Genomic DNA, 113663 nt, shown 5'->3' with positions numbered 1-113663 from the left:
CCGTAGGAGTAGCCGAGGTAATAGAGCTTCTCGTCTCCGAGCACGGCGCGCATCAGGTCGAGGTCACGCGCGGCGCTGACCGTGTCGGTGAATTCGAGGGACTCCCCCGTGTTCGCGGCGCAGGCGTCGCCATACTCCTTGGAACTCGCTTCAAGCTCGTCGATCCAGGCCTCGCTGCCACGCTCGGAGTTTGCGAGCCCGTAGAGGTACTCGTCCATCTCCTCGGCGTCGAGGCAGCTGACGGGCGTGGATCGCCCGACACCGCGGGGGTCGAACCCGACGATGTCGAATCGTTCCTGGAGCCTGCTGTCCGTGGCGTAATCCACCGAGTCGCGCACGAATTCGTACCCGGAGGCTCCCGGCCCGCCGGGGTTGACGAAGAGCGAACCGATGGCGTTCCCGGATGCCTGCTGCCGGATCAGAGCGAGTTCGATCTCGCCGTCTTCCGGGTTCTCCCAGTCCATCGGCGCAGCGACGGTTGCGCACTCGAACGCACGCTCGCAGTTCGACCAGACCACGTTTTGTCCGTAGAACTCGCGCAGGTTCTCCGCCACGTCTTCCGTGTTCGGCGTCGATGTTGAAACGCTGCCCGGCTGGGTGTCGGGGAAGAATGCGGTCACGCATCCGCTCATCGTCATCACAAGCGCGACAGTCAGGGCCACAATGCCCGTGACCTTCCTGCCGGTGTGTGCCTGACGCAGCCCGCCGCGTCGCTGTGGATCTGTCACTCGAGTCATCTCCGCCTGGTCGGTGCCGTTGTTGTGGTCGGTGTCGCCGGTGTCGCTGTTGTGTTCGGTGTCGCTCTCGTGCTCGGTGCCGCTGTTGTGTTCGGTGTCGTTGTTGTGGTCATCGGATCGCCGTCACCAGCATGGCCTCGAGGGCGAGGGCCGGTGCAACGTTGCCCTCGATGCGGCGCCGCGTCTGCTGGATGGCATCCATCGTCGCCATCGTCTCGGCCGGCGTCCTGGCCTCGCCGGCCTCCTCCAGCTGGTCGAGGAGTTCGCGGTTGATGACGGTCTCGCTGCGGCCGAGCTGCAGCATGATGATGTCGCGGTAGAGCGACAGCAGGTCGACGAGGATCCTGTCGATCCCGTCGCGGAGGCTGCGTGTCGCACGGCGCTTCTGGTCGTCTTCGAGCGAACGGATCTGCGATCGAAGCGCGGGCGGCAAGTTTTGGCCCGGTTCGACACCGAGCGAGCGCAGCGCGTGCTCCCGCTCCTCGGCAGCCTTTTGCTCGGTGAACGCCTTCGCGTCGTCTCCGGCGATCTCCATCATGCGGGCAGCGGCGCGCACGGCATCAGACACACTGCGGATGCCGAGGGCGGCCGTAAGTGTTTCGTCGCGCCTCTCGCGGGCGCCGGCATCCGTCGCCAACCGGTGCGCCATGCCCACATGGCTCTGAGCCAGCCGGGCGGCGCGCTCGGCGGTCTCGGCATCGACCCCGTCGCGGCGGGTGATCAGTGCGGCGACCTCGTCAACCGACGGCACCCGCAGGCGGACCGCACGAACCCGTGACCTGATTGTGGGGATGAGGTCGGCCTCGCTGGGCGCGCACAGCACCCAGACCGTGCGCTCCGGTGGCTCTTCGAGTGCCTTGAGCAGCACGTTCGAGGTCCGCTCGGCCATACGGTCGGCATCTTCGATCACCATGACGCGGTACCGGCCGATGGCCGGCGAGAACTGCGAACTGCGTACGAGTTCGCGGACCTCGTCGATCTTGATGATGACGTTCGACGTGGAGAGGACTGTGAGGTCGGGATGCGTCCGGGCGTCGACCTGCCTCGAGGTGACCGGGTCGCCGTCGGGCTCGGAACTGAGCAGTGCCGAGGCGAACGCGTATGCGAGGTTTGAGCGCCCTGACCCCGGCGGACCGGTGATCAGCCACGCGTGGGTCATCGACCCGTGAGAGTCGCCTCCGCGGTCGGATGCGGCGTCGCGCAGGAGCGATACAGCGTCGCCCTGCCCAATGACGTCATCCCAGGTGGCCATGGTCCCAGCCTACCCGTGGCAACTGACAGCCCTTCCCACGGACGGAGCGAGGTGGCGCGTGGCAGCTAGAGGAGCGTCGACACCCGTGACCGGATGCTCTCGGCGAGCGATGCGACGGATGCCGTGGCATCCAGCACCAAAAATCGCTCAGGTTCCGCCGCAGCCAGCTCGAGGTAGACCTCGCGCACGCGACGATGGAACGCCGACTTCTCTGCTTCGAGCCGGTCGTACCGGGTACGGGACGCGTCGAGCCGAAGCCGTGCGGTGTCTTCGTTTAGGTCGAGCAGAACGGTGAGATCGGGCAGCAGTCCCCCGGTCGCCCACATCGACAGTTGCCGGACCTCGTCGATGCCGAGCTCGCGCCCAGCGCCCTGATAGGCGAGAGAGGAGTCGATGTAGCGGTCCTGGAGGACCACCTCACCGCGCTCGAGAGCCGGCCGCACCTTCGTCGCTATGTGGTGTGCACGGTCTGCCGCGTAGAGCAGCGCCTCTGCCCGTGGGGTGATGTCGCCGCGGTGGTGCAGCACGATCTCCCGCACCTCGACACCGAAGTCGGTGCCGCCAGGTTCACGGGTGCGCACAACGACGCGCCCCTGTTCCTGCAACCACGACTCGAGCTCGGCGGCCTGCGTCGACTTGCCCGAGCCGTCACCACCCTCGAGGGTGATGAACAGCCCGGGGTATCCGTCTGATGCCGCCATTACTCAGCGGTTGCCGAAGCAGCGCCGGCGGTCTTCTTCACGGCAGGCTTCCTGGCAGCCGCTGTCTTTGTCGACACTCCGGTCTTCGACGCGGCCGCTGCCTTCGCCGCTGCCGCGGCTGTCGGCTTCTTCACTGTCGTCGTCGCCTTCTTGGCAGCCGGCTTCTTCGCAGCGGGCTTCTTCGCTGCGGGCTTCTTCGCAGCGGCCTTCTTGCGCGGAGCCGCAGGACCCTTGGCGCGCTTGTCTGCGAGCAACTGGACCGCGCGGTCGAAGTCGACCTCCTCGACCGACTCGGCCTTCGGAATCGTCGCGTTCGTGACGCCGTCGGTGACGTACGGGCCGAATCGGCCGTCCTTCACCTTGATCGGCTTGCCGCTGACCGGGTCAGCCTCGAATTCCTTGAGCGCGCTCGACGCACGGCGGTTGCCGTACTTCGGCTGCGCGAAGATCTCGAGCGCCGCAGGAAGTTCGATCTCGAAGATCTGGTCTTCGTTCTCGAGCGACCGGGAGTCGGTGCCCTTCTTCAGGTACGGACCGAACCGCCCGTTCTGCGCGGTGATCTCCTCACCGGATTCCGGGTCGACTCCGACGACGCGCGGCAGGTCGAGCAGCTTGAGCGCCGTGTCGAGGTCGATCGAATCCAGCGACATCGACTTGAAGAGGGATGCCGTCCGCGGTTTGACCGCTGCGGCTTTCTTCTTCGCCGGCGCCTTCTTCTTCGGAGCATCGGTCACTTCACCGGTGGTGAGGTCGACCTTCTCCTCGGCCACCTCGGGCTCTGGCTCGACCTCGGTCACGTACGGCCCGAACCGGCCGTCCTTGGCGAGGATTTCCTTGCCGTTCTCCGGGTTCACTCCGATGACGCGATCGGTGAGCACCGGGGCGTCGATGAGTTCCTGGGCCTTGGCGAGTGTGAGCTCGTCAGGGGCCAGGTCTTCGGGGATGTTGATACGTCGAGGAACAGCCGGCGACCCGTCCTCCTGCGCCGGCGCCGAGGCATCCGTCACTTCAAGGTAAGGGCCGTACTTGCCGATCCGGATCGTCACGGTGTCGCTGAGCCGAAGCGAGTTGATCTCGCGCGCGTCGATCTCACCGAGGTTGTCGACCACCTTGCGAAGGCCTCGGTGGTCACCGCCACCGTAATAGAAGGACTTGAGCCACTCGGTGCGGTCCTGCTCTCCACCGGCGATGCGGTCGAGGTCTTCTTCCATCTCGGCCGTGAAGTCGTACTGGACGAGGTCGGTGAAGTGCTCCTCGAGCAGACGGATCACGCTGAACGCGATCCACGACGGGATGAGCGCCTGGCCGCGCGCGGTCACGTACCCGCGGTCGGTGATCGTCGCGATGGTCTGCGCGTACGTCGACGGGCGACCGATACCCAGCTCTTCGAGCGTCTTGACGAGGCTTGCCTCCGTGTAGCGCGGGGGCGGCGAGGTCTCGTGCCCCTTGGCCTCGACGTCGGTGAGGATCAGCTTCTGGCCTTGGGTCAACGGTGGGAGCTTCGCTTCACGGGCAGCGTTGTCGCTCGCGTTGCGTTCCTCGTCCTGGCCTTCTTCGTAGGCGTGGAGGAACCCGCGGAAGGTGATGACGGTTCCGGATGCTGTCAGTTCGGCGGTCTTGCCGTCTGCCTGCGCCTCGATGGTCACCGTGGCGGTCTGGCCCTTGGCGTCGGCCATCTGGCTGGCGACGGTGCGCTTCCAGATCAGCTCGTAGAGCTTGAAGTCCTGGCCGCGGAGGCTCGAGGACAGCGATGCCGGCGTACGGAAGGTGTCACCGGACGGCCGGATGGCCTCGTGCGCCTCCTGCGCGCTCTTGTTCTTGCCCGCGTAGATGCGTGGCTTGTCAGGGATCGTGTCGGCGCCGTAGAGGGCTGTGGCCTGATCGCGGGCCGCCTTGATCGCCTGGCTCGAGAGCGACGGCGAGTCGGTTCGCATGTAGGTGATGTACCCGTTCTCGTACAGAGACTGGGCGACACTCATGGTCTGGCGTGCGGAGAAGCGCAGCTTGCGCGCGGCTTCCTGCTGCAGGGTCGACGTGGTGAACGGTGCGGCTGGACGACGCGAGTACGGCTTCGACTCGACCTTGGAGACGACAGCGGATGCCGCGGGGCTGGCCAGTGCTGCGGCGACGGCCTGCGCGGCCTGCTCGTCGAGCGGTACAGCCTTGCTCGTCAGCTTTCCAGTGTCATCGAAATCGCGACCGGTGGCAACACGCTGCCCGTCGAGGCGGACGAGTCGCGCTTCGAAGTGGGTGGCGTCGGCGTCGGGAGCGGCCTGGGCCGTGAGGTCCCAGTACTGGGCGGCGGTGAACGCGAGGCGCTCACGTTCGCGGTCGACGATCAGGCGGGTGGCAGCGGACTGGACACGACCAGCCGAGAGGCTCGGGCCGACCTTGCGCCACAGAACGGGTGAAATTTCATACCCATATATACGGTCGAGGATTCGTCGGGTCTCCTGCGCGTCGACGAGGGCGACGTCGAGGTCGCGGGTGTTGTCCTTCGCGGCGAGAATTGCGTCCTTGGTGATCTCGTGGAACACCATGCGCTTCACCGGAACCTTGGGCTGCAGGACCTGGAGCAGGTGCCATGCGATGGCTTCGCCCTCGCGGTCCTCATCAGTCGCGAGCAGGAGTTCGTCGGCGTTCTTCAGCGCTCGCTTGAGCTCTGCCACCGTCTTCTTCTTGTTGTCGGAGACCACGTAGTAGGGCTCGAAGTCATTGTCGACGTCGACGGCAAACTTGCCGAACGCGCCCTTCTTGAGTTCAGCCGGGAGGTTTTTCGGCTCGGCGAGATCACGAATGTGTCCCACGGAACTCAGTACCTCATAGCCCTCGCCGAGGTATCCGGCGATGGACTTCATTTTGGTCGGTGACTCAACAATGACCAGCTTTTTTGTGCCTGGCACCCGACTCCTTTCGTCGTGCACACCATACACACCCTTTGCTGGGGGACACCTAATCCCCGGCGCCGCCGGAGACGCATCGGGCGCGTCGTGAAGAAGCACCTTCGCCTCTTGAAAAGATAAAGGGAAAGAGCAGAATGGCTCTATGAGCGCATCCTCGACGGGCAATTACACCGCAAAACTCACCGATGGGCCGTTGGAGGGCAAGACCCTGGCCGCCGATTTCCTCGAGTCGGGCGACCCCCGTCCGACTGTCGAAATCGCCGCGCACGGCGGCAAGACCTATGTCTATGCACGCACGGCGGGCCAGGAGTTCGAGGCCGAGGACTCCGATCGCCCCAGTGCCGTGAACTATCGGTACCTGACGACCAACTTCGACGACGCAACGGAATCCTGAGCTCGTCCCGGGAACGGGACGAGTTTGCGAACCGGACCAACCACTGGCGCAGGTACAACTGACGCCAAGAGTCTGAACCGGCGCCACGGGTTTAACTGCGCCACGGGTCTAGCCGGTTGAGCGAGCTACGGTATCGCGGCGATCGCGTCGATCTCTACGAGCGCATCTTGCCTGGCCGGCGATACCGCGAGTACGGTGATCGCCGTTCTGCGGTCGCCCCAGACCGCTCCGGTCGCTGCATATGCCTCGTGCGGGTCGACACCGGTGGCAAGGTAGATGGTCAACTTGACCACGTTCTCAGGCCCGGTTCCGCCTTCGTTGAGCACGGCAATCAGGTTGTGCAGCGCCTGCTCGGTTTGCGCACCGAGGCCGGTCAGGAGCGCACCCGAGCTGTCGGCGCCGTTCTGTCCACCGACATACAGCATCCGCCCGGCTGGGGCGATCATGCCCTGGGCAAACGCCGGGTTCTGATGTAATTCCAGTGGGTCCACGGGGGTGACAAGAGCGGCCATCGTGGGTCTCCTTTCCTCGACCTGTGCACGGACTCTGCCGTTTCGACCGAGTATCGCCCGGGCCGAAGACGGACACCAGCCCCTTTCAGCTTCTCGTCAGCGCTGGTTCGCCCCTCAACATCCGTTCGTCCGCCCTCGTTCGCCCCTCAACATCCGACCGCTACCCGGGTGGGCCCCGCCCAGCGCCTGCACCCTCGGGTGGTTGCCCCGCCCGCGAGGCGACGCTCACGGTCAACCCGAGAACGGACCGGGTGGCTGTCACGCGGGCTTCAACCCCCTCGACGGTGCACTCGCGCAGGGCTGCACCATTGAGCCGCGCGGCCTCCGCCGCGTTCTCGCACGGGATCCCTGCGACGACACCGGACGCTGTATCGGCTGCGGCGAGCGCCGCCGCGTCTGCCGCGTTGGCCACCTGCTGCCTCACGGTCAGTGCCTGATTGAGCGGAAGAGCCAGTCCGGTCAGGAGCAACACGGATGCCGCAAGCGCGATGACAAGAATCGACCCGCTCCCTTCCTCCCTGCCGGTCCGACGACGCGTGTCCCCTTGCGAGCGTCTGCAACTTTCCTGCTCCTTCACTCAACGGCTCCCGTCACAGTCCGCCGGCGAGCGCACAACCGGATGCCCGTACCCGGATTCCGGCGAGCACCGCCGGGCCGATCCCCGCCGGTGCGCTGAGCTCGACGCAGACGAAGTCTCCCGTCGTCGACGTCGTCATCGCGGCGGCGCCCGCTACCCGTGAGACCCGGGCGCTGGCAGTATCGACCGAATCGCCGCGGGCGAGGGTGCGGGCCGCGTCGGCGGCGGCATCCGACAACCGGACCTGCTGTGACGCCACCTGGACCGCCCCAAGGCACCCCGCCAGCACGAGAATGACGGCGGGAAGCGCCACGGCGAACTCCGCCGTCACGCTTCCGGCCTGGCCGTCTGCGCGTCGGCCCGCCCTCATCCCGGTATTCACCGCAGCTACCCGTTAAAAGTGAGCGCGCGCCGCACCAGGTCGGTCAGGATAGTCCTGACCTCATCCGACCTCATGATGACAACAAGCAATCCCGCGAAACCGACGGCAGCCATGGTGGCGATCGCGTACTCCGCCGTCGCCGCACCTTCGTCATCGCCGAGTCGCGCTCGAACTGCCCGCCACCGTTCAAGAGGGCGCCGCGCCCTCGCCGGGCCTGTGCCAGAGGGTTCCTGGCCGGATGCCTGCCGCGCCGTGATCATTGTGTTCTCCTTCCGCATCGCGGGGATGCTGAGTGTGTTGGCTTCAATCGTTCTGCGGCGTCAGGGCCTGTAACGACTGGACTCAGACCTCGTGGACGCTTCACCCGAACCCCGACACTGTGGAGGACAGCACAATCAGCAAAACGGGCACGACGCCGACCAACATGAAAGCGGGAAGGATGCAGAGCCCGAGCGGAATCATGAGCCGGGTGCCCAGGGCGGCCGCGGCACGCTGTGCTTCTGACCGGGCATCGCGCCGCAATCGCGAGGCCTCACCGATCAGGAGTTCTGCGGCCGGGATCCCGGCCGCGCGCGAGAGCGCAAGGACATCCTCGATGGCCGCCGCCGTGTTCTCATCACCGGTTCGGTGGGTGACCCGGGTGATACTCCGGCGCCGCGACGCCACCCGGCCGGCAGAACTCGACTCCGTCCCCACATTCGCATCCGCATCCGCATCCGCATAGGCATCCGCATCGGCAGCGGCAGCGGCAGCCCCGTCGACTGAGCGCGCCGGGGCATCCGTAGTACTCAGACCACATTTTTCGAGCGCCTCGCTCACCGCGGATCGAGAGCGCTGGACGGACGCACCCGACGACAACGCGATGGCCAGCAGGTCGATTTCGAGTCCGGGTGCGCTCGTAACAGGGAGCGCCCGGTTCACCATCCGGTTCGACCACCGCCACGAGAGGACGGTGAGGATGCTGCCTGCCACCAGACACACGAGACCGGGCGTCGTTGTGAACAACGTGCCGAAGGTGTCGAAGCCGAGCACCGAACCAAAGAGAAGGCCGACAGCCGGTAGGACGGTCACGAACCTCGAGGTGACCCTGGGGCCAGCGAGAGCGGCATCGATGTCGCGTTGCGCCTGGCCGAGCGCGAGTTGTGACCGGGCCAGTTGGGTCAGGCACGGCGCCAGCCGCGCGCCGGTCCCGATGGCGACGGCCCATGCTGCTGCGACGGCCCGCCAGGCGTGGCCGTCCGGTCCCTCCGGCGACGCCTCGACGATCGCTGTCGGCACGTCGATGCCGTCCCTGGCAGCCAGTGCGGCAGCCGCGACTACCTCGGGGACGGGATCGGCGCCGGGAGGGCCTGTGGCGCGCGCCTGGGACTCCGCGAGGTACTGCCATGCCGCTGCGGGCGTGACTCCGGCACCGAGCAGCACGGCCAGTCGCTCGGTGATCGCCGCGATGCGTTCAACCCCCGGCGTCGGGTCTGTCACGCGGGCACCTCACTGATGGTGAGCCGCCCGCCTTCATCGAGGGCAAAACGCCCCTGACGTGCGACCCGACGCACCCCATCGACTCGCTCCAGGTGGATGACCAGACCGATGGCGCTCACCGTTTGCCTGGCGACGGCATCCGTTGTCATTCCCGCAAGGGCGCCAAGAGCCTCGATCCGTGCAGGAACATCCGCCAGCGAGTTGGCGTGGAGTGTGCCGGCGCCGCCGTCGTGGCCCGTGTTCAGGGCGGCGAGCAATTCGCGCACCTCCGCACCCCGGCACTCCCCCACCACCAGCCGGTCGGGGCGCATCCTCAGCGCCTCCCTGACGAGTCGGTCCATGCTGATCGCACCGGCGCCCTCCAGATTGGGCTGCCTCGATTCGAGCGAGACGAAGTGAGGGTGGTTCACCCCGAGTTCAGCGACGTCTTCGATGGCGACGATGCGTTCACTCGGGGGTGCGCTCGCGAGCATCGCACCGAGCAACGTGGTCTTACCCGTGCCTGCCGCGCCGGTGAGGAGGAGGTTGGTGCGCTCCCTGACCGCCGTGGCGAGTTCGAGAGCCGTGGCGCTGTCGAACATGCCCGCCGCACCCAGCTCGGTGAGATCCAGCCGCCGCACCTGGGGCACGCGGATGCTGACCAGGGTTCCTGAGACCGAAACCGGTGGCAGGACGGCGTGCACCCTCACGCCCCCGGGCAGCCTGACGTCGACGCATGGCGTTGCCTCGTCGATATGGCGCCCGCCGAGCCCGATCAACCGCACCGCGAGATCGCGAACCTCTCGCTCGGTGAGCGTCAGGGTCCCGTCTCTCTGGAGCCCGTCGCCGCGGTCGACCCACAGGCCACCGCGCTCACCGTTAATAAAGACGTCGGTGACCGCGTCCTCAACCAGAAACCCTCCGAGCGCACCGAATTCGGCAGCCAGGCTCAGTCGGAGGCGGGCTGCTGTTGCAGCCGGCCCAGCTCGACTAGGCGGCCCAGCTCGGCCGGCCGCGGATCGCGGGCCAGCCGGGCCGCCGACGTCGGGGGACGCGTCGACGAGCCCGACTGGGGCTTCACGTGGACCGTCGGGGCGCGCCAGACGGACGGGAACCGTCACCGCAGTCGAAACGCTCGGCCACTGCGGGCTTAGCCGACCCGGACCACGCTGAGTCGCGGCGCCCGACGGAACGAAACGATCTTTCGCAACTACGGCCCCGGTCGAGCCCGCCTGACCCTCCGTGTCGTCGGAACGGGAGCCGACGACGGGAGGAGGAGGGGTGCCCGTGGCGTACCCGGCAAGTTCAGTCGGAGCGGCGACGAATCGAGTATTCATACCGGAACTCTAGTGACGGCGGGTCACCGGTGTGGCTGGCGCGAGACACCTGTGGAAAGCTCACACGAGCGCCATGGCTGTGGAGGAACCGGGCGAATGGACGGCTCAGCGGTGCCCGGTGAAAATGAGAGCAGCGGCATCCATCGGGGGAAATGGATGCCGCCACTGGCGGCGCTGGACTGGGGGATAATCCGCACGCCGCATGATCGAATTTGTGAATTCGGCCGAGGCCCAGTGTACGCGGAATAGGTCCGCGCGCAAGCGGTAAAGGCCTCCAAAGTCCCCCAAAGGGTGGACCGCCCATTCCTGCCCCATTTTGCGCTCCCGCCCACCGGGGATCATTCGCGGTACAGTCTGTATGAGTTACACAGAAGTGACCCGGACCACGCGTCGCAAAGGAGCGAGTACCCACAACATGAATCCTCAAATCGACAACCTCCTGCATGAAACCCGCAAGTTTCCTCCGAGCGAAGAATTTTCGCAAAATGCTGTCGCCACTGCCGCGCTCTACGACGAAGCCAAGGCCGATCGACTCGAGTTCTGGGCACGGCAGGCTCGTGAGTTGCTTCACTGGAACACCCCGTTCACTCGGACCCTCGACTGGACCAATCCCCCATTCGCCAAGTGGTTCGACGACGGCCAGCTCAACGTGGCCTACAACTGCCTCGACCGGCACGTCGAAGCCGGCAACGGCGACCGCGTCGCGTTCCACTGGGAGGGCGAGCAGGGTGACAACCGCACTGTGACCTACGCCGAGCTGACCGAAGAGGTCAAGCGCGCAGCGAACGTCCTCGCCGGGCTCGGCATTGGCCAGGGTGACCGGGTCGCGATCTACCTGCCCATGATCCCGGAGGCGGTCATCTCGATGCTCGCCGTCGCGCGGCTCGGTGCCGTGCACTCGGTGATCTTCGGCGGATTCAGCGCCGACAGCATCCGTTCTCGCGTTGACGACGCGAGCGCGAAGCTCGTCATCACCGCCGACGGCGGCTGGCGCAAGGGCAAGGTCAGTGCGCTGAAGCCCGCTGTGGATGCCGCGCTCGAGGCACGCGGTGACCTCGGCCCGCAGGAGACGGTCACCAACGTGCTCGTGGTCAAGCGCGGCGAGAACGAGGTCGACTGGACCGACCGCGACCTCTGGTGGCACGAGGAAATGGCGAAAGCGGAGTCCGAACACGAGGCGCAGCCGTTCCCGGCCGAGAACCCGTTGTTCATCCTCTACACCTCGGGCACAACTGGGAAGCCGAAGGGCATCCTGCACACCTCGGGTGGGTACCTCACCCAGTCCACGTTCACCCACAAGATGGTGTTCGACCTCAAGCCAGAGTCAGACGTGTACTGGTGCACCGCCGACGTCGGCTGGATCACCGGCCACAGCTACGTCGTCTACGGCCCGCTCGCGAACGGCACGACGCAGGTGCTGTATGAGGGCACTCCTGATACACCGCACCCCGGTCGCTGGTGGGAAATCATCGAGAAGTACAAGGTGACGACCTTTTATACCGCGCCCACCGCCATCCGTTCGTTCATGAAGCTTGGCCGGAAGATCCCGAAGAAATTCGATCTGTCGTCGATCCGCCTGTTGGGCAGCGTCGGCGAACCCATCAACCCCGAAGCGTGGATGTGGTACCGCAAGGTCATCGGCGACAAGCTGGCGCCGATCGTTGACACGTGGTGGCAGACGGAGACCGGGGCGATCATGATCTCAGCGCTGCCCGGCGTGACGGAGACGAAGCCCGGTAGTGCTCAGGTGCCGATCCCGGGAATCTCGATCGATGTCGTCGACGACGACGGATCGCATGTCGGCAGCGGCAACGGCGGACTGCTCGTGGTCACCGAGCCATGGCCGTCGATGCTCCGCGGCATCTGGGGGGACCCAGAGCGGTTCAAGGAGACCTACTGGGAGAAGTTCGGCGACAAGAACCTGTACTTCGCCGGCGATGGCGCCCGGCTGGACGACGACGGCGACATCTGGCTGCTCGGACGCGTCGATGACGTGATGAACATCTCCGGGCACCGACTCTCGACCGCTGAGATCGAGTCCGCGCTCGTGGCCCACGCGTTCACCGCTGAAGCTGCCGTGGTCGGCGCCCACGACGACACGACGGGGCAGGCCGTTGTCGCCTTCGTCATCATCAAGGAGAGCATGCTCGAGGAGTCTGCCGCCGTCGAGGACATCGCCGCTGTGCTGAGGTTGCACGTTGGTGAGCAGATCGGACCCATCGCGCGGCCCCGCGACGTCTTCGTCGTCAACGAGCTGCCCAAGACCCGCTCGGGCAAGATCATGCGGCGCCTGCTGCGCGATGTCGCCGAGGGCCGCGACATTGGTGACACGACGACGCTCGCCGACACCACGGTGATGCAGATCATCACGGGGCAGGTGACGGCGAAGTAGCCGCTACCGCGTCAGCCCGGAACGACGGCGCGAGACAAGGACAACGGCCCGAGATAAGGATGAAAGCTCCCACTTCATCCTTATCTCGGGCCGAATTCCTTATGTCGAGCCCTATAGGTGGAGCGGAGCCTGAGCTCAGGTCGAGGCGACGGCCGGCAGAAGGTGCAGCCCCTGCGCCATCGCCGCAAGAATGGTCTGCTCAACGTATTCCCAGTCGTACATGACCCGGTAATAGTCGAACCGGAGAACGATATAACCCAGCAGCACGAGACGAGCGTCCTGGGCCAGGTCCCGACGACGCCGTTGCGGGTCTGAATGGGGGCCGTAGCCATCAATTTGGAGCACAAGCCGGTCGCCAATAAGGCCGTCTACCGGGTGCCCGTCTATGACGACCTGTTGCCGCATGACGATCCCCCGCCGTTCAAGCCGAACGCGGGGAAGCGTTTCAATCCCAGAGTCGCTGAACTCAGTCGTCGCTTTCACGAGCCTGCGAAACGCTTTCGACCGTCGGTTCCAGCGGGCTAATTGCGCGTGGGTTACCAGCTCGGCCCGGACTGCAGAGTCGAAGACCACTATCGCCTTCTCGAACGGTTGGCAGTCGGCGACGTGGCCAAGCACGTTCTCAAGCGGCTCGACCAGAACGAACCTGTCGGACGGGATCACCGGCCGGCCCCAATGCAGCCGTAACTCGGGAGCCGACCTTACGACAGAGTTTCGCTGCACCGACAGATGCGTGCGGCCATCATCGATGGTCCACAAGCCCTGCTGGCGAGCGGCAGAAATGCACGTGAGGCGAGCCCCAAGTCGAGCAGCCGTGAGCATGGGCTCCTGGCACGTCCTTGTGTAAAGCCATTGGCGTCGAACGACGCGCACACGGCCGGCGTGCAGCGCGTTTGTGACCACGTACGCAGTGAAGCCCGCAGACAGGGCATCTGCACGGTGTGCAATACCGTTTCGAGCGTTGAGCCAGCCTTCAAGATCCATATCCCAACCCTGCGGGACGCATCCCCAGGCACGCCGGCCAGGGCAGATTCGTGGCCAACCCACGACCAGAAGCGGGCTGTTGAGGAGTCGCAGGCCACCGCTCTCAGGAACGGGGGGTGAGCGCCAGACAAGGAAAAAAGCGCCAGATAAGGATGCCGCTGCCCACGGCATCCTTATCTCGGCGCTTTGTCCTTATCTCACGAGGGCAACCCGAGGCGACTACGCGAACGCGAGAATCAGCTCCACCTCGACCGGCGCATCCAGGGGCAGCACGGCGACGCCCACGGCCGACCGCGCGTGGATCCCCGACTCACCGAAGATCTCGCCGAGCAGGTTCGACGCACCGTTGATGACACCCGGCTGCCCCGTGAACGCGGGGTCGGATGCCACGAACCCGGTCACCTTCACCACCTGGGTGACGCGGTCGAGTGAGCCGATCACGCTCTCGGCAGCGGCAAGCGCGTTGAGCGCACAGGTCGCCGCGTACGACTGGGCATCCTCAGCGGACACGGACGCGCCGACCTTGCCGGTCGCGGGCAGGGCGCCGTCGACAAACGGAAGCTGCCCCGAGGTGTACACGAGGTTTCCCTGCACGACGGCAGGCACGTAGGCGGCGACGGGCGCCGCAACGGGCGGAAGCGTGAAGCCGAGTTCAGCGAGCCGGTCGGCGATGCGCGACACTAGCTCGCCTCGGCGATCGGGCGCTTGAGGTACGCAACGAGGCCACCCTCCGGCCCGTTGACAACCTGGACGAGCTCCCAGCCGTCCGATCCCCAGTTGTTGAGAATCGCGGCGGTGTTGTGAATCATGAGGGGGGTCGTGAGGTACTCCCAGCGAGGCATGTTTATCCTTTTGTGTCGGTGCGAATCGCGACGGCGGGATGCCGGGACATACCGGCACAGCGGCACACCACGGACCCACCAGAGCACCCATTAAGGCGCTTTTACAGATTTGTCGCTTAAAGTGATCCTATGCCTGAACAAAAACGCACGGCTAGTGGTGTGCTCGGGGGCTTCCTCGGGTTCATCGGACTAAGTGTCGCTGCCGGAATACTCGTTACCGCTGCCGTCACGCCCGCACTTGCCGTCACCGGCATGACCGCCAACAGCACGATTGGCGTCTTCAACGAGCTCCCCGACTACCTCAAGGTAGGCCAGTCGATGGAGAAGACCAACATTTACGCCACGGCGTCCGACGGCAGCACTCCCCTGCTCGCCTCGTTCTACGACCAGAACCGCGAAGAGGTCACGAGCGACCAGGTGTCGCAGTTCGCGAAGGACGCAGCGGTCGCAGCAGAGGACCCGCGCTTCTTCGAGCACGGCGGCGTCGACATGATCGGAACCGCGCGGGCTATCTTCAAGACCTACGTGGTCGGCGGCCAGACACAGGGTGGATCGACCATCACCCAGCAGTACGTGAAGAACGTCCTCATCCAGCAGTGCGAGGTCGAATCGGCCTCCCAGGAAGACCTCAACGCGTGCGCGGATGAGGCCACGAAGGCATCGGGCGCCGACGGCGCAGCCCGCAAGCTCAAGGAGATGCGGCTCGCGATCGGCGTTGAGAAGGACTACTCGAAAGACGACATCCTCCTCGGCTACCTGAACATCGCCAACTTCGGCGCCCGCACCTACGGCATCCAGGCTGCCGCCAAGTACTACTTCAGCGTCAACGCCATCGACCTCAACGTCGAGCAGGCAGCGACCCTCATCGCCATGGTCAACAACCCGAACAACCTTCGGATCGACAAGCCGGCCAACGAAGTCAACGGCGCAGCCGATGGTTACTCGAAGACCAAAATCCGTCGCGACTACGTGCTCAACGACATGCTCGAGCACGGCAAGATCACCGCAGAGCAGCACGCTGCGGCCATCGCGGCCGTCATCACACCAGCCATCACGCAGCCAAGCACCGGATGCCAGACGGCAGGCAACGCTGCCTACTTCTGTGACTACGTGACCTGGATCGTCAAGCAGGACGCAGCATTCGGCGCAACGCCGGAAGAACGCGCCGCAGCCCTTCGCCGCGGTGGACTCCAGATCTACACGACGCTCGACCTCGACATCCAGGCCGCAAGCCAGGCGTCGATCGATGCAGCGATCCCTCACACGATGGCCCGCACCAACATCGGCGCCGCGGCGTCGACCGTGCAGCCGGGAACCGGTCGCGTGCTGGCCATGGCCCAGAACAAGACGTTCAGCAACGACAAGGCACTGACCGCCACGAGCAACGCGTACACCTCGGTGAACTACAACACCGATAAGGCATACGGCGGCTCGTCCGGGTTCCAGATGGGATCGACCTTCAAGTCCTTCATTCTCCTCGACTGGTTGAAAGAGGGCCACTCACTCAACGAGTCGGTGAACGGAGAGAGGCGAACCTTCACCAAGTGGAAGGACAGCTGCACCGGAAACTACACGAAGGCGTACAACCCCAAGAACTACGACGGCTCGAGCTCTGGCTCCATTACACCCATCGACGCCACGCGCCGCTCGGTGAACACGGCGTTCGTCGCCATGGCTCAGAAGCTCGACATGTGCTCCATCTTCCAGGGCGCAGAGGCCATGGGTGTGCACCGCGCAGACGGCAAGCCGCTTGAGGCCTACCCCGGCACCCTGCTCGGCGCCAACGAAGTGGCCCCGCTTTCCGTTGCAACCGGAATCGCCGGCATCGCCGCATCAGGTCTCACCTGCTCGCCGATCGCCATCGACAAGGTCTTCGGCCCGGACGGCGCCGAGATTCCGGCACCCAAGAGCACGTGCACGCAGGCGGTGACCCCCGAGGTTGCCAACGCTGCGACGTTTGCGATGGAGACAGTGTTCAAGGCCGGTGGCACCGCAGCTCGGGCAGCGGTACCCGGCGCTCCTCTGATGGGCAAGACGGGTACCGCCGATGAGGCCAGGCACTCCTGGGTCACCGGTGGCACCAGCGAGGCCATCACCTCCCTCTGGATCGGCAACGTGTCCGGAACGTCCAACATGTACAACGTTCGCGTGAATAAGGGCCAGTCTGGCTTCAGCGCGAAATTCGGTGTCTTCGCTGGCATCCTCAAGTCGTCGATCGCGAAGTACGGCGGAGAGGAATTCCCGAACCCGTCAGACTCGCTGATCAAGGCCAAGCGCGTCGCGGTCCCCGAGGTCGCTGGCCAGTCGGTTGAAGCCGCATCGGCGATCCTCGAGAAGTCCGGCTTCGCCGTCCAGGTCGGCAGCCCGGTCGACTCGAGCGTGGGCGCAGGCCTCGTCGCGTCCACCGATCCCGCCGCTGGCTCCGACGTCGCCACGGGTTCGACGATCACCCTGCACCCGAGCACGGGCGTCGCTCCGCTCAAGGTCCCGAACGTCGTTCAGGCCGACCCGGAAGCGGCCAAGGAGACCCTTGAGGACGTCGGGTACGAGGTCGCCGCGGAGTGTGCGGCGGATCCGAAGGCCCCACCGGGCAAGGGCGTGGTCTCGAAGCAGACCCCAGCGGCTGATTCCACCCTGGCTGCTGGTCAGACCGTGACCATCACCGTGACACGACAGAACTGCGATTGAGCCGGTCAGCTCAGCGCGCGACCAGCAGGGTCGGGGCAGCCTTCGGCGCCCTGGCCCTGATTGGTGCCGCCACTTTCGCGTGGGGCTCACTCGTCGAACGCAAGCGGTTCACGCTGCGTGAGGAGACTGTTCCTGCGCTGCCCAAGGGCGCAGCATCCGTCACGATTCTCCACCTCTCCGACCTGCACATGGCCCCGTGGCAGCGCGATAAGCAGGCCTGGGTACGCGAACTCGCGAAGCTCAACCCTGACCTCATCGTCGATACCGGCGACAACCTCGGGCACGAAGACGGCATCCCGGGTATCGAGCGTGCCTTTGCCGACTTCGGTGGCGTGCCGGGACTGTACGTCAACGGATCCAACGACTACTACGGCCCGATGCGCAAGAGCTGGCTCAAGTACTTCCAGGGGCCGTCATCGAACGGATCTGCGCCACACAAGCGCCAGCGCAACCTCGACACCGCGCGCCTCGAATCCTTCTTCACGGATGCCCTGGGCTGGCAGTCCCTGAACAACGCGGTTGGCACCGTCACGCTCAAGGGCACCACGTTCAACGTCTTCGGCGTCGACGACCCGCACATCGGCGCCGACCGTCTCGACCTCCTGACTGGCCTCCTCGACGCGCAGAACGATGACGAGAGCTTCGGCGGCACGGGGACCAACCCTGACAACGTCGTGCACATCGGAGTTGCCCACGCGCCGTACCAGCGCGTGCTTAACTCGTTTGTGAACCACGGTGCCGACCTCATCCTCGCCGGCCACACGCACGGCGGCCAGGTCTGCCTGCCGCGGTTCGGTGCGCTCGTCACCAACTGCGACATTCCACGCGAGCAGGTCAAGGGCCTGAGCCTGTGGCGTCATGCCTTCCGGTCGGCCTTCCTGCACGTGAGCGCTGGCCTCGGCACGTCGATTTACGCGCCGGTGCGGTTTGCCTGCCCGCCAGAGGCGACCCTGCTCACCCTCGTCGCCCGCGACTAGGCGAACGCAGCCCCGAGAAGGAAATAGCGCAGAGAAGGAAATAGCGCCGAGATAAGGACAAGCCGGCCACCGGCATCCTTGCCTCGGCGCTATTTCCTTATGTCGGCGCTGCCGACACACCCGAGCAACAAAAAAGCCGCCCGGTTCTGTAAGAACCGAACGGCTTATCTGTCGGGGTGGCGGGATTCGAACCCACGACCTCTTCGTCCCGAACGAAGCGCGCTACCAAGCTGCGCCACACCCCGATGGCCCAAGGGCCTCACTAAGGATAGCCGATATTTGACGGCCCCGATGACGCGGCCGTGACGCGACCGTCACCGCGAGCGTTACCCGCGGCGCTGGCGACGCACGACGTAGGCTCCGGTGAGGGCGAGCGCCCCGACGAGAAGCATCCCGCCGCCGAGCCAGACCGGAGTGAGGTCCGCGCCGGTGTGCGGAAGCGCGCCGTCGGCGGCGGGCGTGCAGGATGCCGTCAGGCTGAACAGCAGCGGCCCGCGGGCGGGGCTGACCGTGCCCGTTGTCGTGAGTTCAAAGCTCCCACTCGTGCGCGCCTCGTTCATGATGGTGAGAACGAGGCTGCCGTCGTCCTCGGCGGTGACCGTTGGAAAGGTCTTCGCCCTGAAGGCCGCAGGAGCGATCGAGATTGCGTCTTCATCTCCGCCGGTGATCGTGATCGTCACTGTCTCGCCCGGCTCGAAATAGCCCGGCTCGGCAACGTACCGGCCCTGGCACGCCGCAGCGTCGACCGCCGCCGCGTCGTCGGGCGGGTAACTCGCCGCTCCGGCCGCGGTCGGCAGGGACAGGGTCGCGGCTATGGCCAACACGGCTACCGCAATTGATCGAGGGACCACCTCACACACTCCTTAGGGTCGGGGCAGACCGGAGGGGCACGCTGATTTCGACGCACCCCTCCAAACCTGAGTGATCCTCACGTTAGCGTTCGGCGGGGCATCCGGTACGCCCCCGTTCGGGGTGAGCTAGTGCGACACCGGGAGTGCCTACGACGGATTCGATCTCAACAACCATGAAATCCACCGTCACGGCGACCGCCTCCCCCGGCGACACCTGCACGAACAGGGACACCACGGTTCGGCCTCCGTCATCCCGTGCGACCGTCGCAACCTTGTCATCCCCGCGGGTCGCCGCGTGCACCGAAGCGCCAGCGGGGAGCACGACGAGTACCTGCGTGCGGATGTCGCCGGCCACAACACCGAAGATCCCGTTCCCGGTGACGAGCGCCGACAGGCTGGTCGCGGCATCCGCCGGAGCAGCACTCGTCAGGGTCACCGTCGCCCGGTGATTTGCGCTCCCGCTCACCCGGGAGCAGCCCACCTCGGCAACCGCCTCAAGGTAGAGTCCCATCTTCGCGCCGGTCGCGTCGTTGAGGTAAATACCGACGGTCCCCTCCGAAGGCGGCGGTAACGAACCAGCGAGGCTCGTCTCCGCGAGCACCGCCTGCTCGGATGGGTCGGTACTGAACAGCAGGATGCGTCCCTCCGCGGCACCGTCTGCGACCGCGGAGAGAAGCGCCCGCTGATCGACGCCCTCCGACGTCAGAGCATCGAAGACGGCATCCGTCGCGTTCGCGAAGAACGCGTCCTGCGCGCGTGCATCCGGGATGTCGCGGTACACATCGCTGAGCAGGACCCGGGCCGCGTTTGTGTCGTCCAGCGACACGCCGCCGGCCACCGACACCGGGCCGGTTGCCCCGAGAACCCGCTGCAGAACGAACGGATCGATGGCCACCGCGCCGTTGAATGTCATCCCGTAGACAGGTTCGGCCATAGCGATGGCAAGCTCGGCGGCCCGTGCAAAGTCGGGCGTGAGGTTGACGTTCATGATGTAGCGACCGAGAACCTCCCCGTAGAGGTTGGCCTCCGCGGTCGTCACCGGCAGAACCGGCTCGGCGAGCACCGGATAGTCATTGGTCGACTTCTGCTGCGACACGGTGAGGGAACCACCGGATGCCGTCAGCACCGCCGTCGCACCGACAAGACCCCCTGAGGAACGCAGTTCTGCATTGTTCTGCACGAGCAGCAGATAGTTGCGTGTCTCGGTGCCGCCGAGCATGCCCGGCAACAGGGCGGTCGCGCGATCGAGGGACGCAATGGTGTCAGCGGTGGACTCGACCAGCGCCGTGAGCTCGCCAACGGCATCACGAATAAACGGGAGCGTTGGGTCAGTCTCGATCTTTCGCGACGCGGCCCTGATCGGTTCAACCGCAGCTCGCGCCGCAGACACGGTGGGCGCGGCAGCCGCGAGGGGGGCCAGGTCGATCGTGGCCCCCGCGACCGGCGTGATCGCGAGATTGCCGACCGCGGGGATGAGCGGCCGGGCGACATCGGAGGCCAGGTGATCCACAACGGCGGCACCCTGCCGGACGGCGATCAGGTTGGCGCCCGCAAACGGTATGCGTTCCGCCACCGCCCAGATCGGGTCGCTCGTGAGCGCGACGGCTCGATTCGTGTGAACGATGAGCGTCGCCAGCGACGCCGTTGCGGCATCAGTGTCGCCGGCGACGACGTCATCCCGGACGACCGAGGCCACCGACCTGGCCGCACTGAGCTCCTCCGCGGCCGCGGTGCCGCGAAGCCCCACCCACAGGGCGGCAGCGAGAGCAGCGAGACCGCACACCAGGATCGCCACAAGCACTGCGGTGCGGATCGGGGCGCGGTGGGCTCGCTGTGCGGACATGACTTCCCGACGATGAGGCGGAACAGTTCCCGCAGCGGTGAACCAACATGATGAAAGCTCACTTTGAGCATAGGCTTCAGGTCAGAGGAGCGCATCGCGCCCAAACAGGGGTCACAGCGGTCACAGCGGTCACAGCGGAAAGGAGCGTCATGGTCACTCAGCGCCATCGCCGCATTGCCGTGGCGCTTCTTGCGATCGGTGCCCTCGCCGTTTTCGGCATCACCTTCTGGCCGACCCCGATCGACGCCGGCTTCGCCGACACGCTCCGAGGCTGGCTCGCCGCGCAACAGAGCGCCGGGGGCCCCGGTCTCCTCCGTTACGGCGTCGTGGAATTCGCGGCGAACATCGCCATGTTTGTCCCGCTGGGCTTCGTGCTCGCCGTGCTGCTGCCTCCCGGACGCCGGTGGCTGTCACCTGTCGCGTGCTTCGCGCTCTCGCTCGTCATCGAGACCGGACAGCTGCTTTTCAGGTCAGGGCGACTCGGCGATATCACCGATCTGCTCGGCAACACGCTCGGTGGGCTCATCGGCGCGAGCCTGCTCACACTGGCCCTCACGGCAACCAGAGCGCGGACCGCGCGGCAGGAGCGGCGCGAGCGGGCGGCGGGCGGGCACACGAGGCCCTACCCGGCCGCGAGCATCGATCCGTAGGCCGGCTGGCCGGGGCAGGTGGCGAGCACACCCTCCATAGCCGAGCGTTCGGCGGCGGTCACCCACAGCCGATAGACGGCCTTCACCGAGATTTGCCGCGCCACGTATTCACAGCGGTAGCTCTTCCCGGGTGGGAGCCAGGTTGCCGCGTCGCCCGCCTGCTTTTGCCCGTTGGAGGAGGCATCCGTCGCCTGAAGGTTCAGCGGATCGTTGGCGAGCGCCTCGCGCTCAGCCTGGCTGAGCTGCTGTGCGCCGGTCTCCCACGCGTTCATCAGCGCAACGACGTGGTCGACCTGCACAGCGGTGGAGGTCTCTTGCCCGCGGGTGAACTCGACGTCGATGCCGCCGTAGATGTTGTCGAGCGACCCGGACATCACCCGGCAGTCGCCCTCGAGGAAAATATCGGTGAGATCACGGGCGAGGATGTCGTTGCGGGTGTCGCAGCCGTTACCGTCGACGTCGATCCAGGCCCTCCCGAACGAGCCGGTGCGGTCGTAACCGGTCTTCGGCGCGCGGCCCTTCGTCGGGAGCGCGGCCAGTGTCTCGCTCGCTGTCCCCACGATCGGGGCGGATGCCATGGGTCCGGTGCTGCCGGTCCCGGGTGCCGCGCCGTTATCGGTGTCGCCCGTCTCGGCCGGGCTCGGGGCCTGCGACGTGGATGGCCGGGTCCCAGGCTGCTGGGCAGCATCCTGCGGGCTGAACATCGACACCGCGAGGGCGATGGCAGCGGCGAGGGCGACGAGCGCTCCGGCCAGGGTGGACGCCCGGGGCGTCGAACGTTGCCCCATGTGGCGACTCCAGTTTCTCTCCCCTCGAGCCTACCGGCCGCACTCGGCGCACCCGACGAGCAGCCCCGCACCGGCGCCGTACGGACTACCCGTGCTCCCTGACGAACGACAGCGCAACCTCGGCGACGTCCCGCCACCCGTGGTCGATCGTGAGCGAGTGACCCCGGCGCGGAATCTCGATGATCTCGGTGTGCCCGGGGTTGTGCTCCTGCTGCTTGAACCCGGCCTGCGCGATGGCCCACGGGATCATGTGGTCGAGCTCCCCCGAGATGATCAGCAGCGGCCCGCGGTCAGGATTCCGGGTATCCACGACGATCTGGCTGAACGGGTTGATGTTCGCCGTTGCCGCTTCAAACAGCGGGATGCCGGCCGCAGCGACGTGGAATTCGTCATACAGCGCCCGCCCCTCCTCGTCGTCGAGGGCGTTCGTCCAGCCGTAGGCGAACTGCTCGTAGGTGAGCGAGACCGCGCGCGTGGCGTTCGCCGGGTTGCTGAGCACCGGCGCCGCCGCCTTGAGTGATGACAGCGGCAACGGCAGCACCCCTCGGAATGGAGCGGGCGAAACCGCGACGGTCACGGTTGCCTCACCGGTGCCCGCGAGGCTCTGGGCGATCAGGCCACCGAACGAGTGACCGATGATCGCTGGCTTGTCCGCCAGGTGACCGATGGCATCCAGAAAGTGCTCGGTGACCTCCCTGACCATCTTGTGCGCGAACACGGCCGGGTCCTGCCGTGCGGCCTCGACAGTCGCGGGGTCGTCGGGCCAGATCGGTGCGAGTGTGGCATACCCCGCATCCTCGAAGAGCGCGCGCCACCGGTCCCAGCTCGATGACAGCAGCCAGAGCCCGTGCACAAACACGATGGGTGGGCGCCCGGACTCGTTCGCTCGCTCGATTTCGCGTAACTCGGTGTCGGTAAGGAGACTGCCTCCCATGGCGCACCCCGTTCTGTCCGTTCAGAAAGCCTGCGATGACTGCGACCCTATTCCCCACGCCGGGATGCCGTCTAGGGCACCGGCGGGACGGCGGAGATCCATCGCGGTCGCTGCGAGCGCAACAGGGCCACCCCGCAGGACGCGCGCATTTCACGAAGCGAGCCGTGCGGCCCTACGCTCGACACCATGACCGCGACAGCGCCGCACCCCGCATCGCAGGGCGCGACTCTCGGCGTCGCTCTCGTTCTCGGCGGCCTGCTCTGCCAGGAAATCGGTGCGTCGTTCGCTGTGCTCCTCTTTCCTGTCGTCGAGCCGGTGGGCATGGTGGCCCTGCGGCTCGTCTTCGCCGCCCTGCTCCTGGTGATCGTTGCCCGCCCGGCGCTCGGCGGACACTCGCGGGCCGACTGGGTCACCGTCGGCGGCTTCGGCCTCATCCTCGCCGCAATGAATGTTCTGTTCTACCTGGCGCTCGAGAGGCTCCCGCTCGGCCCGGCGGTGACCATCGAGGTGCTCGGCCCGCTGCTCCTGTCGGTGATCGTGAGTCGCCGGGCATCGAGCTGGCTCTGGGCGGTTCTCGCCGTCGCCGGAGTCGGACTGCTCGGCTGGGGCGGGGTCGACGAACTCGATCCGGTCGGTGTGCTCTTTGCCGCTGGCGCAGGTTCGTGCTGGATGGCGTACATCCTGCTCTCGGCGCGGACGGGCGCGCGGTTCCCGAAGCTCGACGGACTCGCCATCGCCATGACCATCGGCGCGCTGGTGACACTGCCGTTCGGCATCGCACATGCCGGAGCCGTACTCTTCGAGCCCCGAATCCTCGCTCTCGGGGCTGCGGTTGCTGTCCTCTCCTCCGCCATTCCATACGCCCTCGAATTGTTCGCCCTCCGGCGTCTCGCCGCCTCGGCTTTCTCCATCCTGATGAGCCTGGCTCCAGCGACGGCGGCCGTCGTTGGGGTGGTCGTGCTGCACCAGCACCTCAGCATCCTCGGCTGGGTCGCGATCGGTCTCGTCATCCTCGCCAGCGTGGGCGCCGTGAGGTCGGCGGCAACGCGGTCCCGGCGCCTCGCCGGCCTGGGCGAACCGGTCGCCTGACCCGGCGCCGACGAGCGTTCCCGGCGTCCGCTCACCGCGAACCGCAGAGTGAACAGTTCCCAGCCATCGATGACAAAATGACTGGGTGACCAATTACCCGGAGCTCGACGGCTACGAACCGAGTGACGGCAGGCCACTGCCATCACAGCGAATGCTCCGCCCCATGCGTTTCCTTGTCATCATTGGCGTGATCGCTTTGATCCTGCCCGGCATCCTCGTCACCATCTCGACGGCAACGCACACCGCCGACGTGAGCTGCAGCCTGGTGGTCCAGCGCGACGCCCCGTTCGCGACAGGCTCGACCGCGCGGTTCGAGATGATCGGCCCAGAGGGACCGGCCTGGTATTGCTACGCCGAGGTTCGCGACGAACCTGACCTCCTCCTCGCCTCCCTCGGGCTCATCCCGGGCGCTCCGCCGCCCCCGCAACCCGAGCTCATCACGAGCTAGCGACCCGCACTACCACCGCACGCGGAAAGCGCAAGCCCCTCGCTGCGGACGCGGCTTGACCGCGGAAACCACTAACGTTGGTGAAGATGCGATGGATGAGTCCTCGCCGGCAGAGACAGGAAATACCAAGTGATTGTTCACAGGCTGACCGTCGACGGACGTGACTACTTCCTCCCGGACCCGGTAACCGAACTGCGGTCACAGATCCTCAAGGCCATTCAAGCCGGCGGCGGATACGTCACCATCCCACCGCTACGCGGTGGGCCCGGCCTGGACATTCTGTTCTCCCCCGGCATGCCCGTTGTGTGGAGCCAGATCGAGGTCGGCGGCGACAATGGATCCGATTCCGGCAACGAGAACTCGGTGCCGATCGAAGACGACTCCTTCAGCGGACTCTGACCTTCTGAGGCACCCGGACGGCAACGCGCTCATCGCGCACCGGCCAGTACCGGGTCCAGCTCCTCGACCGGCTGCGGGCGACCGAAAAGGTAGCCCTGCGCCCGGTCGCAGTGAATGCGCTGCACCAGGTCGAGGTGTTCCGTTGTCTCGACACCCTCGGCGACCACGCGAACGCCGCGCTCCTGGAGCAGCGACACCGCGACCGCGATCAGCGCACCGTTGCTCGTATTCCCCTGGATCAGCGACTTGTCGATCTTGAGCTCGGTGATCGGCAGGTCCCTGAGCTGGGCGAGCGATGAGTGCCCGGTGCCGAAGTCGTCGAGCGAGACGCCGAGGCCGATGGCTCGCAACCGTTCGAGCCGGGTGGCAACATCGGCGAGATCCATGATGAGCTGCGATTCGGTGATCTCGATCGTGAGTGTGCCGTCGGGTAGTTGGTGCTCACCGAGGAGGTCGTGAAGCTGCTCGAAAACCTCCGGTGTCGCGAGCTGAACAGCGGAAACGTTCACCGACACGTGGATTGCAAGACCGTCACCCCGCCACCTGGCAGCGTGGCGGCATCCCTCCTCCAGCATGAAGGCGCCGATCTCGTGAATGATGCCTGTGCTTTCCGCGATGGGAATGAACTCGACCGGCGGGATGAGTCCCTGCGTCGGATGCCGCCAGCGCGCGAGCGCCTCGACCGCCGTGATCTCACCGGTGGCAACGTCGATCTGTGGCTGGAAATATGCCTCGATCTCGTGTCTCGAGACGGCACCCCAGAGGTCGTCTTCGAGCGTCATTGCGGCCTGCCAAGCCTCGCCGCTCCGGTAATTCGGAGAGCGGCCTCAAGAGTTCGCTGGCAAAATCGCATAGCTCATGGTGCAACGCCCGTCACGGGAAATCTACGCTCGCGGTTTTCGGCGCCTTGTGCGTATAATCCGCCACAGGGCATCTGAGAGGCCGGTTCACTGTCGGAAAGGTGCATCGCGTTGCTCACCGCCAGCGTGCTCCACTAAAATTTTTGAGCCACCGAAACGGCGGCACCGATGAGCGGTTCTCGGGATTTCAGCAGTGCACACAGCAGGAGCCGCAATGATTACAGACGCAACCACAGCGATCCGCAAACGGAACAACGTTTCGGTGACGGGCAACCCCGCCGGTCGACCCATTGTTTTTGCACACGGGTTCGGGTGCAGCTCCGAAATGTGGAGCCAGGTCGCACCGCAGTTCGAGGACGACTACCTCGTCATCCGGTTCGACCATGTCGGCGCGGGGGCGAGCGACCTCTCGGCGTACGACGCGGGGAAGTACGACTCGCTGTACGGATACGCCGATGATGTCCTCGAAATCCTCGAGGACCTCGACCTCACGGATGTCGTCTTCGTCGGTCACTCTGTAAGCGCGATGATCGGTGTTCTCGCGGCGACGCGCGATGCGGGGCGCTTCGGAGCTCTCGTCCTCGTCGGTCCGTCACCCCGCTACGTCAACACCGAAAACTACACGGGCGGGTTTGAGCAGGAAGACATCGATTCCCTGCTCGACGCGCTCGATGCGAACTACCTGGGCTGGTCGGCCACGATGGCGCCGCTCATCATGGGCCACAGTTCACGTCCCGAGCTGGGAGAATCGCTCACCGAGAGCTTCTGCCGCACGGATCCGACGATCGCGGGGCACTTCGCCCGGGTGACGTTCCTCTCTGACAACCGGCACGACCTGCCCCACGTCACGACGCCCACGCTGGTGCTGCAGTGCCAGGAGGACATCATCGCGCCGCTCGCGGTCGGACAGTACGTGCACAGGTCGATCCCCGGGAGCACGCTCGTCGTTCTCGAGGCCACAGGGCACTGCCCCAACCTCTCCGCCCCTGACGAGCTGACCAGCGAGATCAAGGCATACCTGCGGTGACAATCACCGGCGATGATGCATCCGACGGGGCGTTGACCGCCAGCCGGCACGATTTCGAGGAGCTCTTCGAACACGCGCCGTGCGGGTATCTGGTCACCGACGCCGACGGAACGATCACGGCGGTCAACACCACCTTCCTCCGCATGGTCGGACTCTCCCGTGAGGACGTCATCGGACGCTCCTTCCAGTCGCTTCTCACCGTCGGCAGCCGGCTCTTCCACGAGACGCGGTACCTCCCCGTGCTGCGGTTGCGCGGGCGCGTCAATGAGATCGCCCTCTCGCTGATGTGCGCAGACGGGTCGACGCTGCCCACCCTCGTCAACGGAGTCCAAGCCGACGAGTCCGCTGAGGTCCGGGTCGCCGTGTTCGACTCGACGGAGCGCCGCGACTATGAGCGCGAACTCCTTACCGCCCGGCGTGCCGCCGAATCCTCCGAGGCGTGGATCCGCGTGCTCCAGTCCGCGTCCAGCGCGTTCACAATCGCCGAAACCGAGGAGGCTCTCGCCGAAGCCCTCGCCGAGAGCGCGCGTGAGGCATTCACCGCGACCCACACGGCCGTCCTCTTCGCCGACCAGACCGGGACCCTCTCCGTCGCCGCTGGCACCCACCCGCTCCGGCACCTGATGCATGTCCCCGGCATGCCCGAGCACAGGGCGATGGACCTCGGCAGGGTCGTCACCGTGTCGACGACCGAGGAGGACGACCTTCGGTCGACGGATACGGCATCCGTTCTTCGCTCCGCCCGTCTTGAAACGGTCAGCGCCGTTCCGCTCATGGAGGCAGGCCGGCCGATCGGCGCCGTCGTCTGCTTCTTCGGGCGCCGCCGGGACATCGACGACGAGGCCGTCGAACTCTTTACAACACTGGCCAGGCAGGCGGCGCACGTGCTGTCGCGCATCCGTTTGCAGGCGCAACTGGCGAGGATGGCGCTGTGCGACCAGCTCACCGGGCTGGGAAACCGGAAGGTATTGCAGGTCAGGCTGACCCAGGCTCTCGCGACAGCGAACCGAAGCGGGCGACCCCTCGCTGTCGTGTTCCTCGATCTCGACGGGTTCAAAGTCGTCAACGACAGTTGCGGTCACGCCATCGGTGACGAGGTGCTGCGTCAGATCGGCGACCGCCTCAAGACCTCGGTTCGAAGCAACGACACCATCGCCCGGTACGGCGGCGACGAGTTCGTCATCGTCTGCGAAGACACCGACGCGGATGCCGTCAGCCACGTCACCGACAGGATCCGCGCCGCGGTGAAAGAACCGCTCATCGATGTTCCCGACGAGTTCCCGGTGTCGGCGTCGATCGGTGTCGCACTCCTCGCGCCGGACGCCGAATCGCAGGTCACGACCGACGGCATCCTGAAACTTGCGGATGCCGCGATGTACCAATCGAAGAACGCGGGCAAAGACCGGGTCACCGTCGTCACCGTGTGAGCGGCAGGATCGCTGTCAATCACCTGTCCGAGCGTGTGGCCGATTCCGGTATCGACGGTGCGCAGCCCTAGAATCAAGAAGCCCTGTCGGAGACCCCGAGAGGCGACAAAGCCAATACGGAGGTCCGCCCGGTGGGAACGCTCACTTACGACTCAAAAGTGACAGCATCGATCGATGATCGCATCCTCTCCCACCTGCAGATCGTCATGCTCGCCAAGCTGCGCCGCGGTGAAGCCTTTGCGTTCACCTGGAGCGAGAAGGCCAACGGCCTCGGGCGCACCACGATCTGGATCCACTCGGCGATTTCACTGACCTTCCAGTACTACGGCGGCAAGAGCCCGATCATCAACCCGGCGTGGGTGCAGGCACTCGTCCGGTCGTCGAACTCCGTGTCGGGGCTCGAGATCGTTCCTGAGCCACCGGCAACCGCGGCCAAACCCGAGCCCGTATAACCCGGACCGCATACTCAACTGCTGCGCTTACTCGGTCCCCCGGCTGCGGTGGGCGGATGCCCGCTCGTCGCGCACCACATCGGGCAGCGACGCCACCGGGGCGATCACGAGGTCCTGCACCTTCCAGTCCAGGTCGATGCACGCTTTGCGGGCCTCGTCGAGTTGCTCGACGCTGACTTTGCCCGGGTCGCGCGGAACCACGAAGGCCTCGATGTGGAGGACGTGCCCCTGGTCGCGTGCCCGTGAACCGGCATCCGCGACCCAGTCCAGAGACCGCAGGTAGGAATCGACGCGGTCAACAACCGGGTGCGGTTTCGCGTCATCGAAGGTCATCGCACGGGTGTCCATGAGGTCTTCAACGGCGGCGCGAATGTTCTTGACACCGTCCCAGAGGATGCTGCCGGCGATGAACAGCGCGGCGGCGGAGTCCGCCCACCACAGACCCAGCCCGATGCCGCCGACGCCGACGATGGAACCGACGGCGGTCATCCAGTCGGCCTTGTTCATGTCTGCGTCGGCATAGAGCACTTTGTCGTGCAGCTCGCGCGCGAGTTTCATCTTCGCGCGCCCGATGAAGACCGGCGGCAGCGCGATAGCTGCCATCACTGCCATCATCAACCAGCCCAGCCAAAACACGTGTCCGAAGAGTGTCACCGAGCCGATGCTCGGATGCTCGGATGCCAGCAGCGACGAGGCGGAGTCGATGATGAGGAAGGTACCCATCGTGACGAGGGCAACCGCGGCGACGAGGTGTCCGACCCCGACCGAGCGGTGATACCCGTACGGATGCTTCCGGTTCGGGGTGAGACGCGCGACGCGGATGGCGATGAGAAAGACGAGCGGCGGGATGAACGAGAGGAGGTCCTCGATCCACGCGGCTTTCATCGCCTGCGAGTTGCCGAGCACCAGGAAGACGAGGAAGACGGTGACCGCGAGGAAGCCTATGGTGATCCACTCGAGCCTGATGGCCTTCTTGAGGGTCTCTGTCTGCTTCTCGGGGAGTTCGGTCACTCCGAAGTTGAGGGTCACAGGGCAGCCTCCTCGGTGAGGAATTTCTCGAGTTCGAGGAGAAACGCGTTCTCGCCCATCGGCGCGGCCATCACGTGTTTGGCCGTCTTGCCGCCGCCGATGCTGACCTCGTCGAATGGCCTGGTCACCGCAACCTTGTCGGCCCACGGCGTGGCATCCGTGAGTCCGCCGATCACGAGGTCGAGCCGCCCCGCGTCGAGGTCAGCGATGAGCTTCTCCTCACCGCCCTCCGTCCACGCGATCTCGGCGTCGAGTTCGTCGGCGAACTTCTCGACGAGGGCGACCTCGACTCCGGATGGCTCGCCACCGTCGGAGATGTCGGCCCAGTCGCCGTTCGGGGAGACCCCGACGCGCAGCGTGCCACCGGTCACCCGGTCGAGGGTGCCGTTCGGGTCGGCCGGGAAACTTGACGCGCACCCGGTCAGGCCGAGCGCGAGCGCGAGTGCGCCGGCGGCGAGCGCCCGGCGAGCGACGGTACGAGGGGCACGAGTGCCGTGGGCGAGGGTGGGACAAGAGCGAAGCGCCATAGCCACACCATAACCACATCGAACGGCACCGCGGACGGATTTGACAGTGCCGCACTCGTGTGCCCGGCTCTCGCGTGCATCTCCTGTCCGTCCGGTCCCCGTGGCCGGCGCGGCGGCATCCGCCCGCCACATCGCCCTGACACAAGGACATCGTGCTGGCACAAGGACATAGTGCTGGCGCAAGGACGATCGCACCGATTGCGTCCTTATCCCGGGCCTTTGTCCTTATCCCGGGCCGACGGCATCCGCCTGCCGAGCCGACGGCATCCGCATGCCATCGCCACCGCCACTGGCGACAGGACAGAGTGCGTTTATCAGGACAGAGTCGGCGTTGTCGTCCTGATAAGCGTGCGATCTCCTGCACAGCGGGCGAACGGATGCCGGGCGAGTATGCCCTAGATCGGGACCGGTGTGTGAAATATGACGACGCGGAGTGGGAAGAACGGCGCGAAATCGTAACGCTGCACAACAGTACGTAACGGGAGCCAACATGTCGTAACCGTGAGTTGGCCCGGTGAGGGAACCTCGTCATTCTTGGGGTACTCGCCTGAGCTTTCCGCTGGGGCGCCGACCCTGGAGAAGAACCCATGACTTCACGACGCGCACGGTCCGCCCTCGTCTCAGGCCTCGCAGTCGTCATGGGCGCAACGCTGCTGCTCACGGGCTGCGCATCGGGCTCCGGAGCCGACGGCACGTCGAGCACCGGTGAACCGGTCGAGGGCGGCACCCTCGCACTGTCCATCTCGGCCGAACCCGGCTGCCTCGACGCTCACTCGATCTCAGCGACGCAGCACCAGCTGCTCGGCCGAATCATCTACGACAACCTCGTGACGCTCGACGCCGACGGCAACATCGCGCCGTACCTCGCGGAGAGCTGGGAGATCTCGGATGACGGAAAGACGTACACCTTCCACCTGCAGGAGGGCGTGACGTTCAGCGACGGCTCACCGTGGAACGCCGAGGTGCTCGGGCAGAACCTCGAGCACATGAGGGACCCAGCCACGAAGTCGCCGCTCGCCGCCGCGTACATCGCGCCGTACGTCGACGGCACCGTCGTCGATGAGTACACCTTCGAGGCGCACCTCGCCTACGCGTACACCCCGTTCCTCTACGGGCTGGCCCAGTCCTGGCTGGCCATGACCTCGGGCAAGGCGATCACCGAGTCCCCCGAGACGCTGTGCCGGAACCCCATCGGCTCAGGACCGTTCGTGGTCGAGGACTACAAGGTGGGACAGAGCATCAGCTACGTCAAGCGAGAGGGCTACAACTGGGGACCGGAGTGGCTCGACTACGACGGCGAGGCGCACCTCGACGGCATCGAGATCACCGTGGTGCCCGAGGCTGTCATCCGCTACGAGACGCTCGTCTCCGGCCAGTACGACATCACCGAGAACCTCCCGCCCCAGAACGCGGAGGCCATCCAGGCCAACGACTCGTTCGTGTACGAGAACCTCGTGCGGGCCGGCAGCCCCAACGTGCTGCACTTCAACCTCTCGCGGGCGCCGTTCGACGACATCCGCGTTCGTGAAGCGTTTGTCGCCGCTGTCGACCGCGAAGCCGTCACCGACAGCGTCGGCTTCAACACCTTCAACGTCAAGGACAACTACCTCTCCTCCGAGACGCCGTACTACGACAAGTCCACCGAGGGCGTGCTCACCTACGACCCGGACCGGGCCAACGACCTGCTCGACGAGGCCGGCTGGGCGACGCGCGACAGCGACGGCTACCGCACGAAGGACGGCACACGGCTGACCGTGGTGGTGCCCACCGTGGAGAGTGCGACACCGAGTGCCCTCCTGGTGCAGCTTCAGGGCGAGGTCAAGAAGGTGGGCATTGAGCTACAGATCGACCAGTACCCGCAGGCGCAGCTCACCGAGATCCGGTACGCCGGCGACTACGACGGCTTCGCCGGGGTGTGGCACACGAACACGCCGGACGTCCTGTTCATCCGTTACGACTCCAGCGAAATCACCGGCGAGCGCATCGGGCAGAACGCGTCATACCTGTCGGATCCTGAGCTCGATGAGCTGCTCACCGCGACCCGTCAGGCTCCCGACGGCGATGAGGCGCGCGAGGCCTACTCGCTCGTTCAGCACCGTCTGCTCGAGCTCGTGCCCGGCCTGCCGCTCTACGAGAACCACAGCCAGTGGGCGTACTCGAAGAACGGGCTGAAGGGCATCGCGACAGACACCTCACACCCGGTGCCCGTCTTCACGAAGGCCTGGCTCGAGCAATGACCATCCTCCGCCGCATCTCGACGCGCCTTCTCCTCGGCGTCTTCGTGCTCTGGGGAGCTGCGACGCTCACGTTCCTCGCGCTGTACGTCACCCCGGGCGACACGGCCCTGATCATCCTCGGCGGAGCGGACGCTCGTCCCTCCGCCGAGGCTCTCGCCCAGGTTCGCGCCGACTATCTCCTCGACCAGCCGTTCCTGGTGCAGTACCTGCACTACTTCACCCAACTCCTGCAGGGCGACCTCGGTGAGTCATACCGGCTGAGAATGCCGGTAACGGATGCCATCGGCCAGCAGGTCGGCCCAACCGCTGTCCTCGCCGGAACCGCCGCCGTCCTCGCCCTCGTCCTGACCGTCGCGATCGCGGTGCTCACCGCCCAGCGCACACCGTGGTTGCGGTCGATCATCTCGGGCATCGAGGTCGTGCTCGCCGCGACTCCGAGCTTCATCATCGGCTTCGGGCTGCTCATCGTGTTCTCGTTCACGCTGCGGCTCGTCCCGGCCGGTGGCGGTGACGGACTGGTTCCGCTCATCCTGCCCGCCTTCACCCTCGCGCTGTCGCTCGTCGGTTCGCTCTCCCAGGTGCTGCGCAACGAACTGGAGGACGTGCTCGAACAGCCGTTCATCCTCACGGCCCGTGCCCGCGGGATGCGGGACACCCCGGTGCGGATCATCCACGCCCTCCGGCACGCCGCCCTCCCCACCATCACGATGTCCGGCTTCGTCGTCGCGACCCTCCTCGGCGGGTCGGTGATCGTGGAGACGCTGTTCTCAAGGCAGGGAGTCGGCGGGCTCATGCTCAGCTCGGTCTACAACAAGGACCTTCCGGTGGTCATGGGGATCGTCCTGATCTCAGCCGCCGTCTACGTCGTCGTCAACCTCGTCGTCGACATCCTGTACACGCTCGTCGATCCGAGAGTAGTCACATCGTGACCGTTGACATTTCGCACCAGGCATCCCGCACCACCATCGACGACGGGCTCGTCGTCCCCACGATCGCACCGGCACCGGTCAGTCCGGTTCGTGGCGCACGACGGCGGCGGCGATTCCGCCCGGGCCTCACACTCGCCGTGCTCTTTCTCGCCTGGGTGACGGTCGCCGCCCTCGCTCCGCAACTGCTGACATCCGTCGACCCCCTCGAGGTGTCTCCGGCGGACAGCTTCACTCCCCCTGGACCCGGCCACATCTTCGGAACCGACGAGTCGGGGGCGGATGTCTACAGCCGCGTCGTTCACGGAGCGGGCACGTCGCTTCTCATCGGGCTCGCGGCAACGGCGATCGGCGTGGTGTTCGGCACGATCATCGGACTGTTTGCCGGGCTGAGCAACCGGTTCGTGGAGAGCGCCGTCATGAGGTTCCTCGACGTGACGCTCGCGGTTCCCGAGCTCCTCCTCGCGCTCGTCGTGATCGCGCTCATCGGCGGTGGAACCCTCAACGCCATTCTCGCGATCGGCGCGGCCGGCATCGCCTACTACGCGAGGCTCGTGCGCGCGCAAACGCACATCGTGCGGCAATCCGCGTACGTCGAGGCGGCCACCACCCTCGGTTTCTCGCGGCTGCGGGTGATTCTCACCCACGTGCTGCCGAACGCCATCAAGCCGGTTCTCGTGCTCGCCACGATCGGTGTCGGCGGGGCGATCGGTGCCGGCGCATCGCTGAGCTTCCTCGGCCTCGGCACGCCGCCGCCCGCTCCCGAGTGGGGCGCGATGCTCTCGGTCGGACGCAACTTCATCTCCAATGCGCCCTGGCTGATCCTCGTGCCGTCGGCATTCCTCGTCGCGACGGTGCTCGCGATCACCGCGGTGGGCCGTGACCTCCGCCGCCGTTCCGAAGGGCGGGTAGCCCGGTGAGCGCGCGCGACACCCGCGCCGAGGCCCGGGGCGCCTCCCCCGTGGCCTCCGCCGGTGCCTCCCCCGTCGACTCCGCCGTGGATGCCGCTGCCCCCGCACTCGTGGATGTCCAGGGCCTCACGGTCGGCTTCGGCGCGGGCCATGACGCCACGACGGTGGTGCGCGACGTGTCGTTCCGCATCGACAGGGGCCAGTGCCTCGCACTCGTCGGCGAGTCCGGGTCGGGCAAGTCGGTCACCGCCCGCAGCCTGGTCGGCCTCGCCGGGCTGGGCTCGACGGTTCGCGCCGACCGGCTCAGCTTCGACGGCGCAGACACACGCAGCTGGCCTGACCGGCAGTGGCGCTCCACCCGCGGCGACCGGATCGGTTTCGTGCTTCAGGATGCCCTCTCCTCGCTCGATGTCCTCCGCACGGTCGGCGCTGAAATCGCTGAGCCACTCAAACTGCACACCTCACTGTCACGCCGCGAGCGCACCGCGAAGGTGCTCGATCTTCTCGGTCGCGTCGGCGTACCCGAACCGGAACTGCGGTACACCCAGCTCCCGTCCCAGCTGTCGGGAGGCCTCCGCCAGCGCGCCCTCATCGCGTCGGCGATCGCCGCCGACCCCGAGTTCCTCATCGCTGACGAACCGACAACCGCACTCGACGCCTCGATCGCGGCGCAGATCATCCGACTGCTCGAAACGCTCAAGGGCTCGTCAACGGGCATGCTCGTCGTCAGCCACGACCTGTCCGTCGTCGCGCGCATCGCCGACCGCATCGCCGTCATGCAGCACGGCGAGATTGTGGAAGAGGGCACAACGGATGCCGTGCTCTTCGACCCGCAACACGCCTACACGAAGACCCTCATCGCGGCAGTGCCCTCCCCGAGTTCGCGGCGCCGGCGGCTGTCGGCGCCGGTCGCGGGCGGTACAGGAGCAGCTGGCTCGGAGGGCGCGAACCCGGGCGCGACGGGCGCGACCGGCTCGGCGGGCGCGAACCCGGGCACCGTCGCGACCGGCCCGCACCCCACAGTCGCCCACACCAGGCCGCAACGCGACCGTGACGCCGCCCCTCTCGTCGTCGTGGAGCGCGTCACCAAGAGCTTCCCCGGCCACGACCGCACACGGCGGACCGTCGTCGAAGACGTGTCATTCAGCATCCGTCGGGGAACCACACTGGGGATCGTCGGCGAATCGGGGTCGGGCAAGACCACGACGGCTCGGATCCTCGCGAACCTCGAGACTCCGGACTCGGGTTCGGTGTCGATCGACTCGGTGTCGTGGGCATCGGCGACGCCCGCGGAGCGCACGCGGCTGCGTCGGCAGGTCCAGGTGGTCTACCAGGACCCGCTGAGTTCGTTCGACCCACGGTATACGGTGTCCCGCATCATCGGCGAGGCGGTGTCGGCCAGCGGGCGGACGTCGCGGGCCGAGCGGGCGGCGCGGGTGTCCGAACTGCTCGGGCTCGTGAGGCTCGGGGCGGCGCACCTCGGCCGTCGTCCGATCGAACTCTCCGGCGGCCAGCGCCAGCGGGTGGCGATCGCACGGGCGCTGGCCGCGAACCCCGCGCTGCTCGTCCTCGACGAGCCGGTGTCGGCGCTCGACGTGTCCGTGCAGGCGCAGGTCCTCGACCTGCTCGCCGACCTGCAGGACGAACTCGACCTGACCTACCTGTTCATCTCGCACGACCTCGGGGTGATCTTCCACGTCAGCGACGAGGTCCTCGTCATGAAAGACGGCCGCATCGTCGAGGCGGGCGCCGTCGACGATGTCTTCAGCCGACCGACACACGGGTACACCAGGGGTCTGCTCGATGCGTTGCCCCATTTTGATTCCGCACGCGGCTGACGGCATCCGCACCCCTCACTGAACCGCAACGAAAGCAGACGACGATGACCACCCTTCTCGACACCACAACCCCGGCACTCAGCGATGAGGAGCTCAGCGCCCTGTTCGCGCCGGTCTTCGAGCGCATTCGGGAGGGAGCCGTCGAGCGGGAGGCCGAGCGGGCGCTTCCGTTCGAGGCGGTCGCCTGGCTCAAGGCCGAGCGCTTCGGTGCGGTGCGGGTGCCGCGGGAGTACGGCGGTTTCGGCGCGACGGTCGGGCAGCTCGCGCGCCTGTTGAGCGAGCTTGGCGCCGCTGACTCGAACCTCCCGCAGCTGCTGCGTGGGCACTTCGCGTTCGTCGAGACGCGACTCGTTCACCCGGATGCCGAGGTCCGCGAGAAGTGGCTGCGCCGGGTCGCCGCGGGTGACCTCGTCGGCAACGCCTCGAGCGAGCTGACCGGCGCGTCGCTCGCCGAGGTCAGCACGGTGGTCTCGGAGGAGAACGGCAGGTTCTTCGTCACTGGGCGCAAGTACTACAGCACCGGCACGATCTTCGCCGACTGGGTGAGTGGGAGCGCGCGGGATGCCGCCGGCGGGCGGGTCTCGTACGTGGTGCGGACCGACGACCCCGGCGTGGAGCGCCTGGATGACTGGGACGGTTTCGGCCAGCGGCTGACCGGGAGCGGCACCACGATCTTCGACCACGCGGAGGTCGCCGCCGAGGACATCACCCGCTACACCGACGGCCGCATCAACCATGTGACGGCGTTCTTCCAGCTGGTGCTCGTTGCTACCCTCGCGGGTATCGGCAAGGCGGTCCTCACCGACACGGTTGAGTACGTCCGCCCGCGCACGCGCACGTTCATCACGGCGAGTAACCCGTTGCCGCGCGAGGATCCGCTCGTGCAGAGTGTCGTGGGTGAGGTGGCGGCTGCGTCGTTCACGGCCGATGCGCTCGTGGCTCATGCCGCCGCTGCGGTGGATGCCGCGTACCGCACGAACACGGACGGCACGCTCGACGACGCCGCGGTCACGGCGGCCGAGATCGCCGTGTACTCGGCCCAGGTCGCGATCGTGGACGTGGTGCTCGCTGCCGCCACCCGACTCTTTGAGGTGGGTGGGGCATCCGCTGCCTCATCGGAGCGCAAGCTCGACCGGCACTGGCGGAACGCCCGCACGGTGTCGTCGCACAACCCGGTGATCTACAAGAAGCGCACGGTCGGCGAGTTCTTCCTCAACGATCGGGCGCCCAACGCCGCGTGGAAGGAACTGCGCGAGGCTGCGGTGGACGCCGAGCTAAGGAAATAACGCTGAGGCAAGGACGGCTGGCCCTATCCCATCCTTATCTCGCCGCTATCTCCTTGTGCCGACGCCACGGCATCCGTTCGCTGGGCCGACCCGGCGGCATCCGTTCGCCCGCTCGCCGTTGCACCCCGCCGCTCTCGCGTCACCCGCAAAACAGGACATCGCACGGTTATCAGGACGGTCTCGGCGATTGTGTCCTGCTAAGCGTGCGATCACCTGCAAACCCGTAGAGCGGATGCCGCTGCGCCAGGCGCTCTGCCCGCTCGCGTCCCGCTCGAGCAAGCCGAGATAAGGAAATAACGGCGGGGGAAGGACGGCTGACCTCATCCCATCCTTATCTCGGCGCTTTCTCCTTATCCCGGTGCCGCGGCGCGCGGATGCCGCGGCTCAGGCGTAGCGGATCGGCTCCACGGGTACATCGAGGTTCGCTCCCCCGCGGTACCGCGCCGCGACGTGGCGCTCGGGCAGACGCCTGTTGCCCTCGCCGAACAGCCGCTCGCGGAGCGTCTCACCCTCGGGGTAACTCTCGCGCATCCGCCCGCGCTTGCGCAGCTCGGGAACAACGAGCTCAATGAAATCACGCGCCGTCTCGAACGAGTGATACTGGCGCAGGTTGATGCCGTCGATGCCGTCATCATCGAGCCAGCTCTCGATCTGGTCGGCGACCTCGAGCGGCGTCCCCGCCACGAAGAAGCGCCCCTCCCTGCCGGCGGTGATGCGCGCGAGGGCGTCCTCGACGGTGGTCTCCGCGCCCATGCTCGAGAGCATTGGGTGCGGTCCGACGTCGTCGATCACCGTGGCGATGGTCGCGTCTGACGGGTACGCGGTCAGGTCGAACGGCAGGCTGCCATGCGCGAGGATGCCATCGACGCTCGTATTCTCGCGGTAGCTCTGCAGTTTCGCCGCGACCTCCTCGTCGGTGCGACCAACCACAACGCCAGCCTGGACGATGAAACGAATGTCGTCACCGTCGCGCCCCTGCCGGACCGCGGCATCCCGCATCTCGTTCGCGTTCTTCTGGAAGTCCTCGACGGTGCGACCGCCGGTGAACACCACCTCGGCGTGACGCCCGGCGAACTCGATACCCTCAGGCGAGCCGGTGGCCTGGTAGATGACCGGGGTGCGCTGCAGCGACGGCTCGCTCAGGTGCGGCCCAGCGACCTTGAAGTGCTCACCCTCGTGGTTGATGTAGCGGACCTTGTCGGGGTCGGTGTAGACCCGGTTCTCGCGGTCATTCACGACCGCGTCGTCATCCCACGAGCCCTCCCACAGCTTGTAGAGCACATCGAGGTACTCGTCGGCGCGCTCGTATCGTGTTGCCTTGGGCATTTCGCCGTCGAGGCCGAAGTTGCGCGCCGCATTGGGCAAGTACGAGGTGACGACGTTCCAGCCGATCCGGCCCTTGGTGAGGTGGTCGAGGGTGCTCATCCGGCGGGCGAAGGCGAACGGTGGCTCGTAGGTGGTCGAGAAGGTGACGCCGAAGCCGAGGTGTTTGGTGACGGCGGCCATCGCCGGGATCACCAGCAGCGGATCGTTGTTCGGGATCTGCACGCCCTCACGCAACGCCGTCTCCGGACCGTCGCGGAACACGTCGTACGCACCGACCACATCGGCGAGGAAGATGCCGTCGAAGCCACCGGCCTCGAGGAGCTGGGCGAGCTCGGTCCAGTAGTCGATGTCATTGAACCGGTGCCGGTTGTTGCCCGGCAGCACCCACAATCCGTGCGAGATGTGGCTGACACAGTTCATCTCGAAGAGGTTGACGATGAGTTTCTTGGGCTCGGTCATCGGGGTCCTTCCGTTTCCGGTGCGCGGTGGTCGCGCTCGTCCGCGTGCTCGTGCTCCCGCTGCTCTCTGCCGCGCGAGATGTAGAGCGGATCGCTGGCCCGCTCGCCCTCGATGCCGGCGTAGATGCCGTCGAGACGGGCGAGGCTTTCCTCGCTGAGCGTCGCGTCGACAGCCGCGGCGTTCTCGTCGACCCGGTGCGCTTTGCGGGTGCCAGGGATCGGCACCACGGGGACGCCGAGCCGCCGGCCCGAGGCGTAGACCCAGGCGAGCGCGACCTGCGCGGGAGTAAGACCTTCGACCCCGGCGATCTGCCGCACAACCTCGACCGCTGCGACGTTGGCAGCGAAGTTCTCGTCGTTGAAGCGGGGGAAGTTGCGGCGGGCGTCCTTCTCACCCAGCGCCGCGGCATCCGTCACCCCGCCCGTGAGGAATCCGCGACCGAGCGGTGAATAGGCAACGAACCCGATGCCGAGCCGTGCCGCTGTGGGGATGACGTAGTCCTCGACGTCGCGGCTCCACAGCGACCACTCACTCTGCACAGCGGCGATCGGATGCACTGCGTTTGCGCGCTCGAGCTCGAGGGCGGTGACCTCCGAGAGGCCGATATGCCGCACCTTGCCCGCGGTGACCAGCTCGGCGAGCGCGCCAACCGTCTCCTCGATGGGCACCCGCGAATCGACGCGGTGGTAGTAGTAGAGGTCGACGCTGTCGGTGCCGAGCCGTTTCAGGCTCGCGTCGATCGACTCGTGCACATAGGCGGCGTCGCCCCTCGCCCGGAACCCGCCGTCGTCGGGCGTCGGCAGGATGCCGAACTTGGTCGCGAGCACGACCTCCGCGCGGCGGTGCCTGAGCACACGGGCGAAGAGCTCCTCGTTGGCGCCCTGCCCGTAGACATTAGCCGTGTCGAGGAAGGTCACGCCGATGTCAATCGCGTGGTTGATCGTGGCGAGCGACTGGTCAGGGTCGGCGGCGCCATACACATCGGTGAGGGCCATGCCCCCGAGGCCCTGCGCCGAGGTGGCGAGACCGTCGCCGAGCTCCACAGTGGGGATGCCTGTCATGGTGCACGTCCTTGTCGTCATCGGGATCTGCTTTCACCCTAGAACGACCGCCTCCCGTGTGTTCGGTTGTGTGTCTCACGCCGTCATATTCCGCAGGACGGATGCTGTCGGTCGCGGGCATCCGCTCGCCGCGATGCGCAGGAGATCGCACGGTTTGCAGGACGAGATCGCGCACCCGGGCCTGATAAACGTGCGATCTCCTGTTAATCGGTCGAGCCACCGTCACCGCACCGCACCGCACCGTCCGTCATCCCGACCCGACCGCTGTGGCGTCGCCACCCCACAGCACCCGTTCGCGCTGCGCATTCGCTCGCCTCACGGCACCCCCTCGCGACGCGGCATCCGCGCGCGCCCCGCACCCCTCGCGCCATCGCATCCGCTCGCCACGATGCGCAGGAGATCACACGATTTACAGGACGAGATCGCCAACCCGGGCCTGATAAACGTGCGATCTCCTGCAAACCGGTCGACGAGTCACCGTCGCCGCACAGCACACCACCCACCCCACCGGGCCACACAGCACACCAGCCCGCCGGGCTGCACAGCACCGCACTCGCACATAGCAGCAAATCGCGAAGATTGCGCATCGGGCAGTGTGGGTTGCGAGTGCGGCCGCGCTTGATCAGAGTTGAGTTATGTCATTGACGCACCCCCATGATTACCCCCAGACCGGCACCGACGACGTCACCGCGGACTCGGCATCGAGCAACTTTTACCCGAGCGACTCGAGCACCCTCAACGACCCGACCAACGCGAGCAACGCGACGAGCACCGCGAGCCCCGCACAGCCGACCCTCATCGCGAGGGGCCCGCTCAGCGGTCGCATCCTGGCGTTGGTCCTGACCGCGCCGACGGGTGACGACTCCCTCGACGGCACCGCCGACCTCGCCGCGGATGCCGCAGCCGCTGTCGCCGCGTCCGTCGACCTCGTGAACGACGAGGACGTCCAGCTCGCGCTCTTCCTTCTTTATGGCCTGCACTACGGGTCGCTCGCCGGTGCGCACGACGGATGGGAATGGCATCCGCACCTCATCGCCGCCCGACGCGTGATCGAGGCCGCGTTCGAGGCGCAGCTGCGGCGCGACATTCCCGTGCCCGACGCGCCCGAGCCCACCATGGCCGCCGTCGCCGACACGCTCTTCACCCTCACCGGTGCCGAGAGTGGCGGGCCGAGCCTGTCGCGCTTCATCGCGTCGAAGGCCAACCGGGAGCAGCTCGAGGAGTTCCTCATCCACCGCTCCATTTACACGCTCAAGGAAGCGGACCCGCACTCCTGGGCGATCCCCCGCCTCTCCGGCCGGCCCAAGGCTGCCCTCGTGGAGATCCAGGCCGACGAGTACGGCGGAGGTCGCCCCGACCGCATGCACGCCGCCATTTTCGCGGGCACCATGCGCGGGCTCGGACTCGACGACACCTACGGCGCGTACCTCAACTTCGTGCCGGCTGTGACACTGGCGTCGCAGAACATGATGTCGATGTTCGGGCTCAACCGGCGCCTTCGCGGTGCGATCGCCGGGCACCTCGCCGCGTTTGAGATGACCTCATCGATCCCGAACGGGCTGTACGCGCGCGGATTCCGCCGCAACGGTTTCGACGACGACGTGTGCTGGTACTTCGACGAGCACGTTGAAGCGGATGCCGTCCACGAGCAGATCGCGGGCCGCGACCTCGCGGGCGCCCTCGCCGAAGACGAACCAGCTCTGCTCCCCGACATCCTCTTCGGTGCGGCCGCGTGCCTCGTCGTCGACGGTTGGGCCGGCCAGGTCATGCTCGACGCATGGACCGCGGACGCATCAGCATTGCGGATGCCGCGAGCAACGACATCCGGGACCGCAGCGTGAGCGGCGCGGTTCGCCCCGAGCCCACCCAGATCATCGCCTGCCCGAACGGGCCGCTGCTCGTGCGCGGTGAGATGGACCTCACCACGCCCGACGGGCAGCCGATCGAGCGCACCCGCAAGACCGTCGCGCTGTGCCGGTGCGGGGTGTCGGCGATCAAGCCGTTCTGCGATGGGACACACAAGGCGATCGGGTTTAAGGCGCCGTAGCGCGCGTCGCGGTTTGCTGGGTTTGCACGGGTCTGCGATGTCGTAACCCGTGCAAAGTCAGCAACTCGCGGTGGTTGTCGCGGGACGGGTCTGGCGCGGCGGCACAGCAGCGACGGTTTGACAGGTGATCGCACGCTCATCAGGACGATCCCAGCGATTTGATCCTGATAAGCGTGCGATCTCCTGCACATCGGGCGAGCGGATGCCGCGGCGCGGGTCCGCAGGACGCCGGGCCACCGTGGCACAAGGACAAAGCGCCCAGGCAAGGACAAAACCGGCCCGGGCATCCTTGTCTCGCGCCGATGTCCTTATCTCGGGCGACGGCATCCACCACAGTGTGCCTATCGCACGCCGGCACCGCCTCGGCGGCACAGCCGCGACGGATTGACAGGGAATCGCACGCTCATCAGGACGATCCCAGCGATTTGATCCTGATAAGCGTGCGATCTCCTGCACATCGGGCGAGCGGATGCCGCGGCACGGGTCCGCAGGCTGCCGGGCCGATGTGGCACAAGGACAAAGCGCCGAGACAAGGACAAAACCGGCCCGGGCATCCTTGTCTCGCGCCGATGTCCCTATCTCGCGGCGACGGCGCCCGGCAAGCCTCCGCATCCGCATCCGCATCCGCAACCGCATCCGCAACCGCAACCCGGCTTACCTCGCGGCGACGGCATCCGCCCGCACCGACGACACCACGGCAGCGGGCCGCAGGTCGAGCCGTCGCAGCAGCTGGGCGTTGAGCGCGACGATGACCGTCGACAGGCTCATGAGCACGGCGCCGACCGCCATCGGCAGTACGAAACCGACCGGCGCGAGCACCCCGGCGGCGAGCGGCACCGATACGAGGTTGTAGCCGGCCGCCCACCAGAGGTTCTGCTGCATCTTGCGGTAGCTCGCGCGCGACAGCTCGATCACGGAGAGCACCGCTCGCGGGTCATCGCTCGCCAGAATGACGCCGGCGGAGGCAATGGCGACGTCGGTCCCGGCCCCGATCGCGAGCCCCACATTCGCCTGCGCGAGCGCGGGCGCGTCGTTCACACCGTCGCCGACCATCGCGACGCGCCGCCCCTCGGCCTGCAACTCGGCGACCTTCGCCGCCTTATCCCCGGGGCGAACGCCAGCGAAGACCCGATCGATGCCCAGCTCACCCGCCACCGACCGCGCCACAGCCTCGGCATCGCCGGTAATCATCACCACCTGGACCTGGCGGGCGTGAAGCGCGCTGACGGCATCCCGAGACGCAGGCCGGATCTCATCGCGCAACGCAAACGCCCCAGCGACCCGCCCGTCGACAAGAGCGTGCAGCACCGTCGCACCCTGGCCGCTCCACTCCGCGGTGGCGGGCAGCGGTGGAACGCCCGTCCGCTCGAGCAGGCCCGGGCCGCCCACTTCCACCCGCCGACCTCCGACCATCGCCTCAACGCCCACCGCGGGCGATGACCGAAAATCGGATGCCGCCGCGAGCCCCACCCCGCGACTCGCCGCCGCCGCGACGAGGGCGCGCGCCAGCGGATGCTCGCTGTCAGCTTCGGCGGCTGCCGCGAGGGCGAGCACCTCATCCAAGGTCCAGCCGTCGGCCGGAGCGACCCCGGCCAGGGCGGGTTCGCCGCGGGTGAGGGTTCCGGTCTTGTCGAACAGCACGGTATCGACGGTGCGCATGCTCTCAAGCGCGAGCCGATCCTTGACCAGCACGCCGGCGCGGGCGGCCCGCTCGGTCGAGATCGAGACAACGAGCGGAATCGCCAGGCCGAGCGCGTGCGGGCAGGCAATCACCAGCACGGTGATCGTGCGGATAATCGCCTCATCGGGCGTGCCGAGGAGCGTCCACGCCACAGCCGTGATCGCGGCGGCACCGAGCGCGTACCAGAACAGCCAGCCCGCGGCCTTGTCCGCCAGGCGCTGCGCCCGCGAGGTCGAGTTCTGCGCATCGGTCACCAGTCGACGGATGCCGGCAAGCGCTGTATCCTCACCGACCGCCGTCACGCGCACCCTCAGTGCCGAATCGGTGGCCACGGTTCCGGCGACGACGGGGTCGCCCGGCCCCCGCCGGACCGGCATCGACTCACCAGTGATCATCGACTCGTCGACGTCGGCGGTGCCGTCATCGATTCGTCCGTCAGCGGGAACCCGGCCTCCCGGCCGCACAATGACGAGGTCGCCCACCCGAAGTTCGGCCGGCGGCACAACGGTGATGCTGGTGCCGTCGACGCGCTCGGCTTCGTCCGGGATGAGCGCCGCGAGCGAGTCGAGCGCCGACGACGTCTGGGCGAGCGACCGCATCTCGATCCAATGCCCGAGCAGCATGATCACGATAAGGAGGGCGAGTTCCCACCAGAAGTCCAGTTCATGGTCAAGGATGCCGAGGCTCGCGCCCCAGGATGCGACAAAGGCCACCGAAATGGCGAGGCCGATGAGCAGCATCATGCCCGGCTGGCGGGCCTTGATCTCGGCGACCGCTCCGGTGAGGAACGGCCTGCCGCCCCAGACGAACATCACGGTGCCGAGGACCGGTGAGATCCAGCTGAGCCAGCGGATGTCGGGGAGCGAGTACCCGAGGATCGCCGCGAACATGCTGCTGAACGCCACGACCGGGATCGCAATCACGAGCATCACCCAGAACAGGCGGCGGAACTGGGCGACGTGGTCGCCATGTCCGCTGTGGCCGCTGTGGTCCATTCCGCTGTGGCCCATTCCGTTGTGACCCATGGCCGAGTGATCCATTCCGGCGTGGCCCATGGCGGAATGGCCCGTGCCAGCGTGGTCCATGGCCGTGTGGTCCATCCCGGCGTGACCCATGGCCGTGTGGTCCTTGGCGGCGTGGTCCGTCCCGCCGTGACCCATGGCCGCGTGGTCCATCCCACCGTGGCCCGTGGCCGCGTGGTCCATCCCGGTGTGGTTCTCGTGCCCGACACCGTGGTTCGCGTGCGCGGCACCCGTGTGGCTGCCCTGCTCGCCGGCAACACCATGTCCGGCACCGTGACTCATGGCGTCGTGATCCATCCCGAGGTGAGTGGCGTGGTCAGCATCATTCATCCCCGGGTGGCCCGCGCGACTCGTCCCAGCCTCACCTGCGCGCCGCTCTTCACCCTGCCCCGCATCGCCGTGCCCTACCCCGGCGTGCCCGGTCCCGGCGTGCCCGGTCCCGGCGTGCCCGGTCCCAGCGCGCCGAGTCTCAGCGTGCCCGGTGACAGCGTTCTCTGTCCCGGCGTGCCCCGCCTGCTCGCTCGCGGTACCCGCCTCGTGTGGCGACTCCTCGCTGCGGGAAACCGGTAGTTGGCGATCCGACCGCGACGCACCGGCATCCGGAGTTTCATGGTCTTTCATACCGGGCAAGATATACCCCCTAGGGGTATCAACACAAGAGGCTTAATGCTCCGCGAGCGGCAGGCACGCGATTGTCCTCAATACCCCTGCCGGGTATATTGGAAGGAGCAAACGGAGGTCATCATGCATGGGTACGTCGACAACAAGGCCGACCTCGTGAAGCGGCTTCGCCGGGCGGAGGGCCAGGTTCGCGGCATCCAGCGTATGGTCGAAGACGACGTCTATTGCATCGATATCCTCACGCAGGTGTCCGCCGCGACGAAGGCGCTCGAGACCGTTGCGCTCCAGTTGCTCGACGATCACCTCAACCACTGCGTCGCGGAGGCGACCCGCGAGGGTGGCCCTGTCGCCGAAGAGAAGATCCGCGAGGCGTCGGCCGCAATTGCGCGCCTCGTCCGCTCCTGACCACCACCTTTTCCATCCCCAAGGAGACTTCATGACCGACCACACCGACCTCGGCCTGACCGCGCGCGGCGACTCGCGCCCCATTCGTGACCTCGGCCTGACCGACGTTCACGCGAGCGGCGGCACGGGCGGCGGTTGCGGATGCGGCCACGGCGGCGGCGGATGCATGTGCGGTGGCCACGGCGCGGGAGCCGGCCACGGTGCTGGTCACGGCATCAATGTCAGCCGGGGCACGGCATCCGTACCGGCGGGCAGTGTCGTCACCGAACTCTCCGTGTCGGGCATGACCTGCGAGCACTGCGTGAAGAGCGTCACGGAGGAGCTTGCTGAGATTTACGGTGTGAACGGTGTCGACATCACGCTAAACCCGGAGGGCGTTTCGTCCGTCTTCGTGATGAGCGAGGCTCCCCTGGACAAGGCCCACGTCGCCGCGGCCATCGAAGAGGCCGGCTACGCGCTGGTGAGCGCGCCGCTCGCCGCGGACTAAGCTACCCACTCCCGCCCAGGGCACGCGCGGACCGGCAGGTTCGCGCGCTCCTCACCCGCCACCGAACTTCACGTCCCGACACAGGAGCATCCCATGGCCACAGGGCCCCTTCACGATCTCGGGTTGACCGAGAAACGCAGCGGCGCTCCATCCGACGACGGATGCTGTGGCGGCGGTGCGGGTGGGTGCGGTGCTGGTGGCTGCGGTTCGGGTGCGTGCGGCGATGGCGGCGGTGCTGGTGGCTGCGGTTCGGGCGCGTGCGGGGACGGCGGTTGCGGCGGCATCTGCGGCGGAGGCAGCAGCACTAACACTGCCGGCTCCGGCGGTTGCGGAAGTGCCGGCGGGTGCGCCTGCAGCCAGTCCGCGGCGCTCGCGCCGACCGTGCGCTCCGACTCTGTGATCGGCGCGCCGAGGGTGTCAGGATCCCGCCCCCGCGTCAGGTCAGTGCTCGACGTCGCTGGCATGACCCGCGGCCGCTGCATCGCCACAGTCATGAACGGGCTGGAACGGATCACGGGCGTCGACTCGGTCGACGTCGACCTCAACAGCGGCGGGATCTCGCGCGTCACGGTGACCAGCGCGACGGACCTCGACCCGGATGCCGTCGGTGCCGCCCTCAATGCGGCCGGCTATGTGCTGGTGGGCGGCCCGCACCCCGTTGGGTAGCGCCCCTGGTGCAGCGCCGCACGCCCCTGACCCCACTTCCCACACCACTCACCCCGGTGCCCCACGCCCTGACGTTCAAGTGACACTTGTTGCGGGTGCCACCGGCGCGCACGCACAGTAACTGTCACCTGAACCTGACATCGACGCCCCACGCCTCACCTCCCACGCCAGTGCCGGACCCCGACACCACGCCCTGACGTTCAAGTGACACTTCTTGTGGGTGCCACCGGCGCACACGCACAATAACTGTCGCCTGAATCGCGGCCGACGCCCCTTGACCGAGCACGCCCTCCCAGGCGTGGAACCCAGTCGACCAGCCACGACCGGTAACATCGGGCAACATGACCCAGCCGATTGTTGTCACCGCCCATTTCGTTCCCGTCGACGGCCAGTTCGATGCTGTCCACGAGGCGCTCCTCCCGGCCATCGCTGCCGTGCACGAGGAACCCGGGTGCATTCTGTACGCGATCCACCGGACGCCCGAGAACACGATCATGATGATCGAGAAGTGGGAATCCGCCGAGCTTCTCGACGCCCATGGCGCGGGCGAAGCCGTCGCCGCACTCAACGCGTCGCTCGAGGGCAAGCTCGCGCGCCCCGTCGAGGTCACCCGCCTCGAGCCGCTCCCGGCCGGCAACGAGATCCAGGGCTCGCTCTGAACGGCGCGCCGAGCGCGGCAGATCCTTGTTCGCGCTGCAGAAGTATCTGCAGCCCCAACATGGAAGTGCAGCGCTCGAGCCGACGACGTGCTCGCATCCCCGCAAAACGGATGCCGGCGGTCGCGCGGGTGCGCACTGAGCGTGGGTGCCCAGCGCGGGTGAGCGCCCAGCGCGGGTGAGCCCAGCGCGGGTGAGCGCCCAGCGCGGGTGAGCGCCCAGCGCGGCAGATCCTTGTTCGCGCTGCAGAAGTATCTGCAGCCCCAACATGGAAGTGCAGCGCCCGAGTCGATGTCGTGACCGCATCCCCGCACAACGGATGCCGGCGGTCGCGCGGGCGTGCGCTGAGCGTGGGTGCCGAGCGCGGGCGAGCGCCCAGCGCGGGTGAGCGCCCAGCGCAGGTTGCCCGCCGAGCGCGGCAGATCCTTGTTCGCGCTGCAGAAGTATCTGCAGCGCGAACATGGACGTGCAGCGCTCGAATAGGGAGAACGACAAAAAGGGGCCGACAGCCACCGAAGTGACCGCCGGCCCCTGCAAGCGCACGCGCAGAACCTACGCGAGCTGCCCGTGCCTGCGCCGGTGACGCAGCGCCAGCATCGTGCCGGCCGCCATCAGCAGCGCGGCGAGCGCCGCCAGCGGACCGACCCCCGCACCGGTCGAGCCGAGCACGCCCGAACCACCCAGGCCCGAACCACCCCCGGCAGCCGAACCAGCCCCCGCCGCAGGATCAGCCGACGCCGACGGCACAGGCACAGGCACCGACGCCGGGTCTGCAGTGACAACGACGGATGCCGTCAGCACCGTCCCCGTCTGCACCCCGGTGAGGGTCACTGTGTGCTCCCCCAACTCGGCGGGCGCCGTCACCGTGAACGATGCGTCACCCCGCAGAACGTCGACCTGGCCGAGGTCGACCGGGTCGGATTCGAGCACGCCGCCCACCTGCCAGTCGGCGTCGAGACCCGTGACCGAAGCGGTGAACTCCTCACCGGGCTTCACGGCCGACGCGGACAGCGACAGCGTGGCATCCGCACTCAGTGAGGCCAGGTCGCGGTTCAACGACAGCGAGTTCGCCGAGGTGAAGAACAGGTCGGTCTGGTCGGTGAGCCCAACGACATTGGCCGCGCCCGGTCCGTACCCGGCGATGCGCACCTGCGAACCCGTGTGCTGCTGCGACCCGCCGGCCTCAGCCGTGCCGTAGCCAACGATCATCGGCTGGCCCTCTTCGGTGAGGAGGTGTGCGCTCAGGCCGGGAGGCGTCGAACCGAGGATCTGGCTTGTGTGCGCGTGGTCAGCAGTCACGACGACGAGGGTATCTCCGTCAGCCTTCGCGAACTCGAGCGCCTCCTGCACCGCCTCATCCAGGTCGACGGTCTCGCCGATCTGGCCGCAGGCATCCGCCGCGTGGTCACGCTTGTCGATGCTCGCGCCCTCGACCTGGAGGAAGAAGCCCTGGTCGTCGGATGCCAGCAGGTCGATGGCTTTGCTGGTCAACGATCCGAGGGAGAGTCCGGTATCGAGCCGCGCCGGGTTCTCGGTGCAGTTGACCGGAGCGAGGTCTCCGCCGCCCACCGTGGCTTCCGGACCGATCCAGCGGGTCGGGAAGTTGCCCTCGGTGAAGAGTCCGAGCACCGGTGCCGTCGCGTCGGCCGCCGACACCGCGGCGAGCGAAGCGGCGTCGTTCACGAGCTGGTAGCCGCGATCCTCGGCCTGCTCGAACAGCGTCTTGCCCTGCCACGGCCCCGCGACCGCCGTTTCGGTGAAGGTCTTGGACCCACCACCGAGCGTCACGTCGGGGCGCACATTGAGCAGTTGCTCCGAGATCGAGCCGAGCCCGCCGTTCTCCAGCGCCGCCTCGGGGCAGGTCTTCGTGGTGGCCGTCGGCCCGTAGCAGGACCGCGCAGACACATGCGCGATCTCCGCGCCAGGCGTGGCATCCTGAATCTCCGCCGTCGACACGTTGCCCGTCTTCAGGCCGTTCGCCTTGGCGAGTTCGAGCAACGTCGACTGGGCTTCGCCCGCGATATCAACCGAGAGCGCCCCGTTGTAGGTCTTGGTTCCCGTCGACCAGCCGGATGCCGTCGACGCCGACTCGGACGCGTAGTTCGGGGTGCCGTCCTTGTTCAGCGCGTAGGTCGTGTACTGGCCGGTCAGCGGAAGCGCGTCGATTCCGGAGAATTCACCCCCGGCCCCCTCGGCGTAGTTGCGGGCGACGGTGATCTCGCTGTCGCCCATGCCATCGCCGATGAGCAGGATGACGTTCTTCGCATCGCTGTCGAGGATCGACTGGCGAAGCGCCTCGGTCTGGTCCGATTCGTTGCGCGCTGCGCCGCCGTTGTCGTCGGGCGCCGCAAAGGCGGCGAGCGGAGAGGCGATGCTGATCCCCGCGATCAGCATTGCGGATGCCACGGACGTCACGATTCGGCGCCGGCGCACGGTGTCAGGTGCATGCATTGTTGGTTATTCCCCTGTGAGAGTCTCGCGTCCGTCGAGTGGCGGACGCTCCCACCCAAGCGGGCGTAGGCAAACTCCGCGTGAACGGGCCGCGAACCGGGGGTGACCGTTCGTCGCAGCCGGCCGGGGCTCCCCAGGGGACGCCGCCGACGGCATCCGCGTTCAAAGTGACAGTTAACGTGGGTGCGCGCGGCCGGCACCCACCACAGGTGTCACTTGAACCGAAGCCACCGACCGGCATCCGCAGACAAAGTGACAGTTAACGTGGGTGCGCGCGCCCCACACCCACCGCAGGTGTCACTCGAACCCTGGGGGTGGTCATAGCGGGGGGTCGAGTCGGCGGGCCGCCGGGTCGAGCGGCGACCCCGCTGACTCTTCGGCTGAAGTGACACTTTCGGCGGGTTCTCGCGCCGCACACCCACCACAACCGTCACCCGAACGGATGCCGGCGGGCGGCATCCGCACACAAAGTGACGGCTAACGCGGGTGCGCGCGGCCCACACCCACCACGCGTGCGCTCCGAGCGCGGCACATCCATGTCCACGCTGCAGAGGTATCTGCAGCCCGAGCATGGAAGTGCAGCGCTCGAGTAGATGGCGCGACGGGGAGGACCCGCGGCCCCTAGTGGATGTGGCTCCCCCCGTTGATGTCGACCGTCGTCCCGGTGACATATCCCGCGTCCTGCGACGACAGGAAGGTGATCACGGCGGCGACCTCCTCGGCAGTCGCCGTACGCCCGAGCGGGATCCCCGCCGCAATCGCCTCCTCCTGCTCCGGCGTGCTGCCCACGCGGATGTTCGTGTCGACGGCACCAGGCGTCACCGCGTTCACGGTCACTCCGTTGTCGCCGAGCTCCCGCGCGAGCGCCTTCGTGAACCCGAGGATCGCCGCCTTCGCCGCCGAGTACGGCACCTTGCCGAACACGCCACCACCCCGCTGCGCCGACACCGACGACATGTTGACGATGCGCCCCCACTGGTTCTCGATCATCGCCGGCAGGAACGCCTTCGTCACGAGATAGGTGCCCGTCGCGTTGACGGCCATCACCTTGTTCCACAGCTCGAGCGTGGTCTCCAGGAACGGCACCGGCGACGTGATGCCCGCAATGTTCGCGAGCGCCCCGACCGCGGGCAGCCGACCGGCCGACACCTCGCCGGCCACGGCCTCCTGGGCGGCGAGCACCGACGCCTCGTCAGCCACATCGACCTGATGCCCAAACGCCGGCACCCCGAACTCCGCGCCGATCTCCGCCGCGACCGCCGCAGACTTTTCCCCGTCGAGGTCGAGAATGACGATCGCCCACCCCTCGCGGGCATAACGCCTGGCGGTGGTCACACCGATTCCGCGTTCGGAGGTAGCACCGGTGAGAACCGCGGTGCGCTGAATGGTGTCGGTCATGATGTCTCCTTGAGATCGGTTGGGCAGTCAGGAAAGTAGAGCGTGAAGGGCTGGATCGGCGCCAGCGAGAAGGGGCGAGAGAACGGATGCCGCCGCGACGGCCGCCGCCGGCCGCTCGGCATCCGTCACGTCGCCGGTCTCCAGCTCGAGTGAGAAGTGCCCGCGATAACCCGACTCGGCGAGCGCCCGCAGCCCACCCGCGAAGTCGGCGACACCGTTGCCAATGCTGAGACGGATGTTGCCCGGCACGGCGTCCCGCAGGTGGACGTGCCTGATGGCCGGGCCGAACCGGTCCACGAATTCGATGGGCGACCCACCGGATGCCGTGACGTGGCTGAAATCCATGACGATCCCCACGTCGGTACCCGCGAGCCGGTCGGTGAGTTGGGCCGCGCGGTCGATGTTCCAGCACAGGCGGAAGTAGTGGAGCGACTCGGTCCAGAGCTCAACCCCGGCGGCACGGGCCCGCTCGGACGCGGCGATCAGCTCGGCGGCGACCGCGTCGAGGTCCTGGTCAAGGCTGCGGAGAGGTTCGTGGTCGAGCGCACCGCACGGTAGGACCAGCGCCTGGGCACCGATGGCCCGGGTCAGCGAGAGCAACATGTCGAGGTGGGACTGCCGAGCCGACCGCTCATCGGCTGAGAGCACCCGGTTCAGGTCACCGATGTCGCCGTTCACCGAACGCACCCGCAAGCCCGAGGCGTTCACAGTCTCGGCAACCGAGCCGACGGCATCCGCATCGAGAACAAACGGAACGTGGTCGCAGACGCCGGGCAGCGCACCGAGGTCGATCTCCTCAAAGCCTGCCGCGCGAATCGTGGCGAGCGCGTCGGCCAGGTGCTGGTGCCGGAAGCTGATCGTCGAGCAGCCGAGGCGAGGGTGAAACGTCATTGTGATCCTCTGAGTGTCAGCGGTGCGTGACAACCGCGGTGAATCGAGACTACGGATTTCACTGTCAACAGTCAACGGCTAGCAGTTTTATGTTGCCTGTTGACAAGCTCGATCAAGAAGCTCAGACTGTCATGAACGTGATGCTGTCGGTGGTCGACAGTCACAGCGATTGAAAGGTATTTCAATGAGCAACGACGCTCTGACAATGCGCGGACCAGTCTCGGGAACGAAAGATGCCCGAAAAGTGGCCATCGGCTCCGGGGTGGGCGCAGTCATCGAGACCTACGACTTCATCGGCTTCGGCACGGCGGCTGCCCTCTACTTCGGCACCGCCTTCTTCCCCGGCGGGGACCCGGTCACCGGCACCCTCGCGGCGTTCGCCACGCTGGGTGTCGGCTTCGCGGCCCGCCCGATCGGCGGCATCATCGGCGGTCACCTCGGCGACAAGCTGGGCCGCAAGCCGGTGCTTGTGGCATCCCTCATCCTGATGGGCCTCGCGACGTTCGCGATCGGGCTCCTGCCGACCTACCAGACGGCGGGCATCATCGCCCCGATCCTGCTGGTGCTCGTGCGCATCATCCAGGGCCTCGCGTTCGGTGCCGAGTGGGGCGGCGCGATCCTGATGAGCTACGAGCACGCGCCGTGGAAGCAGAAGGGCAAGTACACGAGCATCGTCCAGGCCGGTTTCCCGGTCGGACTCCTGCTCGCCAACCTCGTCTTCCTCGCCAGCGGATCGCTCGGTGGCGACTGGGCCTGGCGGGTCCCGTTCCTCGCGAGCATTGTGCTGGTCGCCGTCGGACTCATCATTAGGGCGAAGGTCCCCGAGTCCCCCGTCTTCGAAGACGTCAAGGAACACGGCCAGATCGTCAAGAACCCGATCATCGAGGTCATCAAGACCGACTGGCGCAACATCGTCCGCGGCATCGGCCTGCGGATCGCCGAGACCGCGGGCTACGCGGTGTCGATCACGTACATGATCTCCTACCTGCACACCACAGAGCTCGCAGACAAGTCGGAGACTCTCATCGGCCTCGTCGTGGCATCCGGAATCGGCATCTTCGCCACCATGGCCTGGGGCAGGCTCACCGACCGCGTCGGCCGCCGGCCGGTCTACATCTGGTCGTGCCTGTTCGCCCTGCTCTACGGCATCCCGATGTTCCTGATGGTCAACACCGGCCTCTTCCCGCTCATCATCGCCACGATGGTGATCTCGTACGCGATCTGCCAGAACTCGCTCGCCGGCGCACAGGGCGCCTGGTTCCCCGAGCTGTTCAACGCGAACACGCGGTCGTCGGGCGCATCGCTCGCCTACCAGATCTCGGCCATGGTCGCGGGCTTCACCCCGTTCGTCACCACCCTCCTTTTCATCGGGATGGGCTGGGTCGGACCGGCACTGCTGTTCAGCTTCTACGCGGCGATCGGCCTCTGGGCCGCACTCGCCACCCGGGAGACCTGGGGCAAGCGCGAACGCCGACTGGCCGACGAGGCCACGACCGCCGACGTCGCGCACCGGGCAGTGTCCACCGAGGGGTCGAGCGCCGCACGGCACTCGCACGCCGCTCGCCGGGCGGATTCGTCGGAGAAAACGGATGCCACACGCGTCACCCCCACCAGCCACGAAGGAGTGTCCTGACATGAGCCAGCTCACACACGAGCAGCCATCGGCCGCCACCACCTCGCTTGAGGATCGCGTCGACCGGGTCGCCGCAGCCGCATACCGGATGCGCCACTACGCACTGAACATGGGAGAGGTGCAGGGTCAGGGCTACGTCGGCCAGGCGCTCGGCTCCGCCGACATCATGGCCGCGGTCTACGCCGACCAGTTGCGGTTCCGGCCGGACGAGCCCGAGTGGGAGGGAAGGGACCGGTTCCTGCTGTCGACCGGGCACTACGCCATCGGCCACTACGCGGCGCTGGCCGAAGCGGGCATCATCCCGGTCGAGGAGCTCGAGACCTACGGGTCCGACGACTCGCGACTGCCGATGTCGGGCATGGCCACTTACACGCCAGGGATGGAGATCTCGGGCGGGTCACTCGGCCACGGACTCGGCGTCGCCGTCGGCATCGCGCTCGGCCTCCGCTTCCAGGGTTCCGACGCCCGGGTGTTCAACTTCCTCTCCGACGGTGAGGTCGATGAGGGCTCCACCTGGGAAGCCGCGATGGCCGCGTCCCACCACCAGCTCGGCAACCTCACCGCCATGGTCGACGTCAACGCGCTCCAGGCCGACGGCAAGACCGACACCGTACTCCGCACGGAACCGCTCACCGAGAAGTGGGAAGCGTTCGGCTGGTTCACGCAGCGGGTGGACGGCAATAACCCTGAGCAGCTCGTCCGGGCGTTCTCGAACGCGAGCGAGCAGGCATCCGCCACCGGTCGCCCGTCGATGATCCTCTGCGACACGCTCGTCGGCCGTGGAGTGCCGCTGCTCGAAAACCGGGAGAAGGCGCACTTCATGCGCATCGACGAGAGCGAGTGGCAGATCTGCCGCGACCAGCTGACAGCGGGCTTCGAGGCCGCAGCACACGAAGGGACGGCTCACTCATGAGCACGACAACCTCAACGCCGAAGCTCAAGACCTCGGCCATGATCGCCTCGTTCGCGGACCCCGGCCAGAAGACGGCGCCGACCCCGTTCGGGCACGCGCTGGTCAAGGCGGCCGAGGAGAACGACAGGATCGTCGGACTCACCGCCGACCTCGGCAAGTACACCGACATGCACATCTTCGCCCAGGCATTCCCGGAGCGGTTCTTCCAGATGGGCATGGCCGAGCAGCTGCTGTTCGGCGCCGCCGCGGGGTTCGCCGAGACCGGACTCGTACCGTTCGCGTCCACCTACTCGGTGTTCGCGGCCAGGCGGGCGTACGACTTCCTCTGCCTCGACATCGCCGAGCCAAACCTCAACGTCAACGTCGTCGGTGGACTGCCCGGCCTCACCACCGGTTACGGGCCGAGCCACCAGGCCACCGAGGACATGGCGATCTTCCGCGGCATGCCGAACCTCACCATCGTCGACCCGTGCGACTCGGTCGACATCGAGCAGGCGGTGCCGCAGCTCGCGGCGAGCGACGGCCCTACCTACCTGCGCCTGTTGCGCGGCAAGGTGCCGACGGTGCTCGACGAGTACGACTACACGTTCGAACTCGGCAAGGCCAAGGAACTGCGCGGCGGCGCCGACGTCGTCTTCATCTCCAGCGGGCTGATGACGATGCGTGCGCTACAGGCGGCGGATGCTCTCGCCAAGCACAAAGTGGACGTTGCGGTCGTGCACACCCCGACGATCAAGCCGTTCGACAGCGAGACGGTACTCGGGGCGATCAACACCAACCGCCTGGCCGTGACGCTCGAGAACCACTCGGTGGTCGGCGGGCTGTTCGAGACCGTCGCGAGCGCAACGGTGCGGGCGGGACTCGGCAAGCGGGTGGTGCCGATCGGGCTTCCCGACGAGTTCCTCGCCGCTGGCGCGCTGCCCACACTGCACGACCGTTACGGACTGTCGGTCGACAAAATCGTCGCAACAGTCCTCTCCGAACTCGATTGAATGCGGCCAAAGGGGGACGTGTGGCGCTCGAACGGTTTTACACCGTTTGAGCGCCACACGCTTTGCTAGCATCAATGTCAACTTCTTAATGTCGACAACTGACCAAAGGAATCCCTCATGGTGGCACCGGCATCCCTCCTCGGGCTCGAGCGCACGAGCCTCAGGCAGCAGGCGCTCGATGCCCTGCGGCGCGCCATCTCCACCGGCGAACTCCCACCGGGAACACACCTCGTCGAGACCGAGCTGTCGGAGACATTGAATATCAGCCGCGGCACACTGCGCGAGGCGCTGCGCGAGCTGCAGCAGGAAGGCCTCGTCTCCGCCGGTGCAAGGGGGCGGCTCAGCGTGCGCAGCCTGAGCGACAAGGAGATCCGCGACGTCTTCGCCGTGCGGGCGGTGCTTGAGTCCCTCGCGGCCAGAACCCTGAGCGGACTGCCCGATCGCTCCGCCGTCATCGCCGAGCTCCGCGACGCCATCGAGGGCATGGCGCGAGCGGCCAAAGACGGCCTCGAAGACCGGATCGAGTCCGACCTCAACTTCCACCGCACACTGTGCCGACTCACCGACAACGAGACGCTGATGCGGTCGTGGCAGGCGCTCGAGGGCACGGTCCGGATGTCGATCATGTTCGCGGGTGCCGACCGCGCGATCTCCAACATGCAGGTCGACCGGCACAGCGAGATCGTCGACGCCATCGAGACCGGTGACGCCGCCACGGCCCGGACCACAATCATCGCGCACATGGATGAGGCCGCCGCCAACCTCGTCGGTTAGCAGCGGCCAGGTCACATCCAGCGCAGGCAACGCCCGGCGCAGGCCAGTTACACCCCGCGCAGCTGCGGTGATGCCTCCACCCGGGAGTGTTCGGCAACACCCTCGAGGATCTCGGCGAGCGCCTCCGTCGACGACACAGTGGGCTGCCAGCCCAGCTCGCGCCGTGCCCGCTCGGTCGACATCACGGGCACGAGAGCGCCCAGGTCGATCCAGCCCGGGTCGGAGTTCTGCAGTCGCAGCTTCCAGGTCACCGAGGCGACCGCCCGAGCGACGCGCAGCCGGATCCGCACCCACTTGGCGTCGAGAACGGATGCGACGACCTCACCGTTGATCACCGGCTCGGCGGCCAGGTTGAAGGCGCCGGCCGCCCGGCGGTCGATGGCACGCCAGAACGCGTCGGCGACGTCGCTCGAGTGCACGATCTGCGCGACGAATTGCGGCGGGAGCGGCACGAACGGCACAGGCACGAACTTGAGCCAGCCCAGCGGGATCACCTTGCCGACGAACAGGCCGGCGATCTCGGTGGCCGCGTCACGGCTGAACACGAATCCCGGTCGCAGCCGGGTGACGACGATGGCCGGGTTCTCTTCCTCGAACCGGTCGAGCGCGCGCTCGTTGATCGCCTTGTGGCGCGAGTAGTGCGACGACGGCACTCCCCCGGTCGGCCAGCTCTCGTCCACGCGACGCGTCTTGGGGCCAGGGCTGTACGCGGCGACGGACGACGGGTACGCGACCTGCCCGACCCGGGCCGCGGCGGCGGCGGCGAGCACGTTCTTCGTGCCGGTCACGTTCGTGCGCCAGAGCAGCTCTTCGTCGTGATTCGGCTGGAGCGCCCAGGCCAGGTGGATCACGGCATCCGCACCGGCAAAGATCCCGGCGAGCTGTGCAGCCGCCGTCGACTCACCGATGTCGAGCTGGTGCCAGTAGACCCCGCTGTAGGGGGCGACGGATGCCGTCGGCGAGCGCCGTGCGACCCCGACGATCTCGGTGACGGACGGTTCTTCACGCAAACGGGTCAGAACGGCGCTGCCGATATTGCCCGTAGCCCCTACAACGACGACGCGCATCTACCCGGGAAGCCCTTCGAACTCGTCCCAGGCGCGTTCGAACGCCTGACGTGTTTCGGCCACCGTGTTGTCGGCGCTGAAATACCCGTCGAAGATCGCCTTGTCACCGTGCTTGGGAAAGAGTCCATCGTTCTGCACGCTGCGGGCGAGTTCGCCGACCACGTCGTCGCGGTCGCTCTGCTTGGCAAGCCAGCCGGAGAAGGTGTACGTCATGGCTCAGCTCTCGATCCGCTTGTCACCGGTCTGAATACCGGCCGCAGGACCTGCGCCAGCGTCAGGATCGGCATCCGTGTCGTCGGAGCGGTGTTCCGGGTCTTCCTCGGGCTCAAAGCTCGACGGTTCGCCGGTGTATCCGGCTGCGAGGCCGGTCTTGTGGTCGGGGATTGTCGAGTCAGGCCCCAGGTCACCAGTGTTGTCAGACATGGTTGTCTCCTCTCGTTTGGTTTCCCAACCCTACGGTGCGGCACGGACTCTCGAAAGGGCTTGACGGCGCGGCAGGATCGTCGCCGCTGAAAGACGCTGACGGATGCCGCTGCCCTCGGAGTGCGCACTACTCAACCGACCGGAAGACGGGTAACGTGGTTCGACTATGAGAATTCGATCGGACGCCCCCGCCACATGGCGTGAGTACCCCAGCGGCGGTGTTTGTCATGCGTGACGTCTTCGCCCTTGCGATGGAATCGCTCACCCGCGACAACGGCCACAACGCCGACCTGGCGCAGCCGTTTGTCGACAGCCTGCCCGTCGAGAGCGCTGCGGTCTCCACGCTCGGCTCGTTGCTCGGCACCGAGACCGTCTCGGCGACCAGCCACCACGCCGCGAGGCTCGACGAACTGCAGTTCGATCTCGGCGAAGGTCCGTGCTGGGATGCACTCTCATCGGCACGCCCGGTGCTGGAGCCCGACGTGCGCAATAACCCTGTGAGGTCCTGGCCGGCGTTTTCAGAGGCACTCCGCCGGGAAGATGTCGGGGCGATTTTCGCCTTTCCGATGCTCGTCGGATCGCTGCGCCTCGGAGCGATCGACCTTTACCGCGCCTCACCGGGTGCACTCAGCGCCGCCGATGCGCGTCGATCGGTGGCCCTTGCCGCCGTGGTGAGCCGCCTCGTCCTCCGCCAGGCCCTGGACAAGTTCGACCAGCCAGACACGCAGGAGCCGCACAACCCCTTCTTTCGGCGCACTCTCCACCAGGCCACTGGAATGGTGCTCGCCCAACTCAACCTCTCTCCCGATGACGCCCGACTGGTTATCCAGGCTCACGCCTTCGCCGCGGGACGCCCGGTCCAGGAGGTTGCCGAAGACATCCTCGCCCGCACGCTGGACCTTTCCACATCAACACAGCCCGGGGAGACCTCATGACTAAGACACTACGCGGGGACGAGTTCGTTGAAGCTTTCGCGAGCCTCGCAGACACACTCGTCAGCGACTACGACGCCATCGGGCTGATGCAAACGCTCGTGGAGAGCTGCCAGACCTCCTTCGACGTCACGGCCGCAGGCATCCTGCTCGGGGATACCGCCGAGAACCTTGAACTCGTTGCATCAACGAGTGAAGCGACGAGCATCGTTGAACTGATGCAGCTCTCGGCCAACGCAGGCCCGTGCATTGACGCGTTCAGGACGGGCGAAGTGATGTCGCTCACCAAGATCAGCGAGGGACCGGAGAAGTGGCGGCGGTTCATCGACAGCGCCGCCGAACAGGGCTTTAAGGGCGTCGTCGCCCTGCCGATGCGCCTCCGGGAGAACCGTATCGGCGCGCTCAACCTGCTGCGTAGCGACGAGGGCGCCCTCGACGAACGAGAAGTTCGCGCCGCGCAGGCGCTGGCGGATGTCGCGACCATCGGCATTCTTCACGAACGGATGCTGAGCGAGAGCGACGCGGTGAGGTCACAGTTGCAGGCCGCGCTGAATTCTCGTGTGCTGATCGAGCAGGCGAAGGGCGTGCTGGCGTTCCTTAACGACTCGTCCACCGACGAGGCCTTCCTGAAGCTGAGGTCCTACGCGCGAAGCAAGGGCATGCTCCTCTCGTCCGTCGCTCAGCAGGTTGTGGACCGCACTCTCGTCATCTGACCTCCCGCAGAGTTTCTATTTCCGGCTGGCTCTTCCGTTATGCCGGTTTGCAGCGTACGGTGAGCGAGAGCGCACCCGATGCGTTGATTGTCCCCCGGACCCCGGGATGATGCCCACACCGATGGGCTGATCTGGGAGGACATCGACCATGAAAAGAATTCACTACGCGGGCGCAACGTTCGTCACCGGTGATGCCATCGCCCGCGCGCTCATCGCTTACGCTCATGCCCTCGTCGAGACGAACATGTCCGACGTGGTCGAGGTACCCATCTCCCGCCGCGACGGCTCAGCCGGGCGGGTCGAACTCCTGCTGGTGCCCAGCGCCGGGATGCTCTTTGAGAGCGAACCGACCCTCGTTCGCGATGTCGTGAGCGACTCTGTGGTCGGCGATCTTCGCCGCCGCGTCGCCCTGCTCGCTTCACACTCGGCGGTCGTTTCACGGCCCCCGGTGACAACCTGGGAGGTTCGCGCCGTCGGCGAATCGCCACTGTACTCGGACGTTCATACGTTCGCCTAAGCGGCGCGCTCGGATACCGACGGGGGCCCTACTCACAGGGAGTCGGCGTCCGAGCCGCCAGTGCTGGTGCGGGGGCGCCAGCACACAGGGTCGCCGCGCTTGCCCACTGCCCCGGGCAGGTACGGCGGCCCTCACCTCATCCACCGGATGCCGCGACGCACGACACAGCGCTGGTCGCGCCGGGTGCGTTGGGGATCAGCGCCGGTGCACGGGACGGTCGCTGTTGTCCCAGATACTCGGGGCGGGGCTCTTCACGGATGGCAACGCCACATCGGAGGCCCAGGAGTGAATCCAGCCCTCGATTTCGGAGTCGTTCTGGGGGTCTCCGGCGAGCTGGCGGATCTCCTCCACCGAGACATGGCCGCCGGCACGCTTGAGGAAGCGGCCCTTCATGTGGAGGCGGGCGTAGATCTCGCCCTCATAGACGAATCGCTGCTCCACGTAGACCGCGCGGTCGTCGAAGCCGATGAACCGTGTCTCGACGTCGAACTTCTTCCACGGCAGGAGTGACTTCCGGTAGCTGATGGTGAGGCTCTGCACCACCGGGTACCAGCCCAGCCGTTGCATTTCAGCCCACAGGCCGCTGCGGACGAGCATGTCGAACCGGCCGAGGTCGGCGATCGAGAGGTAGCGCCCATTGTTGAGGTGGCCGAGGATGTCGATGTCCGTCGGGAGCACTCGATACGAGGTGGAGAACACGTCGTAGGGGTGGAGGCCGTCGGTGTCGCGCCGGTGCGCGCGCTTCGACAGCCAGAAGTGCAGGATGGTGCGCCAGAGAAGATTCACCCAGCCAGACTAGACAGTTCGGGCACGGTTCGCGGCAAGGGCTGTGGGGTCCGCACAAGCGAGGCGTGATGCTGCCGCGGCCAGATTGCGAATGTCCTCGAAATTTCCAGCGGCGATGTTCGCCCTGGTAGCAATCCAGCTGCTGCCGGCCGAGAACACCATGGGATGGGCGAGATAGGACGCAAGGTTGTCAGGCGCGACGCCACCGCTCACCATAAACCTCACAGACGGGAACGGACCACCGAAGGCATCAAGAAGCGAAAGTCCGCCCGCGGCAGCAGCCGGGAACAGCTTCAGCCGACTCACGCCGAGAAGCACCGCAGCCTGGACTTCGCTCGGCGTCATCACGCCCGGAACGACCGGTATGCCGCGCTCCTGCGCACGTGTCACAACGTCTAGGCCGAATCCAGGGCTCACAAGAAACGATGCTCCCGCGTCTGCAGCGCGATCAACATCGTCGCTGTTGAGAACAGTACCTGCGCCAACCACGATGTCGTCGCGCCGGGCAAGGCTCTCAATGGCGGCGAGGCCAGCCTCGGTGCGCAACGTCACCTCGGCGCATGCAATACCGCCGTCCAGCAGAGCATCCGCGAGCGGGTTAGCTTTCGCAGGATCATCGAGGGTCACGATCGGCATGACCGCGAACCTATCGAAGAAGTTCCCAGCAGTGGCGTAAATGTCTTCCTTGAAAATCAGTGCCTCCTCGGCATGAATGTTCGGTTCATAATCTGTGTGAGATTTCGGCAGCGGTGCGCTTGACGGCCTCGCTCATAGCCTCAAGCTCGGCAGCCTTCAGAACGTAAGTAAGCGAGCTCACGCACACCGCCGCCATGGGGTATCCGCTCGTATCGAGCACCGCAGCCGCAATGGAGCACAGTGCAGGATCTGTTTCCCCGTAGTCGACGGCGAACCCGCGACGTTGAATTTCCGGGAGCTGGGTGGTCAGGTTGGCATCCACGGGGAGCTCGGCCCGCTCACTCTCCGGAAGATAAGCGAGGATCGCTTTGCCGGCGGCTGATGATGTGAGCGGCACTTGAGATCCGATATCAGCGGTGACGCTGTATGCGTGTCCGGGGTCGACCTTGTGCGTGTAGGTCACCACGTCACCGCTCAATACGGCGAGAAAAACCGTGTGTCGCAATTCACTTTCCAAAGCTCGCAGCGCGGCCTCGATCCCTGATCCACTGTGGCCCTCCATTCCCGCAGCGAGCACACGCAAACCGTTGCCCGGTCGGTAATAGCCATCTCCGATCGACTCGACATAATCCTCCTCAATGAGAATCGTGAGTGTACGGTGAACGCTCGATTTAGGGACTCCGACGGCATCGGCGATGTCTCCAAGGCGCAGTGGCTCGTGCGACTGGGCAAGTTGGGACAGCATCCGCAACGCCTTGGAGACCGCGTTTTGTGACGCATCCGCTCGAGTCATCTTTTTCCTTTCCGCGCCCTGCGATGCTGTGATACATTCGTCAAATCCAAAGTGGAACGCCATTCAGTATGACGGAACGCTAAGGAATCTGCACTTTTTCATTCATAGGAGTTTGAACGGTGACGGTCTCCGTGCCGCGGCTCCTTATCGAAAGGTACCCTGCATGACGCCCACCGCGCCCGTGTTCGACACAGCCATTATTGGGGGTGTTGTCCTGGACGCTGTAGGGTCAAGAACTCCCGCGACAGTCGCTATGGATGGCGGCCGGATCGCAGCCGTCCTTGACCCGGCGGTGCCGGTGAAGGCGCGCTCGACGGTGCCCGCGCACGGCATGCTTGTCAGCCCCGGACTCGTTGACCTCCACACCCACGTGTTCAGCGAGTTCACCTATCTGGGAGTCAACGCTGACAGCGTAGGCGTTGACCAGGGAGTAACTACCGTGGTGGACGCAGGCAGCACAGGAGCTCAGGACTTTGCGACCTTCCAGAAGACAGTGATTGAAGCGTCTTCAACGCGTGTTCTGTCGTTCGTGAACATCTCCGATCTCGGGCTGACTGCCGGTCCAACCGAATTGACCGAGATGCGAAACGTTGGGACGGCGCAGCTCGAAAAGGTGCTGAGCTCACAGGCGCACAAATCTGTTCGCGGCATCAAGGCACGAATGAGCGCGTCGGTTGTTGGCACTAACGGGCTGCTACCGCTACAGGCGGCACGCCGTATCGCCGCTGAATTCGGTCTCCCCGTCATGGTGCATGTCGGCAATGAACCTCCCGCATACGCAGACGTGCTCGATCTGCTCGTCGAGGGCGATGTCGTCAGTCATGCATTCCATGGAAAGCGGGGAGGCCTGTTTGGCGGCGGTAACCAGATCAACGACGCGGCGGTCAGGGCGCGCGATCGCGGCGTGCTCTTCGACGTCGGTCACGGCAGCGCTAGTTTCTCCTTCAACACCCTCGAGCGTGCTCTGGACTGCGGCTTCCCTCCCGACCTCGCAAGCACCGATTTACACGTGCAGAATATCGATGGACCCGTTCACAGCCTCACGACGACGCTCACGAAATTGCTGGCGCTCGGCCTCTCACTCGGCAGTGTGATCGGTTACGCCACAACAAACGCTTCTCGTGTTCTCGGGGACAGCGACACACGCGGATCACTGTCTGTGGGCAACATCGCTGACTTGAGCCTCCTCCGCCTCGCAGATGAGCGCGCTGACCTCACCGACTCCGAAGGCGAAACCCGCACCACATCGATGATGCTTTCTGCGGCCGGCGCTTTCCTCGGTGGCACCTACCTCCCGGCCGGAGCTCGCTCATGAGCGCGCCCATGCATGCCGCGGTGGAGGCCCTCGCAGCGAGCACTTCCCTCACGGAAGACGACCGTGCGGACGTCACCCAGGTTGTGACGGTGGTCGAAGACTTCATCGTGACCTCAGGCTTCACACTCTCCGACGACCGCCGACTCGGACTCTGTGCACACACTCTGGCGTTCACCCGTCGCCTGAAGAGTGGCGAGCAGCTGCCCGACATCGACATCAACGACTTCCCTGAAATTCCGGAATCGACCATCTCCGGCCTGCGAACCGCTCTCACTCCATACTGCGAGGAGCACCGGGGAGAGCTGAGGCTGGAGGAACTTTTCCTCTTCGCCATGCACGTCGAAGTCGCACGACTTGCCCCCTGAAATTCGTTCAACACACCGACCCCATCCAGCCCATCGATCAACGGAGACCCCTCATGTCAGAAATGCATTCATCCCCCTCAACGGACGCTCACGTTCCAACCATCGTTATCGGCCACCGGCTCGGCAAGGGGCAGCAGGTCGCGAAAGGCGTTGAGGCCGCCGGCGCACGCGCCGTGCTCATCGCAGGGCCAGCCGGCGACATGCGTGTCGGAGACGTCATGAAGACGGAAAACGCCGATTTAGGCATCAGCTTCTGCGGCAGCGGAGGCGCGGGTGCCGTTACCGCCAAGTCGAAATACGGATACGACATCGAGTTCAACATGCGCTCAGCAGACGCGGGCGTCACCGCGGTGCAGACCGGCAAACAGGTGCTCGGCTTCGGCTTCCTCGACACCGAAGAACTTGGCTTCCGTGTGGCAACCGCACTTCTGAAGAAGCAGGAGGACGACGCATGAAAACCGAAACGATTGAGTGCACGATCTCCGGCAAGGGCGATACACAAGACCGCGCTCTGTCCGATGTGTTCCGCCAGGTACCGGAGAGCGTGCGCAAACAGGCGAGCGGAACGTGCTTCCGAATTCAACCTGTCGACCTCGCTGTCACCAGCGCCGTCGAGTTTCGCAAGCGCGAGAAGTTCCTCGGGTTCCTCTTTGCGCGCACCCGCACTCAGTTCCGGATCACGGCTCGAATTGTCGTTGAGGTCAGCTTCATCGACCTCGAGTCCATTGACTTCGTCGTCAAGAACGAGTCTTTGAGCATCACCCAGCACATCCTCCAACTCCGATGATCCGCGACGACAGACAGGACAATTCCGCATGAGCGAGTGGCTCGTCATCATCTTCAGCTCCATCATCATCGGCGCCCTCTCCGGTTTCGGGGCGGGGGCCGGCGTGGCCCGCATGTTCCACGCTCCGAAAGTGCAGGGCGCGGGTTCATTCCGCACACTTGGGGAACTCAACGCGTGTGAGAACGACCCCATCGCCCACGGATCATTCGGGCTCGGGTTCTTCTTCAATTCCTGGGCCTCGGTCGTCGGTTCCGGCGCGCTGACCGCCGACGTCGATCACCGCATCATTCCGCACTGGGCGGCGGCGCTCTCGCTGTGGCATAACAAGAACCTCGACGAAACCCTCCACAATCCACGGCGTATGGCCTGGATGGGCGCGATCGTCGGTGCCGTTCTCATTACATTCCTGAACTCAACCGCGAGCGCGGTTCCCGAGGGTCTGAAGTCGGTCGCCGGTGGCGTCCTCGGCCCGGCGTCGGCATGGCTCATCAACCCGGTGATGCCAGCCATCTTCTGGCTCGCAGCGATGGATGCCGGCCGCCGTGCCGGTGCGTGGGGAACCGTCCTGGGTGGACTGGCGCACATGGTGTTCGGCAACGCCGTTCCTGGCATCGTGCTCGGCATCGTCATCGCCAAGGGGGTCGACGACCTCGGCTGGACGAAGGTCACCAAGTCGATCACCACCGCAGTGGTACTGCTGTTCATCGTGAGCGGGTTCCTGCGCGGAGTGGACGTCACACTACTGACCCAGCTCAACCTCACTATCCCCGACTGGTTGGCCGAACTCCATCGGATCACCGGCACAACCCCAGCCAAGTAGGAGCGGATCATGGCAATCATCAACACAAACGTCGGCACCAAGGAAAAACTCCAACCCTGGCAGGGCGGATTCTGGCTTTCCGAGATCGCATTCCCCATCTTCATCGCCGCAATCTGCGCGGGAGTGTTCGCCGGGACACACATGTACTACATGTATGGAACCGGAGTCTTCAGCGACATCGCCATCGCCGCGCTGCTCCAACAGGGGTTCGACGGCAATGGATATGGGGCTGCGGCTGCCTTCGGAGCCGGCTTCCTTCTCGCGAGGCTCATCGAAGGACCGATGGTCGGCATCCTCGATATCGGCGGGTCCATCCAGACGGGCGTCGGCATTGGCATTCCCGCAATGCTCCTGTCGGTCGGCATTACTGCCCCGATGGAGAACTTCTGGCTCGCACTGGCGGTTGGAGCGTTCATCGGGCTCGCAATGGGCTTCCTCGTTCTGGCGATCCGCAAGGCGACCGTCGCCTCGAGCGGAGCGCAGAGCACATTCGGCGCCGACGTGATGATGGGTGCAGGAAATTCAGCGGGTCGCTTCCTCGGACCGCTCATCATCCTGTCCGCCGGTAGCGCGTCACTTCCAGTGGGGATCGGTTCGCTTCTTGGCGCCGGCCTCTTCTACTGGTGGAAAAAGCCGATCGCCGGAGGTGCCATCCTCGGTGCTATGGCCGCCGGAGCGTTCTTCCCCATCGTCGTTGCCTGACGACCAAAAAAGGAATTCAGATGAGTATTTACGCTGAACTAGGACTCGAGCCCGCGATCAATGCGAGCGGAAAAATGACCGCCCTCGGCGGGAGCGTCCTCGCTAAAGAAGTAACGGATGCCATGGCTGCGGCCGGGCGGGAACACGTCGTCATCGCAGACCTGATGGTTGAAGCGGGCCGCCGCGTCGCTGATCTCGTCGGTGCTGAAGACGCGTGTGTCTCAAGCGGCGCGTCGTCCGGAATAGCTATCGCGGTGGCATCCGTTATCGCTGGTACCGAGAAGCCGCTGATCCAAGGGCTTCCGGGCCGCGTTGGGAAGCCCTTCGAGATTGTGATCCAAAAAGGTCACGCCGTCGACTTTGGCGCACCGATCAGCCAGATGATCGCCATCGGTGGGGGCCAGGCGGTTGAGGTAGGTTCCGTCAACCGGGTAGACGTCTCGGACATCGCCGCGGCGATTGGCCCGGACACCGCGGCGGTCATATTCGTGCAGTCACACCACACGGTGCATAAGGGCATGGTGAGTCTCGCGGAGACAATCCGCGTCGCGCATGAGCGAGGCGTTCCGGTGATTCTCGATGCCGCAGCCGAAGACGATCTGAAGCGATGGACCTCGACGGGCGCCGACATCGTCGTCTTCAGTGGGGGCAAGGCAATCGGTGGACCGACGTCTGGCATCCTGTGCGGCAACAGCGAACTGATGACGGCCGCTCGAGCCCAGTATTCGGGGATTGCACGTCCGATGAAAGTCGGCAAAGAGCAGGCCATGGGCCTGATTGCAGCGCTGACGAGCTTCATGTCCGCTGGCGAGACGGCCGTGGCGGAGGGCGCGGCCCAGCGTGAGCGAATGGAAGGCATTGCCGAGAAGCTCGCTCGGCACCCTGGGATTCGTGCCACGGTCGAACAGGACGAGGCAGGACGAGAAATCTATCGGGCCGTCTTCACGGTCACCGCCGAGTCGGGCACAACCGCCACCGCCATTGCGGCGGCCCTCGCAGAGAGCCGTCCGCCGATGTACGTGCGCGATAACAAGGCCGCGGCCGGGCAACTCGCTCTGGACCCGCGCCCGTTGAGCACTGACGAGGAAACCCTCCTACTTAACCGACTCGACGACATCCTGACCGGAGCCGCCAAATGACCCCGCTCGCAATTCACGAAGCCGTTTCACGAATCGTCGAGGGCAGGGTGACCCCTACTGTCCGCGCCTCGAGCGCGGATCAGGCAGATTCTTGGGCTCATCAGATTGGTGAGGGCGGTATTCATACTTTTGAGTTCACGGCGACAACGCCCGGGTGGGAGGAAGTACTACAACACTGGGCGTCCACCCAACCGGCAGCCACCGTAGGGCTCGGGACCGTGACCAGCGCGGAGGTTGCCGAGCGGGCAATTGCCGCCGGGGCCGCTTTCCTCGTGAGCCCGTTCGCCGTCCCGGAAGCTCGCGCCGTCGCCGATAGCGCCGGAGTGCTGTTCATCGAGGGCGGGTTCACGCCGAATGAGATCCGTGCTGCGGCGTCCCACGGAGTGGCAAAGTTGTTTCCCGCGTCGATCGGCGGCATCGCGTATCTCAAGTCCCTGAGATCAGTTCTGCCGGGAGCGCGAATTACGGCAACCGGGGGAATCGGGCTCGGTGATGCGGCGGACTGGCTGGCTGCGGGCGCGGCAGCCGTAAGCATTGGGAGCGATCTGTTCGCCCGGCCAGACATCGCGGCGGCAAGCCGCGACCTCCTTCAGTCACTTCATGGACTGGGAGTGTCCGCATGAGCAGCGAAAGAACAGTCCTGATCACTCGCGAACACGGGTTGCACGCCCGTCCGGCCCTGGAGATCGTGAATGCTGTCAAAGCGTCCGGTGCCACACTCACCATCGGAGCGGCTGACAAGGCGACGGTGGGCGCCAACAGCCTGCTGGCTGTGCTGTCGCAAAACTTCGCCCAGGGAACTGAAGTGGTATTGACCGCTATGGGCGAGGGAAGCGAGGCGCTTCTCGACCGCGCGGTCGAGATCCTCGGTGAGCCTGCCTGACCCGCGCGTTACCCGCGAACTGGAACCGGTGTTAACAGAGCCTTCCCACGCTGGCCGCCCTGCACCCAACACCACTGCTGCGGCGCTTTGCTCACTCGCCTTCTCCCCTGGTGCGCTCGCGCTCCAATCGAGACATGCGTAGGCAATGCGCTGCAGCAGTGTTGTGTGCGACTCACCGCGCAGGATTGTGGTGAGGCTGTCGCCCTACTCGATAACGTGGGCGTCGCGCGAGTCGACCTCGCGCTCGTCGACCTCAGGCTCTTCTTCGCCGACATAGTCGACGTCGGTCGGGTTCATCACGGTCGGCTCGGGGTTCGGCTCGAAGCTCATTGGTTCGGTGTTCGACATGGTGTGTCCTTTCGAGTCGGGCAGCGGCGTCGCTGTCTGCCCACCATACGCGTCGGCCTCGTCGTCGAAGCAGGGGTTGCGCCGCGGCCAGCCGGTGCGTCAGCATTCCCCCGGCGAGTTCTCTCCGACGGCCATTCTCGGTGAGCGGGTCGGCTCGATTTACCAAAGAGTGCGTCCACTCGGGGTCAGATACCCGAGTAGCGAGCCAATTTTGGCAAACGGTCGACCACTGCCCGCGAGCGCCCCGCCCTCTATACGCGCTCAGGTGGCGGGGTTACACTTTCGAGCACGGTCATTGCCGATCTCCCCGACTCGACAGGAGATCAGATGCGCACCCCACCCCGACTTCGCAGCTTCGCTCTCGCGGCATCCGTTCTCTACGCCACAGCGTTGGCGCTCATCGCGTTCTGGCCGACGCCCGTCGACCGGCCGGTCGAGAAGCCGATTCATCGGGCGGTCGACTGGTCGCAGTCGCACGGTGCCGAGGTGGTGACCTACCCCTTCATCGAGTCGATGGGGAACGTTGCCCTGTTCGTGCCTGTCGGTTTTCTGCTGGTCCTGGTTCTCGGTGCGAAGCGCTGGTGGCTCACGCTCGTGATCGGGGCCGCTCTTTCCGGTGTGATCGAACTCGGTCAGCACCTGTTTCTGAGCGCGCGGTTCGCCATGCTGAACGACGTGCTCGCCAACACGGCAGGCACGGTTGTGGGCACCGCCCTCGGAATCCTGCTGCTGCTCGGCATCCACCGGGTCACCGCGAGGCGGCAGCGCGCGGCGAACGCCGCTATCCCGCTCCCCCGTGTGTCGCGGCCAACGGATGCCGGAGCATCCGTTCATTAGATCCTCGCTCGACTCCGCAGCACCCCAGCGACGCGAACCACATCGACACATAGAGTGGATGCCGTGGGCCCCGTGAGTACAGAAGGCGATGAGCTCGCCCGCCGCGCGATCGCGCTGATGCAGCAGGACCAGCGGGTGATCCTCGGGATCACGGGCAGCCCGGGCGCGGGCAAGACCACGATCGCACAACAGCTCGTGGCCCGGATCAATGGGCTGCTCGATCCGGGCGGCGAGCAGGAGCCTCTCGCCGTCTACCTGCCGATGGACGGGTACCACCTAGCGAACTCGACGCTCGACCGTCTTGGCATCCATGACAGGAAGGGCGCGATCGACACATTCGATAGCTGGGGGTTCGTCGCCCTGCTGCGCAGGCTTCTCGACGAGACCGACCACACCGTGTTCGCGCCGAGCTTCGACAGGAACGTTGACGAGGGCATCGCCGGTGAGATCGCGATTCCTCCGTCGGCTCGCCTCGTGGTCGCCGAGGGCAACTACCTGTTGATCGATCAGGCGCCGTGGGCGGACATTCGCGGCCTTCTTGCCGAAGTCTGGTTCTGTGAGACGCCCGAGGACGAGCGCCTGCGTCGCCTGGTCGACCGGCACGAACGCCACGGCCGCTCCGCCGAGGCTGCGGAAGCCTGGGCGAAGACGGTCGACGGATCGAACGCCGCGTTGATCGAGCCATCCCGGTCCAGAGCTGACGTGACGATCTCGGGAGCATCAAGCGCCAGCGGCTAAGAGACACCGCTGATCGAAGTCCACGTGTGGGCGGGGCTGTCAGGTGTTGCTATTTACTCATCAGCGCCACCCGTCGGAAGAACCTCACCACGCCATCGACAGCGGGGAGCAGCTCGGCCGCCGAGCGCTCGTACACCTCGGAGGGTCGTCGATACGGATCAACAACGTCATCGTCGTCCGGCATAGCCGGGCGGTCGACCATCCCGCGCATCGACGCGACAACCGCAACAGCCGCCGACAATCGTCCGGCTACGTCCGACGCGGGCAGCGCAGCCACATCAGCCAGATCCTCATCCGTGATTTCGGCGGCGATTCGTGCAAATTCCCGGATGGTAAAAGTGCGACGCGCTGCTCTGGGCTCAAACTCAACGACCGCGCGACGGTGCTCACGCGCCATCGCGAAGACCAGGTGCGCGTCTCCAACCAGGGACGCATCGAGTTCGCGGGCGACGTGCTCTCCGGTGTCAGTCACTCCCAGCTGGGCAGCAAGGGCAGCGGCCTGTGCGTCCATCGGGTGCCCGACGAGGCCAACGGTTCCCGCACTCGACACCCGGATCTCCGGGCACTCGGCGAGACCGGCGCGCAGAAGCTGCTCCGCCATCGGCGACCGGCAAATGTTGCCCGAGCACACAGTCAGGATGGAAAAGTTGCCCACAGTCACTCCACTACCCGCCGTGCTGGTTTCCGGCGCTACGGCAAGCTTTCCACACTCCGCCACCTCGGTTGGGGAAGGCGGTCCACGTGGCGTCGACGCCCTCAACACAGGCAACAGTCACGACGGTCTGGCCCGCAAGTAAGCCCACGCAGGAAACCACTAGAAAAATAACATGAGCACCCCTCAATAAATGGTGTACTCTAGCTACATCGGGTTTTCCCGACCTCTGAGTAGAAAATCCCCCCAGGACTGACTGCAAAGAGCAAGAGAGGGTTCCAGGTCCAACCTGGAACCCTCTCTTGGCATCTGGGGCTATCAGCCCGCGACAGATGCCGCGGGTACCAACGACTTGAACCGAAGCGCCGGCCTCTCAACGAGAACGCAGCTCAGCAGCGCAAGAGGCATCGTGAGACCGAGACTCAGGGCGATAAACCACCCGACATGGAGTCCCGTGCCGAAAGTGACCAGAGCGATGAGCTGTTGCACCGGCCAGCCATAGATGTACATGCCATAGGAGATATCAAAACGCCTTCCGACCCGATGTAGAGGCAGTACAGCACCCAGCCGAATCAACAGGAGGGCAGCGGGCAGCGCCACCAGCACCGCCGCTTGCCCCACAAGAACCACCGCAACGACAACCAGCACGCAGGCCACCATCATTGGCCAGGAAACGTCAATCCGCGTTCGAAGTAGATAGGTTAAGCTACCCGCGAAGAACGCGATGAACAGGGTAACTACCGGCTCGAGTGTGGGATCCGGCTGGAGCACACCGGCAGCAATGAGGACGCCGACAGCTGTTGCCCCCAGGAACATAACCGCAACCGCCCTGGGCAGTACGCGGCGGCTGATGACACTAACCGCGACGCCAATGATCACGTAGCAACAGGCTTCCCAGAACAGTGTCCACAGCGGACCATTCCAGATGCCGGTGACCGGCAGCCCCTGCAAGGTCCTCTCGATTCCCACGGTCGCGACGAACTGGGCACCCAGCGGCAGGTTCGTGACCACGTAACCCAGGGCACTTCCCACGGAATAGGAGGAGTCCGCGCCCAGCAAGACCGATGCGGGAGCGAAAAGGAATGCGACGGCGAGGATGCACACCAGAAATGCCGGCCCGATCCGGAGAAGGCGATTTCGATAGTAAGCCGCGGCCGAATCGCTCGAGAGTCGACTGCGCGTGATCAGGAAGCCCGAGAGCGCAAAGAACCCGATTACCGCCCAACTACCCAGCCCGATGCCACCGAGTGCCGGCTGCGGGCCGGATCCGCTGAGCAGCCACGAGTGCGAGACGACCACCAGAGACGCCATCACCAAGCGCAGAGCGGTCAGCGAGTTCCGCCGGGGATCGAACGATTCGTCTAGCGTCATCGCGCGCTGAATCTCAGCGACGCCCAAGCCCGATGTAACGCCAGCCCTCCGCCCGCCAGGCCGAGGCATCCAGACAGTTGCGCCCGTCGACCAGGATCGGTTGCTTGATGACCGACTTCGTCTTCGCCGGATCCAGCGCCCGATACTCTTTCCACTCGGTCAGGACGACAACAATGTCAGCACCGTCGAGAGCCTCAGCGGTCGACCCGAAGGTTAGTTGCGGGTGCTTGACGTGCGAGTTCGCGATTGCCTCGGGATCTGTCGCGACGACGTGAGCGCCGAGACCGTGGAGCCGGACCGCCACATCGAGCGCTGGCGAGTCACGGATGTCGTCGCTGTCCGGTTTGAACGCCAGACCGAGGACGGCGACTTTCTTTTTGTACGCGCTGCCCCCAAGCGCATCGACCACGAGTTCGACTACGCGGTCACGGCGCCGAAGGTTGATAGCGTCGACCTCTTTGAGGAAGGCAACGGACTCCCCTCGGCCGAGTTCTTCGGCACGAGCGGTAAATGCCCGAATGTCTTTGGGCAGGCACCCCCCACCGAAACCGACACCGGCGTTGAGGAATTTGCGTCCGATCCGGACGTCATAACCAATCGCGTCCGCGAGCTCTGTGACGTCTGCACCGGCAACCTCGGCGATCTCAGCCATCGCATTGATGAAGGAGATCTTCGTCGCGAGGAAAGCGTTGGCCGCCACCTTGACGAGTTCGGCCGTGGCGTAGTCGGTGACGACGAGTGGGGTTTCGTTTGCGATGGCCTGAGTGTAGACCTCGTTGAGGATGTCGACCGCACTGCGGGGCCCGTCCGTTTCCTCAGACCCGGAGCCTTGCCGCACTCCGTACACCAAGCGGTCCGGGGCGATCGTGTCTTTTACCGCGAAACCCTCGCGGAGGAACTCGGGGTTCCAGGCGAGCTGCGCTCCCGTGGGTTCGACGAGAGCGGCCAGGCGTTCGGCGGTGCCGACGGGGACCGTCGACTTCCCCACGACGAGGTCACCCGGCTTGAGATATGGCAGAAGCGCGTCGATGGCACCGTCCACGTAGCTGAGGTCTGCGCCCGAGCCGTTCTTCTGCTGCGGAGTTCCTACCGCGACGAAATGGGTGACGGCGTCTGCAGCGTCAGCCATCTCCGTACTGAATCGGAGCGACCCGGCCTGAACGCCCTCAACGAGCAATTCTGGCAACCCCGGTTCGAAGAAGGGAGCACGCCCCTGGCTGAGTGCCTCGATTTTGGACTTGTCGACGTCAATTCCGACGACGTCATGTCCCAGTTGAGCCATGGATGCTGCGTGGACGGCGCCGAGGTATCCGCAGCCGATTACCGATATCTTCATAGTGCTCCAGCCTAGAGGTTCGCTATTCGTGGCCTAGACGCGAAGAAGGCCCCAAGCCGGAGCCTGGGACCTTCTTCGGTGATTTGCTTAGAGCCTCGCAAATGTCGGGTTTGCGAGTCCTAGTCCTGCGAGAGACGCTGGCGACGAACGATCGTCATCACAGCGATCAGAGCTGCACCGAGAGCGAGGGCTCCACCGGCAGTCCAGAGCGCGAGGACGGGTACCTCTGCACCGGTGTCGGGCAGTCCGTTGCCGTCTGATCCGCCGTTCGATCCGGCGTCAGCGGCAGCCACAGTGAGCGTCGCGGTGCCGATATTTCCAGACGTCTGTCCGGTCGCGGTCACGTTGTAGCTGCCCGAGGCATTAGCCGGGAGAGACGCAACAGCGCTAACGGAACCGTCGGCTGCCGCGGTCTTCACCGCGTTATCGGTCGCTGCCTTGAATGCCGCGATCGTTACTGCGCCGTTACCCTCAATAATGAAGGTGACGTTCTCTGCGCCGGCGAACGCACCGGGGCCGAAGTTGATGGTGACGTTGCCGCCGGCAACCACGTCTCCGACGACCGTTCCGTCTGACTGCGGCCCATAGGCGGTCGCAGCCGCCGGGACGGCGAAAATTGCCATTACTGCGAGCGCGAGCGCCGCAAGTGATTTTTTGAACATGTTTATAGACCCCCAGGACTATGTGTTGTCGATCCGACAAATGCGTGTCTCAAGTGACACGAGTCCTACCATAGGGGAGACTCACAGCTGAGCGCCAGCTTTTTTGTTTCCTGAAGATTAATTACCGGAGTCTGCTCGGTCACGACCTCCCCGCTAAAAGGTGCCAGCCCTAGGAATCCAAACTGCAGCGTGGCGCTCTCCCCTGGAGCTAGCTCAACGGCGATCTGGCTGACTTGATAGCCGGAGTCCGTAGCTGGCAAATACGGCACGACCGCGCCGTCTCGCGTTACGCCAAGGTTCTGCAGTTCTGGGGTGCCGTAGACGTTGACGAGCGTCTTGATGTTGCCGGGCATTACACCGAAGGCACCGCCACCCGTCACGTACTCCGGAAAAACGGCTGAGGCATTCCCGGGCGCTGTGTTCTTCAGCGTTACCGTGACCCCATAATTGGGGCGCCCGTCTTGGCGGCAGCTGACTTGAGCATTTCCTATTTCGACATCAAGGTAGAAGTCCATCTTCCCCGCAGTCGCGTCGTTGAGATACACCCCGAACGGCTGGACGGCATCGGTCTTCACCGGAAGGGTGCCCGAAAGGCTCGTGGACGCAAGCTCCTGTTGTTCCGATTCGACCGCGCTCCACAGTTTTATGCGTCGTTCCTCCCCCGCCTTTGCGAGCCCCTCGATCAACTTTGCTCCCTCCAACTCACCGCTCGCCACCTTGTCGAAGACGGCCGACGCTGCTGCGGCGAAGAACCGGTCTTGTTCGGCTGGTTCGCTGTACCGAAGGTATACATCCTGAAGCAGAAGAGGTACGGCGTTCTCGGCGGACAAGATATCTCCGGTAGCTAAGACAACTGGACCAGTTGCCTCCAGAATGTAGCTCAGCGCCACAGGATCTATTGAGACAACTCCGTCGACAGCGGTGCCGTAGCGGGCGCTCCACATTTCCCGAGCGAGCGCTGCCGAGAGAGGGAAGTCCGGCGTGAGGTTGACATTCTGAATGTATTCTCCGGTGATGGCCCCGTAGAGGCCCAATGTCGCGTCGGAGAGCGGCAGCACGGGTGCGTTAAATCGTGGAAAATCGGTGGTGGATGCCTGTCGGATAAGTTCGATCCGACCAGCGTCGGTTTTGAGCAGGGCAAGAGCACCCGATATGCCCCCGCCGGCGCGCAGCTCCGCCGGGTTCTGAACCAAAAGCAGCAGCTCTCGGGCACCCGAAGCGCCCAGCATGTCGGGCGCGAGGACTGTCGCGAGGCGCAAGGCCTCTACTGCTGGCTCGATCTTTGCCAGTTGCTCGTCGAAACTGCGTTTGGCGTCGTCTAGCTGGGGCAGCGCCTCGTCGGTCTGTATTTGCTGCAAGGCGGAACGAGCGGTCCGGACGGCATCTGCCGCGCTCCCCGCGGCCGGCGCGAGGTCTAGAAGACTCTGGACATTCACCGCCCCACCAACCGGTTTAAAGTCTGCGACCTCGAACGACGCGGCTACCTGCGTCAAGGAGTCCAGCCCGTCATCCGACAGATCGGCTACAACGGCAGATATCTGACGGATCCCGGTTAGATTCACCCCGAGCCAAGGCACGCCTTCCACCCATCTCCATAGCGGGTCGTGCGTCAGATTCTTCGCGCTTTCGGCATGCTCTCCCAATGATGCCGCCGTTGCCTCAACACCCGCGCGGTCCTGCGAAAGAACTTGGTCCTTGAGCTGCGGCACCAACGTCGCGACTGCCTCCAACTCGCTCTTCGCCAGGAGCGCTCGTACGCCGACCCACCCCACAAGCGCCACCGCCACGACGATTACGACGGCCAATGCCCAGAGCCATATCCTGCGTTGTGATCGCTGCGGGGCTGCTCGACGCCGTGAGGACTGCCCAAGGTTCATGCGCTCATCCAATCAGCCCGGGTAGCTTTGAGCAAAACCACGAGACGCTTCGACACACCACCGGACAGACGGTCCGGACCACCTTTATGGACACGCAATCGACCCGGCGCGAACATTATGTGAGGTCCACTCACTTAATCCGTTATGCTCAGTTCACGCGAAGTATCTCCGGATCGGAAACCCTATGTCCCATGCAGCAAAGGTCCTGTCCCTCGTATCGCCGAGGAATCTGACGCGGGCGTTCCTTTCCCAAAAAAAATGCAAACAATGCCACCGGCCCCTCCAAAGCGGGGAGGCTGCATTTTGGTGCTCAGCCGAATGCGAAGCGCATTGGTCAGATGACTGCATCTGAACGCGAGTGCATCCGCGGTGCCCGCTGGCGGTCCCGACGAGCATGAGTTCGGGCGATTTCCCTCCGCTCCTGCGCCACGGGTAGCCCATCCACACAAGCGAACCAGATCCACATCACGCAGTCCCCTTGAGGGGATTACGAACCCCCGCTAGTTACCTCCACCGCCCGCCGGAAGGGAGGCTGACCAGAGGAGTCGCAATACAGCTAGGCTATGCGCCTAGGCAGTTCGGCCCTCTCGAGTGACCTCGAGGGCACAGGGAAGGTATTAGGCGCACGTCGTGTGCGACCTTCCTAAAATCTGGGGGGATTGAGTGTGAGTAAGCGGGTTGCAATCATCGGCACGCGCGGTTATCCGAGTTTCTATGGCGGCTTTGAAACGGCGGTCAGAAGGCTGGCGCCGTATTTAGCCGACCGCGGGTGGGACGTAACCGTCTATGGACGTCGCGGGGCTATCCATGCAGATGCCCCCGGTCGTCACCCCCTCGTATCCTCAAAGATCACGGGTGGAATCGAATCAAAGTCGCTGAGCACTTTGACCTATGGCTTGACTTCGGCCGTGGATGCAATGGTCACAGGCACAGACGTGGCGTTGGTGATGAACGTAGCGAATGGGTTCTGGCTCCCCTTGCTCCGCGCAAAGGGGGTCCCGACAGTCGTAAACGTGGACGGAATCGAATGGGACCGAGCCAAGTGGGGCCGCTTCGCGAAATTCGTTTTCCATACCGGGGCTCGAATGACCGCGCGTTTTGGCTCTCGATTAGTTTTTGATTCGAAAGTGATCGCGAGGCGCTGGCAAACCGAATTCCGTCGAGATGGCGACTTCATCCCGTACGGCGGGGACCCCAACGACAGTTTGCCTATTGAAGAAGGGTTACGCCACCGGGGCTACGCGTTGATTGTCGCGAGGTTCGTTCCCGAGAACACCATTGACGAGTTCTTCGACGCAGTGCCACTCATAGCTAAGAACCACGACGTGGTTATTGTCGGTTCTGCCGGATACGGCGGCGAGCTCGACGTCCGCGCCCAACAACTGGCTGACTCAAGCGATCGCGTCCACTGGCTCGGGCATATCAGCGATGACACGCGCCTTCACTCACTCTGGCAGCATGCTGGAGCGTATTTTCACGGCCACAGCGTTGGCGGAACCAATCCGGCCCTCGTCCAAGCAATGGCCTGCGGCGCTCCGATCGTTGCGCGCGATACGGCATATAACCGAGAGGTCCTGGGCGATGTGGGGACGTTTGTACAACCAACCAGTACTTCGATATCTCAGGGCATGGCTGAGATGCTGAACAACACTGAGCGAATGGATCAGGCATCAACGAGCGGGAAGCAGCGCGCAACTGAAGCGTATTCGTGGGAGAGCGTGTGCGCGGCGTATGAGCAGAGCCTTCTCTCGGCGCTGAAGCGCCAGGCGAGCTGACATGGCGGGCGAGACATCGACCTCTCGGGGAAGCCGACCACGAGTCTTGTACTTCGGGGTGCGTGACGAGGGCTACCCGCGCAATGAACGGATTCGTGAGTACCTCTCTCTGACGTACGACGCCGAGATCACGGTCGTACCTGCGGTTGCATCCAAGTCGCGTTACCGCCGATACATCAACCTATTCAAGAACACATGGCAGCTGGGTACCGACTACGACGTCGTCATACTAAGTGAGTTCAGCCTCAACAGCTTCCTGTTTTCCTGGATGGCGGCAAAGCGTTCGCGCGCCCTGCACGTGGTCGATTTCTTTGTCGGCCTCCATGAAACTGAAGTGGGAGACGCTGGCAAAACACCGAAACGTTCTGTTCGTGCAGCCGCGCTCCGCTTGTGCGACCGTGGCGCCATACTGAGCGCAGATGTGTGCCTGACCGATACCGCCGCACGGGCGAGGAGATTCGCCGCGGACGTTCATAACCGCAGGCCATTTCTCGATTTGCCCGTTGGGGCGCCCGAGTGGGCAAGATCTCAAGCCGATCCTGCTCGAGGCGTTGCAAATTCTGATTCGGTGCATTTCCTTTATTACGGCAGCTACCTGCCGCTGCACGGTCTGGATAGATTCATTCGCGCGCTCGGCGAAATTGACCGCTCGGGTTTCACGTTGACTCTGATGGGAAATGGCCCGACGCGCCCACAGGTAGAAGACGCAGTGAAGCGCGCGCATCTCGAAGAAGTGACCACTTTCTTCGATGCCGTCAGTCCGACCGTGTTAGCGGAGTACATCCGAACCGCTGACGTAATCGTCGGAGTCTTCGGCACCTCCACCAAAGCTTCTGAGGTTATCGCAAACAAGGTCTGGCAGGGCCTCTCAATGGGAAAACTGGTGATCACCCGGGAGAGCCCTGCGTTGGCCGAGATCTCGGAAGCCGCTGGGCGCGCACTCGTCCAAGTCAACCCCGAAGACCACCTCAATTGGGCCTCCGCTTTCCGATCTGTCTGGTCGCAGGTCACCTCCGCTGAACAACCGATCGGGATCGCCCACCGGCTGGAAGACTATGTTCGGGGTCGGTTCGACGACGGCTTTGGGACATCGCTTCTTGTATCCCGGTTGGGCGAACCAAGGCACCGCGTTTGACCGGCGGGGGCACCGTGAAACGCAGCCTAGGTTTCCTGCTGATACCCATGCTCAGTGCGGTAAGTCCGCTTCTTGCCCTGCCGGCCGTTACGAGCGTGGGCGGTGCCCACGCGTGGGCGGCTGTCGCAATTGGGCAGTCGTTGGGAATGGCCGGGGCAACGATTGTCGAACTAGGGTGGGGTCTCACCGGGCCGCAGCGAGTGGCCCGGGCTGCGCATGCGAAAAATCGTCGACGAGCTCTCGCTGCATCCTCCGTAAGCCGGGTGGTGATGCTTCTACCGGTGGCTATGGTGGTCAGTCTTATCGCGTGGAACCTTAGCCCGGAGTTCGCTGCGACGTCTGCGCTTGTAGCAGTCGGGACCACGGCCGGTGGCCTAACCAACGCCTGGTACTTCATTGGAACCGGGCGCCCGAGCCAGGTGTTGTTTACCGACGCGCTCCCTCGGCTTTTATTGGTAACGGTTTCCGCGTTGCTTCTGGTCTTCGCAGGCGCTCCTATGCTCATCTATCCATTGGTCGGGATTCTTCTCCCGTCCCTCATTGCGCCAGTTGCCGGGCTTTGGGCCGCAGGCGTCAATCGGAACGATCTAGCCGCTCTCAGCCTCCGCCGTGTCCTGAGAGTGATCGGAATTCAGCGGGTCGCCCTTAGCGGCCGACTGATAAGCGCGCTTTACATCGCCCTCCCAATAACATTGGTGACGATCGTGGCGCCCAGCGCGGTGCCGGTCTTTGCATCCGTTGAGCGATTGCAGCGGATGTATTTGACGATACTGTCGGCCATTCCAAACAGTATGCAGAGCTGGGTCGGGCGCCAGTCATCTCACCGAGAACGGTTCGCGATCAGCGGCAAAGCAATCCTTCTCAATGTATTGCTCGGTGCCGCGGCAGGAATCGCCTTCGCTCTAGTCGCTCCCTATGCTGCGCAACTTGTCTTCTCCGGCGTCGTCAAGATTGAATGGCATCTCGCTGCCCTAAGTGGCGTCCTAATATTTTTGGTTTGCATTTCTCGTGCGGTGGGGGGCTTAGCGTTGGTAGCTGCCCGTCGTGTTCATGTGGTCACCCGGAGCGCCGCTGTGGGCGCAACCGTGGGCGTGCCAAGCATCCTGGTACTCTCGGCCACACTCGGTCCGGCCGGAGGCTTGATCGGAGAAGTGATCGCGGAATCATCGGTACTAGCGGTGCAGTTCAGCGGTTGGCATTCCACTCGCCCGCGAACTTAACATGCCCCTCCCAGCGCCGGTCGAGGTGCTGCTCAAGACGGGACGCCAACGGATGGTGGGGATGCTGCGGATGCTCAACGCTGCTTGATCATGGTGTGCAGACCTCTTCTTCTTAGGCTGCGCCGAATACGATACGCAGACCGAACTCCGTCCCAACTCGACCGTTCTACCGTCGCCGCAGCCAACACGACAACTAGGTCACGGAATAGCGCAACCGCGGAAACCCCGGGGCGAAGAGTACCCAGCCGCCAACGTAGGACTAGCCGGTTCCGAACGCCCAGCAGGTCAGCAAGGCCGTGGCCTCTCGCGGCTCCTCGAACAGTTCGGATATGTCCAAAGCCACTCATTTCGATCACCCGGGATGTCACGCCTAAAGCACCCGCGCGGATGCCTAACTCTGCATCCTCGCGATATGCAAGAAATACATCGTCAAAGAACCATCCCGAATGTTGGACTATCGCGTCATACGCAGCTCGGGTCACAAGTAGGCAGGCACCGCTCACCCCAGCAACGACCGAAATACGGCCGTCCTCTATCGTCCATTCCTTGCCTTGTGCGATGTCGAAGTGACGGCCGGACCGCGTCCACTCGATCCCGTTGCTATCGAAGGTGGGCGTTGCTTGCGCCCCTTCGAGCGGTATGCGGCACAAGGACGGGCCAAACAAAGACAATTCGCTTCCCAGATGCGCACGCTCCACAAACCGCGAAAGGGCACCTGGCTCGATCGATATATCTGGGTTCAGAACGAGCACTGAGGGTGCCCCCTCCTCGAAAGAATTCTCCAACAAGCGATTGTGCCCTGATGCGAATCCGAGATTGTCGTACCGGTGCTCGAAACGGACCTGCGCATGAAGCCCCGTAGCGGCGACTAACTCCTCGATCGCGTTGCACTCCAGTCGAGTGCCCGAGACCAATATTCTCAGTGTTCCGAATTCAGCGCGGACGTCCGCGAGGTTACGTAGGGTCGGCGCGACATCGCCTGCACTGGGACGATAGAGCACCAATGAAACATCAGGCCGCATGGCTCACCAACAGCGCGGCGATTGCCCGAGCACGCGACTCCCAGGAATGCTCGAGGACAAACGCGTGGCGCGTTTCCTCCGTGATTGATACGTTGTCTGTCCAGTCCGGGAGGATAGCGCCCAGATCGACACCGAAATCCAGCAGTAACGCATGATCCTTGGACACGTGGTCTGGCCAGAGGAGCCTCGGAGAAATAACCGGTAAGCCGAGCGCCGTGAACTGATACACCTTCATCAAATCTTGACTCAACGTGTAGTCGGTGACCAAGTGCGGAATCAAAGCCACAGTCCGATGCCCCGCGATTTTTACCAAATCCTCTGGTCGGAGCCAGGGGAAAGACCGCACCGATGCGAGTTTTTCCTTAGCGATCTTGTCAAGTACTTCTCGCAGTTGCCGAGAATCTCCTGGGGCACCCACAACTATCTCATCGAAGCTTCCCGCGCGTGCCACGTCGAGAATCAGAGAGAAGTCAGTCCTACCAACAAAGAACTTCCCGAGGACCACCAAACGACGACGGCCGTCGCCGTGCCGATGCAAGTGGGCAAAAGACCGCTCAACGCCGTTCGGAACCAGCGCTGTGTTCGGCAAATCGAGCTTTGCCTGCATGTACTTAGAATTGCAGGTGACCATGCCGAATGCCTCACGTCGAGCGCGTACTTGGCGATACGTCATCGCACTAGTTGTCCGATTGACGACGTTAATATCGGGAGCCAAAGACCAATCGTCGTAGAAGTCCGACCATGCGGGGGCTCCCACAGAACCGCGTACGAAGACAGGTGACATCACCCCGACTCTCTCCGACTCCCCCGATACGCGACTGACTCGCGGCATCACGATACCCGCGTTAACATCCCGGCCGACTGATCGCGCCCGACCGTGAAAGTACGTACCAAAGTCGGGTTGAATCAGCCCCAACCGCACTAATTCCGTCGTCAGGCTTCGAGGACGATTGGCTGCGGACGACCCCGGCGGTGCCGCCCACGCGATGCGGTCAATGTTCATTTTGGAACCTTCGATTCTCTGGTACCTACCATCCGCATCACCACGAGCGTTAACGCTCCGGCTAGGGGCATAGTACTTGCCCCTGCCAAGCCCGCCACCTGAGAACCGACTACCCACAACACCATATAGCCATATACGGCCGCCGTGAGCGCGCGCAAACTCGCGTCCCCAGACGCAACGCTTTCGCGATACCTCGCCGACCAGTAGCGGAGTAGGGCGACAACAAAAGCCCCAATTCCCACTGTGCCAAGTACACCAAAGTTTGCGTAACCTTCACCCATTAGTGTCGGCGGAGTCCCGCCTCCCACAAAGTCCTTTCCCGACGCTTGCTTGATTTGGCGGTCCAGGGAAAGCTGTTCGCCCGGCAGAGCAGATATAAACAGGGTGAGATAGCTGGTGCCGTACTGATGAGGCAACGCGCCGCGGTCAACGAGGTCTTTGGTCAACACCGCGTTCTCAGCGACGACCTCAGCGTATTGCTCGAAGGTTGTAAGCGCGACGCCTACGTAATCCCGTGAGGCGATATCGCTACGGAACTCGTCGTACCGCGCGAACTCGTCTTGACTGAAAACTCGGAACGTACCTAGCCCGAGGATGACGGTTGCTATGACTGCGGCAGCCGCCAAGATGCGCACCGAGCTGAGCCGAATGCGTTGCTGGTCAAATAGGACGAGAAGCAGCGGCACATAGAGATAGAGCAGAGGGCTACGGTTTGCAAGTCCCAGGATAATAAGTGTGCTCGTTGCGACGACGAATAGCGCGTATCGGTGGCGGAGCGCGACTAATACGTGCGCAGCGGGAATTCCCAGATAAGCCACCAGGCGGAAGTAGCCAGTACCCTCCACAGCCGCGTCCACGCGACCTTGCTCAACGTTTCCGCCAAGCGCGGGGATCCCTTTCCACGCGAAGAAAAATAACGCCGCGAGGACGCTAATAAGGAAGACTGCGCCCGCGATCTGGATGATGAGGCGTTCGTTGACCACGAGCACTGAACGGGGGGCCCGGTGCAGACGTGCGTCAACGCGCGCACGCCGGTCCTGCGTGAGTAGCACCCCCGCAAGGACCCCGAGAACTTGGGCGACCCATAGAATCAGGTATCGCGAGTAGTCGCTCCCAACGAGACTCGGCGCTGCCAAGGAGCCAATGACGACTGCGGCAGCGGTCGCGATTCCCGGCCGCATGAGGAATGGGAGGTCTCGGTCCTGAGCGAAGTCAGCGCAGATGCAGATCACCAGCAACCCCAAGCTGATAGTTACATGCATTGCCATGGGTGTATCAGCCAGACCGACGATCCAGCCCACGAAACACAGTACGCCCAAGGCTCCTAGGCCCGTCAAGGCAAGACCGAACCCCGTCGGACGAAACACGGACAGACTGCTACCAGAACGGGGTGCTCGCGGGGAACGACCGCCATCAGACGCTTTTCTTGCCGCTCCAGTCCGTACGCGTTCCAGCGCGACTGCGCGCCGTTTCAGTAGCGATCCGCCATCTAGTGTCATGAATTCGCGAGTGTACGAACCGTCGGTTCCGCCGTGTATGTGTACCCATATCCATACCGGCCGTAGCCGTATGCGTCTGGACCCTTGGTAGGCAGCATCGTCAGAATCACACCCGAAACTGGAGCGCCGACGTTTTCCAGGGCCTTCACAGCGCCCTGGAGTTGGTTCTTATGGGTTTTGCCCGCCGCGACGACAACTATGGAGTGGCCCACCGCTTTCGCGAGGATGGCTGCGTCCGTCACTGGCAGGAGGGGTGGAGCGTCGAATATCACGGCGTCGAACTCTCGCCCGAGTACCTCTATGAGCTTCGACATCGACTGAGACCCCAAGAGTTCGCTCGGGTTCGGCGGGATCCGACCAGCGGGGAGAACGAAGAGTTTCGTCTTACCCCATGCTTGGACCACGTCGAGCAAGTCGGCCCGACCGATCAGCACGTCGGTGAGCCCCACTGCCCCTTCGATACCCATGTACTCCGCAATTTTTGGACGTCTCAGGTCCGCATCAACAAGAAGGATGCGGGCCCCAGAATCGGCCAGGGAGATAGCAAGATTCGCGGCAGTTGTGCTCTTCCCTTCGCTTTCAATCGAGGACGTTATAACGAAGTTGCGACCGGAAGCGCCAGTTTGCAAGAACGAGAGATTGGTTCGCAACGTGCGGAACGACTCCGCACGAGGGCTTCGAGGATCGGCAAAAACGATTAGTGGTCGCTGAGCCGCCTTGGGGTCGAATGAAATTCCACCCACAATTGGAGCATCTGTGATTTGCTCAACGTCGCGCTGGTTTCGTATACGCGTATCGAGAGTCTCTCGCAACACCGCTATTCCGAGCGCAAGGGCTAGCCCGACTATCCCGCCCAGAGCTAGGTTCACGGGCATTTTGGGTGCTATGGGTGCGGATGGGACTTCTGCTTGTTGCACAGGAGTGAGCTTCACCGGAGAAACGGCGCCGCTAGCATCGGATTTTTCGATTTCTTGAACAGCGGAGGACAGCGAGTCGGATATGGCGTCCGCAATATTTGTTGCCATCACGGGGTCCGCGTCCCGGACGGAGATTTCGATGATCGTGGTGTCGAGAGCCGCGCTAACGCTGACGTTTTCCCCCAACTCGTGCGCCGTCGTATTCAGTCCGAGGGTCGCGATCACGGGAAGGAGCACGATGGGCGTCTTCGCCAGATCCGAATAGGTCTTCACGCGCTGTACCGTGAAGCTGTTGCCCTGGACGAGTTCGTTCGCGGTCTCACCGGAGGAAGTCGAGACGAATACCTTTGACGATGCGCTGTACTGCGGCGTTTGAGCGAGGGAGTAGCCAGCAGCCGCGCCGACTCCCAGAAGGGTGAGCAGAACGAGAAGGACCCAACTTTTACGTAGAATGCGGATGTATTCACGAAGCTCCATACCGGCAGCCCTCCCCCTTGTTGCGCCGATGAGCCGGTCGGTTCCGCCGACTCTACAGCCATGTTGCCATATCGGCGCTGGGACGAATTACAAGATCGCATACGCCGCACAGGCAGCTTCGCCCCACTTTGGGACACGGGCTCGGCTGCCAGCACTCACGCTACGTCAGTAGGGCTACTAACGCCCGATACCCTCCACCGCAGGGACAGACCTCAACCGTCGCACGCCAGAGGACACGGCGTCGATTCGTGTCACGCCTCAGTAGGCACCATCACGTGCAAGAACTGCTCTGGCTGTCTTCCACAGAATCGACAAGTCTCCAGTGAACGACCAATTCTCAACATAGTAGAGGTCGAGGCGCACGCTCTCCTCCCAGGACAGGTTAGACCGACCACTCACTTGCCATAGTCCCGTTATCCCCGGTTTTACGAGGAACCTACGGTGCACATGGCGTTCATAAGCAGACACCTCTCGCTCAAGTGGAGGGCGCGGGCCCACCAGCGACATCGTTCCCCCGAGGACATTCAGTAGTTGCGGGAGTTCATCCAAGCTGAACCGACGAAGTAGCTGCCCTACCGGGGTCACTCGAGGATCATTCTTCATTTTGAAGAGAATCTCGTTCCCTTCGCTGCGATCGGTATCACGCAACGCAGCTAGCTGCGCCTCAGCATCAACGACCATCGATCGAAATTTCAACATGAGGAAAGGGTCGCCCCCTTTACCGATCCGCTCCTGCTGAAAAAAAACAGGGCCACGAGAAGTGATTTTTATAGCCATGGCGATTCCAAGTAGCAGGGGGCTCAGCACAAGAAGTAAGCCGAGAGACCCGCAAACGTCCAGCGCGCGTTTCGCCACTGTTTTCACCCCGCCGTAGCGAGGCGTTTCGACATGAATCAAGGGCAGGCCCGCAACAGGGCGGGTGTGGATGCGGGGTCCCGCAATTCCAGTGAGGCTTGGAGCAACCACCAAATGCTGCTGCCCCGGCTCGAGGGACCAGCTCAGTTCTCTCACGCCGTGGGCGGATAACTCATCGGCGCTGGTGATCACGACTGTGTCTGCGCCGGAGCTAGCCAAAACCTCTTTCATAGTGCGGAGGTCGCCCAACACCGACACCGACGTGCCCGGAAGTTTCGTTACGCCATCGTGTTGAGGGATGCACGCACCGACCACTCGGTATCCCGCAAAAGGGGCTCGTGCCAATTCTTTGGCGATATGTGTTGCAGAGTTTTGAGATCCCACGAGAAGGACTTGTGACGAATACTTCCCCGCCGCGCGCTGCACGCCGAGCCATTGGCGCCACATCCATCGTGAAAACAGAAGAACCAGGACGCCGAGTGGGAAGGCTATCAAAACGTATCCGCGGGCGAGATCAATTTTGAACAGGAACGCGACAATTGCCACCAGTCCGAAAAGCCATACGCTCGAGTTGACGATGAGTCTGTACTCCGTTGAGCCGACGCCGACCACCCGATCGGCACGAGAGCCGTACAAACTGAGCACCAACATCCAGGCGACCACGATGGCAGTCGAGATCACTGTATAGCTAATCTCACTGCCAGCGTTCGTTAATCCTTGAGCCTCAACGTCAAAACCCAGCCACGCGAGCTGCACTCCGAATACCACCCAAACCACGACGAGAAAGTCGGTGATTGCGAGCCGGAAAGAGTACTGCTTCCGCCAATCGTTTATCACCCACTGTGCGGGGTCCACCCGCCGCGCAGGCACGGCTTTTTCCTCGACTGTCTCGCTCACTCAATCCCCCCATACTGCGCACAGCGATGCACGTCCACGAGCTTATCGAGACGGGGGACGCGTGGAGTCGTTAATGCTGCTTACCCTGCCTCGCGACATTTACATTCCTTCGCGGTAGAAAGTGCCTTTCCTTCAAAGGAGCATTCCAACCTGTAGACGATATGAGGAAGCGAAAGTGACGGCCGGCCCGGTGCTCCAGCCGCCACTTGTGCCTCCTCTATTAAGGAAGGGTCCTTATCAGGCCGTGCTGGCCCGCTTCCGCCGCACCCCGAACGCAAGCAGCGCTCCGAGAAGCAGCGCTGCCCCGGCGCCAACGAACGGCCACGCCGCCAGATCCGCGCCGGTATCCGACAGTTTGTCGCGCTCGGATCCCGACACCGGGTCGGCGTCCTCCCCCGCTGATCCACCGGGCGTCGCCGGAGCCGCCGGAGCGGCCGACGGCGACGTCACCGGCGCGGGCGGAGCCAGCACCTCGACGTCGGCCGAGGCGGCATCCGCGACGACCAGCGACACCGCATCCGCCCCCACCAGCTCTGCGTCGAGCGCGAGCGTCACATCACCCGCGCCGGTCGCCTCGAACGACAGGGTCGCGAGCGTCAGGTCACCGGTCGCACTGGGAGAGGTACCGAGCTTGGTGTGCACATACTGCAGCTCACTGCCCTCCACGGTCGCGGCCCCGACTCCCGACACCGGGGTCTGCGCACTGCCGTCCACATACTCGAGCACGTCCGGGTCGAAGCCCAGCGCGAGCTCGTACGCGTACACGTCGACCGCACCCGTGACCGAGACCGTGACGTCGACAGTCTCGCCGACCTGCACCGTGGCATCCGACACCGCAACCGCAAAGGTCGCGACGCTCGGAGCCGCCGTTGCCGACAGCGGTGCGGCCAGCACCAGGCCGCCAACCATCGCGGCGAATACCGGGCCCGCGAATGTTGCTCGTCGACGGATGCTCCCCGCTGATGACATGGACTCGTTACCTTTCAGTTCTGTCTGCTGTTGCACTCGCCGTATCGTCGCCATGGCTCAACCCACCAGTTCCGGGAAGAGGGACGGCGAGGTGCGGTGCTTCGTGGCCTGCTCGTAGTCGTACGCGAACCCGAGCAGCGTCGGCTCGGCGTATGACCGGCCGAGGAACTCGATGTTCGATGGCGCTCCGTCGATCGCGCTACCGTCGATCGCGGTCGACGACATTCCCATCGGAACGGTGACCGCCGGCATCCCGCCATACGGGCTGAGGCGGTTGTTGGCGCCGGCGTTGTACTGGCCCGTCGTCGTCGGGTAGATCATCGCCGACACGTTGTACGTGTTCATGGCACCGGTGAGGATCGACTCACCATTGGCGATTTCAGCGTTGTGCTGCGTGATCCAGGCCTGGTACTGCTCCTCGGTCACCCGCTCCCTGGCGTTGTACGTGTTGGTGCGCGACGGGTACTGGTAGTCGTTGGCGGCGATGATCTCGCTGAGCGTCTCGTACGGCACGTCGGGGTCGGTGACGAACTTGGCGAGGTACTCGTTGAGGTCGTGCTTGAACTCGTTGGTGCTTCCGCTCGAGTAGTTCTGAACGGTCGAGAGGTTGGGGATCACCATCTCAACGAGGGTCGCGCCCTGCGCCTCGAGGTCGGCCTTCGCCTGGTTGAACAGGCGCACCACCGCGGGGTTCGAGCCGACGATCGACGGAACATAGCCGATCCGCGCACCCTCGAGGCTCGAGTCGTCGAGGCTCGAGGTGTACGTGCCCGGGATGTTGCCGTTGGATTCTGCGGTAATCGGGTCTTCGGAGTCGAACCCGACGACCGAGTCGAGCGCAATCGCCGCGTCGGCGACCGTGCGGGTCATCGGGCCACCGGTGTCCTGCGACAGCGCGAGCGGGATGATGCCGTCACGGCTGGCGAGGCCAACCGTCGGCCGAACGCCAACCAGCTGGTTGAACGACGACGGCACGCGTATCGATCCGCCGGTGTCTGTGCCGAGTCCGATGATGCCGAGGTTGGCGGCGATGGATGCGCCCGTTCCTCCGCTGGATCCGCCCGCGTTCTGGTTGCGGACGTATGGGCTCATGGTCGGTCCACCGAGCGAACTGTCGGTGGTCAGGTTGAACGCGAACTCATCGAGGTTGGCCTTCGCCAAAATGACCGCCCCGTCAGCGCGCATCTGTTCGACCATCTGGCTGTCGGCATCCGTCTGGTTGTTCTTCAGGCAGGTGCAACCAGCGGTCGTCGGCATGTCGACAGTGTTGTAGTTGTCTTTTGCGATTACCGGGATGCCGTGGAGCATGCTGCGGGGACCGCCCGCGGCACGTTCCGCATCCAGCTGGGCGGCAATCTCCAGCGCGTGCTCGTTGACCGAGATGATCGAGTTGAGTTTCTCGCCCTGGTCGTCGTATGCGGCAATCCGGTCGAGGTACATCTTCGTCAGGGACACGGCGGTGATCACGCCGGCGTTCATCGCCTTCTGCGCATCGATCGTGCTCGCCTCGACCGCGGAGAACGGACCGTCGTCGTAGAGCGCACGCTGGCTCAGCTGCGCGACATCGGTGACGGTGATCGTTCCGTTGCCGTCGAAGTCGGCGACACTCACGCCCGCCCAGGACGGGTCTGCACTCGTGCTGCCGAGCGCCGCCATGAGCTTGGCGATATCGACCTCATCGACAGCGTCGTCTCCGGTGAGATCTGCCTCTATATATAAGGGAGCGAGAAAGTTCAGTCCCGTGGTGTCTGACGGTGCCGCGGTGGCGACGGTGAGGCCGCCGAGGCTCGTGGCCGCGACTGCGACCATCGCTCCCGGCAGTAGAACGAATTTTCGGAATCGGTGCCGTGGTGGCTGGCTCAAGGTGTTCCTCTCGGGGCAGGCAAGGAATCGACGCGCAAGCGCGGCGTGACGACGCATTCTGCGACGTGATTCCGATGCTCACAGCCCCGTGTTGCGGGGGTGTAACGCCGGGGTTTCGAGGGCTGGCATACCCAACGGGCGACGCTCCGGAGAGTTCCGAAAATTCGCTGTCAACCTCTCGCATCATCCTCCCCTCGAACTGGAGGAAGCTCTCTCGGCCCACTTCGGATATCGTCGCCACGTGCCCATAGTGCGTCGTAGTACTCCTCCTGCCCCCTGCTGCGCAAGGAGTACAGCGTCCAGTGCGATGAATGGTTGCGAGAAGTAGATGGCATCAGCTCTCGCTCCGGCCAGGCCGGACCCGATGCGCCTACGACTTACACTGTTGGGCTCTAGTGCCATCGCAGCGGCTCTCGCGTTCGCTATGTGGATCTTGGGATGGTTACCTCACCTTGAAGGACGCCCTGCGGTCATCACCCTCTTGCTAGGGACATCCGTGCTCTGCGCTGCAGAATACCTCTCGGTCTCTCACCGCGCGCACACGGGACCCTCGCCGTTCCCTGAAGCCGACTCTTCGAACGGCCACACGGAGATTTCAGCCGATGAGGTCGAGGCGATCGTTTCGTCGTCTGGAGATTTCGCTCTTTCCAGCGCGCAGGTGCTGTCTTTTGTCGGGTGCATTCTCCGCCCTTCCAGCTACTTCAGCCGTATAACCGAGCACATCGAGTCGTACCATCGTTCAACCCTCGTGCGCTCAACCTTCACGTTGGCCCTGACAAAACCTTCTACTTTGGGCACCAGCGAGGCAGCCAACCAACCCACAGAGCGCTACGACTACGTTGTCCCTCTGTTTCTGCCAAGGAAGGATTCGCTTCAAGACGGAATTCGCGTAACGGATGTCACAGGGAAGCGAATCTCAACTTTAGATTCGTCCACGCACAACGTTTTCTCTGCAGCAGTGATCCGGTTGCTAATCTCTATCAGCGCTGCTGACGCCCTGGACCGTTACCTCGCTAACGACCGCGAGCTGGAGCTCGCGGTTTGGGGTGTGATCGCGAAATCCAATATCTCCCCCGCGGCGGTTAAGATCCTCAATTCGCGACTGAACAGTCTCGCCGACGGCGAACAATCGAGAAGTGTGATTCAGACTGTTACCCGTTTGATAGATGTGCTAACAATGCACAGACCTATCTCCATTGCCGTGCCGTCCGACGCCGTTCGCTCCACGCGATGGCCCTCGACGTTGCGATACACGCTCGAACGTCGGTTTATTGCGCCCGTTGAGGAGCCGCCCTCCCCTCTTCCTCCCACGCGGAATCCTTCTTGGCTGGATGCTCTACGACTCGGGCTTGGGGTGCGGCTGAACCGCGTCTATTTTCCTTTGACGGCGGCGTATCGGACGCCGAGTTACCATCTAGAGGTAGAGGGCCGCGAGGGGACATTCTTCGCGGAAGAGAAATTCGTGCCGCCCACGCTGGAACCCGGGGAACGTCTCAGTATTGGAAATCTGGAGTCGCAGCCTCGTTTCGGCCAGAGGCGCTCGCACCTTTATATCAACGGTATGAGGGGGAAAGAGGGCGCATACTACGGGGCTCGCTTCTTCGAACGAGGGCCGACCTCTTTCTCAGGGATCACCATTGCAGCCGTGGTTTCCTCGGTTCTGATCACGCTTCTCTTCCTCATGAACGTAGTCGATGGAGGGAGCAGGAGTACCGACCGGATCAGCAGCCTGATCCCGGCTCTTCTCACACTTCCCATCGCAATCTCCGCGTTCATGGGATTAGAATCTGAAAAAAGTAGTCGGCACCCAAGCTTGGCGAGCCGGTTCGTGGCGTTGCTCGTTACGATGATCAGCCTCTCGGCCTTCGTGCTCGCGATCGGCTCAAGCACCGTCGATTCCTTGGAGAACGAGATTTGGCACGCATTACTGTGGGCGAGTATCGCAACCACGGTTTTGAGCGTCATTTGTTGGCTTGTCAGACTCAGTGTCGAGGTCAGCTTCATCCGACGGAGGTCACGGGTAGACTCAACTCATCGGAGGTCGTAATGGCTGGTCGCGTTTATGAGTACGGTCAGGTCTCAGCAACGACTGCGGCGTGGGGCGCCGGAACCGTCTTGCGAGACGCTGAAGGCTCCATCGGCTACGGCAGCGACTCGAACGATGATCTAGAACTCATCGAGCGTCTACTACTCACTCGCTCAGCCGATTCTCCCAGGCCGGTGAAGCCGTCACGGCAATAAAAGACACTGACCGGCGACCTGGCCTTCAGATTCCATGGTTCGAAGTGAGGCGGCTCAGCGGGGGTGTAACGCCGGGTTTCGAGGGCTGGCCCAATCGGGCGACGGCGTTACAACCGTGCTCCGGATGCCGTCACCCGGTTCGACACCACCCTGAGCACCACGGCTCCGCACCCCATCACGACGGCGCCGGCGCACGTCGCGACCGGGGCGCCGAAGGAGAAGTAGAGCGCCGAACCGAGGAAGGCGCCGAGCCCCATAGCGAGAATCGCGAGAAGCTTGCGCAGCCAGTGCGGGTCGTGCTTGCCGGAGAGCCAGCCGTCGTGGGCCAGGTTCACCATGGTCATGGTGACGACTACAGTGCTGATGTCTCTGATGCCCACCGGCTTGAGGGCCGAGGCCTGGGCGCCGAGGGCGAAGGCGAGCACCCCCGTGATCACGACGATCGCGGTGTCGTTCGGCGGCCCGATCACCGCCCACCCGACACCGACGCCCAAGGTCACGACGGTGCCACACGCGAGGGTCGCGGTCGTCGCGAGCGGGACCCGATCGTGTGTCGGCCTGATCCGAAGGACCCGGGCTGCGGTGACCGCACCGAGGAAGAAGACTCCGAGGGCGACGAGCAGATTGACGACGGGGAGTTCCTGCTGCCCACCGAGTGCGAATCCGAGAAACAGCACGTTGCCCGTCATGTTGCCGGTGAAGACCTGATCGAGCGCCTGATAGCTCACGCCATCGAGGATGCCGGTGGATATCGACAGGACGAGAAGCGCGGCCACCAGCCCGGTGTCGCGGGCAGCGGTCGCCGACTGTGCCGCTGGGGTGCTGGCTGGGGAGTTCGTCATTGTCGCCTCCTGGTGGTGTGGCGACGCACTCGGCGTCGGCACCATGACAGTGCCGTTGCCGGTGATCGGCCAGAGGCGGATGACACGGGGCCAGCTGCCTGCCGCCGCACCAGGTCGCCCGGATGGAAGGTATGCTCACTTTTTGTTGAGAGGTCTATGCAGAGTGATGAAATAGGCTGGGCTCGGAGGCCGTTATGCCTCTAGACGGTTCGGAAGAACCGCCCCTATCCAGAAACGCGGGACTCCGTCCCGAGCAAGGAAACACAATGGGCAACTTTGAAGGAAAGACCGCACTCGTCACCGGTGGCGGCTCAGGCATCGGCGAAGCGATCAGCAAGGAACTCGCCAGCAACGGCGCCAAGGTCGTCGTCGCTGACATCAACCTCGAGAGCGCGACCCGCGTCGCCGACGAGATCACCGCCGCTGGCGGAACCGCTGTTCCGTTCCAGTCGAACACCATGATCGCTGAAGACAGCAAAAAGGCCGTCGACTTCGCCGTCGAGACCTTCGGCGCCCTCAACTACGCGGTGAACAACGCCGGCATCGGTGGCGCCCCCGCCCTGACCGGTGACACCGACCTCGAGAACTGGGAACGCGTCATCGGCATCAACCTCAACGGTGTGTTGTTCGGTATGCGGTACCAGATCCCCGCCATCCTCGAGTCCGGTGCGGCCGAAGGCGGCATCGTCAACATGGCCTCGATCCACGGCACGGTCGCAGCCCTCGGCTCGTCGGCGTACACCGCGTCAAAGCACGCGGTCGTCGGCCTCACCAAGAACGCCGCTGCGGAGTACGGAGCACAGGGCCTGCGCATCAACGCCGTCGGCCCCGGCTACATCGACACCCCGCTGCTCGAAGCCGCTCCCGCTGAGATGCTCGAGGGCCTCAAGGGCAAGCACCCGCTCGGACGCCTCGGCCGTCCCGAGGAAATCGCCAACGTCGCAGCGTTCCTGCTCTCAGACAAGGCAAGCTTCATGACCGGCGCGTACGTGCTGGTCGACGGCGGCTACACCACCGTCTAAACGTCTCATCGATCAGCGGACCGGTCACGGACCGCTGACCTGGCATGAGACACGCGAACGGGCACCGGATGATGACATCCGGTGCCCGTTCGGCGTTTCGGCGAGCGTCAGCCTAGCTGAGCTGGCTCTGTCGACGACGGAGCGCGACGAGCGCACCGGTGCCGATTAGCATCGCAACCGCCGCAGCGACAGCGAGACCAAGCGGGCTGTTCTCGGTACCGGTGTTCACGAGCCGGTCGCGGGCATCCGTCGTTTCATCACCGGGCTCTACCGGAGCGACGGCGCCAGGAGCAGCGCCCGGGGCGGCCGGGGCCGGCACTTCAGGTGCGGGATCCGCGGGGTCCACGGGAGCCGGTGGGATGACCGGAGCCGCGGCGCCGATCGTCACCGTCTGGCCGAGCGCGTTGAGACCGGTGGTTGCATCCCAGGTGCCGACGTTCGCGGCCTGAATGGCGAACCGCGGGTCGTCGCTCACGGCCTGACCGGCCAGGGGGGCGTCCACACTCGTGCCGGCATCTCCCGCTGGAAGAGCGAGGTACGCCTGGTACTCCCCGTCGGGGACACCCGCGAACGATGCGGTGAGCGTTGTGGTCGTACCCGGCATCCACATGCGCGCATCGTCGTTGTCGGTGAACGGCACTTCGAAGCTGCCAGCGTCACCCTCGAGCACCAGAACGGCGGTCCTTGGGTTGTACGGAGCTGCCCAACCGTCATTACGCACCCCGAGGGTGAGCTGTGTCGCGCCGTCGGCATCCGCCGAGACAGTGCTCTCGGTCATCACGAAGCGGTAGCCCAGTCGCTGCGCTGTCTCTTCGATGCCCTCGGCACCCCAGGTGTTGAGGACCGCCTGGTTGTAGTCACGGTTGAGGTAGCTGTAGTTGTAGCGCGCCATCTCTGCGGACGCGCTTTCCCACTCGGAGCGCGGCGGGTTGACGTTGCAGGTCTCACCACCGATGGGCACGTACTTGCTGTCCGCCTCGAGGTACTCCTGGTCGAGTTCGATCGGGTCGGACAGGAACGTTCCCCAGTCATCGGGCGCCGCGAGGAAGCAGTCATTGTGGTGACCGACGCGGGAGATATCGCTGCCGTCGTGTGCCTGGGCGGGGGTGATTGCGCCCGCTGCGCCGGTGGGCACGTCGAAGAGTTCCTGCTTCGAGAGCATCGTGCGCACCTGAACCGAACGGTCTTCGGGAAGTGCCTCGAGCAGCGCATTGGTCACCGCTGACCGGTTGGCCCAGTCCTGCTCCGTGACAACCCCGGGGTTGGCTGGGTCTGCGACGAAGTGGTCGGTGTAGTAACCCTCGCCCCAGAGGCCGATCAGTCCGTTCTGAACGACGGGAATGACATCCGCGTTCGCCCGCAGAATCGGGGTGAGCTGCTCGATGTGCGCGAGAACGATGTCGAGCGGTGCGTCACCGTGCGGCGGCTCGTATGGCCAGGCACCGCCCTGCACGTAGGCGAACCGGGTGATGACGGAGATGCCAGCCTCACGCGCGGTGTCGTAGTCGGCCTGCACGAGGGCGAGGAATTCGGGATCGAGCGTCGGGGTGTTGACGAACTTCTCCAGGTAGAACACTCGGAGGATCTGGGTGATGCCCTCCTCGCGGAACGCCCCGATGGTCGAGGCGTCGAGCGGCACATAGCCGGAGCCGTCGGCGCGGTAGTGCGTTTCGGTGTGGTGGTAGAACCCGCGCTCGGGGTTGGCAATGACCTCATCGCTTGCCGTGTAGCTGACGGTGACGTCCCCCGGCGCGGCGATCGCGGCGGACGGGATGGCCAACGCCGCAATCCCCGCCAGTGCGATTCCGATCGGTACGAATTTCTTGTGGTGTTTCCTTTGGTGCACGGTGGATCTCCTTTGAGTCGGATGATGCTTTGTGTGAAACGGAAAATTGCGTACTGGATGCCGGTTACTTCAGCCCGCTGGAAGCGAGGCCGTCGATGACCCGACGTTGCAAAACAACGAACATGATCAACACGGGTGCCATGGCGAGCAGGCTCGCCGCCATCACAACCGGGTAGTCGGTGGTGCGGTCACCAATGAGCGTTGCGAGCCCCGCCGATAACGGCATCCGATCGCTGAATGTGGTGACAACGAGCGGCCAGAGCAGCTCGTTCCACGACCACAGCACTGTGGTGATCGCGAGCACGCTGATCGTCGGGCCGGCCAGCGGAAGCATGACCTTCCAGAAGACCTGGAACGGGTTCGCACCGTCGAGGCGGGCCGCTTCTTCGAGCTCGACCGGCATCGCGAGGAACGCCGTTCGCATCAGGAAGGTGCCGAACGCGCTGAACAGGCCGGGCAGCACCAGGCCGCCGAGCGTGTTGAGCAGGCCGAGGTTCTGCACGATCTGGTACTGCGACAGCAGGTACACCTGCGACGGCACCATCAGGATGGAGAGCACGAGCGCGAGCAGGATGCCCCTGCCCCGGAACCGCATGCGTGCGAACGCATACCCGGCGAGGGTGCAGAACAGGATCTGGGCGACCGTGCGGATCACCGTGATCACCACCGACGTCGTCAGCTGTTCCAGGAACGGCAGGCGGGTGAACACGGCGGCGTAGTTCTGCCACTGCAGTTCGGCCGGCCAGAACACGGGCGTGACGCTCTGCACCTCTGCGTTCGTCGACAGCGACATGATGATCTGCCAGACGAACGGGAAGGCCATTAGCAGCCCGCCTCCGCCGAGGATGATGTGCGCGAACACGTGCGACCCGCCGCGACGCGGGGCTCGGCGACGCGGGGTCGGTTTCCTCGCTGCGGGAGGAACCCGAACGGATGCCACTGCCTCAGTCAACCTGGACCCACCGTTTCTGCAAGCGGAACTGGATCGCGGTCACGATTCCGATGATGACGAAGATCACCATGGCGATCGCCGCCGCGTAACCCTTGTCGTTGTTCACGAAACCCTCGCGATAGAAGAAGTAGACGAGCGACATGCTCTTGGGCAGCACCGGGTTGGAGCTGCCGAGGATGGCGTAGAGCAGGTCGAAGACCTGGAAGCTCGAGATGATCGTGACGATCGAGATGAAGAAGATGCTCGGCGTGAGCAGCGGAACGGTGATCGAACGGAACTGCCGCCACCGGGTTGCTCCGTCGAGTTCGGATGCCTCATACATTTCGGGCGGGATGCTCTTGAGTCCGGCGGCGAGCACGATCATCGCGAACCCGAGCGACGACCAGAGGCCGACGATCGCGACGGCGACTGTTGCGGCACCGGGGGTGCTGATCCAGTACGGTCCGTCGATGCCGAGAAAACCGAGCCCATAGTTCAAGAGTCCGAAGTCGCCGTTGAAAATAATGCGCCAGACCATGGCTACCGCCGTCGGCATCGCCACGTACGGGAGGAAGAACAGCACCCGGTAGAGCGACGCGAAGCGGAGGCCAGGCAGGTTCAGCAGGCTGGCGAGGAAGACGGCGATCGGGATGCCGAGCAGCACGATTGCCGTGTAGAGCAGGGTGTTGCCGAAGGAGAGGTAGAGCGCCGGGTCGGCGAACAGGGCGACGTAGTTCTCGAATCCGGCGAAGTCCCACCCGCCGAATGCTCCCCAGTCCGTAAGCGAGTAGAACGCGGTCTGGAGGATCGGCCAGAAGTAGAACACCGAGATCCCGCCGACCAGTGGGGCGAGGAAGAGCCACGGCCAGATACCGTCACCGGCGAAGCGACGCCGCGGTGTCTGGGGCGGGGCGCCGCTCCCGGCTCGCGCCGCCCGACCCGTGCGGGTCGGGGCGGGCGAGCCGGGAGTGTGCGTTTCGGTTGTCACTGGTTACTCCTCGGCGAGAGCCGCGTCCATCTGCTCGGCGAGTTCCGCGGTGACCTCAGCGGTCGGGCGCTCACCCGAGAACGCCTGCGGCAGCAGTTCGGTCTCGAATGCGTTCCAGACGGCAGAGTTGTTGCTCACCGGGAGGGGCTTCGAGTACTCGACAGCGTCGAGGAAGATCTGCAGGTTGGCGTCAGGCATCGACTGGGTGAAGGCATCCTGTGTTCCGGTGAATGCCGGGATCATCGCGCCGGCGTCACCCTGCTGCTGCTGGGCTTCTTCGCTGGCGAGGAAGACCTGGAACGCCTGGGCGGCCTGCTTGTTCTTGGAGTCAGCGGCGACGACGTTCGAGACACCGTGGATGACGGTGGCCTGCTCCTCGCCCGTGGGCAGCGGAAGAGCCGTGATGTCACCGGCGAACGGGAGGTCGGTCAGTGCCGAGCGGAACCAGCTGCCGCCCCAGTACATGGCGAGCTTGCCGGAGGTGAACCACTGGTCTGCCGTGGTGTCGGTCAGCTGCTGGATGGACGGTGACCCGCCGCTCGCGATGAGGTCGCTCCAGAACTGGATGCCGGCCTGCGATCCTTCCGAGGCGTACCCGGAGGTGTCGCCGTCGATGACCGAGCCGCCGGCCTGGAAGATCGTGTTGTAGTAGGTGGTCTGGCCGTCCATGCCGCCGGCGCCGCCGTAGATTCCCTCACCCGCGAGTGCGGTGGAGATGTCGGTGGCCGCGGTCTGGAAGTCGTCCCAGGTCCAGTCCTCGCTCGGCAGTTCGACCCCGGCCTGTTCGAACAGTGCCTTGTTGGTCCAGACGCCGATCGTGTCGAAGTCCTTCGGAACGCCGTACTGCTCGTCACCGACGTTGTAGAGGTCGACGAGCGACTCCGGGTAGTTCGACAGCTCGATGTCGCCGGCGTCAACAGCGTCGGCGATCGGCTCGAGCAGGCCGTTGGAGGCGTACAGGCCGATGTTCGGGCCGTTCATCCAGAACACGTCGGGAAGTGTCTTGCTCGAACCCTGCGTCTGCAGCTTGGTCCAGTACTCCGAGTACGGAGTCACGTTGACGTTCACTTCGATGTTCGGGTAGAGCTCGTTGAACGCGTCGATGTTCTCTTCGATCGCGGAAACCTGGTTCTTGTCCCACAGCCCGTAGGTGATGGATGCCTTCAGGTCTTTATCGGGGGCGCCGTATTCGCCGCTGTCGCTGGTTCCGGCATCCGAGCTGCAGCCGCTGACCGCGAGCATGAGGCCCATGGCTGCGGCCACTCCGGCGGTCAACCGCCGGGCGGAGGGGGTGGACGAGGTCATGAGGGGGTCCTTTCACTGGGTAGCGCGTCTGTTGTGATTGTCGGGTGGTGCAAGGGGGCAGTACGGGAGGTGAAGTGGGAGAGAACCGCCGGCGCCAGGTCCGGGACGGTCATGGGAGTGGAACCGGCACGGAGGGATGCCGCGGCGAGCGACCCGGCGGCGACGGCTTCCCGTGCGGCGATGGGCGACACGATAGTGGGGGCGCCGTCGAGCACGTGGGCCAGGAATTCCGTCATCGTGAGCAAATCGGCATCCGCGTGCCCGCTCGCGACGCCCTCGATCGGGTACTCGGCGTCTCCCGATTCCTGCCACTCGTGGCGGCGGTTCCAGACCTTGACGGTTCCGCCGGCGGTGTCGCCGAAGTTCTCGAGGCGACCCTCGGTGCCGATGACCGTGTAATTGCGCCAGTAGTCGGGGGTGAAGTGGCACTGCTGGTAGCTCGCCTGCACGCCGTTGTCGAGGGTCATCAGCATCATCGACACGTCTTCGACGTCGACGACGGGGTTGAGCCCGGTCTGCGCGGCCGGCGGCCAGTTGTCGTAGGAGAACCAGTCCTCCATGACCTCACCCGGGCGCTCCCGGCGGTCGGTGATGTCGCCGTAGACCATGAGGTCGCCCATGCCGACGACGCGGCGGGTGTAGCCGGAGGCGAGGTAGTGCACGATGTCGATGTCGTGGCTGGCCTTCTGCAGCAGCAGGGTGCCAGTCTTGGATCGGTCGGCGTGCCAGTCCTTGAAGTAGTAATCGCCGCCGTTGCCGACGAAGTGGCGGACCCAGACGGCCTTGACCTCGCCGATCTCGCCGCGTTCGATGATCTCGCGCATCACGCGGACCACACCGGAGTGTCGGAAATTGTGGCCGACGTACAGCGGGGTGCCGGTCTCGGCCGCTGTCGCGAGCACTCGATCGGCGCCCTCGAGGGAGATGGCGAGCGGCTTCTCGAGGTAGACGGCGATGCCGGCCTCAAGCAGGGCGACAGCGATGTTCTCGTGGGTGTGATCGGGGGTGGTGACGATCGCCGCGTCGATTCCGCCGGCGGCGATGAGCTCGTCGAGTGACTCGTAGACCGTTGCGTCGGGGAAGAGGGCTCGTGCCCGGTCGCGGCCGGGTTCGGTGGTGTCGACTGCAGCGACGACCCGTGCGCCGGGACGTGCCTCGGCGACGTGGTGCGCGATCACGCTGCGGGCGCCGGTTCCGATGACGGCGACGGCCAGGGATGGGGCCGTGGCGCTGCCGTTGCTGCCGTTGCCGGTGCCCGTGCTGCTGGCGTTTCCGCTGCCTGCGCCGTGCCCGTCACCGGCGTCGCTGGTGCCGCGAGTTGAACTGAGATTCATCTGCTGGATTCCACTTCGTTGTGTCTTCTGCCATCTTGCACCATGTTGCGCGAGTTTGTCACGTTTGATATGGAAATGATCACAAAACAGCACACTAGTGCTGCTCGCCCTTGACAGGGAAGGATCGGTTTCGCTTATTTACCTGGCCGTAACACTGCGCCGGTGCAGTGCTGGGACTTCAGCGGATGCCGGGGGCGGGGCTGTGGGCCGCCGCTCCGGCCGGGTCAGTCCGCGTCTGTCGACGTCGGGCCCGGTCCGTCCGTGTCGCCCGCCTCAGCGGGTGCGGCCACGACGAGCTCGACGCCAGCCGCGGCGAGGTCAGCGGCAAACCCGGGCGACACCTCGGAATCGGTGACGAGGATGTCGATCGCGTTCAGCGGGCAGATGCGGGCGAAGGTGCTGCGCCCGAGTTTGGTGGAGTCCGCAGCCACGATCACACGCTGGGCGACGCCGGCGATCTCGCTGCTGGCATCCGCTTCTCCCTCGTGGATGGTGGTCGCGCCGAATGCGGCGCTGAGCCCGTCGACGCCGAGTACTGCGGTGTCGAGGCTGAAGCCGCGCAGGGCAGCACCGACGAGCGGGCCGACCAGCTCGTACGACTGACGGCGCGGGAAACCGCCCGTGACCACGATTTTGATGTGGTCGCGCACCGACATCTCGTAGGCGATGTTGAGGGCGTTGGTGACGATCGTGACGCCGACCTTGTCGGGGCCGACGCGGAGCCGCTCGCTCCGTCCGAGCATCCGTGCGACCTCGCTCGTCGTCGTGCCGCCGTTCAGGCCGACGGACTCCCCCGGATTGATGAGGTCGGCGACGGCCCGGGCGATCGCGACCTTGGCCTCGGCCTGGCGCGCGATCTTGTACTGCAGCGGGAGCTCGTATGCCGAGCCGAGCGCGGATGCCCCGCCGTGGGTGCGGGTCACGAGGCCCTGCTCGGCGAGCGCGTTGAGGTCGCGGCGCACGGTCGCCGTTGAGACGCCGAGCGCCTGGCTGACCTCGGCGATCGACACATTGCCCCGTTCACCGACGAGTTCGAGTACGACATTGAGGCGGCCCTGTTGAATCACGGCGACCCTCCTTCTCGCGCTGTCATCACATCCGACACGACGTGATTGAAATTGATCAAGTCTGACCATATCGATCATTTCGAGCAGGAGGTAAGGGATGTGGCGCGAAGTTGGGCTTTGATGGCAGCCGGGACGGGTGGCCTATGTCAGCGGCGACCCGTAGCCTTAACCGGTGAGTTCTGAGCCAGCCTCATCATCTACTGACGACTTATCCGCTGACGGCATCCTCGCGACCGGTGCCGAGGCATCCGCTGTGCCCCCGCACTGGAAAAGGAACGTCGCGCTCTTTCTCAGCGGCCAGACCATCTCGCTGTTCGGGTCGATGATCGTGCAGTACGCGGTGATGTGGTACGTCACTTTCGCGACCCAGTCGGGTTTTGCGATCGCGCTTTATGCCCTCGCCGCGTTCCTTCCGCAGGGCGTTGTGTCGATCTTTGGCGGTGTCGTCGCCGACCGGATGAACCGGCGCGTGCTCGTGATCATTGCCGACACTACGATCGCGGCGGTGACGCTGGTGCTCGCGATCGCAATGCTTAACGGCATTACCGACCTCTGGGTGATTTTGCTCGCTGTGGGAGCGCGATCGATCGGGGCGGGGTTCCAGACGCCAGCGGTGCAGGCGATGATCCCGCAGATCGTGCCGGCCGAGAACCTGATGCGGGTCAACGGGCTGTTCGGGTCGATTCAGTCGGCGATGGCGCTGCTCGCGCCCGCTGCCGCCGGTGCTGTCTTCGGGCTGTGGGGCATCGTGCCCGTGTTCTTTATCGACGTCGTCACCGCGGTGATTGGTGTCGGTTTCCTCGCCTTCGTCTCGGTGCCGACGCTCGCGTCGATCGCGTCCAAGACCACCAGTTACCGCGAGGACCTGGTCGAGGGAATGCGGTACATCTGGCAGCACCGGGTGGTTCGCTGGCTGCTCGGTGTGTTCGCCATCATCTTCCTGCTGACCGTTGCGCCGTCGTTCATCACGCCGCTTCTGATCGCGCGCACCTTCGGTACCGAGGTCTGGATGGTGACGGTACTCGAGATCGCGTTCAGCGTTGGCATGATTCTCGGCGGGGTTCTGGTGGCGACCGTGTTGGCGAAGTTCGGCCGGATGCCGCTCATCCTGTTCGCGACGTTCGGTTTCGCGGTGTTCACCGTTGCGCTTGGGCTCGCGCCCGACCTGTGGCTGTTCTATGGGTTCATGTTTGCGTTCGGGCTGCTTGTTCCGCTGTTCTCTGCGCCGTTCATGACTCTCGTGCAGGAGACGGTGGAGCCCGAGATGCACGGGCGGGTCTTCAGTTACGTCGGCATCGTGATGGCGCTGGCGACCCCGATCGGCATGACGGTGTTCGGGCCGCTGGCCGACGTGATCAGCGTGCAGATACTCCTCGTCATCGCCGGAATCGTGACCATCCTCGTGATGGCGGTTGCCGTGCTGCTGCCGTCGGGGCGGGCGGCGATTGCGGCGGCGAGGGCGCAGCGTCCGGCGGGTGCGGAGGGTGGTGCGGGCGGGGCGGGTGCCGCGGACGCCGCGGGTGCCGCGGGTGCTACGGGTGCTACGGGTGCTACGAGTGCTACGGACGCCGCGAAGCGAGGGGCCGACGCGGACGACGCGAAGCGAGGGGCCGACGCGCGGTAGCGGCGGCGCCCCGGGCCTCCCGTCCCACCGCGAGCGCTCGACATCCATGCCTCGCGGGCTCACATCCGTCCCGCCTTTTGCCGAGCGCTGCACATCCATGCCCAAGCGGCAGAAGTATCTGCAGCACGAGCATGGAAGTGCCGCGCTCAACGCCGGGACGCCCCTCCGCACGTCAGCGTGCTCGCGCCGCGCGGCATCCGCACCCGCACCCGCACCCGCAGGCTGAACCTCCACACCCCGTCCCTCATCCGCACGCTCGCACCCGCGTCCCTCACTCACCCAACACCATCCGCGCCCCGCAAACTCGCCCTCTCATCCCGCCCCTCCCGCGCGAGCGCTGCACATCCATGCCCAAGCGGCAGAAGTATCTGCAGCGCGAGCATGAAAGTGCCGCGCTCGACGCCCGGGGGGATGCCATCGCTTCCATCCGCGACCGCGCACCCAACACCGGGCCCGCGACCCCTCCACAGCAGCGTGCAGTCGCCCGCCCATCCCCCATCGAGCGGATGCCGCCCCGCCACCCCTCGAAACGTCCGACAGTTGAGGGGTGCCCGATTTCATCATCCGCAGACACGAGGAGCTGGCCACGGGAGCCAACGACTCGACCCTTCGCCGATCGTCCCGCACCGGCGCGATAGTGCGCATCGCCCACGGCTCGTACGCCCCCTCGGCGTTCTGGAGCGGCCTCGCGCCCCACGAGCAGCACCGACTCAAGGTTCTGGAGGCCGCGGGTCGGGCGCGAGGCACCGTGCTGTACTCCCATTACGCGGCCGCCGCCCTCTGGGGCATCCGGATTCTGGGTTCCTGGCCGGAAAGAATCGACGTGACGACCGAGCAATCGCGTGGCGGCCGTTCATCCGGTGCGGTGAAGCGCCACTGCCGCCCGCTCACGTCTGTCGAGATCGTGGCGCTCGACGGCCTGCTTCTCACCACTCCCGCCCAGACGGTTGTCGATCTCGCACGCGACCTGCCGTTTGCCGACGGCGTCGTCGCGATGGACTCCGCACTCCACGAGGCGCGCCACGCTGGTGCATTGACCACGACGGATGCCATCACCGGCTGCGTCGAAGCGGCATCCGGTCAACGGGGCTACCGCAAGGCGCAGGCGGCGGCGGGCTTCGCGACGAGCCAGTCGGATTCACCGGAGGAGTCGCACAGCCGTGTGTGGATCCACCTCCTCGGCTTCCCCCCTCCGTTGCTTCAGGTGGAGTTCCGCCTCCCGAGCGGACGCACAGCCAGGCCGGACTTTTACTGGAACGACTTCGATCACGCCGGGGAGTGCGACGGGCGAGCCAAATATACGGATCCCCGCTACCTTCACGGGCGCACACCTGAGAAGGCCGTCATCGACGAGAAGAACCGGGAGAACGAGCTGCGCCAGGTGGTCGGCCGCCTCTCTCGCTGGGAGCCCCGGGACCTCTACCCGCCCCGCCGGCTCTACGACAGGCTCACCTTCGACGGGCTGCCCTCGTCGAAGCGGCGCCCGTAACGCGCGCCCACAGCACCTGCCCGCCGCCCGCTCACCCCTGCCCGTCGCCCGCTCGCCCTGCCCGCTAGCCATCCATCCGCCCAGCGCTGCAGATCCATGCCCGCGCGGCAGAAGCTTCTGTAGCGCGGGCATGGAAGTGCAGCGCTCGCGCACCATCCAGCGCTCGGCACCGACCAGACCCGCTCACGGACGGGCGCTCCCCTGCCACAATCCGGTGGCGGTACGCTGGCGGGCAGGTGGCGGCACACTGGCGTCCTCCTGGCGTGGTGCCACCGAACCGGGCGGAGCGAGCATGGGTTCTATGAATAAGACACGAATTATTGAGCTTCGACAGGCACAGGGCTGGACCCAGGAGCGACTCGCGACCGAGAGCGGAATCGGGCTCAGAACGGTTCAGCGGCTCGAGGCGGGCGAGGACGCAAGTCTGGAAACCCTGTCCCTGGTTGCGGACGCCCTGCGGGTTTCGGTGCGCGACCTCTTCTCAGCGATCGACGACGCCGACCTGAACAGCCGGGTGGACTCACTCGAGGACCGCACCGCGCACCAGCAGGCCGCGCGCGACCGGATCACCGGCGCCTGGCGCTGGCTCTATCTCGGGATCGGCATCGTCCTCACCCTGGTCAGCTTCACTTTCGCCCAGGGCATGGTGTTGTTCCTCGGCTACTGGGTGGGCGGCACGATGATCCTGCTCGCGCTTCGCCGGCTCTACCTCGAACCGCACCTCGACGAGAAGTACCCGCTGTCGCGAACCACCCCGTCCCGTCGCGAACGACGCGCGAGCCGCAACCGCGCCCAGCCCACGGCAGAGAAGACTCCCGCCGAGGCCTAACACGCGAACGGATGCCTGCGGGCCGCGGCTGACGCCGTGCGATCGATCCGCTCTGCAGAAAACGGATGCCTGCGGCCGCGGCTGGCGTCGTGCGATCGATCCGCTCTGCGGGTGTAACGCCCCCATCGTGGATACCCGACCGTGGACCTGACGCGCCGCGCGCCCCGGCATCCGGCCGCACCCCGGCATCCGTACGCGCCCTCATCCCTCGCCGCCACCCGCACCCTCTCTCAACGCTGCACATCCATGCCCGCGCCGCAGAAGCTTCTGTAGCGCGGGCATGGAACTGCCGCGCTCGACGCCGAAGCGCCCAGCACATCTAATCAACGCGCCTCACGCGCGCGGGCGAGCAGCAACAGCCCCACCACCGCGAACACGAGCCCGGGAAGGGCAGCCCACGCCAGCACCCCAACTCCCGCCAGCGACGCAATCGCTGCCCCGGCCGCCGCGCCGCCACCGATGGCCGCGTTGAACGTGCTGGTGAGCCAGGCGGATGCCCGCGGGCGTAACTCCTCGGATGCCGCAGCCAGCACCGCGAATTGCAGAATGGCGGGCACACCGCCGAAGGCGATCCCCCACACCCCGACTCCCACGACACCGAGTACAGGCCGATCCGCAGCGAGCGCGAGCAACGCGACCCCGGCCGCGAGTCCGGCGACGAGTGCGACCGGTGTCGCGTGCGGCCAGCGCGTGCCCGCCACTCCCGCGCCGACGAGCCCGCCGATGCCGAGCACGCCGTAGACGACGAGCACCATCGGGAGCGCGTCGGGTGCGATGCCGACGACGTCGAGCAGGTACGGGCTCACGAGTGAGAACAGCGCGTATTGCGACCCCATCACGAGAACGACGATGCCACAGAGCGCGAGCACCCGCCCGCGTGAGCGGTCCGCTCCCCCGGTTCCGCCGGCGGTCAGACCGTGCCCAACCCCGGGAACCCGCGGAAGCACCAGCCGCAGCATCCCAACGACGAGGAGCAGGGCAGCCGCGACGACGACAAACGGCATCCGCCAGCCGAAACCGTCGGCGAGTGCCGCTCCCGCCGGCACACCGAGCACGAACGCCGCGCTGACGCCGGCACCGGTGATCGCCACAGCCTGCGCCAATCGATGCCCCGGCACGAGCTGAGCGGTGTAGCTGCCGGTCACCGCCCAGAACAGCCCGTGCGCCGCGCCGGCCACGATGCGCGCGAGCACGATCATCGGCATCCCTCCCGCTGCAGCGGCGCCCAGGTTCGCGAGCGCCATTACGGCGAGCGCGATCATGAGGAGGCTGCGGCGTTCGAAGCGCAGGGTCAGCCGCACGAGCAGCGGGGTGAGCGCAACAACGGCGACCGCAAACACCGTGACGAGGAGGGGCAGCGCTGCGGGGTCGACGTGCAGGTCCCGGGCCATCGGCGTCAGCACGGCGGTCGGCAGAAACTCCGTCGTTACGCTGACGAACACCGCGACGGCGAGGGCCACGAGGGGCACAACGGGGAACGGCGTCGTCGCACGCAGCTCCGAGCGCGTCTCCTCCGTACTCACAGCACCCACCGCTGCAGATCCATGTTCGGGCTACAGAAGTATCTGCAGCCCGAGCATGGAAGTGCAGCGCTCGTCACGAGGGCCGCTCCACCCGCACGAACCGCGCCGCGAGGTCGTCGCCGCCGGCCACGTCGACCCGCGGCATCCGTTTCGTTAACCCGCGAACCGGACGCCGACGGGCCCTGAGCGCAGGCCAGCACCCACCGCTGCAGACCCATGCCCGCGCTGCAGAAGTATCTGCAGCGCGAGCATGCAAGTACAGCGCTCGTCACGAGGACCGCACCACCCGCACGAACCGCGCCGTGAGGTCGCCGCCGCCGGCCACGTCGACCCGCGACATCCGTTTCACTCCCCCGCGGACCGGACGCCGACCCGCCCTGAGCGCAGGTCAGCACCCACCGCTGCAGATCCATGCCCGCGCTACAGAAGTATCTGCGGCGCGAGCATGCAAGTGCCGCGCTCGTCACGAGGACCGCACCACGCGCACGAACCGCGCCGTCAGGTCGTCGGAGCCGGCCACGAGCGAAACCCGGAACGACGGATGCTCCGCGAGGGCTCCCGGCGGAACCGCCACCGTTGCGGTCTTCCATTCGCCGTCACCGGTGCGCTCGACCGGTGGCGACGACCAGTCCCCCACATCCACGGTGAACGCGCCGGCCCCCGAGTCAAGGTACGTCACCTTCACCACGCACGCGCCGGATGCCGCCGTGAATCGGGGATCGAGCTCGAAGACGAATCCGGTGTCGCCGCCAGCGGCATCCGTTCGCAAGCCCTCGTGAGCAGTCCCGTTGTCGGGTTCGAAGACCTCCACATGCACGTCGTCGTCCGAGCGGTGCGCGACCGAACCCGGTTCATCGACCTGCACGAGCCAGCGCTCCAGGTTGCGCACCCACGGGCGGCTGGCCCACGACCCGGCACCAACCGGCCCGACCTCGTCGCCCGCCCAGTAGGTGTCCTCGGCGTCACGCAACGCCGCCCAGGCATCGGCCGACGTCGTCGCCGTCGCGCCCATCGACAGCCGCACCCAGTCCCAGTGCTCCGGGTACTCGGCGAAGTACGACGGGCCTGGCACGACGTAGATCCAGTTCGTGCGCAGCTGCAGCGCCTTGAGGTTCGACTGCCGAACGGCGTAGTACGGGTCGTCGGTCTCATAGCCGCAGTCGTTGTAGCACTCGTTCTCGGTGGCGACGATGCGGGTGCCGTCGTGCACCGGCAGGGTGTCGTCGAGCGCGAGGTGCCCATTCGGCAGGATGTGCGCCCCGTACGCCGGCGCCTCGCTCAGGTGAAAGTTCGACAGCTCGGTGATGCCGGTACGGATGCCGAGACCCGCGTCGACCGCGTCGGCCGCGAGCAGGTCGTCCTCGGCCCCGAACGGACCGAAGGGGTAGTCCTCGCCGGTGAAGACGAGCTTGTTCGCGTGCTCACCGAACAGATCGGCGAGGTCGGTCCAGGCGTGATCGTACCAGGCGAGGTAGGTCTCGAGGTCGAGGTCGCCCGCGTCGACCGCGGCGGTCACCATCTCGTAGTCGAACTCGGCCCAGGTGAACGCGCCGGGAACGTAAACGAACGACAGGCGCGGATCGGCGGCGAGACCGCCGTCGATAAAGACCCGCCGGTAGGTGTCGAGGAGGTGCCCCCACACGCACTCATCCCAGATCGGCAGGTGCCGCTCGCCGTCATAGTCCGGCCCATACGTCGACACCCCGCACTCCTCGGCGACCCACTCCGGCGCCCAGCTCTCACCGCTCGCGAAGATGCGCATCCAGAACCGGTCGGGTCCGGCCAGCTGCGCGTCGAGCGAGTCGAAACTCAGGCCCTGCGCCTCTCCGCTCGCACCGCGGTCGAGGTCACCCTGTGTCGGCTGAATCTGCCGCCAGCTGACATCGACGGATCGAACGAACACATGGTCAGAAACGGATGCCTCCTCCGAGAAGAACCCGGAATTCGGCGCCGGTCGCGCGGATGCCGGCAGGCTCCAGTCGTCGCCCGTTCGGATCTCGACGCCGTTTCCCGCGTCGAGGAACTCAAATGCTGGCCCGTCCGCATTGGGGGCCGGCGGGGTGGGTGTAGCCGGGGCGGGGCTCGCGCACGCGGTCACGAGGCTGACCGCAACGAGAGCGACAAACGCAGCCACGCGGCGCGGCAGAAGCCGGGAACGGGCGGGCCGCCCGTCTCGATCGACGTACGCCATTCGATCTCCCGTCGTCGTGGCATCCGTTTCAGGACCTCACCGTATCGGAGTGCGTGTGGACGTGAACCCCGAGGTGTGTGTTCAGTTCGGCCCGCGTCGCCTGCGCGGCCGTGCCACCGGCCGCACGGACGGAGAGCGATCCGGCAACCGCGGCCCAGCGCACCCGCTCGGTCTCGTCCGAAACCCCGGCGATCAGCGCCGCGAGGTAACCCGCATCGAAGCTGTCACCGGCACCGGTAGTGTCAACGACGTCGAGCGTGAGTCCAGGCGCGGCGAATTCGCTGCCGTCCGGCGAGAACGCCCGGCCGCCCGCCTTGCCCGACTTGACCGCAACGACGGGACCGAACGCTGCAATCCGCGCCGCTGCGAGCGCGACCGGATCGTCACCCGCTGCAGAACCGGCACCGGGAAGAGCCTCAGCGATCGCGAGCACCTCTTCGGTGTTGGGGAACAGCACGTCGACGAGGGGAAGCACCTCGGCGAGGCCCTCCCATCGCTCGGCGGGATCCCAGTTGGTGTCGAGGCTGACCGATGCCCCGGTAGCGCGAATGCGCCCCAGCAGCGCGGGCAGCTCTGCGGCCAGTCGCGGCTGCAGGAAGAAGGATGCCATGTGGACGTGGCGGGGACGGAGACGAGTAACCGCCGCATCGACATCGGCTGCGGTGAGTGCCGGGATCGTGCCCGGCAGGGTGAGGATTGCCCGGTCGGACGCGCTCGAGAGGATGACACTCAGCCCGGTCGGGATGACCGGGTCCACCCGGATGCCCGACACGTCGAGTCCGGCATCGCGAAGGAGCCCGACGGTGAATCGGCCGAACACGTCGTCGCCGACAACGGCGGCGACAGCGGTCGAGACCCCGAGCCGGGCCAGTCCGCACGCCGCGATCGTCGCGCTGCCGCCCATCACCAGGTCGGCGGCGTCGAGCAACTGCTCGGCCTGCCCAAACCGGGGGACGACGTCGCCCCGCAGCACGAGGTCCGGGTTGGCGTCGCCGACGACCAGCACGTCAACCGAGCCGTCCGGGGAGTCGCTCGCTGACGGCATCCGTTCGCCTCCCATCAACCCTTCATTCCGGAGAACGACATCGTCGCGATGAACTGCCGCTGCGCGACCAGAAAGAACAGGATCAGCGGAAGCGTCGCGATGACGTTGCCGGCCATGAGGAGGTCCCACTGGGTGCGGCGGGTGCCCTGGAAGTTGGCGATGCCGAGCTGCAGCGTGAAGGCGTTCTCGTTGTTGATCGCGATGAGGGGCCAGACCAGGTCGTTCCACGAACTCAGGAGGGTGAAGATCGCGAGGGTGGCGATCGCCGGCTTCGCGAGCGGAAGGACGACCCGGAAGAACACCTGCCATTTGCTGCAGCCGTCGATCGTCGCAGCCTCTTCAAGCTCCGCCGGGAGCGAGAGGAAGAACTGGCGCATCAGGAAGATCCCGAAAGCGGATGCCAGCCACGGCACGATCGCCGCACCGAGGCCGTCGATGAGACCGAGCCGGGCGAACAGAATGTAGGTCGGGATCATCAGAAGCTGGGTCGGGATCATGATCGTGCCGAGGATCAGGAAGAAGCCGAGGCCGCGGCCGGCGAACTTCATCCGGGCGAAGCCGTACCCGGCCAGGGAACACAGAACGATGTGCGACAGGATCGCGGCGCTCGAGACGATCACCGTGTTGCCGAGCCACAGCAGAATGTCCGAGTCGGCGAACAGACCAGCAAACCCGTCGAGGGTGAGCCGCGACGGGATGAGCGGCGGCGGGAAGCTCACGAGTTCCTCGGCAGGAGACAGCGCGGCGAGGAACATTTGCGCGAACGGCAGGAGGAACAGCAGTGCGACCGGGGCGAGGAAGAAGTGCCAGCCGCTGAAGCCGCGACCTCGTTTCTTCGGCGTCGCGAGCTCAACTGCCGGGTTCAGCAGGGACGTGCTCATCAGAAGGCCTCCAGGTTGCGGCGCCGCGAGTACCAGACGACGAACAGGGTGATCACGAGAGTGAGGGCGAAGAGGGCATACGCAACGGCCGAGCCGTAGCCGAACTCGAGCCCGCGGAAGGCGCGCTCCCAGAGGAAGTACACGATCGTTTTCGTCGCGTCGAGCGGCCCGCCCCTGGTCGTTGTGTAGACCAGGTCGAAGAGCTGGATCGCGCCGATGACCTGCCAGATGGCGACGAAGACAGTGACCGGAGCGAGTTGCGGCCACACCACATGCCAGAAGGCCTGCCAGCGACTGGCCCCGTCAATGCGAGCGGCCTCAAGCAGTTCCGGCGGGATGTCCTGCAACGCCGCGAGGTAGATGACCGTCGTGAATGCGGCCTGGCCCCAGAGCGACATGATCGCGATGACGACCATGGCCTGGGCCGGGTCTTCAAGCCATCCCTGCTGCGGGAGCCCAAGCATCCGAAGCACGTTGTTGACGATTCCGTACTGCGGGTTGAACAGGTAGGTGGACAGGATGCCGGTTGCTGCGGCCGACGCGACGAACGGCACGAAGATGGCCGTGCGATACAGCCCGATGAAACGGATGTTCCGGTTCAGTGCGACCGCGAGAAACAGCCCACCGAGCACCGACATCGGGACGAAGAGGATCGTGTACAGCCCCGTGTGGGTGATCGCGTCGAAGAACTTGTCGTCGCTGACGAGCCGCTCGTAGTTCGTGGTCCCGACAAACTGCGGATCGCTGAAGCCGTCCCACTTTTGCAGCGACAGCACGAACGCCCACACGGCCGGGAAGATCGACAGCCCGAGAATGATGAGGGTCGCCGGCCCGACAAAGGTCCAGCCGTCGAGTGCACGCCGACGGCTGGCTTTGCGTTGCGCTTGTTGCCGCTGGGCTGTCGGCACCGTGAAGGTGAGCGCAGGCGCACCGGTCTTGCCGGCGCGCCTGCGACTGTCCTTACCGGTGGACAGAGACGCCGTCATTATTACTCTTCGCTCAGCGCGGAGTTCGCGCGCTCAGCCGCTTCCTCGAGAGCGGCCTGCGGTTCGCCCTGCCCCTGAAGCACTTCGGCGATGGCATCCGCGATCGCTTCCGACAGGCCGACGTAACCCGGAACGGTCGGTCGCGCCTGCTTCGCGTTGGCGTTGTTCTCGGCCATGATGTCGAGTCCGGGATAGTTCTCGACTTGGGCGGCAAACGCCTCAGAATCCGCTGACGAGGCCCGGATCGGGAGGTTGCCGACCTCGACGTTCCAGCGCTCATCCTGCTCCGCCGACGTGAGCCACTTGGTGAACTCGAACGCCCAGTACTCGCGGTTCTTGTCCTTGTGGTCAAACAGCGCCCAAATGTCCGGTCCCGAGACTGTGGTGTGGTCGCCATCGGTTCCCGGCAGAACGGTCACGCCGTAGTTCGTGCCGGCGGTGTTGAGGTCGTACAGCTGCCACGGGCCCGAGGTCATCATCGCGATCCGGTCGGTTGCGAAGAGCTGCGCGAACTTCGTGTCGGTCTGGTCGAGGTAGACGCTCTTGTCATCGACCGCCATGCCCTGCAGGAAGGTCAGTGCCTCTACTCCTGCATCGGATGCGAACTCCGCGGTCTTCTCGTCGTCGCTGAGGATTGCACCACCGCGCTGCCACAGGTGTGGCCAGAACTGCCAGGTGGTTTCTTCCGATCCGGAGACGGAGTAGGCGTATCCATAGGTGTTGGTCGCGGCATCCGTCAATTCAGCAGCCGCCGCACGGAAGTCCTCCCACGTCCAGTCGGCGGTCGGATACGCGACACCGGCAGCGTCGAACACCGTCTTGTTGTAGATGAGCGAGAGGTTGTCGACGATGGCGGGGAACCCGATCGTCTTCTCCCCCGTCGGCTGCACCGTCTTGCGCGCGGCGTCAGAGAAGTCGTCCCACTCGACGTCGGCCTCAGCGACCTGGTCGGTGATGTCGAGGGTGCGGTTCGAGCGTTCGAGCTGGCTCGCCCACGACCCGAAGGCGTAGGAGATATCGGGGTATGACCCGCCGGCGAACCCGGCG

Annotated in this window: 105 protein-coding genes and 1 tRNA gene (2 of these 106 running past the window's edge); 48 read left to right on the top strand and 58 right to left on the bottom strand. The window is 65.3% G+C overall.

All coding sequences use genetic code 11. From position 1 onward, the window contains the following. The 4 genes from AC1C2N_RS02685 to topA form a co-directional block, all read right to left on the bottom strand. Positions 1 to 737, bottom strand: the beginning of a protein-coding gene (locus AC1C2N_RS02685) for an alpha/beta hydrolase (RefSeq protein WP_495432778.1). The gene continues 856 nt to the left of window position 1, outside the view; the window shows 737 of its 1593 coding nt (coding positions 1-737); it begins with the start codon at positions 735 to 737; its stop codon lies off the left edge, out of view. Between the two features lie 109 nt (positions 738 to 846). Continuing rightward, complete coding sequence (locus AC1C2N_RS02680) at positions 847 to 1989, bottom strand: DNA polymerase III subunit delta' (RefSeq protein WP_495432777.1); 1143 nt, start codon at positions 1987 to 1989, stop codon at positions 847 to 849. 65 nt (positions 1990 to 2054) lie between these two features. Next, entirely contained in the window at positions 2055 to 2690 is a 636-nt protein-coding gene (gene tmk / locus AC1C2N_RS02675; RefSeq protein WP_495432776.1) for a dTMP kinase, read from the bottom strand. Beyond that, positions 2690 to 5593, bottom strand: coding sequence for a type I DNA topoisomerase (gene topA / locus AC1C2N_RS02670; RefSeq protein ID WP_495432775.1), 2904 nt, complete (start codon positions 5591 to 5593; stop codon positions 2690 to 2692). The genes tmk and topA overlap by 1 nt, the downstream gene beginning before the upstream one ends. Before the next feature lie 142 nt (positions 5594 to 5735). Between topA and AC1C2N_RS02665 the strand changes: the two genes are divergently transcribed. After that, entirely contained in the window at positions 5736 to 5987 is a 252-nt protein-coding gene (locus AC1C2N_RS02665) for a hypothetical protein (protein WP_483405475.1), read from the top strand. Between the two features lie 125 nt (positions 5988 to 6112). Here the strand turns inward: AC1C2N_RS02665 and AC1C2N_RS02660 are convergent, their stop codons facing one another. From AC1C2N_RS02660 to AC1C2N_RS02635, 6 genes are all read right to left on the bottom strand, one after another. Beyond that, a complete protein-coding gene (locus AC1C2N_RS02660) occupies positions 6113 to 6499 on the bottom strand; it encodes a RidA family protein (RefSeq protein ID WP_483405474.1) in 387 nt (128 codons plus the stop codon). 160 nt (positions 6500 to 6659) lie between these two features. Continuing rightward, entirely contained in the window at positions 6660 to 7076 is a 417-nt protein-coding gene (locus tag AC1C2N_RS02655) for an Rv3654c family TadE-like protein (RefSeq protein WP_495432773.1), read from the bottom strand. Positions 7077 to 7089: 13 nt separating this feature from the next. Next, the gene (locus tag AC1C2N_RS02650; protein ID WP_495432772.1) at positions 7090 to 7446 is read right to left on the bottom strand and encodes a TadE family type IV pilus minor pilin; all 357 of its coding nucleotides are present in this window, start codon (positions 7444 to 7446) and stop codon (positions 7090 to 7092) included. A gap of 17 nt (positions 7447 to 7463) precedes the next feature. Next, positions 7464 to 7718, bottom strand: coding sequence for a DUF4244 domain-containing protein (locus AC1C2N_RS02645; protein ID WP_483405471.1), 255 nt, complete (start codon positions 7716 to 7718; stop codon positions 7464 to 7466). A 100-nt stretch (positions 7719 to 7818) separates the two neighbouring features. Beyond that, positions 7819 to 8937, bottom strand: a complete 1119-nt coding sequence (locus tag AC1C2N_RS02640; RefSeq protein WP_495432771.1) for a type II secretion system F family protein — start codon at positions 8935 to 8937, stop codon at positions 7819 to 7821. Beyond that, complete coding sequence (locus AC1C2N_RS02635) at positions 8934 to 10253, bottom strand: TadA family conjugal transfer-associated ATPase (protein WP_495432770.1); 1320 nt, start codon at positions 10251 to 10253, stop codon at positions 8934 to 8936. The genes AC1C2N_RS02640 and AC1C2N_RS02635 overlap by 4 nt, the downstream gene beginning before the upstream one ends. Before the next feature lie 415 nt (positions 10254 to 10668). Between AC1C2N_RS02635 and acs the strand changes: the two genes are divergently transcribed. Continuing rightward, complete coding sequence (gene acs, locus AC1C2N_RS02630; RefSeq protein WP_483405468.1) at positions 10669 to 12645, top strand: acetate--CoA ligase; 1977 nt, start codon at positions 10669 to 10671, stop codon at positions 12643 to 12645. 135 nt (positions 12646 to 12780) lie between these two features. On the opposite strand, the gene AC1C2N_RS02625 is transcribed toward acs, so the two are convergent. The 3 genes from AC1C2N_RS02625 to sp36 all read right to left on the bottom strand — a co-directional run bounded on the left by AC1C2N_RS02625 (position 12781) and on the right by sp36 (position 14471). Then, positions 12781 to 13629: an endonuclease domain-containing protein gene (locus tag AC1C2N_RS02625; RefSeq protein WP_483405467.1), complete on the bottom strand. Its 849-nt coding sequence runs from the start codon at positions 13627 to 13629 to the stop codon at positions 12781 to 12783. A gap of 219 nt (positions 13630 to 13848) precedes the next feature. Beyond that, the gene (locus AC1C2N_RS02620; RefSeq protein ID WP_495432769.1) at positions 13849 to 14310 is read right to left on the bottom strand and encodes a RidA family protein; all 462 of its coding nucleotides are present in this window, start codon (positions 14308 to 14310) and stop codon (positions 13849 to 13851) included. Next, positions 14310 to 14471, bottom strand: a complete 162-nt coding sequence (gene sp36 / locus AC1C2N_RS02615) for a Sp36 family protein (protein WP_483405465.1) — start codon at positions 14469 to 14471, stop codon at positions 14310 to 14312. The genes AC1C2N_RS02620 and sp36 overlap by 1 nt, the downstream gene beginning before the upstream one ends. A 129-nt stretch (positions 14472 to 14600) precedes the next feature. On the opposite strand from sp36, the gene AC1C2N_RS02610 reads away from it, so the two are divergent. Together AC1C2N_RS02610 and AC1C2N_RS02605 are read left to right on the top strand one after the other, a co-directional pair. After that, positions 14601 to 17159: a transglycosylase domain-containing protein gene (locus AC1C2N_RS02610; protein ID WP_495432768.1), complete on the top strand. Its 2559-nt coding sequence runs from the start codon at positions 14601 to 14603 to the stop codon at positions 17157 to 17159. Continuing rightward, complete coding sequence (locus AC1C2N_RS02605) at positions 17156 to 18136, top strand: metallophosphoesterase (protein WP_495432767.1); 981 nt, start codon at positions 17156 to 17158, stop codon at positions 18134 to 18136. Before AC1C2N_RS02610 ends, AC1C2N_RS02605 begins: the two co-directional genes overlap by 4 nt. Before the next feature lie 171 nt (positions 18137 to 18307). Here the strand turns inward: AC1C2N_RS02605 and AC1C2N_RS02600 are convergent. From AC1C2N_RS02600 to AC1C2N_RS02590, 3 genes are all read right to left on the bottom strand, one after another. Further along, positions 18308 to 18381 (bottom strand) — tRNA-Pro (locus AC1C2N_RS02600). An 81-nt stretch (positions 18382 to 18462) separates the two neighbouring features. Next, on the bottom strand, positions 18463 to 18987 hold the full coding sequence (locus AC1C2N_RS02595) for a hypothetical protein (RefSeq protein WP_495432766.1): 525 nt from the start codon (positions 18985 to 18987) through the stop codon (positions 18463 to 18465). Positions 18988 to 19069: 82 nt separating this feature from the next. Then, positions 19070 to 20830, bottom strand: a complete 1761-nt coding sequence (locus tag AC1C2N_RS02590) for a DUF4012 domain-containing protein (RefSeq protein WP_495432765.1) — start codon at positions 20828 to 20830, stop codon at positions 19070 to 19072. A gap of 149 nt (positions 20831 to 20979) precedes the next feature. On the opposite strand from AC1C2N_RS02590, the gene AC1C2N_RS02585 reads away from it, so the two are divergent. After that, positions 20980 to 21480 (top strand): VanZ family protein, encoded by a 501-nt coding sequence (locus tag AC1C2N_RS02585; protein WP_495432764.1) that lies wholly within the window; start codon positions 20980 to 20982, stop codon positions 21478 to 21480. On the opposite strand, the gene AC1C2N_RS02580 is transcribed toward AC1C2N_RS02585, so the two are convergent. After that, the gene (locus AC1C2N_RS02580; RefSeq protein ID WP_495432763.1) at positions 21453 to 22268 is read right to left on the bottom strand and encodes an HNH endonuclease family protein; all 816 of its coding nucleotides are present in this window, start codon (positions 22266 to 22268) and stop codon (positions 21453 to 21455) included. The genes AC1C2N_RS02585 and AC1C2N_RS02580 overlap by 28 nt on opposite strands. Before the next feature lie 85 nt (positions 22269 to 22353). Beyond that, positions 22354 to 23202 (bottom strand): alpha/beta hydrolase, encoded by an 849-nt coding sequence (locus tag AC1C2N_RS02575; protein WP_495432761.1) that lies wholly within the window; start codon positions 23200 to 23202, stop codon positions 22354 to 22356. Between the two features lie 186 nt (positions 23203 to 23388). Here AC1C2N_RS02575 and AC1C2N_RS02570 point away from each other — a divergent pair, with 186 nt between their 5' ends. From AC1C2N_RS02570 to AC1C2N_RS02560, 3 genes are all read left to right on the top strand, one after another. Then, the gene (locus AC1C2N_RS02570) at positions 23389 to 24291 is read left to right on the top strand and encodes an EamA family transporter (RefSeq protein ID WP_483405457.1); all 903 of its coding nucleotides are present in this window, start codon (positions 23389 to 23391) and stop codon (positions 24289 to 24291) included. 85 nt (positions 24292 to 24376) lie between these two features. Further along, on the top strand, positions 24377 to 24739 hold the full coding sequence (locus tag AC1C2N_RS02565) for a hypothetical protein (RefSeq protein ID WP_483405456.1): 363 nt from the start codon (positions 24377 to 24379) through the stop codon (positions 24737 to 24739). A 129-nt stretch (positions 24740 to 24868) separates the two neighbouring features. Then, positions 24869 to 25138, top strand: a complete 270-nt coding sequence (locus AC1C2N_RS02560; protein ID WP_483405455.1) for a hypothetical protein — start codon at positions 24869 to 24871, stop codon at positions 25136 to 25138. A gap of 29 nt (positions 25139 to 25167) precedes the next feature. Here AC1C2N_RS02560 and AC1C2N_RS02555 read toward each other — a convergent pair whose 3' ends face one another. After that, positions 25168 to 25920 (bottom strand): EAL domain-containing protein, encoded by a 753-nt coding sequence (locus AC1C2N_RS02555; RefSeq protein ID WP_483405454.1) that lies wholly within the window; start codon positions 25918 to 25920, stop codon positions 25168 to 25170. A 292-nt stretch (positions 25921 to 26212) separates the two neighbouring features. On the opposite strand from AC1C2N_RS02555, the gene AC1C2N_RS02550 reads away from it, so the two are divergent. The 3 genes from AC1C2N_RS02550 (at position 26213) to AC1C2N_RS02540 (ending at position 28904) form a co-directional block, all read left to right on the top strand. Continuing rightward, positions 26213 to 27025: an alpha/beta fold hydrolase gene (locus AC1C2N_RS02550; RefSeq protein WP_483405453.1), complete on the top strand. Its 813-nt coding sequence runs from the start codon at positions 26213 to 26215 to the stop codon at positions 27023 to 27025. Continuing rightward, entirely contained in the window at positions 27022 to 28452 is a 1431-nt protein-coding gene (locus AC1C2N_RS02545) for a diguanylate cyclase (RefSeq protein ID WP_495432760.1), read from the top strand. The genes AC1C2N_RS02550 and AC1C2N_RS02545 overlap by 4 nt, the downstream gene beginning before the upstream one ends. A gap of 131 nt (positions 28453 to 28583) precedes the next feature. Further along, a complete protein-coding gene (locus AC1C2N_RS02540) occupies positions 28584 to 28904 on the top strand; it encodes a DUF7882 family protein (RefSeq protein WP_483405451.1) in 321 nt (106 codons plus the stop codon). Between the two features lie 27 nt (positions 28905 to 28931). Here AC1C2N_RS02540 and AC1C2N_RS02535 read toward each other — a convergent pair whose 3' ends face one another. Both AC1C2N_RS02535 and AC1C2N_RS02530 read right to left on the bottom strand, forming a co-directional pair. Then, on the bottom strand, positions 28932 to 29933 hold the full coding sequence (locus AC1C2N_RS02535) for a cation diffusion facilitator family transporter (protein WP_483405450.1): 1002 nt from the start codon (positions 29931 to 29933) through the stop codon (positions 28932 to 28934). After that, the gene (locus tag AC1C2N_RS02530) at positions 29930 to 30460 is read right to left on the bottom strand and encodes a transporter substrate-binding domain-containing protein (protein ID WP_495432759.1); all 531 of its coding nucleotides are present in this window, start codon (positions 30458 to 30460) and stop codon (positions 29930 to 29932) included. Before AC1C2N_RS02530 ends, AC1C2N_RS02535 begins: the two co-directional genes overlap by 4 nt. Before the next feature lie 587 nt (positions 30461 to 31047). Here AC1C2N_RS02530 and AC1C2N_RS02525 point away from each other — a divergent pair. The 5 genes from AC1C2N_RS02525 to AC1C2N_RS02505 are packed head-to-tail and all read left to right on the top strand — an operon-like array spanning position 31048 to position 37658. Beyond that, positions 31048 to 32697: an ABC transporter substrate-binding protein gene (locus AC1C2N_RS02525; RefSeq protein WP_495432758.1), complete on the top strand. Its 1650-nt coding sequence runs from the start codon at positions 31048 to 31050 to the stop codon at positions 32695 to 32697. After that, a complete protein-coding gene (locus AC1C2N_RS02520) occupies positions 32694 to 33626 on the top strand; it encodes an ABC transporter permease (protein WP_483405447.1) in 933 nt (310 codons plus the stop codon). The genes AC1C2N_RS02525 and AC1C2N_RS02520 overlap by 4 nt, the downstream gene beginning before the upstream one ends. Beyond that, positions 33623 to 34543 carry an ABC transporter permease gene (locus tag AC1C2N_RS02515; RefSeq protein ID WP_495432757.1) on the top strand — a complete coding sequence of 307 codons (921 nt, stop codon included), beginning with the start codon at positions 33623 to 33625 and terminating at the stop codon, positions 34541 to 34543. The genes AC1C2N_RS02520 and AC1C2N_RS02515 overlap by 4 nt, the downstream gene beginning before the upstream one ends. Beyond that, the gene (locus tag AC1C2N_RS02510) at positions 34540 to 36372 is read left to right on the top strand and encodes a dipeptide ABC transporter ATP-binding protein (RefSeq protein ID WP_495432756.1); all 1833 of its coding nucleotides are present in this window, start codon (positions 34540 to 34542) and stop codon (positions 36370 to 36372) included. Before AC1C2N_RS02515 ends, AC1C2N_RS02510 begins: the two co-directional genes overlap by 4 nt. Positions 36373 to 36416: 44 nt before the next feature. Next, on the top strand, positions 36417 to 37658 hold the full coding sequence (locus AC1C2N_RS02505) for an acyl-CoA dehydrogenase family protein (RefSeq protein ID WP_495432755.1): 1242 nt from the start codon (positions 36417 to 36419) through the stop codon (positions 37656 to 37658). 384 nt (positions 37659 to 38042) lie between these two features. On the opposite strand, the gene AC1C2N_RS02500 is transcribed toward AC1C2N_RS02505, so the two are convergent. After that, positions 38043 to 39443, bottom strand: coding sequence for an LLM class flavin-dependent oxidoreductase (locus tag AC1C2N_RS02500; protein ID WP_495432754.1), 1401 nt, complete (start codon positions 39441 to 39443; stop codon positions 38043 to 38045). Then, positions 39440 to 40504 carry an aldo/keto reductase gene (locus AC1C2N_RS02495; protein WP_495432753.1) on the bottom strand — a complete coding sequence of 355 codons (1065 nt, stop codon included), beginning with the start codon at positions 40502 to 40504 and terminating at the stop codon, positions 39440 to 39442. Before AC1C2N_RS02495 ends, AC1C2N_RS02500 begins: the two co-directional genes overlap by 4 nt. A gap of 635 nt (positions 40505 to 41139) precedes the next feature. Here AC1C2N_RS02495 and AC1C2N_RS02490 point away from each other — a divergent pair. Both AC1C2N_RS02490 and AC1C2N_RS02485 read left to right on the top strand, forming a co-directional pair. Next, positions 41140 to 42345 carry an iron-containing redox enzyme family protein gene (locus AC1C2N_RS02490; protein ID WP_495432752.1) on the top strand — a complete coding sequence of 402 codons (1206 nt, stop codon included), beginning with the start codon at positions 41140 to 41142 and terminating at the stop codon, positions 42343 to 42345. Next, positions 42282 to 42551 (top strand): CDGSH iron-sulfur domain-containing protein, encoded by a 270-nt coding sequence (locus tag AC1C2N_RS02485; protein WP_495432751.1) that lies wholly within the window; start codon positions 42282 to 42284, stop codon positions 42549 to 42551. Before AC1C2N_RS02490 ends, AC1C2N_RS02485 begins: the two co-directional genes overlap by 64 nt. Before the next feature lie 654 nt (positions 42552 to 43205). Here AC1C2N_RS02485 and AC1C2N_RS02480 read toward each other — a convergent pair. Beyond that, on the bottom strand, positions 43206 to 45437 hold the full coding sequence (locus AC1C2N_RS02480) for a heavy metal translocating P-type ATPase (protein ID WP_495433071.1): 2232 nt from the start codon (positions 45435 to 45437) through the stop codon (positions 43206 to 43208). A gap of 561 nt (positions 45438 to 45998) precedes the next feature. Between AC1C2N_RS02480 and AC1C2N_RS02475 the strand changes: the two genes are divergently transcribed. From AC1C2N_RS02475 to AC1C2N_RS02460, 4 genes are all read left to right on the top strand, one after another. Further along, positions 45999 to 46280, top strand: a complete 282-nt coding sequence (locus AC1C2N_RS02475) for a metal-sensitive transcriptional regulator (protein WP_495432750.1) — start codon at positions 45999 to 46001, stop codon at positions 46278 to 46280. A 31-nt stretch (positions 46281 to 46311) separates the two neighbouring features. After that, complete coding sequence (locus AC1C2N_RS02470) at positions 46312 to 46767, top strand: heavy-metal-associated domain-containing protein (protein ID WP_495432749.1); 456 nt, start codon at positions 46312 to 46314, stop codon at positions 46765 to 46767. A gap of 414 nt (positions 46768 to 47181) precedes the next feature. Continuing rightward, complete coding sequence (locus tag AC1C2N_RS02465; RefSeq protein WP_495432747.1) at positions 47182 to 47433, top strand: heavy-metal-associated domain-containing protein; 252 nt, start codon at positions 47182 to 47184, stop codon at positions 47431 to 47433. 341 nt (positions 47434 to 47774) lie between these two features. After that, positions 47775 to 48092, top strand: coding sequence for a putative quinol monooxygenase (locus AC1C2N_RS02460; RefSeq protein WP_483405434.1), 318 nt, complete (start codon positions 47775 to 47777; stop codon positions 48090 to 48092). A 549-nt stretch (positions 48093 to 48641) separates the two neighbouring features. On the opposite strand, the gene phoA is transcribed toward AC1C2N_RS02460, so the two are convergent. The 3 genes from phoA to AC1C2N_RS02445 form a co-directional block, all read right to left on the bottom strand. Further along, positions 48642 to 50495: an alkaline phosphatase gene (gene phoA, locus AC1C2N_RS02455; RefSeq protein WP_495432746.1), complete on the bottom strand. Its 1854-nt coding sequence runs from the start codon at positions 50493 to 50495 to the stop codon at positions 48642 to 48644. Between the two features lie 666 nt (positions 50496 to 51161). Further along, positions 51162 to 51938, bottom strand: coding sequence for an SDR family NAD(P)-dependent oxidoreductase (locus AC1C2N_RS02450; RefSeq protein WP_495432745.1), 777 nt, complete (start codon positions 51936 to 51938; stop codon positions 51162 to 51164). Positions 51939 to 51965: 27 nt separating this feature from the next. Beyond that, entirely contained in the window at positions 51966 to 52829 is an 864-nt protein-coding gene (locus AC1C2N_RS02445) for a sugar phosphate isomerase/epimerase family protein (RefSeq protein ID WP_495432744.1), read from the bottom strand. Between the two features lie 184 nt (positions 52830 to 53013). On the opposite strand from AC1C2N_RS02445, the gene AC1C2N_RS02440 reads away from it, so the two are divergent. From AC1C2N_RS02440 to AC1C2N_RS02425, 4 genes are all read left to right on the top strand, one after another. Continuing rightward, on the top strand, positions 53014 to 54462 hold the full coding sequence (locus AC1C2N_RS02440) for an MFS transporter (RefSeq protein ID WP_483405430.1): 1449 nt from the start codon (positions 53014 to 53016) through the stop codon (positions 54460 to 54462). A 1-nt stretch (position 54463) separates the two neighbouring features. Then, the gene (locus AC1C2N_RS02435; protein WP_495432742.1) at positions 54464 to 55375 is read left to right on the top strand and encodes a transketolase; all 912 of its coding nucleotides are present in this window, start codon (positions 54464 to 54466) and stop codon (positions 55373 to 55375) included. Further along, positions 55372 to 56367, top strand: coding sequence for a transketolase family protein (locus AC1C2N_RS02430; protein WP_495432740.1), 996 nt, complete (start codon positions 55372 to 55374; stop codon positions 56365 to 56367). Before AC1C2N_RS02435 ends, AC1C2N_RS02430 begins: the two co-directional genes overlap by 4 nt. 117 nt (positions 56368 to 56484) lie before the next feature. Continuing rightward, a complete protein-coding gene (locus AC1C2N_RS02425; protein WP_495432739.1) occupies positions 56485 to 57141 on the top strand; it encodes a GntR family transcriptional regulator in 657 nt (218 codons plus the stop codon). 47 nt (positions 57142 to 57188) lie between these two features. On the opposite strand, the gene AC1C2N_RS02420 is transcribed toward AC1C2N_RS02425, so the two are convergent. Genes AC1C2N_RS02420 through AC1C2N_RS02410 form a run of 3 tightly spaced genes read right to left on the bottom strand, consistent with a single transcriptional unit; the run spans position 57189 to position 58631 of the window. After that, positions 57189 to 58208 carry an NAD-dependent epimerase/dehydratase family protein gene (locus AC1C2N_RS02420; protein ID WP_495432738.1) on the bottom strand — a complete coding sequence of 340 codons (1020 nt, stop codon included), beginning with the start codon at positions 58206 to 58208 and terminating at the stop codon, positions 57189 to 57191. Next, entirely contained in the window at positions 58209 to 58421 is a 213-nt protein-coding gene (locus tag AC1C2N_RS02415) for a YozE family protein (RefSeq protein ID WP_108390270.1), read from the bottom strand. It abuts the gene before it with no gap. 3 nt (positions 58422 to 58424) lie between these two features. Beyond that, positions 58425 to 58631 (bottom strand): hypothetical protein, encoded by a 207-nt coding sequence (locus tag AC1C2N_RS02410; protein WP_495432736.1) that lies wholly within the window; start codon positions 58629 to 58631, stop codon positions 58425 to 58427. Between the two features lie 200 nt (positions 58632 to 58831). Between AC1C2N_RS02410 and AC1C2N_RS02405 the strand changes: the two genes are divergently transcribed. The 3 genes from AC1C2N_RS02405 (at position 58832) to AC1C2N_RS02395 (ending at position 60793) form a co-directional block, all read left to right on the top strand. Beyond that, positions 58832 to 59566: a GAF and ANTAR domain-containing protein gene (locus AC1C2N_RS02405; protein ID WP_483405424.1), complete on the top strand. Its 735-nt coding sequence runs from the start codon at positions 58832 to 58834 to the stop codon at positions 59564 to 59566. Next, positions 59563 to 60276: a GAF and ANTAR domain-containing protein gene (locus AC1C2N_RS02400; RefSeq protein ID WP_483405423.1), complete on the top strand. Its 714-nt coding sequence runs from the start codon at positions 59563 to 59565 to the stop codon at positions 60274 to 60276. The genes AC1C2N_RS02405 and AC1C2N_RS02400 overlap by 4 nt, the downstream gene beginning before the upstream one ends. A 148-nt stretch (positions 60277 to 60424) precedes the next feature. Further along, the gene (locus AC1C2N_RS02395; protein WP_483405422.1) at positions 60425 to 60793 is read left to right on the top strand and encodes a hypothetical protein; all 369 of its coding nucleotides are present in this window, start codon (positions 60425 to 60427) and stop codon (positions 60791 to 60793) included. Positions 60794 to 60988: 195 nt separating this feature from the next. On the opposite strand, the gene AC1C2N_RS02390 is transcribed toward AC1C2N_RS02395, so the two are convergent. From AC1C2N_RS02390 to AC1C2N_RS02380, 3 genes are read right to left on the bottom strand one after another with little or no spacing between them, the layout of a single operon-like run. Continuing rightward, positions 60989 to 61579: an acyl-CoA thioesterase gene (locus tag AC1C2N_RS02390; protein WP_495432735.1), complete on the bottom strand. Its 591-nt coding sequence runs from the start codon at positions 61577 to 61579 to the stop codon at positions 60989 to 60991. A gap of 9 nt (positions 61580 to 61588) precedes the next feature. Beyond that, positions 61589 to 62257, bottom strand: coding sequence for a bifunctional 4-hydroxy-2-oxoglutarate aldolase/2-dehydro-3-deoxy-phosphogluconate aldolase (locus tag AC1C2N_RS02385; protein ID WP_495433070.1), 669 nt, complete (start codon positions 62255 to 62257; stop codon positions 61589 to 61591). A 43-nt stretch (positions 62258 to 62300) separates the two neighbouring features. Beyond that, positions 62301 to 63071, bottom strand: coding sequence for an IclR family transcriptional regulator (locus tag AC1C2N_RS02380; protein ID WP_495432734.1), 771 nt, complete (start codon positions 63069 to 63071; stop codon positions 62301 to 62303). A 100-nt stretch (positions 63072 to 63171) separates the two neighbouring features. On the opposite strand from AC1C2N_RS02380, the gene AC1C2N_RS02375 reads away from it, so the two are divergent. Genes AC1C2N_RS02375 through AC1C2N_RS02335 form a run of 9 tightly spaced genes read left to right on the top strand, consistent with a single transcriptional unit; the run spans position 63172 to position 69019 of the window. Next, positions 63172 to 64323 carry an amidohydrolase/deacetylase family metallohydrolase gene (locus AC1C2N_RS02375; protein ID WP_495432733.1) on the top strand — a complete coding sequence of 384 codons (1152 nt, stop codon included), beginning with the start codon at positions 63172 to 63174 and terminating at the stop codon, positions 64321 to 64323. Beyond that, positions 64320 to 64688 (top strand): hypothetical protein, encoded by a 369-nt coding sequence (locus tag AC1C2N_RS02370; protein WP_495432732.1) that lies wholly within the window; start codon positions 64320 to 64322, stop codon positions 64686 to 64688. The genes AC1C2N_RS02375 and AC1C2N_RS02370 overlap by 4 nt, the downstream gene beginning before the upstream one ends. A 53-nt stretch (positions 64689 to 64741) precedes the next feature. Further along, entirely contained in the window at positions 64742 to 65143 is a 402-nt protein-coding gene (locus tag AC1C2N_RS02365; RefSeq protein ID WP_495432731.1) for an SFCGS family glycine-rich protein, read from the top strand. Next, entirely contained in the window at positions 65140 to 65475 is a 336-nt protein-coding gene (locus AC1C2N_RS02360) for a DUF4312 family protein (protein ID WP_495432729.1), read from the top strand. The genes AC1C2N_RS02365 and AC1C2N_RS02360 overlap by 4 nt, the downstream gene beginning before the upstream one ends. A gap of 28 nt (positions 65476 to 65503) precedes the next feature. Beyond that, the gene (locus AC1C2N_RS02355; RefSeq protein WP_495432728.1) at positions 65504 to 66295 is read left to right on the top strand and encodes a DUF4311 domain-containing protein; all 792 of its coding nucleotides are present in this window, start codon (positions 65504 to 65506) and stop codon (positions 66293 to 66295) included. A gap of 9 nt (positions 66296 to 66304) precedes the next feature. After that, a complete protein-coding gene (locus tag AC1C2N_RS02350) occupies positions 66305 to 66997 on the top strand; it encodes a DUF4310 family protein (RefSeq protein ID WP_495432727.1) in 693 nt (230 codons plus the stop codon). 20 nt (positions 66998 to 67017) lie between these two features. Then, the gene (locus AC1C2N_RS02345; RefSeq protein ID WP_495432726.1) at positions 67018 to 68136 is read left to right on the top strand and encodes a DgaE family pyridoxal phosphate-dependent ammonia lyase; all 1119 of its coding nucleotides are present in this window, start codon (positions 67018 to 67020) and stop codon (positions 68134 to 68136) included. After that, positions 68133 to 68759, top strand: coding sequence for a bifunctional 4-hydroxy-2-oxoglutarate aldolase/2-dehydro-3-deoxy-phosphogluconate aldolase (locus tag AC1C2N_RS02340; protein ID WP_495432725.1), 627 nt, complete (start codon positions 68133 to 68135; stop codon positions 68757 to 68759). The genes AC1C2N_RS02345 and AC1C2N_RS02340 overlap by 4 nt, the downstream gene beginning before the upstream one ends. After that, on the top strand, positions 68756 to 69019 hold the full coding sequence (locus tag AC1C2N_RS02335) for an HPr family phosphocarrier protein (RefSeq protein ID WP_495432724.1): 264 nt from the start codon (positions 68756 to 68758) through the stop codon (positions 69017 to 69019). The genes AC1C2N_RS02340 and AC1C2N_RS02335 overlap by 4 nt, the downstream gene beginning before the upstream one ends. Before the next feature lie 204 nt (positions 69020 to 69223). Here the strand turns inward: AC1C2N_RS02335 and AC1C2N_RS02330 are convergent, their stop codons facing one another. Continuing rightward, on the bottom strand, positions 69224 to 69367 hold the full coding sequence (locus AC1C2N_RS02330) for a hypothetical protein (RefSeq protein ID WP_495432723.1): 144 nt from the start codon (positions 69365 to 69367) through the stop codon (positions 69224 to 69226). Between the two features lie 327 nt (positions 69368 to 69694). On the opposite strand from AC1C2N_RS02330, the gene AC1C2N_RS02325 reads away from it, so the two are divergent. Next, the gene (locus AC1C2N_RS02325; RefSeq protein WP_495432722.1) at positions 69695 to 70204 is read left to right on the top strand and encodes a VanZ family protein; all 510 of its coding nucleotides are present in this window, start codon (positions 69695 to 69697) and stop codon (positions 70202 to 70204) included. A gap of 72 nt (positions 70205 to 70276) precedes the next feature. Beyond that, positions 70277 to 70942: a nucleoside/nucleotide kinase family protein gene (locus AC1C2N_RS02320; protein WP_495432721.1), complete on the top strand. Its 666-nt coding sequence runs from the start codon at positions 70277 to 70279 to the stop codon at positions 70940 to 70942. A gap of 49 nt (positions 70943 to 70991) precedes the next feature. On the opposite strand, the gene AC1C2N_RS02315 is transcribed toward AC1C2N_RS02320, so the two are convergent. From AC1C2N_RS02315 to AC1C2N_RS02295, 5 genes are all read right to left on the bottom strand, one after another. Further along, on the bottom strand, positions 70992 to 71597 hold the full coding sequence (locus AC1C2N_RS02315) for an arsenate reductase/protein-tyrosine-phosphatase family protein (protein WP_495432720.1): 606 nt from the start codon (positions 71595 to 71597) through the stop codon (positions 70992 to 70994). 315 nt (positions 71598 to 71912) lie between these two features. Beyond that, positions 71913 to 72965 carry an acyltransferase family protein gene (locus AC1C2N_RS02310; protein ID WP_495432719.1) on the bottom strand — a complete coding sequence of 351 codons (1053 nt, stop codon included), beginning with the start codon at positions 72963 to 72965 and terminating at the stop codon, positions 71913 to 71915. A gap of 13 nt (positions 72966 to 72978) precedes the next feature. Beyond that, complete coding sequence (locus AC1C2N_RS02305) at positions 72979 to 74301, bottom strand: UDP-glucose dehydrogenase family protein (RefSeq protein ID WP_495432718.1); 1323 nt, start codon at positions 74299 to 74301, stop codon at positions 72979 to 72981. Between the two features lie 119 nt (positions 74302 to 74420). Then, on the bottom strand, positions 74421 to 74963 hold the full coding sequence (locus tag AC1C2N_RS02300; RefSeq protein WP_495432717.1) for a hypothetical protein: 543 nt from the start codon (positions 74961 to 74963) through the stop codon (positions 74421 to 74423). 65 nt (positions 74964 to 75028) lie between these two features. Next, positions 75029 to 76768: a DUF4012 domain-containing protein gene (locus tag AC1C2N_RS02295; protein WP_495432716.1), complete on the bottom strand. Its 1740-nt coding sequence runs from the start codon at positions 76766 to 76768 to the stop codon at positions 75029 to 75031. Positions 76769 to 77505: 737 nt separating this feature from the next. On the opposite strand from AC1C2N_RS02295, the gene AC1C2N_RS02290 reads away from it, so the two are divergent. Both AC1C2N_RS02290 and AC1C2N_RS02285 read left to right on the top strand, forming a co-directional pair. Next, positions 77506 to 78615 (top strand): glycosyltransferase, encoded by a 1110-nt coding sequence (locus AC1C2N_RS02290; RefSeq protein ID WP_495432715.1) that lies wholly within the window; start codon positions 77506 to 77508, stop codon positions 78613 to 78615. Between the two features lie 58 nt (positions 78616 to 78673). Continuing rightward, positions 78674 to 79750 (top strand): glycosyltransferase, encoded by a 1077-nt coding sequence (locus tag AC1C2N_RS02285; protein ID WP_495432714.1) that lies wholly within the window; start codon positions 78674 to 78676, stop codon positions 79748 to 79750. Positions 79751 to 81981: 2231 nt separating this feature from the next. On the opposite strand, the gene AC1C2N_RS02280 is transcribed toward AC1C2N_RS02285, so the two are convergent. From AC1C2N_RS02280 to AC1C2N_RS02255, 6 genes are all read right to left on the bottom strand, one after another. Further along, positions 81982 to 82995, bottom strand: a complete 1014-nt coding sequence (locus AC1C2N_RS02280; RefSeq protein WP_495432713.1) for a glycosyltransferase family protein — start codon at positions 82993 to 82995, stop codon at positions 81982 to 81984. Beyond that, a complete protein-coding gene (locus AC1C2N_RS02275) occupies positions 82992 to 84296 on the bottom strand; it encodes an oligosaccharide repeat unit polymerase (protein ID WP_495432711.1) in 1305 nt (434 codons plus the stop codon). The genes AC1C2N_RS02280 and AC1C2N_RS02275 overlap by 4 nt, the downstream gene beginning before the upstream one ends. A 194-nt stretch (positions 84297 to 84490) precedes the next feature. Next, positions 84491 to 85888: a tyrosine-protein kinase domain-containing protein gene (locus AC1C2N_RS02270; protein ID WP_495432709.1), complete on the bottom strand. Its 1398-nt coding sequence runs from the start codon at positions 85886 to 85888 to the stop codon at positions 84491 to 84493. Positions 85889 to 86146: 258 nt separating this feature from the next. Beyond that, positions 86147 to 87640 carry a sugar transferase gene (locus AC1C2N_RS02265; RefSeq protein ID WP_495432707.1) on the bottom strand — a complete coding sequence of 498 codons (1494 nt, stop codon included), beginning with the start codon at positions 87638 to 87640 and terminating at the stop codon, positions 86147 to 86149. Positions 87641 to 87877: 237 nt separating this feature from the next. Then, positions 87878 to 88609, bottom strand: coding sequence for a cohesin domain-containing protein (locus tag AC1C2N_RS02260; protein WP_495432705.1), 732 nt, complete (start codon positions 88607 to 88609; stop codon positions 87878 to 87880). A gap of 57 nt (positions 88610 to 88666) precedes the next feature. After that, a complete protein-coding gene (locus tag AC1C2N_RS02255) occupies positions 88667 to 90418 on the bottom strand; it encodes an amidase family protein (RefSeq protein WP_495432703.1) in 1752 nt (583 codons plus the stop codon). A gap of 844 nt (positions 90419 to 91262) precedes the next feature. Between AC1C2N_RS02255 and AC1C2N_RS02250 the strand changes: the two genes are divergently transcribed. Further along, positions 91263 to 92519 carry a hypothetical protein gene (locus AC1C2N_RS02250; RefSeq protein ID WP_495432702.1) on the top strand — a complete coding sequence of 419 codons (1257 nt, stop codon included), beginning with the start codon at positions 91263 to 91265 and terminating at the stop codon, positions 92517 to 92519. Then, a complete protein-coding gene (locus AC1C2N_RS02245) occupies positions 92519 to 92713 on the top strand; it encodes a hypothetical protein (RefSeq protein ID WP_495432700.1) in 195 nt (64 codons plus the stop codon). The genes AC1C2N_RS02250 and AC1C2N_RS02245 overlap by 1 nt, the downstream gene beginning before the upstream one ends. A gap of 107 nt (positions 92714 to 92820) precedes the next feature. Here the strand turns inward: AC1C2N_RS02245 and AC1C2N_RS02240 are convergent, their stop codons facing one another. After that, on the bottom strand, positions 92821 to 93555 hold the full coding sequence (locus tag AC1C2N_RS02240; RefSeq protein WP_495432698.1) for a YoaK family protein: 735 nt from the start codon (positions 93553 to 93555) through the stop codon (positions 92821 to 92823). A gap of 266 nt (positions 93556 to 93821) precedes the next feature. On the opposite strand from AC1C2N_RS02240, the gene AC1C2N_RS02235 reads away from it, so the two are divergent. Beyond that, the gene (locus tag AC1C2N_RS02235) at positions 93822 to 94577 is read left to right on the top strand and encodes an SDR family NAD(P)-dependent oxidoreductase (protein ID WP_483405399.1); all 756 of its coding nucleotides are present in this window, start codon (positions 93822 to 93824) and stop codon (positions 94575 to 94577) included. Positions 94578 to 94689: 112 nt separating this feature from the next. Here AC1C2N_RS02235 and AC1C2N_RS02230 read toward each other — a convergent pair whose 3' ends face one another. From AC1C2N_RS02230 to AC1C2N_RS02205, 6 genes are all read right to left on the bottom strand, one after another. Next, positions 94690 to 96423, bottom strand: coding sequence for a DUF4832 domain-containing protein (locus AC1C2N_RS02230; RefSeq protein WP_495432696.1), 1734 nt, complete (start codon positions 96421 to 96423; stop codon positions 94690 to 94692). A gap of 64 nt (positions 96424 to 96487) precedes the next feature. Next, positions 96488 to 97375, bottom strand: coding sequence for a carbohydrate ABC transporter permease (locus AC1C2N_RS02225; protein WP_495432694.1), 888 nt, complete (start codon positions 97373 to 97375; stop codon positions 96488 to 96490). Next, positions 97368 to 98342, bottom strand: coding sequence for a carbohydrate ABC transporter permease (locus AC1C2N_RS02220; RefSeq protein WP_483405396.1), 975 nt, complete (start codon positions 98340 to 98342; stop codon positions 97368 to 97370). The genes AC1C2N_RS02225 and AC1C2N_RS02220 overlap by 8 nt, the downstream gene beginning before the upstream one ends. A gap of 3 nt (positions 98343 to 98345) precedes the next feature. Beyond that, complete coding sequence (locus tag AC1C2N_RS02215) at positions 98346 to 99647, bottom strand: ABC transporter substrate-binding protein (RefSeq protein ID WP_495432691.1); 1302 nt, start codon at positions 99645 to 99647, stop codon at positions 98346 to 98348. Then, positions 99644 to 100981: a Gfo/Idh/MocA family protein gene (locus AC1C2N_RS02210; protein WP_495432689.1), complete on the bottom strand. Its 1338-nt coding sequence runs from the start codon at positions 100979 to 100981 to the stop codon at positions 99644 to 99646. The genes AC1C2N_RS02215 and AC1C2N_RS02210 overlap by 4 nt, the downstream gene beginning before the upstream one ends. Before the next feature lie 224 nt (positions 100982 to 101205). Beyond that, entirely contained in the window at positions 101206 to 102048 is an 843-nt protein-coding gene (locus AC1C2N_RS02205; RefSeq protein WP_495432687.1) for a DeoR/GlpR family DNA-binding transcription regulator, read from the bottom strand. Between the two features lie 172 nt (positions 102049 to 102220). Here AC1C2N_RS02205 and AC1C2N_RS02200 point away from each other — a divergent pair, with 172 nt between their 5' ends. The 3 genes from AC1C2N_RS02200 to AC1C2N_RS02190 all read left to right on the top strand — a co-directional run bounded on the left by AC1C2N_RS02200 (position 102221) and on the right by AC1C2N_RS02190 (position 105990). Further along, entirely contained in the window at positions 102221 to 103672 is a 1452-nt protein-coding gene (locus tag AC1C2N_RS02200) for an MFS transporter (RefSeq protein ID WP_495432685.1), read from the top strand. A 547-nt stretch (positions 103673 to 104219) separates the two neighbouring features. Next, entirely contained in the window at positions 104220 to 105161 is a 942-nt protein-coding gene (locus AC1C2N_RS02195; RefSeq protein ID WP_495432684.1) for a hypothetical protein, read from the top strand. 301 nt (positions 105162 to 105462) lie between these two features. Then, complete coding sequence (locus AC1C2N_RS02190) at positions 105463 to 105990, top strand: helix-turn-helix domain-containing protein (protein WP_495432682.1); 528 nt, start codon at positions 105463 to 105465, stop codon at positions 105988 to 105990. A 323-nt stretch (positions 105991 to 106313) separates the two neighbouring features. Here AC1C2N_RS02190 and AC1C2N_RS02185 read toward each other — a convergent pair whose 3' ends face one another. The 6 genes from AC1C2N_RS02185 to AC1C2N_RS02160 all read right to left on the bottom strand — a co-directional run. Beyond that, a complete protein-coding gene (locus AC1C2N_RS02185; RefSeq protein WP_495432681.1) occupies positions 106314 to 107513 on the bottom strand; it encodes an MFS transporter in 1200 nt (399 codons plus the stop codon). A 463-nt stretch (positions 107514 to 107976) separates the two neighbouring features. After that, positions 107977 to 109704, bottom strand: a complete 1728-nt coding sequence (locus AC1C2N_RS02180) for a hypothetical protein (protein ID WP_495432680.1) — start codon at positions 109702 to 109704, stop codon at positions 107977 to 107979. Between the two features lie 28 nt (positions 109705 to 109732). Continuing rightward, positions 109733 to 110764 carry a carbohydrate kinase family protein gene (locus tag AC1C2N_RS02175; protein ID WP_495432679.1) on the bottom strand — a complete coding sequence of 344 codons (1032 nt, stop codon included), beginning with the start codon at positions 110762 to 110764 and terminating at the stop codon, positions 109733 to 109735. Further along, the gene (locus tag AC1C2N_RS02170) at positions 110764 to 111630 is read right to left on the bottom strand and encodes a carbohydrate ABC transporter permease (protein WP_495432678.1); all 867 of its coding nucleotides are present in this window, start codon (positions 111628 to 111630) and stop codon (positions 110764 to 110766) included. The genes AC1C2N_RS02175 and AC1C2N_RS02170 overlap by 1 nt, the downstream gene beginning before the upstream one ends. Next, positions 111630 to 112616 (bottom strand): carbohydrate ABC transporter permease, encoded by a 987-nt coding sequence (locus AC1C2N_RS02165; RefSeq protein WP_483405385.1) that lies wholly within the window; start codon positions 112614 to 112616, stop codon positions 111630 to 111632. The genes AC1C2N_RS02170 and AC1C2N_RS02165 overlap by 1 nt, the downstream gene beginning before the upstream one ends. Before the next feature lie 2 nt (positions 112617 to 112618). Further along, positions 112619 to 113663, bottom strand: partial view of an ABC transporter substrate-binding protein gene (locus AC1C2N_RS02160; RefSeq protein ID WP_483405384.1) — the 3' portion only. 290 nt of this gene lie beyond the right edge of the window; the window shows 1045 of its 1335 coding nt (coding positions 291-1335); the start codon falls outside the window, past its right edge — the gene reads right to left on this strand; it ends in the stop codon at positions 112619 to 112621.

The sequence above is a fragment of the Mycetocola sp. Y791 genome, from assembly GCF_059445325.1.
The sequence above is the reverse complement of the archived record's forward strand: the minus strand, read 5'-3'. Positions and strand labels throughout refer to the sequence as shown.

Excerpts from the sequence above, each read along its gene's own strand:
- AC1C2N_RS02680 (WP_495432777.1), bottom strand. The coding sequence starts at position 1,989 with ATGGCCACCTGGGATGACGTCATTGGGCAGGGCGACGCTGTATCGCTC.
- tmk (WP_495432776.1), bottom strand. The coding sequence starts at position 2,690 with ATGGCGGCATCAGACGGATACCCCGGGCTGTTCATCACCCTCGAGGGT.
- AC1C2N_RS02665 (WP_483405475.1), top strand. The coding sequence starts at position 5,736 with ATGAGCGCATCCTCGACGGGCAATTACACCGCAAAACTCACCGATGGG.
- AC1C2N_RS02660 (WP_483405474.1), bottom strand. The coding sequence starts at position 6,499 with ATGGCCGCTCTTGTCACCCCCGTGGACCCACTGGAATTACATCAGAAC.
- AC1C2N_RS02650 (WP_495432772.1), bottom strand. The coding sequence starts at position 7,446 with ATGAGGGCGGGCCGACGCGCAGACGGCCAGGCCGGAAGCGTGACGGCG.
- AC1C2N_RS02645 (WP_483405471.1), bottom strand. The coding sequence starts at position 7,718 with ATGATCACGGCGCGGCAGGCATCCGGCCAGGAACCCTCTGGCACAGGC.
- AC1C2N_RS02635 (WP_495432770.1), bottom strand. The coding sequence starts at position 10,253 with ATGAATACTCGATTCGTCGCCGCTCCGACTGAACTTGCCGGGTACGCC.
- acs (WP_483405468.1), top strand. The coding sequence starts at position 10,669 with ATGAATCCTCAAATCGACAACCTCCTGCATGAAACCCGCAAGTTTCCT.
- AC1C2N_RS02625 (WP_483405467.1), bottom strand. The coding sequence starts at position 13,629 with ATGGATCTTGAAGGCTGGCTCAACGCTCGAAACGGTATTGCACACCGT.
- sp36 (WP_483405465.1), bottom strand. The coding sequence starts at position 14,471 with ATGCCTCGCTGGGAGTACCTCACGACCCCCCTCATGATTCACAACACC.
- AC1C2N_RS02610 (WP_495432768.1), top strand. The coding sequence starts at position 14,601 with ATGCCTGAACAAAAACGCACGGCTAGTGGTGTGCTCGGGGGCTTCCTC.
- AC1C2N_RS02590 (WP_495432765.1), bottom strand. The coding sequence starts at position 20,830 with ATGTCCGCACAGCGAGCCCACCGCGCCCCGATCCGCACCGCAGTGCTT.
- AC1C2N_RS02585 (WP_495432764.1), top strand. The coding sequence starts at position 20,980 with ATGGTCACTCAGCGCCATCGCCGCATTGCCGTGGCGCTTCTTGCGATC.
- AC1C2N_RS02580 (WP_495432763.1), bottom strand. The coding sequence starts at position 22,268 with ATGGGGCAACGTTCGACGCCCCGGGCGTCCACCCTGGCCGGAGCGCTC.
- AC1C2N_RS02575 (WP_495432761.1), bottom strand. The coding sequence starts at position 23,202 with ATGGGAGGCAGTCTCCTTACCGACACCGAGTTACGCGAAATCGAGCGA.
- AC1C2N_RS02570 (WP_483405457.1), top strand. The coding sequence starts at position 23,389 with ATGACCGCGACAGCGCCGCACCCCGCATCGCAGGGCGCGACTCTCGGC.
- AC1C2N_RS02555 (WP_483405454.1), bottom strand. The coding sequence starts at position 25,920 with ATGACGCTCGAAGACGACCTCTGGGGTGCCGTCTCGAGACACGAGATC.
- AC1C2N_RS02550 (WP_483405453.1), top strand. The coding sequence starts at position 26,213 with ATGATTACAGACGCAACCACAGCGATCCGCAAACGGAACAACGTTTCG.
- AC1C2N_RS02530 (WP_495432759.1), bottom strand. The coding sequence starts at position 30,460 with ATGGCGCTTCGCTCTTGTCCCACCCTCGCCCACGGCACTCGTGCCCCT.
- AC1C2N_RS02525 (WP_495432758.1), top strand. The coding sequence starts at position 31,048 with ATGACTTCACGACGCGCACGGTCCGCCCTCGTCTCAGGCCTCGCAGTC.
- AC1C2N_RS02520 (WP_483405447.1), top strand. The coding sequence starts at position 32,694 with ATGACCATCCTCCGCCGCATCTCGACGCGCCTTCTCCTCGGCGTCTTC.
- AC1C2N_RS02505 (WP_495432755.1), top strand. The coding sequence starts at position 36,417 with ATGACCACCCTTCTCGACACCACAACCCCGGCACTCAGCGATGAGGAG.
- AC1C2N_RS02500 (WP_495432754.1), bottom strand. The coding sequence starts at position 39,443 with ATGACCGAGCCCAAGAAACTCATCGTCAACCTCTTCGAGATGAACTGT.
- AC1C2N_RS02495 (WP_495432753.1), bottom strand. The coding sequence starts at position 40,504 with ATGACAGGCATCCCCACTGTGGAGCTCGGCGACGGTCTCGCCACCTCG.
- AC1C2N_RS02490 (WP_495432752.1), top strand. The coding sequence starts at position 41,140 with ATGTCATTGACGCACCCCCATGATTACCCCCAGACCGGCACCGACGAC.
- AC1C2N_RS02485 (WP_495432751.1), top strand. The coding sequence starts at position 42,282 with ATGGACCGCGGACGCATCAGCATTGCGGATGCCGCGAGCAACGACATC.
- AC1C2N_RS02480 (WP_495433071.1), bottom strand. The coding sequence starts at position 45,437 with ATGGACCACGCGGCCACGGGCCACGGTGGGATGGACCACGCGGCCATG.
- AC1C2N_RS02475 (WP_495432750.1), top strand. The coding sequence starts at position 45,999 with ATGCATGGGTACGTCGACAACAAGGCCGACCTCGTGAAGCGGCTTCGC.
- AC1C2N_RS02470 (WP_495432749.1), top strand. The coding sequence starts at position 46,312 with ATGACCGACCACACCGACCTCGGCCTGACCGCGCGCGGCGACTCGCGC.
- AC1C2N_RS02460 (WP_483405434.1), top strand. The coding sequence starts at position 47,775 with ATGACCCAGCCGATTGTTGTCACCGCCCATTTCGTTCCCGTCGACGGC.
- AC1C2N_RS02450 (WP_495432745.1), bottom strand. The coding sequence starts at position 51,938 with ATGACCGACACCATTCAGCGCACCGCGGTTCTCACCGGTGCTACCTCC.
- AC1C2N_RS02445 (WP_495432744.1), bottom strand. The coding sequence starts at position 52,829 with ATGACGTTTCACCCTCGCCTCGGCTGCTCGACGATCAGCTTCCGGCAC.
- AC1C2N_RS02440 (WP_483405430.1), top strand. The coding sequence starts at position 53,014 with ATGAGCAACGACGCTCTGACAATGCGCGGACCAGTCTCGGGAACGAAA.
- AC1C2N_RS02435 (WP_495432742.1), top strand. The coding sequence starts at position 54,464 with ATGAGCCAGCTCACACACGAGCAGCCATCGGCCGCCACCACCTCGCTT.
- AC1C2N_RS02430 (WP_495432740.1), top strand. The coding sequence starts at position 55,372 with ATGAGCACGACAACCTCAACGCCGAAGCTCAAGACCTCGGCCATGATC.
- AC1C2N_RS02425 (WP_495432739.1), top strand. The coding sequence starts at position 56,485 with ATGGTGGCACCGGCATCCCTCCTCGGGCTCGAGCGCACGAGCCTCAGG.
- AC1C2N_RS02420 (WP_495432738.1), bottom strand. The coding sequence starts at position 58,208 with ATGCGCGTCGTCGTTGTAGGGGCTACGGGCAATATCGGCAGCGCCGTT.
- AC1C2N_RS02415 (WP_108390270.1), bottom strand. The coding sequence starts at position 58,421 with ATGACGTACACCTTCTCCGGCTGGCTTGCCAAGCAGAGCGACCGCGAC.
- AC1C2N_RS02410 (WP_495432736.1), bottom strand. The coding sequence starts at position 58,631 with ATGTCTGACAACACTGGTGACCTGGGGCCTGACTCGACAATCCCCGAC.
- AC1C2N_RS02400 (WP_483405423.1), top strand. The coding sequence starts at position 59,563 with ATGACTAAGACACTACGCGGGGACGAGTTCGTTGAAGCTTTCGCGAGC.
- AC1C2N_RS02395 (WP_483405422.1), top strand. The coding sequence starts at position 60,425 with ATGAAAAGAATTCACTACGCGGGCGCAACGTTCGTCACCGGTGATGCC.
- AC1C2N_RS02380 (WP_495432734.1), bottom strand. The coding sequence starts at position 63,071 with ATGGCGTTCCACTTTGGATTTGACGAATGTATCACAGCATCGCAGGGC.
- AC1C2N_RS02375 (WP_495432733.1), top strand. The coding sequence starts at position 63,172 with ATGACGCCCACCGCGCCCGTGTTCGACACAGCCATTATTGGGGGTGTT.
- AC1C2N_RS02370 (WP_495432732.1), top strand. The coding sequence starts at position 64,320 with ATGAGCGCGCCCATGCATGCCGCGGTGGAGGCCCTCGCAGCGAGCACT.
- AC1C2N_RS02365 (WP_495432731.1), top strand. The coding sequence starts at position 64,742 with ATGTCAGAAATGCATTCATCCCCCTCAACGGACGCTCACGTTCCAACC.
- AC1C2N_RS02360 (WP_495432729.1), top strand. The coding sequence starts at position 65,140 with ATGAAAACCGAAACGATTGAGTGCACGATCTCCGGCAAGGGCGATACA.
- AC1C2N_RS02355 (WP_495432728.1), top strand. The coding sequence starts at position 65,504 with ATGAGCGAGTGGCTCGTCATCATCTTCAGCTCCATCATCATCGGCGCC.
- AC1C2N_RS02350 (WP_495432727.1), top strand. The coding sequence starts at position 66,305 with ATGGCAATCATCAACACAAACGTCGGCACCAAGGAAAAACTCCAACCC.
- AC1C2N_RS02345 (WP_495432726.1), top strand. The coding sequence starts at position 67,018 with ATGAGTATTTACGCTGAACTAGGACTCGAGCCCGCGATCAATGCGAGC.
- AC1C2N_RS02340 (WP_495432725.1), top strand. The coding sequence starts at position 68,133 with ATGACCCCGCTCGCAATTCACGAAGCCGTTTCACGAATCGTCGAGGGC.
- AC1C2N_RS02335 (WP_495432724.1), top strand. The coding sequence starts at position 68,756 with ATGAGCAGCGAAAGAACAGTCCTGATCACTCGCGAACACGGGTTGCAC.
- AC1C2N_RS02330 (WP_495432723.1), bottom strand. The coding sequence starts at position 69,367 with ATGTCGAACACCGAACCAATGAGCTTCGAGCCGAACCCCGAGCCGACC.
- AC1C2N_RS02325 (WP_495432722.1), top strand. The coding sequence starts at position 69,695 with ATGCGCACCCCACCCCGACTTCGCAGCTTCGCTCTCGCGGCATCCGTT.
- AC1C2N_RS02310 (WP_495432719.1), bottom strand. The coding sequence starts at position 72,965 with ATGACGCTAGACGAATCGTTCGATCCCCGGCGGAACTCGCTGACCGCT.
- AC1C2N_RS02305 (WP_495432718.1), bottom strand. The coding sequence starts at position 74,301 with ATGAAGATATCGGTAATCGGCTGCGGATACCTCGGCGCCGTCCACGCA.
- AC1C2N_RS02300 (WP_495432717.1), bottom strand. The coding sequence starts at position 74,963 with ATGTTCAAAAAATCACTTGCGGCGCTCGCGCTCGCAGTAATGGCAATT.
- AC1C2N_RS02280 (WP_495432713.1), bottom strand. The coding sequence starts at position 82,995 with ATGAACATTGACCGCATCGCGTGGGCGGCACCGCCGGGGTCGTCCGCA.
- AC1C2N_RS02270 (WP_495432709.1), bottom strand. The coding sequence starts at position 85,888 with ATGGAGCTTCGTGAATACATCCGCATTCTACGTAAAAGTTGGGTCCTT.
- AC1C2N_RS02260 (WP_495432705.1), bottom strand. The coding sequence starts at position 88,609 with ATGTCATCAGCGGGGAGCATCCGTCGACGAGCAACATTCGCGGGCCCG.
- AC1C2N_RS02255 (WP_495432703.1), bottom strand. The coding sequence starts at position 90,418 with ATGGTCGCAGTCGCGGCCACGAGCCTCGGCGGCCTCACCGTCGCCACC.
- AC1C2N_RS02245 (WP_495432700.1), top strand. The coding sequence starts at position 92,519 with ATGGCTGGTCGCGTTTATGAGTACGGTCAGGTCTCAGCAACGACTGCG.
- AC1C2N_RS02240 (WP_495432698.1), bottom strand. The coding sequence starts at position 93,555 with ATGACGAACTCCCCAGCCAGCACCCCAGCGGCACAGTCGGCGACCGCT.
- AC1C2N_RS02235 (WP_483405399.1), top strand. The coding sequence starts at position 93,822 with ATGGGCAACTTTGAAGGAAAGACCGCACTCGTCACCGGTGGCGGCTCA.
- AC1C2N_RS02215 (WP_495432691.1), bottom strand. The coding sequence starts at position 99,647 with ATGACCTCGTCCACCCCCTCCGCCCGGCGGTTGACCGCCGGAGTGGCC.
- AC1C2N_RS02210 (WP_495432689.1), bottom strand. The coding sequence starts at position 100,981 with ATGAATCTCAGTTCAACTCGCGGCACCAGCGACGCCGGTGACGGGCAC.
- AC1C2N_RS02190 (WP_495432682.1), top strand. The coding sequence starts at position 105,463 with ATGAATAAGACACGAATTATTGAGCTTCGACAGGCACAGGGCTGGACC.
- AC1C2N_RS02180 (WP_495432680.1), bottom strand. The coding sequence starts at position 109,704 with ATGGCGTACGTCGATCGAGACGGGCGGCCCGCCCGTTCCCGGCTTCTG.
- AC1C2N_RS02175 (WP_495432679.1), bottom strand. The coding sequence starts at position 110,764 with ATGGGAGGCGAACGGATGCCGTCAGCGAGCGACTCCCCGGACGGCTCG.
- AC1C2N_RS02170 (WP_495432678.1), bottom strand. The coding sequence starts at position 111,630 with ATGAGCACGTCCCTGCTGAACCCGGCAGTTGAGCTCGCGACGCCGAAG.
- AC1C2N_RS02165 (WP_483405385.1), bottom strand. The coding sequence starts at position 112,616 with ATGACGGCGTCTCTGTCCACCGGTAAGGACAGTCGCAGGCGCGCCGGC.